This window comes from Mesorhizobium sp. f-mel (genome assembly GCF_053850215.1).
On the sequence record NZ_JBSPTO010000007.1, the window covers coordinates 115,344 to 212,880 of the forward strand.

Sequence of the window (97,537 nt, forward strand, 5' to 3'; positions counted from 1 at the left end):
GCAATCGTAGGGCGTCAAGGTCAGGATGCCCAGGCCGCGGCCGATCCAGTCGTCGGCGGTGCGATTGGCGAAGAAGGAACCGTGGCCGCAATCGTGCTGGATCATGAAGATCCGCACCAGAAAGCCGGCGGCCGGAAGTATGAGGATCAGACCCCACCAATGACCATGGGCATAAGCAACTGAGGACAGTGCCCACAGCGTGGCAAAGGGAATGAGGGTGATGGCAAGTTCGACGGCGCTGCGCCGCCTGTCAGGTTTCTTGTAGCGCGCCAGGATCTTCAACCAGGCACGTTTGCTGTTCGCCACAGCTTCGGGGGAAATCATGTTCATCAGGAAGCATAAACAGACCATTCCTTCGCCGCAAGGCAGGGATCACGCCAAGTTACTGCGGGTAATTGTCGCGCGACGCGTAAGGTGCTGCAATGTGGGAGGGCATACTTCCGGCGGCACGCAACGACAGGCGAATGTTTTGGTCTACCGCCGGGGGCCACGGGCGGCTACGCTGCTCTCGATGCCGTCCAGGCGGTCGAGCAATTCCCTGAAACGATCGGGAATGTCGTTCTCCGTCCGGAACGCCGGCAGCGCACGCAGAAAGCGCATCGTTGCCTCGGTGCCGAACTGGCGCCTGATGCCGGCCGCGAGCCTTTCACCTCTTTCGTCATTGTTGCGGGCGCCATTCTTGTTACGGTCGCCGTCGTTGCGGGTCATCATCTCAAAATCCTGTGTCGGCTTCGAAACTCTTCCAGCAGACGAATGGTTCCCCCAACGCAGCATCTTGGCAAGCAAAGCCGGCGGTTACAGTAAAATTTGAATTAATATCGAAAGGTCTTCATGATGCGTCGTCGAAGCGCCAGCGGCCCCTCCGGTATCGCTTGCCACTTGATTTTTGGCCGACAAACCTCGATATCGGGCACAAAATCCACACCATTCGAAATGACGGGAAATGGCGATGAGCGACCAGGCAAAAGACGAACGCGCGCCCGATGAAGCCGAGACCACTGGGGCTGCTACCGAACATACGGAAGGCAGCGTCGACGGCGACTACGAGGCGCTTGTGCGGCTGCTGAAGGAAAACGACGAGTTGAAGGACCGCGCGCTCCGCGTCGCGGCCGAGATGGAGAATCTGCGCCGCCGTACCGCCCGCGATGTGCACGACGCGCGTGCCTACGCCGTTGCCAATTTCGCCCGTGACATGCTGTCGGTGTCGGACAATCTGCGCCGCGCGCTGGATGCGATTCCGGCTGAGGCCAAGGCGTCGGGCGATGCCGGCTTCAAGGCGCTGATCGAGGGTGTCGAGCTCACCGAACGCGCCATGCTATCGGCGCTGGAGCGGCACGGGGTGAAGAAGCTCGAGCCGGAAGGCGAGAAATTCGACCCGAATTTCCACCAGGCGATGTTCGAGGTGCCCAATCCGGATGTGCCGGCCAACACCGTGGTCCAGGTCGTGCAGCCAGGCTATTCGATCGGCGAGCGGGTGCTGCGGCCGGCCATGGTCGGCGTTGCCAAGGGCGGTCCCAAGCATGTAGCTGGTGAAGCGCCGGTCGAGCCAGGGCCGGTGAATGAGCAAGCTGAGAAGGATGCGTGATTAGGCGGTAAGGGAGTAGGGTAGTAAGGGACTTGATAGAGGAGCCGTACCAATCGTGCGGCTTCATGCTATTCATACTCCCCTATTCACCCACTCCCTTACTCCACCATGTCCTTGAACCCAATCGAGCTTCTCGACTATGCCGGCGTCGCCGTCTTTGCGGCGACCGGTGCGCTGGCCGCCTCGCGCAAACAGCTCGACATTATCGGTTACCTGTTCCTGGCCAGCGTCGCCGGCATCGGTGGCGGCACGTTTCGCGACGTCATCCTCAACGTGCCGGTGTTCTGGGTCGGAAACTGCGACTATGTGCTGATCTGCGCGGCGGTGGCGGTCTTGGTCTTCTTCAGCGCACACCGTGTCGAATCCCGCTACAAATTGCTGCTCTGGCTAGACGCCATCGGCCTTGCCGCCTTTTCGGTGATGGGCGCGGCCAAGGGGCTGGCGATCACCGGCTCGCCGGCGGTTTCGATCGTTACCGGCATGCTCACCGCCACCCTTGGCGGCATTCTTCGCGATCTGTTGACCGGGGAGCCTTCAGTGCTGTTGAGACCGGAGATCTACGTTACCGCAGCACTTGCGGGCGCCGCTCTCTATACGCTCGGCGATTTCGCCGGGCTGCCCCCGCTCGCCTCGGGCCTGGCAGGCTTCATGGCTGCTTTCTGCGTGCGTGGCGGCGCGCTCAAATTCGGCTGGGCCTTTCCGTCCTACAAGAGCAGGCCTGGTCGGCGACCGGAAGATATTCCATGAAATGAGAGCGGGTAGCGATAACAATCTGCAGCGAATTGGAGGAACTCCCGCTACTCGCTACTCGCTACTCACTGGAATCTCAAGCGGCGAAGCGCTGGGCTTCCCCGCCATAATAGTTGACGTAGCGGGCGCCGATCTCTTGGACCGGCATCACCACGAACACGTCGACCGTCGAGAATTCGCGATCGATGACGCAGCCGTCGCCGATGCGCGCGCCGACGCGCAGATAGCCCTTGACCAGCGGCGGCATCGCCGCGATCGCGGCCTTGGCATTGACCGCCTCGATCGGCATCAAATCCATGGAACAATAGCGCCCGGCGACCGCACGCACGTCCCAGGCCGAATTCGTCCGGCAGTGATGGGCGAGATAGGTCAGCGCTTCGGCGTGTGCCGCCGGCACAGTGCCGTGGAACGAAGCGCAACCGGTCATCACGCCGATCCCGTAATGGTTGATATAGGCCCAAATACCTTGCCAAAGCGCCTCGATGGTGCGCTTCGAGCGGTATTCCGGCAAGACGCAGGAGCGGCCGAGCTCGAGGAAACGCTGGCCGGGGTGGCGGGCGATAAGATTGGTCAGCTCGAATTCGCCCTCGGAATAGAAGCCGCCGGCCGCTGCCGCGATTTCCTGCCGCAGCAGGCGGTAGGTGCCAACAATGCGGCGATGCTCGGGACCGGACAGGGAGGTGTCGAAGACGAGCAAATGATCACAAAGCGGATCGAAATGGTCGGCGTCGCGGCGATCCTGCACCTGGAACAGGTTCTTCCTGGCGCCAAGCTCGTCATAGAACACCCGGTAGCGCACTTCCTGCGCGGCGGCGATCTCGGCCTCGTTGCGGGCGAGCCGCACTTCGAGGTTGCCGATACGGCCGAGCGCTTCGCCTTTTGTGACGGCATCGACGTTCCGGCCGGTGAGCAAAGCACCGCTGGCGTTCGGCCGAGCGTCACATTCCGGCATAACTGTATGCACGAGTGATTCTCCTTCGAGCCATCCCTCTTGGCACGGGGATACGGTGTAGGTGCAACAGGATTGTGACAGTACCGTGATACGGTGCTGCGGGCAATACTTCGTCGGCTGGGTAATCCTTCAACCGGCTATGTTACGCGGGGGGAGCCAGGAAGGACAGCCGGCGGATCACGCGGCCACCTGGCCCTCGACCGCATGGACAAGCGCGTCGGGGTCGAGCGGCTTGGTGACGAAGCCGCTGGCGCCGTGGGCAAGCACTGCGTGACGGGTCTTTTCCTGGCTGTCCGCCGACAGCACCATGATCGGAACCGGCGCCACGGCGGTTTCCTCCTCATGCCGGCGGATGGCGGCGATGGCGTCCAGCCCGTCCATGACAGGCATGTGCAGGTCCATCAGCACCACGTCGAAGCGGTGCTTGTGGCCGGTGCCAGTGACGGCCTCGACGGCGGCCTTGCCGTCGCCGACCACTTTCACGCGATGCCCGGCCTTCAGAAGCGTGGCGCGGGCAAGCATGGCGTTGATGTCGTTATCCTCGGCGATCAGCACCGACAGGCCCTGCTGGCGGTTGCCAATGGCGCGGACGGATGGTGCGCCGCGCTTTTCCGGCTGTGGCTGGGTGAGGGCGGGTACGCTGCTGGTCAAAAGCACGCGCAACAGCGTCTCGCCACGCACCGGCCTTGCCAGGAAGGTGGCGTAGCCGCTGGCGCGGAACTCGCCCAGCATGCCGCGGTCGGTCGGCGCGATCAGCGTGATCGCCTCGCAGTCGGCAAAGCCGCTCTGGCGAAGGCGCCTTAGCAACCTGCCGTCGCCCTCCTCCATGGCCGCATCGACCAGAAGCACGTCGCAGCCTTCTGCGAAGGACGCTGCCTGGGCGTCGGTCGCGGCCAGATCGACCATGCCGCCATTGGCACGGATGGTGCGGGCGATGCCGTCGGCTTCGATGGCGTTCTTCGACAGTATCACCGCGCGCTGCCCTGACAGCGCATTCTGGCGGGTCTGCGGCGGCTCGGTGGCCGATATTGCAGGGATATCGAAGACGAACTCGGAGCCTTGGCCGAGCCGGCTCGAAACCGAAATCGTGCCGCCCATGGCGATCACCAGGCGCTTGGAAATGGCAAGACCGAGCCCGGCGCCGCCATGCGCGCGGGTCGACGTGCCATCGGCCTGTTCGAATTCCTCGAAGATGCGCTCCATATCGTCCTCGTGCAGGCCGGGACCGGTATCGGCGACGGTGAAGCATATGCGGTCGGTGGTTTCGGTGCAGGCACGAGCGATGCTCACCAATACGCCGCCGCTGTCGGTGAACTTGATCGCGTTGCCGATCAAGTTGAGCAGCACCTGCCTGACTCTTCCTGGATCGGCGGTGATCATCTGCGGCACGTCGGGTTCGACATGGCAGCCAAGGCCGATATTCTTGGCGAAAGCGCGCGCCGCCAAGAGTTCGACGATGTTGTCGGCGATCTCGCGCACCGACATTGGCTGCGGTTCGGGATCGAAGCGGCCGGCCTCGATCTTGGAATAGTCGAGCAGATCTTCGATCAGCGCCAGCAAGGCGCTGGCCGAGGTCGAGACGGCGCCCACATAGGTCCGTTGTTCGGGTGAGAGATTGGTGTCCGCCAGCAGCCTGGCCATGCCCATGATGCCGTTCATCGGTGTGCGGATCTCATGGCTGACGGTGGCGAGGAAGCGCGATTTGGCCTGGCTTGCGTATTCGGCTCGCTCACGGGCGGTGATCAGCGACGATTCGGCGTGCTTGCGGGCGGTAATGTCGCGGGCGATGGCGCGATGCGAGACGGCGCCGCTCTCCTTGTCGCGCACGGACAGTTCGATCCATGAGAACCAGCGCGGGCCGCTCGGCGTGCTAATGGCGACGTCGGTGGAGCTCAGGCATTCGTGGTCGGAAAAAGCGGCATCGGGAACGATGCCGACGTCGATGCCGAGTTCGGCCAGGGTCCTGCCGGCAAGATCGCGCTGGTCGGCTCCGACAAGATCGGCGAAAACCTTGTTGGCATAGACGATATGGCCGTCACGGTCGCGGTGGACGACGAGATCGCCAAGCGCGTCGATCAGCCCGCGAAAGCGTTCCTCGCTCTCCTGCATCTCCCACATGCGGTCGGCCAGGGTCTCGACCTCGGCGCGGCTGCGAGCTGCGGTCTCGCCAAGGATGGCAACCGTGCGACGCACCGTGCGCCTGGCACGCAGATGCACGGCGAGACCGGCCATGCCAGTCGCCAAAAGGCCAACGGTGATGAAGATCGGCGCGCCGGTCAGGTGCGACAGCCCTGCCAGCACGACGATGGCGACGAGCGTCAGGAATGGCAGGCCTTCGCGATTGGCGGCGGGCAGTTCGGGCGCCAGTGGCGGCGCTGCGATATGCTGCCGCCTTGGCGCCTCCGGGCCGATCGCGTCGACGCTTTCGGCGCTCTCCGTTTCTCTGATGGCGGATTCCGTGACCATGCGGAAACCCTTGCCAGACAGAGATTATGGAAAATTGCGGCGGATCGTTCGAATTTTATCGGTCGCGCGGTTTTTTCCCTTTCTTTCGTGCAAAACGGCAGACGCCAGAACTCACATATCCACCACTACGCGGCCACGGATCTTGCCCTCGACGATGTTGTGCGCGGCGTCGATGATGCCGTCAAAGCCGATGGTCGTGGACAGGCTGGCGAGCTTCTGGAGGTCGAGGTCCGTGCCGATGCGGCGCCACGCCTCCATGCGGACCGGCTTTGGCGCCATCACCGAATCGATGCCGAGCAGGCAAACGCCGCGCAGGATGAACGGGGCGACGCTCGCTGGCAGATCCATGCCGCCTGCCAGGCCGCAGGCGGCGACGGCGCCGCCATAGGAGGTCATCGAAAGGACGTTGGCCAACGTGTGACTGCCGACCGCGTCGACGCCGCCGGCCCAGCGTTCCTTGGCGAGCGGCTTTGCCGGCTGGGCAAGCTCGTCGCGCGAAATCACCTCCGCAGCACCCAGGTCGATCAGGTAGGAGCTTTCAGCGCTGCGGCCGGTCGAGGCGATGACATGATAGCCGAGGCTGGACAGGATCGAGACCGCGACCGAGCCGACGCCGCCGGCCGCGCCCGTCACCACCACCGGGCCGCGATCGGGCACGATGCCGTGCCGTTCCAGCGCGATGACGCAAAGCATGGCGGTGTAGCCTGCGGTGCCGATCGCCATGGCATCATGCGAGCTCATGCCCTGAGGCAGCGGCACCAGCCAGTCTCCCTTGACTCGGGCGCGCCCGGCATAGGCGCCAAAATGCGTTTCGCCGACGCCCCAGCCGTTCAATATGACCTTGTCCCCCTTGCGCCAGTCGGCATGGGAAGACGAGATGACGGTGCCGGCGAAATCAATGCCCGGCACCAGCGGCCAGCGGCGGATCACCGGCGCCTTGCCTGATATGGCGAGGCCGTCCTTGTAGTTCACCGTCGTCGCCTCGACGGCGACGGTGACATCGCCTTCCATCAGGTCGGCCTCGGAGAGGTCGGTCACCGCGACCGACTGCTTCTTCTCGGCATCGCGCGAAACGAGGATGGCTTTGAAGGTTTCGGGCATGTCTTCTCCTCGGGCTTTTCGAATGGCCACTGTATGGCGGCAGAAGGCCAGGTCAATCGCTTGAGGGCTTGGCCTCGCGCCGCCAACCGATGAGTTCGTCGAAGACGACCACCACCGCGCCGACCGCTATGAAGGCATCAGCGAGGTTGAAGATGGCAAAGGACCATACCGGGGTGTGGAACAGGATGTAGTCGATCACGTGACCATAGGTAGCGCGGTCGAACAGATTGCCGAGCGCGCCGCCGACGATCAGTGCAAAGCCGATGCGGGTAAGCACGTGGCCGGGCGGAGTGCGGGCCGCGAGATAGAGCACGAATGCGACGACGAAAGCGGCGATGACCACCAGGCCGGTGTCGCCGAAGGACGAAAACATGGAGAAGGCAATGCCGGTGTTGTAGGTGCGGTACAATGCCAGGAACGGCACAAGATCGACCTTTTCCTGGAAGGCGAGGCCGGTCTCGACCAGATATTTCACCCACTGGTCGAGCGCTATCGCGGCGGCGACCAGCAGGATGTAGGGTAACCACGATTTTGCCGTTTGGGATTTCACCATTTGGGATGTCACGGTCTGGCGTCCTCCGGGGCAAATTTCAGCGCGCCGCGCCGGATCTCGAACAGCATGATGCCGGTGGCCACCGCGAGATTGAGCGAATCGGCCCGGCCGGCCTGTGGAATCCGCAGCAATCTGTCGCAGCTTTCGGCTAGGCTGTCAGGCAGGCCCTGCTGTTCGTTGCCCATCATCAGCAGCACCGGGCCTTTGGAAAAGTCGACCGAACGGTAGTCGACCGCACCTTTCAGATGTGTGCCGGCAACGAGGCCAGGAAAGCTTTTTCGCCACGCGAGGAAGGCGTCCGGCGTCGCCTTGGCGACCGGCACGGCGAAGATCGAGCCCATGGTGGCGCGCACGGTCTCGACGGAAAAAGGATCGGTGGTCTCGCCGACCAGTATGACGCCCTTGGCGCCAACGGCATCGACGGTGCGGATGACGGTGCCGAGATTGCCTGGGTCGCGCACGCGGTCGAGCGCCACCCAGACGTCGCCGTCTCGAACGCGGATGTCCTTCAGCGGCAGGAACTTCTGCGAAAAGACGCCGACCACCATTTGCGGGTTATCGCGGCGGGTGATGGCGACGAGCACTTTTTCGGAAACTTCGAGCACGGTGCCGCCGGCGGCAACCGTGCGCGCCGCGACCTTTTCGACTGCCGCGTTGCCGCGTCCGGCCTTGGCGAAGACCAGCGTCCGGATCGACCAGCCGAGGTCGAGCGCGTCGATGACCAGCTTCAGCCCCTCGGCCATGAAGGCGTTCTGCTGGTCGCGGAATTTCTTCAGGGCGAGAGCCTTGATGTCCTTGATCAACGGATTGGCGAGGCTGGTGACCTCTTTCACCTGCCCTGGCGCGCCGGCGTGCCGCTCGCTCATCAGGCCACCCAGCGCGAGAACAGCGACGTCGACAGCGCCCGGCCGGCGGATTTCTCGCGGATGATCAGTTCACCGGATTCGACCGTGCCGCCCATGCCTGCGAAAGTGTCGCGCATTAAGGCATGGATGGCGAAGAAGGAGGCGCGGATCGAATAGGCGGTCAGCACGACAGCAAGCGGCTTCGGCGTCAGGATCGAGCGGCAGAGGTCGGTCAGATCAGGCAGGTCCTCGAACAATTGCCAGACCTCGCCCTTGGGGCCACGGCCATAGGCGGGCGGATCGAACAGGATGATGTCGTAGCGGCTGCCGCGGCGCTCCTCGCGCTCGGCGAATTTCATGGCGTCGTCGATGATCCAGCGGATCGGCTTTTGCAACAAGCCCGCCATCTCCTGGTTCTCCCTAGCCCAGCCGATCGCCTTCTTGGACGCATCGACATGGGTGACCTCGGCGCCGGCGCGCGCCGCCACCAGCGAGGCAAGGCCGGTATAGCCGAACAGATTCAGCACCTTGACCGGTCGCTTCGCCGCCGCGATCAGCCCGGCCATGTGGTCCCAGTGCGAGGCCTGCTCGGGGAAGACGCCGACATGGCGAAACGAGGTGAAGCGGCCGAGATAGTCGATGCCGTCATGCTTCATCGGCCAGGTCTCGCCGAGCGGCGTCCTGGGGAAGCGCCAGCGGCCGATGCCTTCCTCGTCGGTGTCGCCGGTGAAAATGGCGTCGGCGCGGTCCCAGTTTTCGGCCGGCAACGCTTTTTGCCAGATCGCCTGGCCTTCGGGCCGGACGATGCGATAGGGCCCGTACTGCTCGAGCTTTTGACCGGCGCCGCTGTCGAGCAGCGCATAGTCGGCGTTGGGCGCCACTTCGAGGATCAGCGGCAGGTGTTCGGCGGGCAGGGCGCCGTCGCGGCGGGAAAGGACGCGCGGCGCGGTGCGGTTGCCCGATGCTGTGCCGGTTGCGCGCGGCGCCTGTTCCGCCCCGCCCTTTGCGAGCTGATGCGAGCGGCTGTCGCGGCGTTTGTCGCGAAAAGGTTTCAAGAAGAGCATCTCCGGGGCGACTTGGCCCGCTTCTGCCACAGCACATTCACCGGTGCAACAAACGCGGTCGCTGGACATTTCCGAAACGGTCAGCCGCGCCTGATCCAAAGCAGGGCGACAATCAGCGATACGAAACCGACGGCCTTGAAGCCGGCGACGATCATATGGCCGGTTTCCCAGCGCAGTCGGATCGCTTCGAAATTTTCCGGGATCGGTCCAGGCACCCAGGTGGCCAGAATATCGTTCGCCGGCTTGACGAGAGCAAACCACATCGCAAGAGACACCGCATAGAGCACGGCAGCGGCCAACGCATACCAGAACGCCGGACGGTCATTGCGCAGCATCCATGCGAGAAGTCCCGGACAGCCGATCGCGGCCACGTCCAGTGGCGCGCCAATGACGGCAAACAGCTGGAACTGGGCCTTGAAGACAGTCGTCTCGCGCCAGAGAGAAGGTGACCACTTCGTCAGCCGAGGAGCCGATTCCAGAACATGGGCGAAGGATGGTCCAAGGCTGAGCGCCGCCATGACGGCGGCCAAGATGGACCAGAACAACAGGAACCCGCGTATCTCCATAACGCCCGAACAACGGTGCGACGCCGGAGACGTTCCCGCCGATCGGGAACAGAGAAGTAAGGGAGTAGGGGAGTAGGGGAGTAGGGGAGTAGGGGAAATATGACTGGCACGAAGCCGCACGATTGGTATGGCTTCCCTACTTCCCTACTTCCCTACTTCCCTACTTCCCTACTTCCCTACTTCCCTACTTCCCTACTTCCCTACTTCCCTACTTCTCAGCGCCTTGTACACCGCAATGCCGGCGGCGAGGTCTTCGAGGGCTGCGCCGACCGATTTGAACAGCGTGATCTCACTGGGGCTCTGCCGGCCCTTCTTCTGGCCGCGTGCCAATTCATGCAGGTCGGCGACGATGGCTTGCGGCTTCAGCACGCCCGAGGCCAGCGGCTGGACGATATCGCCCGCCTCCTTGGCGGCGCCTGCCCGGGTATCGACGTAGACGCGAGCACGCGCAATCGCGTCGTCGTCGCTTTCGCGCATGACCGGCGTGAAGCCGCCGACCAGATCGACATGGGTGCCCGACTTCAACAGCGCGCCCTTGATCAGCGGCGTGGTCGTGATGGTCGCCGACGAAACGATGTCGGCCTGGCCGATTTCGGCGTCGAGATCGCTCGCGGCGGTGGCCGCAAAGCCCTCGGCGCGCAATTCCGCCGCAACCTTGTCGGCATTGGCCGGTGTGCGGTTCCAGATGCGGATTGCGGTGATCGGCCGCACCGCTGAATGCGCCCTGGCGAGGAACGGCGACAGCGCGCCGGCGCCGACCACCAGCAGCCGCTCAGCGTCCTCGCGGGCCAGATAGGAAGCGGCCAGCGCCGAGGCGCAGGCCGTGCGCCACTGCGTCAGCCGCTGGCCATCGATCATGGCTTCAGGCTCGCCGGTCGCGCCGTCGAGCAGGAGGTAAAGCCCCATCACGGCGGGTTTGCCTACGGTGTTGTTGTCGGGCGACACCGTGACGATCTTGACGCCGATATGGCCGCCTGCCGACGTGCCGGCCGCATTGAAGTCGGTCCAGGCAGGCATCAGGAGCAGCGTCGAGGCCGCGCCGTCGGGCCGTTCGACCGTATGGTGATGCCTGACCGGTTGTACCGCGCCATCGCGAAAGGCCGCGCGCAGCGTCTCGACCAGGCCGGGAAAGGTCAGCGCTTGATCGACCTCGGCCGCCGAAATGGTCAGCATGGGAAACTCCATGGAGAGAAATACGCCTAACGCATAACCGAAAATGGTACAGCGTCCTTTGCGCGTCCCAAAGGACGTGCGGCGCTGTGTTGGCTCAACTGGTCGGCTTCGGCAAGGCGGGGCCTTGTGGCGCAGCCGGTGCGCGGCTGACTGCCTGGCGCAGGTTTTCGGCCTCGACGCCGCGCTGGCGCGCCAGCTTGCGATAGCGGCCCTGCTTGACCCAAGTCGCCAGGCTGCCGACGATCATGCCGATGGCGAGAGCCAGGAACAGGAAGATGAAAAGCGGCAGCGTCATCGTTAGCGCCGGATTGCCGGGGTTGAACGGATCCAGGGTGAAGGCAACCGGATCGCGATTGGCGACCGCCAGCGCGATCAGAATGACGGCCAGCGGTACGAAGACCACGATGAGCATGAGGCGATTGAACATGGAATTTCCTGTCGAAGGCGGGCTCTACCGCAGGCCTACTGAAAAGGCCGGCACGAGCTCGCGCGGCGCCTATTTGCCGCCGTTCAGCCTTTCACGCAATTCCTTGCCGGTCTTGAAGAACGGCACCCATTTCTCCTCGACCTCGACGGATTCGCCGGTGCGCGGGTTGCGGCCGGTGCGGGCGGGGCGGTTTTTCACCGAGAAAGCACCGAAACCGCGCAGCTCGACCCGGTTGCCTTCGGCAAGCGCGTCGGTGATCTCGTCGAAAATCGCGCCGACGATGTTTTCGACGTCGCGCAGAAAAAGGTGTGGGTTGCGTGTGGCGATGATCTGCACAAGTTCGGATTTGATCATGAGAAGGCTCCCCGTGAAAACACAGCAGTCAAAATTATGAGGATGATTTTATTTGCTTTTTTCACTCGTCTCAAGGGTGCCAGACGGAAACGAGACCGTCAAGAAACAAGCGATCGGCACCAAGTTCGTGAATGATCTCGCCGCCATAGTCGGGCAGGCCGAGCGCACTGCCGATGGTTCGCGCCATCGCTTTCGAGAACAGGAAGCCGCTGCTTTCCGCGTCCTTCCACTCCACCACCTTGAGCTTGGCGTCGACGCCCTTGGTCGCGAGCCAATCGATCGCTTCGGTCTCGCCGCCGACCGCGTCGATCAATTTGTTGGCAACAGCCTGCCGGCCGGTGAAGATCGACCCGTCGGCCAGGGCCAGCGCCTCCGGCTTGGTCATGTTCCGGCGCTCGGCGACGACGCCGACGAACCAGTCGTAGCTGTCCAGGATGAGCTTGCGGACCATCGTGCGCTCGTCGTCACTGGTCGGCTTGAAAGGCGATGGCGAGGCTTTCAGCGGCGAGGATTTCACTTCCTCGAGCCTGATGCCGAGCTTGTCCATAAGGCCGCTGACGTCCGGATACTGGATCAGCACGCCTATCGAGCCGACGATCGACGATTTGCGCGCGACAATATGATCGGCCGCGGTGGCGATCATATAGCCCGCCGATGCGGCCAGCGTGCCGACCTCGGCCACCACCGGTTTCTCGGCGGCCAGCTTGCGCACTGCCTCGTAGATCGATTCGCCCCCGACGGTGGTGCCGCCCGGTGAATCGATCGACAGGATCACCGCTTTCACCCTCGAGGATTGACGGATGGTCTCCAGTTGTTTGATCAGGTCTTCGTCTTCGGTGATGGTGCCCTCGATCTTGACCTTGGCGATATGGTCGACCGCCGTGCCGGTGAAGTCGTCACCGTAAATCCAGCTCGAAAAGGCAATCAGCCCGGCTGCTGCGACAACAAGCGCTGCAACGCGCCAGAATGTCAGCTTGCGGCGCAAGCGGCGGCGGTCGATCAGGTCGTCGGCTCTCAGTGCCATGGTCAGCCTCATAGTCGGTGGAAGCAGATCGTTTTAAAGCAACGATCCGCGCCCGGCTACCGATTCCTGACGAGCTTGCGCCAAAGACAGGTCTCGACGTTCGCGAACCGGCGTTTCAAGAGATGTTAAGACCAATCCACAGGCCCCTAACGCTGCCCGCCTGTATCTGGTATGACATGCAAGTTGTGCCGGTTTTCATTTTCGTTTGTGCAACAGCAACCGTCACACTTTTGCGGTTTTCCTCCGCTTGTGCTTGCTTGAGGGCGCCGGTATCCCACCTATAGGGGTGCTTGGCGGCAGGGGTTTAAAAGAAAGCAGTTATGTTAGCGCGACCGATCGAACCGACCAACACCGAGACGGAGTTGGCTTCCCCGGACGTAGGCCCGGCGCGGGTCGACGCCTTCGGCATTGCCCAGCGCCATTCGCGCCGCGTGCGGATATTGAAGCTGGCGGTGCCGCTGGCCGCTACCGCGATCGCGGTCGCCTTCCCGGTCTATTCCTATCTCGCGGCGCCTGGCTCAGTCCAGGTCCAGGCCGACGGCAGCGCCTTCGCCAATGGCAAGCTGGTGATGGCCAATCCCAAGCTCAACGGGTTCACCAAGCAGAAACTGCCCTATTCCATGACGGCTTTGCGCGCCATACAGGACGTGACCAAGCAAGGAATCATCAACTTGGAGGGTATCGACGCCAAGCTGCCGATATCGACCGACAATGTGGCGGCCATCAATGCCTCGCACGGCACGTATAATCGCGATGGCAACACGATGAGCCTGACCAGCGATGTCACCATAACCACCACCGATGGCTTGGCGGCAAAGTTCAAATCAGTCTTTCTCGATATGGGCAAAGGCACTATGAAGACGAACGATCCGGTCGACGTCAGCCGCGGCGGGTCGCGGATCACCGCAGAGTCGATGTCGATCCAAGACAACGGCAAGATCGTGGTTTTCGAGAACAGAGTGCGTGTCAACATCGATCCCGCCAGCTTAAAGGCGGCAGAGGCAATGAGCGGAGAATCCAATGCGGTTCAGTAGTTCGACACGGCTCGTGGCCGCAGCTTCGGCGTTGCCGGGCCTTGGGTTGGCTTTGGTCCTGGGGTTGGGGACGGCGCCGGCTCTGGCGCAGTCCAAGGCCACCAGCCAGCTGTCGGGCCTCAAACTGTCCGGCGACAAGCCCATCCAGATCGAAAGCGATAAGCTCGAGGTCCGCCAGGCGGATAGCGTCGCCGTGTTCACAGGCAATGTAAGCGTCGTCCAGGGTCCGACCTTGCTCAAGGCCGGCAAGATGACGGTCTATTACGTCAAGGACGCCGACGCTGACGCCAAGGATGCGCAGGCCGCAGGTGCCGCGATGACCGGCTCGGCCAACATCGACCGCCTGGAGGTCGCCAACAAGGTCTATATCAAATCGGACGACCAGGTCGCCACCGGCGACAGCGGCACCTTCGACATGAAGACGGAAGTGCTGGTGCTTTCAGGCAGCAAGGTCGTGCTTTCGCAAGGTGACAATGTCCTGGTCGGCTGTAAGCTCACCGTGGAGATGAAGAGCGGCCTGGCTCAGGTCGACGCCTGCGGGGGCCGCGTCATGATGTCGATCACGCCGCCGACGAAGTCGGGAGCGGCGAACCCCTGATGGTCGACGTAGCATCGCTGATGGCGCGTCTTCCAGGACGCGTCGCCAGCAAACTTGCGGCACCGGCCACGGTCAGCGTCGACCAGGTAAAGTTCAAAGGAACCTTGATCGCCAAGGGCCTGACCAAGAGCTACAAGGGGCGCAAAGTTGTCAGCGGCGTGACGATCGGCGTGCGCGCCGGAGAGGCGGTCGGACTGCTCGGTCCCAACGGCGCCGGCAAGACGACCTGCTTCTACATGGTCACCGGCCTTGTGCCGGTCGACGAAGGCACAATCGAAATCGACGGCTTCGATGTCACCTCGATGCCGATGTACCGCCGCGCCCGCCTCGGCATCGGCTACCTTCCGCAGGAAGCGTCGATCTTTCGCGGCTTGAGCGTCGAGCAAAACATCCGTGCCGTGCTCGAAGTGGTCGAAAAGAACCGCAAAAAGCGCGAACACAGTCTCGACGAACTGCTCGATGAGTTTCACATCAGCCATCTGCGCAAAGCCCCGTCGCTGTCGCTTTCCGGCGGCGAGCGGCGGCGCCTTGAAATCGCACGCGCACTGGCGACCCGCCCCGCATACATGCTGCTCGACGAGCCTTTCGCTGGCATAGATCCGATCGCCGTCGCCGATATCCAGCAACTCGTGCGTCATCTGACGGCGCGTGGCATCGGCGTGCTCATCACCGATCACAATGTCCGCGAGACGCTCGGCCTGATCGACCGCGCCTACATCATCCATGCCGGGCAGGTGCTGACCCATGGCCGGGCCGACGAAGTGGTCGCAAACCCGGATGTGCGGCGGCTTTATCTCGGTGAGGGATTTACACTCTAAGCGGGAAAATTCTCCTCGAAACGCGATTTCTGGCGCGAGACCAGCCTTTTTTCTCCGATTTCTCTTCCAAATAAAGCACCGACAGGCGAGTTTTGATCGCCGTCGCCTTGACAAGCAAAAGCCGGGCCAGTTTCTATGCCCGACTCCTTCCGGCAGTCCGGATGCGTAGACAGGGCGTTTGAAACCGAACCATGGCGTTGGCGGCAAAACTACAGCTACGACAATCCCAGTCGCTGGTGATGACGCCGCAACTCATGCAGTCGATACGGCTGCTGCAGTTCACCCACATCGAGCTGGAACGCTTCATTGACGACGAGATCGAGCGCAATCCTCTGCTCGAGCGCGCAGAGCCGCAGGACGATCCCGTCAGCGACCAGGCGCAGAAGATCGATGCCGCGCCGGAAACGGCCACCGACGGCGATTGGTTCGAGAGGGAAACGGCGTGGAGCGCCGAGGCGATCTCGGAAAAGCTCGATACTTCGCTTGAAAACCTATTTCCCGACGACCCCGGGACCAGCGAGCGGCTCGGTCCCGACCTGACGGCTCAATGGAAGTCGGCATCCGGCAACGGTTCCGCGTCCTCTTCCGACGGCTTCGACGTCGGAGACATGGCGGCCGCCGCCATCACGCTGCGCCAGCATGTCGGTGAACAGGTCGCGCTTGCCTTCGCCGACCCGGCAGCACGCCTGATCGCCAGCGAACTGGCCGATGGCCTCGACGAGGCCGGCTATATGCGCGCCGACATGGCCGAGATCGCCGCCCGTCTCGGCACCGACCGAGCGGCGGTGGCGAATGCGCTCGCGGTCTGCCAGACATTCGAGCCCGCCGGCATCTTTGCCCGCGACCTCGCCGAATGCCTGTCGCTGCAGCTTGCCGTCCGCGACCGGCTCGATCCGGCGATGAAGGCTTTGATCGCCAATCTCGAACTCTTGGCGCGGCGCGATTTCCAGACCCTGAAACGGATTTGTGGGGTCGACGAGGAGGATCTGCTCGACATGCTGGCCGAGATACGTGCGCTCGATCCGCGCCCGGGCATGGCGTTTTCGGCGGGCTCAAGCGACGCGATCATCGCCGATGTCGAAGTGCGGGCGGCTAATGACGGAAGCTGGGTGATCGAACTCAACCCCGAAACGCTGCCGCGCGTTCTGGTCGACCATATCTATTTCGCCCAGGTTTCACCGCATGCGAAAAACCAGACGGAAAAGGATTTCCTGGCGGAATGCCTGCAAAACGCCAACTGGCTGACGCGCAGCCTCGACCAGCGGGCAAAGACCATTCTTAAGGTTGCCTCAGAAATCGTGCGCCAGCAGGACGCCTTCCTCGTCCATGGCGTGCGTCACCTGAAGCCGCTCAACCTGCGCACGGTGGCCGACGCCATCGGCATGCACGAATCGACCGTCAGCCGGGTCACCGCCAACAAATACATGCTGACGCCGCGCGGCGTGTTCGAACTGCGGTATTTCTTCACCGCCTCGATCGCTTCGTCGGGTGGCGGCGATGCGCATTCGTCTGAAGCGGTGCGCGACCGCATCAAGCAGTTGATCGATGAGGAGAAACCTGCCGACGTGCTTTCCGACGACGCGATTGTGGATATGTTGCGGGAAAGTGGCGTCGATATCGCCAGGCGCACGGTCGCCAAGTATCGGGAGGGCATGAATATTCCCTCGTCGGTGCAGCGGCGGCGTGAAAAACGCGCTTTGGCCAGCGCCGGACGTTGATCTCCGACGGAATTTCCACAGCTTTCGCGCTTCATTGACAAGCCGCAATGAAGTGGCTAGAAGCCCGCCCGCATGGGACGGGCTACTGCCCGCATGCGGATGGTCCGTCACGACGTTGGCCACGGGGCGGTCAAAGAAGGCGGCTTGTGATCAACCGGAAAGTTCGGATTTAAAATCGGCGCAAGTGACGCCGCAAAGCTTGTGCGCACAGACCACGGGTATAAACTCGGGACAGTTTGAAGCCTGAGCAAGGAAGGTCAGTTTTCAGATGACACTGCGCATATCAGGAAAACACATGGACATCGGCGATGCGTTCCGTACGCGCATCAACGACCGTGTCGGAGAAGTGATCGGGAAATATTTCGATCGGGGCTTTTCAGGGCAAATTGTAGTCGTCAAATCGGGGTCGCGCTACACGGCCGATTGCATGATCCGGCTGGATTCCGGCGCTTCGCTGCAGGCGACCGGTGAAGCCCAGGACCCGACGCTCGCTTTCGAGGCGGCGGCGGATCGCCTCGAAACCCGCCTTCGGCGCTACAAGCGTCGGCTGAAGTCGCATAATTCAGGCAATGTCAATGGCGAACCCACCGACGTCGCCTATACGGTGATGGCGCCGCTTGCCGACGACGACGAGGAAATACCGGAGAATTTCGCGCCAGCCATCGTCGCCGAATCAACCATGACGCTGCGGACCATGTCGGTGGCGTCAGCCGTGATCGAGCTCGACACCAAAGACAGTCCGGTTCTCGTCTTCCGCAATGCCGGAACCGAGCAACTCAATATCGTCTATCGCCGGCCGGACGGAAATATCGGCTGGATCGACCCGTCTACGACCAAGGTCGCGCAGGGATGACGGCCAAGGCCGCACTGGGATAAGGCACCAGCCGCACGCGAGAGTGAGGGCTGGCGACGGTAGGCGAACAAGGGATTTCAAGTATGGATCTGAGCGATCTTATCAACGTTCCGGCAATCTTGCCGGCGTTGAAGGCGAACTCCAAGAAGCAACTGCTGCAAATGCTGTCGGAAAGGGCTGCGGCGATTGCCGGCATTCCGGAACGGGAGGTGTTCGACACCATCCTGCAGCGTGAACGGCTGGGCTCGACCGGTGTCGGCAACGGCATTGCCATTCCGCATGGCAAGCTGGCGGGGGTGAAGCGGATCGCCGGGGTTTTCGGCCGGCTGGAAACGCCGGTCGATTTCGAGGCGCTGGACGACCAGCCGGTCGATCTGGTGTTCCTGCTTTTGGCGCCCGAAGGCGCCGGCGCCGACCACCTCAAGGCGCTGTCGCGCATCGCGCGGGTGCTGCGCGACGCCGACACGGTGGCCAAGATAAGGGGCACCCGCGACGCCGCAGCGATCCACGCGCTTTTGTCGGACACGCAGGCCTCGCATGCAGCCTGAGCTTTTTTGATCAGATCCGTTGAAGGGCCGCCGTGAGCGGCCCTGTCCGATTCCAATCAGATCGCTGCGCCGTATTGTTAGTGGATGGGGACAGGGGTCAGGTCGTTTTCCAGGGCGCCAGCCAGCGCTCTGTCACGAGCGTCTGAAAGCAGGATCGGCTGGCCATTGGCGGCAAACAGGGCCCACAGTTCCAGGCCGGGCGCGATTTCGCCGAGGCCCGGGAAACGGCCGCGCAGATCGTCGCTCGACACTTTCCTGAGATAGGCGACCGAGCCTTCGCCGAGATGGGCGAATTCGCCGCTGGTCATGATGAGGTTTTCGTCAGTTCTGGTCATTTCAAGCCTCCTTGGCGCGAGGACGCCGCTCAAGGCCGCCTCGCATGAGAGCCATTTGAGCGCCGTGTGTCCAATTGGACACACAAAGGACGCTCTAACACTTCAATTTGCTGCATCGTGCTTTCGGAAAATCGATTCCGATTTTCCGGCCGATGCAGTGGTAAGGATCAGTCTTTCACCGATATATTTATTTTCCGTACCATCCGTTCGGACTCGGGCCGATCGAGATCGATCGACAAAAGGCCGTTCTTCAGCTCCGCCGCGATCACCCGCATGCCGTCGGCCAGCACGAAACAGCGCTGGAACTGGCGCGCGGCAATGCCGCGATGAAGAAATTCGCGCTCGGTGTCATCGTTCTGACGGCCGCGCACGACCAACTGGTTCTCCTCCGTGGTCACATCGAGATCGTTTTCGGCGAAACCGGCGACAGCGAGTGTGATACGCAGCCTTTCGGCCTTCCCGTCGGCACCGCTGAGGCGCTCGATGTTGTAGGGAGGGTAGCTGTCACCCGACTTCGCCAGACGTTCCAGGGTCTTTTCCATGGCGTCGAAACCCAGGAGCAGCGGGCTAGAAAAAGGCGTCATTCGGCTCATGTTACACTGTCCTCTCAAGAGCGACATAAAGTGGAAAAACCCAGATGGCATTTTTCCCGATGGCCTTGATATGGTCCGCCCCGCGGTCAAGTTCAAGCCGTCAAAAGCCCCGCCCAAAAAGACTCCCCAAACAAGGAATTGAAATGCCCGAATCCCGCAAGATCATCATCGACACGGATCCCGGCCAGGATGATGCCGTCGCCATTTTGCTGGCACTCGGCAGCGCCGAGCTGGAGATCGTCGGAATGACCGCCGTCGCCGGCAACGTGCCGCTGAGGCTCACCGAAAAGAACGCACGCAAGATCTGCGAACTGGCCGGCAGGCCAGACATCAAAGTCTATGCCGGCGCCATCCGCCCGCTGGCGCGTGAACTGGTCACCGCCGAGGAGGTGCATGGCGAGACCGGTCTCAATGGACCGCAATTGCCCGAACCGACAATGAAGCTGCAGGACCAGTATGCCGTCGATTTCATCGTCGAGACACTGATGAAGGAAGAGAGCGGCACGATCACGCTCTGCGCGCTCGGGCCGCTCACCAACATAGCGCTGGCGCTGATCCGCGAGCCGAAGATCGCGCCGCGCATCAAGGAAATCGTACTGATGGGCGGCGGCTTCTTCGAAGGCGGCAATGTCACCCCGACCGCCGAATTCAACATTTATGTCGACCCGCATGCCGCCGATGTCGTGTTCAAATCCGGCATCCCAATCGTCATGATGCCGCTCGACGTCACCCACAAGGCGCTGACCACGGCCAAGCGCACCCAGGCCTTCCGCAAGCTCGGCACCAGAGTCGGCACGGCTACGACGGAGATGCTGGAATTCTTCGAGCGCTTCGACGAAGAGAAATACGGCACCGATGGCGGACCGCTGCACGACCCTTGCGTCATCGCCTATCTGTTGAAGCCGGAGCTGTTCAGGGGCCGCAATTGCAACGTTACCGTGGAAACCGCCTCGGAGCTCACCATGGGCATGACCGTGATCGACTGGTGGGGCGTGACCAAGCGACCGAACAACGCCATGGTGATGCGCGACATCGACCACGATGCGTTTTTCGCGCTGCTGCTGGAAAGGCTGGGGCGGCTTTAGAGCCGCTCACTCACTCATCGAGCAATTGGTACGTTTCGGTGCCATTGCGACGGTACCGCCGCTCGATCGCAACTTCTGATCCGATAGCTCGCGGCATTGCTGCGTTACCATATACGAATACCAGGAGGTCATTTTCGTTGAGACGGATTCCGTACTGATAACGGAATCCTCTTCCGATCCACGCTTCGGGGCTCGGAGGAACATTGAGAACGTTGACCACAGTGCCAGTCGTAGACTCCACATCGATGATTGGGCTGCTCCGCCTTGCAATCAGTGCGCCGATTGCCAGAATGCAGACACCGACCACAAGGCTGGTGATGACGATGCCCCGGAGATTTTCCCGCAGTATTAGCAAGGTGAGGGCCAGCCGCGCTCTTGCCATACGGTTCACTCCGGAAACCGGTAGAAGACGAAGCCGTTGTCGCGCGTGACGCGCTCTATCTTTGTGCGCGCGCCGATCAGATGCGGACGTTTGTCCTTGATAAGAACAGACGAACCATTCTCGATAGAAACCAGATAGATGCCGACGCGGTCCCACTGGACACTTCTGACCATTGCGTCGATCGTGTCGACCGACCGTATCGGGCTGGCGTTATTCGTCCACTTGAGCGGATCGAGGGCCAACACAGCCGCAAACAAGGCAACGATCAGGATCACGCCGATCGCGTGCCTTTTCACATCCGCAAAAGTCCATGGCACCGGCATGAATCCCCAACCATCGATTCATGTGGTGCACAGAAGGCCGACTTTCAATCGGCCTTCCTGTCCAGGAGATCGCTGGTTGCGTCCCGGCTCTCGGCCGCCGTTACTTCGCCTTAGAAAACGCCAGCCACAGGCCGCCGCCGATCAGGAAACTGCCGCTGATTCTGGACATGAGCTTGATGCGGCCGGCCGAGAGCAGGCGTCCGGCGCGGCCAGCGGCCAGCGCGAAGGTCGAATCCGACACGGCGGCGAAGATCAGTGCGGTGAGACCCATGACGAGGATCTGCAACGCGTAGTTACCTTCAGGGGCGACGAACTGCGGAAAGAAGGCGCCGAAAAAGACCAGCGTCTTGGGATTGCTGATCGCCACCAGCAGGCCTTGCAGGAAGAAGCCGCCGCGCGGTGTCTTCGCCGATCCGTCGGCGTTCAGCTTGCCCTTGGAGCGGAACATCTGCACACCCATCCAGATCAGATAGGCAGCGCCGATCAGCCTGACCCATTCGAACCAATGGCCCATGCCCGCGATCAGCGAAGTCAATCCGATGCCGACAATGGCAATCATGATGGCCAGCCCGGCCTGCGTGCCGGCGACGTTGGCGAGGCCGGCGCGGGAGCCATGGCGGATGCTGTTGGCGATGATCAGCGTGACCGTCGGTCCAGGCACCAGGACAATGACGATACAGGCAACGACATAAGTAGCGTAGAGTTCCAGCGACATGGTTTTCCTCGACAGTATGCGGCTTGCGACGCGGCCGACCGTGATCAATGCATGACAGTAACGCAGGTGCAAGCCGGCAGCACATGTCGCTGACAGCCCTGACCTGGATTTTAGGCTCCGGCCTGCCATGGCAGCGTCGTCTCGTAGGCCGCCGCCGCTCTCAGCACGGCCATGTCGCCGCGCGGCCGTCCGATCAATTGCATGCCCATCGGCCTGCCTCTGGCATCGAAGCCCGCCGGTACGTTGACCGCAGGGCAGCCGCCCAGCGTGGCGAACGCTGAAACCTGCATCCAGCGGTGATAGCTGTCCATGGCACGCCCGGCCACTTGCATCGGCCAGTGGGTGGAGACCTCGAAGGGGAAGATCTGCGCAGTCGGCAATGCGACGAGGTCGAAGCGGTCGAAGAGCGATAGTAGGGTTTTGTGCCAGGACGAGCGCCTCACCGTTGCGGCGTGGATCTGCGGCGCCGTGAGGTGAAGCGCGTGTTCCACCTCCCACACGGCCTCCGGCTTCAGAAGACTGCGTTTCAGGGGATCGTCGTAATGCGCCTTGAGCGCACAACCGCTGCTCGCCTGGCGCAGCGTCACAAAGGCCTGCCACAGCGCTTCGAAGTCGAAATCCGGTACCAGCGCTTCGGTCTGAAAGGATACGTCGGCGAATCGGCCGAGCGCGGCCTCGCAAAGCTGTAGAATGCCGGGTTCAACCGGCAGATGGCCGCCAAGATCGCCGAACCAGGCGATGCGGCCGCCGGTCGTCGGCGCTCGAAGCCCTTCGAGGAACGAGCCGTGCTTGTGATGTGAGAGCGGCGCGCGAGGATCGTAGCCAGCCTGCTCGTCGAGCAGCAGCGCCATGTCGCGCACGTTGCGGCCCATCGGCCCTTCGACGCCCATCTGCGCGTGAAAGACGTCAAGCTCGGGGCCGGCCGGGACCAGCCCCTGCGACGGACGAAAGCCATAGACATTGTTGTAGGCGGCCGGATTGCGCAGCGAGCCGCCAAAGTCGCTGCCATCGGCGACAGGAAGCATGTCGAGGGCGAGGGCGACAGCCGCGCCGCCGCTCGAGCCGCCGGCGGTCAGGGCCGGATCGAAAGCATTGAGCGTCGGACCGAACACGGTGTTGTAGGTGTTGGAGCCAAGGCCGAATTCGGGAACGTTGGTCTTGCCGATGATGATGGCGCCGGCCTTGCGGATGCGCTCGACGAAGAAGTCGTCCTCCTGCGGAACGAAATCGGCGAAGATCGGCGACCCGAAAGTGGTCCTGAGGCCTTTTGTCAGCGCAAGATCTTTTATCGCAATCGGCAGGCCGAACAGCGATCCGGCATCTCCTCCTCGCGCCAGATGGCTGTCCGCCCTGTCGGCCTCGCGCAGGATGTCGCCGCGCTCGCGCAGCGAGACGATGGCGTTGACCAGCGGGTTCACTGCTTCGACTCGATCGAGGAATGCCGCCACCACCTCGCGCGCGGACAACTGCCGGCGCCTGATTGCGTCGGCAAGATCCACGGCGGACAGGCGGCAGATATCGCCGGCGGGCGGCACGGCATGTTTTGTGGCCGGTCGCATGGCTCTCACCTAGCTGGCGGATTTTGTAGCGCCGCGTCGACTTCCTTCGCCAGCGGGATCGCCGGCTGGGCGCCGGGTTTCAGGCAAGCCAGCGAACCAGCGGCTGCGGCACGGGCGAGCGCCTGATCGAGCGGCAGGCCGGATGACAGCCCGGCGGCGAAGTAGCCGCAAAACGTGTCGCCGGCGCCGACCGTGTCGACAGGGGTGATCTTCAGCGCCGGAACCATCAGAAGATCGGCTGGCGTGGCAGCCAGAACGCCGTCACCGCCGAGCGTGACGACGATTGTGCGGCCGGTCTTCCCGGCGTAATCGCGCATCCGCGCCGGGCGATCACGGCCGCTCAGCGACAGCGCCTCGCCATAGAGGTCGAATTCGGTTTCATTGGCGACGACATAGTCGGCCTTGCCGAGGAAGGCGGCCGCCTCGTCACGGAATGGTGCCGTGTTGAGCACGGTGACCGTGCCTGCCGCCCGTGCGACGTCCAGTGCTGCTTCGACAGTCTGAAGCGGGATCTCCTGCTGCAACAGCACGACATCGCCCTTTTTCATGAAAGCCTTGGAAAGGTCGCCTGTCACGACCGAATCATTGGCGCCTGGCACCACGGCAATCACGTTCTCGCCGTCGTCGGCGACCATGATCAATGCCGTGCCGGTCGAGGCGAAGGTCTCGCCGACACCGGACAGGTCGATCTTGCCGTCCCGCAGCAGCGCCAGCGCTTCAGTGGCGAAGTTGTCCTTGCCGACCGCGCCGACCATGCGCACTTTGGCGCCGGCGCGCGCCGCGGCCAGCGCCTGGTTGGCGCCCTTGCCGCCGGGTGCGGTGGTGAAGCCGGAGCCCCGAACCGTCTCGCCGGGTGCGGGCAAGCGGTCGACATTGGCGATTAGATCGAGGTTGATCGAGCCTATAACGATTATCAAGTGGTGCCTCCCTGCTGACGCATCGTGCTTTCCGAAAATCGGAGTCGATTTTTGGAAAGACCGATGCGTAGAAAGTGTTAGAGCGTACTTTCCGAATGGACGCACGTCGCTCTAATTGCGCGGGAAGCTACTCCGTAAGGCCGCTGCTTGCCAGACCGCGCGAGATGAACCCGCGCGCTGCTGGCCCGAATCTATGCCGTTTCATCAAGAACCAACCTGTCCCGCTTCCCAGCCAAGGATGGCGCGTTTGCGGGTCAGGCCCCAGTGGTAGCCGGTGAGCGCGCCTGATTTGCCGAGAGCCCGGTGGCACGGCACCACGAAGGACATCGGATTGGCGCCGACCGCGGCACCCACCGCCCGGCTGGCACTCGGTGCGCCGATGCGGGCGGCGATCGAGGAATAGGTGCAGGCCTTGCCCATCGGAATGCGCAGCAGAGCCTCCCAGACGCGGACCTGAAAGTCGGTGCCGATCAAGACGACGCGCAGCGGCTGGTCGGCGCGCCAAAGTGCCGGGTCGAAGATGCGCGCGGCATAGGGCGCCGTCGCGGCCATGTCCTCGACATAGGTTGCGTTCGGCCAGCGGGCGGACATGTCGGCAAAGGCCGCGCGCTCGCCGCCGGCATCGCTGAAGGCGAGGCCGGCAAGCCCACGGTCGGTGACCATGATCAGGGCAATGCCGAAGGGCGAGATGTGGTAGCCGTATCGGATCGTCAGCCCGGCGCCGCGCGTCTTGTAGTCACCCGGCGACATCGCCTCGTGAGTGACGAAAAGGTCGTGCAACCGGCCGGGGCCTGACATGCCGACCTCGAAAGAGGTCTCGAGCAGCGGCATGCCGGAATCGAGCAGTTTGCGTGCATGGTCAAGCGTGACGGCCTGGAGGAAGGCCTTGGGCGACAGGCCGGCCCAGCGGGTGAAGAGCTTCTGCAGGCCGGTCGGCGTCTCGCCGACTTCCTCGGCCAGTATTTCGAGCGACGGCTGGTCACGGTAGTCAAGGCTGATCTTCTCGATCGCGCGCCGAACAACTTCGTAGTCTCCGCCTTCGGGTGTGATGTCTTTCTTCAGAATAGCTGTCTGTGCGTTCATGGGACTATCTCCTTGGCCGCGAATATCGTCCTTCGCGGCGCCGATCACCACCCGAAACTTGCCTTCTTGCCGCTCTTCCCCAGATGGAATTGGCTTCGGGAAACGAGCCGATGATGGCTGGCTAAAAGGTCATCTCCCCAAGGAGAAGGAGACGCTGCTAATCACCGTCTTGACAAGGCACTGGAGACTGCCTCAATCGCTGCTGAAAGACCATTTCGCGGACGAGGCGGTTTGCTCAGCGCGCTTTCGCGGTCGCCAAGGCGCGCGAAAAGGCTGACGCAAAGCTCTCGCGGTCGTCGGGATTGAGGAAGCCGCCGATCGGCACATTCTGGCCTTGTGCTTCCACCGCCATCCTGGTGATGCCGATCTCGGCGTGGCGGGCGACCGAAAAACGCGCCCAGAACGGATTGAAGCGATGCGCTTCCGATTTGCCTGACGGCGCGGTCTTGCGGATGTCGAGGCTGGTGCGCGAGACCGACACTTCCTCGCGGGCGCGGGCGGCACGATAATTGGCGCGAAAGGCGATGTAGACGGCAATCACGTCGAAACCGAGGAAGCCGAACACCGGCCAGGCACCGCGCGACAGGAAAAACGCTCCGGTCAACATCGAGCCGAACAGCAGAGCGCCCATCAGGATGGCAAAGCCGGTTTTGCCCAGCGACCGATGCGGTATCAGCAACGCCTTGAAGAATGGCTCGTCGGCCTGAAATGAGGCGTTTGTGTCGCTCATGACGGGATATTATAGGAAGGGGATGACGAGCCCCAAGCCCAAAAATTCCTCTACACCCAAAAATGAACCGCCCCCCGGCCGACGCGACGGCGCGAACGCCAAACCGCGTGCCCGGCCGGTGCGGTCCTCCTACAGCCCGGCCGAAGTGCACGAGATTTTCCGACGCTTTTCCGTTCAGCGGCCCGAGCCGAAGGGCGAGCTCGAACATGTCAACGCCTTTACGCTGCTGGTGGCGGTCGTGCTTTCGGCACAGGCGACCGATGTCGGCGTCAACAAAGCAACGCGGGCGCTGTTCAAGGTCGCCGACACGCCGCAAAAGATGCTGGCGCTCGGCGAGGCCAAGGTCGGCGAGTATATCCGCACCGTCGGGCTTTGGCGCAACAAGGCCAAGAACGTCATTGCGCTGTCGGAAGCGCTGATCCGCGACCATGGCGGCCAGGTGCCTGACGACCGCGACCAGCTGGTCAAGCTGCCGGGCGTCGGGCGCAAGACCGCCAATGTCGTGCTCAACATGGCCTTCGGCCAGCACACGATGGCGGTCGACACGCATATCTTCCGCATCGGCAATCGGCTGGGACTGGCGCCCGGCAAAACGCCGGAGCAGGTCGAGCAGGGGCTGTTGAGGATCATTCCGCACGAATATATTCGCCATGCGCATCACTGGCTGATTCTGCATGGGCGCTATGTCTGCAAGGCGCGCAAACCGGATTGCCCGCTCTGTGTAATCGCCGACATCTGCAAGGCCGAGGAGAAGACGAATAATGTTCCGGCGCCGCTGGTCGAAATTGCGCCGCTCGAACCCGTAGGCGAAATTCAGTAGCCGTAGCCGCGCGCCATCGCCGCGGCGAAGACCGGGATCAGCAGGAAGATGAAAGCTTCGGCGCGGACATAAGTTCGAACGGATGCAAGTTGCGCCGCCGGCACTTGAAAACCGGGGCTGGCCGAGGCCTGCCTGTTCCAGGAAACAAAGCGGACCGTCGGGATAATCGACAACAGGCCGACGGTGACGAAGACCGCCATCTTTGCCCAGAACACCCAGTTGTAGACGTAGAATTCCCAGCCCTTCAGGCCGTAGATGACGCGGCCGATGCCGACGACGATGATCAGCATGGCGATGATGCCATAATGGCGATCGATGCCGACAAGCCGCCGGAGCGTCGCGGCGGGCAGATCGCCGCGGATCAGGACAAATTCGGCGCCGATGATGCCCGCCAGCGAGAACACCAGCAGATGATGAAAGATGGCAAGCAGAAGATCGGTGGTATCCATGCCCTTTTCCCTCCGTCGGACGGCACAGCGGACGCTGAATCAGCTGCTGGTAGAAGTAGCACCGCTGGGCAGGATTCACATTGGGCTGGAAGATGATCTGCACAGGCTTTGGCTCTTGTCTGGTGCAGGCAATTTGGATCTCTGTCGCATATCGTTTTTCCCAAAACCGCCGAGCATCCTCGGTCAAGCCCAAGGGCAGGCTTCCTGGGCGACATGCACTAAGCACAGGCAAACGCAACCGAGGCATGACACATGATCAATCCACAGGCGCTCGTCGCTCCCGTCATTGAAACGCCGCGCACCGTGCTGCGACCGCACCAGCTCGATGATTTTGATGCCTATGTCGCCATGTGGGCCGATCCGGCCGTCACTCGCTTCATCGGCGGCAAGCCGCGCACTCGGGAGGAAAGCTGGATGCGCTTCCTGCGTCATGCCGGCCTGTGGTCGCTGCTGGGCTACGGCTTTTGGGCGATCGAGGACAAGGCATCCGGCCGCTTCATCGGCGAGGCCGGCTTTCACGATCTGAAGCGCGACATGGTGCCGTCGATCGAAGGCGTTCCGGAAGCCGGTTGGGCACTGGCCCCGAGCGCACATGGCAAAGGACTCGCCAGCTAAGTCGTCGGACGGGTTCTCGCCTGGGGCGACGACGCATTCGGGCGCGCAAGGACCGTCTGCATCATCGATCCGGAAAACACCGCGTCATTGAACGTCGCGGCAAAATGCGGCTACAGGGAGGTGCTGCGGACCACCTATCACGACGATACGACGATCCTGCTGGAACGGCAGGCTTGAGGATGCTGCCTGTCATCTTGTGGTTCTTGTCAGGCCGAATCGAGGCTTTTTACGCCTTCCGTCTCGGCACCGGCTTTGCGGGCCGCCTGTTCGAGCATCGAGGCGTCTTCGCCGAAAGCGCGGGTGGCGCGCGCGGCTGCCTCGATCAGCGGGTTTTTCATGCGCTGGAGAAAGGCCGCGTCGACGCGCGTGCTCGGGCCGGACAGCGTCAATGCCCCGAGCAAGGTGGGGCCCGGCCCGAAAACCGGTGCCGAGACGCCGGCCGTCTCGGGGTCGCGGTCGCCGACCGACAAACAATGGTAGGTTTTGCGGATCGTCTCGTAAGGCTCGCCCTGCTGACCGGAAAACGCCGCAAGCACGCGGCCGCCTGAACCGGCCAGCAACGGCAGCACGTCGCCTTCCCGTATGGTGTAGCGGATGGGATGCTTGGACTCGACGCGGTAGAGACAGGTGCGCACGTCGCCCGAACGGACATAGAAAGCGACGCTTTCCCAACTTCGCTCGGCCAGATCGCGCATGATCGGCAGCAGAATGTCGATCGCCACAACCGAACGCTGGTATAGGGCGCCCAGCCGGAAGGTGGCAGGGCCGACACGGTAGCGGCCATCGTCGAGACGCTCCAGCAACTGCCCGCGCAGCAATGAGTTGGCCAGCCTCAGGATCGTGCTCTTGTAGAGGCCGGTCCGCGCCGCGATTTCGGCCAGGCTAAGCGACCGGTCGGCAGTAGCGAAAGCATCGAGGATGGCAATCGCACGATCGAGCGCGGCAACGCCGTTGGTCGACGCAGGCTCGGATTGTGTTACGGTTATCTGCTTGACCACGTCGTTCCGTTCCCATTTTGGACAGAAGGGCCGATCGGAACAATTGTGCCGCATGCAGATAGTTCTGTCCAGTAGAATGCCATTCCGGTTGACAGAACGGGGCAAAGACTGCATGAATTTTCGTCGAGCGGGTCTGAATTCAGGCTACGTTGCTGGCAGGCACCAGAGGAGGTGTCGTGATTGGAGGAATCCCATGCTGAACAGACGCAGATTTTTAACGAGCACCGCCGCTGCCGGCGCCGCCGGCTTCGCAGCGTTGCATCTCTCGCCCGCTTTCGCGCAGGACGCACCGCAGATCCAGATCTTCGTGCCGGCAGCACCCGGCGGCGGCTGGGACCAAACGGCGCGCACGATGGACCAGGTGCTGCGCAGTGAGAAGCTGATCTCCGGTTCGCAGATCACCAATGTCGGCGGCGCCGGCGGCACAGTCGGCCTGCCGCAATTCATCAGCCAGTGGAACGGCAAGGGCAATTCGCTGATGGTTGCCGGCATGGTCATGGTTGGCGCCATCATCGCCAACAAATCCGCCAACAATCTCACCGAAGTCACGCCGATCGCCCGCCTCACCGGCGAATTCGAGGCGCTTGTGGTGCCGTCGGCCTCGCCGTTCAAGACCGCAGCGGATTTCGTCGCCGCCCTCAAGGCCGATCCGACCAAGGTTCCGGTGGCTGGCGGTTCGGCCGGCGGCTCGGACCATATATTGTTCGGCCTTATCGCGAAAACGGCCGGTGTCCCGGCAGCCAACCTCTCCTACGTGCCGTTCGCCGGCGGCGGCGAGGCGCTGTCGGCGCTTCTCGGCAACCAGGTCGCGGCCGGCATTTCCGGCTACGGCGAGTTCTCCGAACAGGTCAAGGCAGGCGCGCTTCGGCTGCTCGCCATTTCCGCGGACAAGCGCCAGGAAGGCATCGACGCACCGACGCTGAAGGAAGCCGGCATCGATGTCGAATTGTTCAACTGGCGCGGCGTCTTCGCACCGCCGGGCGTTTCCGACGCCGACAAGGCGGCGATGATCACGCTGGTCGAGACCATGGCCAAAAGCGATGCCTGGGCCACCGAATGCAAAAACCGCAACTGGACGCAAATCCTGCTCACCGGCGATGCCTATGCGAAATTTCTCGCCGAGGACACCACCCGGATCGCAGCCATCCTCAAGGACCTTGGCCTTGCCTGATGTGCTCGGAGAGGGGCGGTCTGCACTGCCCCTCTCCGAAGTTCGCCAGCCACATGGACATGCAATCCAGCGCGAGTGAAACTGCGGTAAGATCGGCTGTGGGAGACCGGCCTATCCAGGGAGGACGATCATGAGCACCAGCGACCAGCAGGCGGCGCGGCCGCGCCTTGCCGTGCCCGAATTGCTGATCGGCATCGGGCTTCTCGCCTGCGCCGGCGCAGTTGCCTGGCAAACGCTGTCGATTCCGGTGTCGCCGCTCTACTCGAAGGTCGGCCCCACTGTCTTCCCCTATATCACCATGGTCGGCATGACGATCCTTTCCCTCCTGCTGATCGTCGCCGCCCTGCGAGGCGGCTGGCAGCCGGAAGAAGAAAAGGAAACGCCGACCGACTGGAAGGCGATGGGCATCGTCGCCGTCGGACTGGTCTCGAACCTTGTTCTGATCCAGCCGCTTGGCTTCACCGCAGCCTCGGTGATCATGTTCGTTCTCATCTGCCACGGGTTCGGCAGCAGACATCCGCTGCGTGACGTGCTGCTCGGGCTGATCCTGGCGCTTGCCGCCTATTTCGGCTTCGCGAGGGCGCTTGGCGTCAACATCGGCGCCGGCTTCATCGAGAACCAGCTGAACACGGTACTCGATTCGATCATCCGTATGTTGAGGGCCTGAAGCCATGGAAACGCTTGGCCATCTCGCGCACGGATTTTCGGTCGCTTTTACGCCGGTCAATCTCATGTGGTGCCTGCTCGGCACGACACTGGGGACCGCGATCGGCGTGCTGCCCGGCCTCGGACCGGCGCTGACCATCGCGCTGCTTTTGCCGATCACCTATCAGGTGGCACCGGAAGCATCCTTCATCCTGTTTGCCGGTATCTATTACGGCGCCATGTATGGTGGTTCGACGACATCGATCCTGCTCAACACGCCGGGCGAAAGTGCGACCATCGTCACTGCGCTGGAAGGCAACAGGATGGCCCGTTCCGGCCGCGGCGGCGCGGCACTTGCCACATCGGCGATCGGCTCCTTCGTCGCCGGCACACTCGGCACGCTGGGCGTCGCATTCCTGGCCCCGGTCGTTGTCAAATTCGCGCTGTCTTTCGGCCCGGCCGAATATTTTTCGCTGATGGTGCTGGCCTTCATCACGGTTTCGGCGGTGCTCGGCTCATCGTCGGTGCGTGGCCTGACCAGCCTGTTCGTCGGCTTCGTCATCGGCATGATCGGCGTCGATCTGCAGACCGGCCAGCCGCGCTTCACCTTCGGCATGAGCCAGTTGCTCGACGGTGTCGACGTGATCGTCGTCGCCGTCGGCCTCTTTGCGGTCGGCGAGACGCTCTACATGGCCTCGCGCCGCTATGCTGGCAAGGACGAGATCGTGCCGCTAAAGGGATCGCTCTACATGACCGCCGCCGAATGGGCGCGCTCGTGGAAAGCTTGGCTGCGCGGCGCCCTGGTAGGCTTCCCGATCGGCGCTCTGCCGGCCGGCGGCGCCGAAATCCCGACGTTCCTGTCCTATGCGATGGAGAAGAAGCTCTCCACACACAAGGAGGAGTTCGGCACGACCGGCGCCATCGAAGGTGTTGCCGGCCCGGAGGCCGCCAACAACGCATCGGCCGCCGGCGTGCTGGTGCCGATGCTGACGCTCGGCTTGCCGACCTCGGCGACGGCCGCGATCATGCTGTCGGCCTTCCAGAGCTATGGCATCAATCCCGGGCCGATGCTGTTCATGACCCAGGCCAATCTGGTCTGGGGGCTGATCGCCAGCCTGTTCATCGCCAATGTCATCCTCGTCATCCTCAACCTGCCGCTGATCGGGTTGTGGGTGCGGCTGCTGAAAATCCCGGCGCCGCAGCTCTATGCCGGCATCCTGGTGTTCGCCACGGTCGGCACCTACGGTATTTCGCAGTCGCCGACCGACCTCGTCATCCTCTATCTGCTCGGCGGGGCCGGATTCCTGATGCGGCGCTTCGATTTCCCGACGGCGCCGGTCATCATCGGCATGATCCTGTGGCCGCTCGCCGAAACCCAGTTCCGTCGCGCGATGACCATCTCGAACGGCGACTGGTCGGTGTTCTACAAGCATCCGCTGTCGCTGACGCTGCTGACGCTGGCGTTCATCGGGCTGATTGGGCCGCATATCTACGCTTTCATCGAACGCCGGCGCACGCGAGGACCGGAACAAGTGCCGGGCGATGCCTGACCTGTCTGGAACATCATGACCGATCTGCTGTCCGGTATCCGCGTCCTCGACCTGACCAATGTTCTGGCTGGCCCCTACTGCGCCTATCAGCTGGCGCTGCTCGGGGCCGACGTGATCAAGGTCGAGGCGCCGCAGGGCGGCGACCTGGCGCGCCAGCTCGGCGGCTCGCCGGAGCTCAACAGTGCCGGAATGGGCGCTTCGTTCCTGGCGCAGAACGCCGGCAAACGATCGGTGGTGCTCGATCTCAAGAAAGAGGCCGATCGCGAACGCTTTCTCGATCTCGTCGCCTCCGCCGACGCGCTGGTCGAGAATTTCCGCCCCGGCGTGATGGACCGGCTGGGGCTTGGCTTTGCGAGGCTGAGAGGGGTCCGCCCCAGCCTTATCTATTGCGCGATTTCGGGCTTCGGCCAGACCGGGCCGATGCGCGACAATCCTGCCTACGACCAGATCATCCAGGGCCTTTCAGGCATCATGAGCATCACCGGCACACCGGAGATCGCGCCGCTGCGTGTCGGCTATCCGGTCGCCGACACGCTGGGCGGGCTGGTCGGGGCGTTCGCCATCGCCGCGGCACTCGTGAAGCAGAAGACGACAGGCGAGGGCGCCTTCCTCGACGTGTCGATGCTCGAATGCACGCTCTCTGCGCTGGGGTGGCCGGTCTCCAACTACCTGACGGCTGACGTCGAGCCGCAGCCGATGGGCAATGAGAACATGACGGCTGCACCTTCCGGGACATTTCGCACCGGCGACGGTCTGCTCAACATCGCCGCCAACAAACAGGAGCAGTTCGTGGCGCTCTGCCGGCTGGTCGGGCTGCCGGAGCTGGCGTCAGACCCGCGCTTTGCCGAGCGCGAGACGCGCAAGCGCAACCGCATCGCCCTAAAGGCACTGATCGAGGATGCCCTGGCGAACAGCTCGGCCGCAGCCTGGGAGGAGACGCTCAATCGCGCAGGCGTGCCGGCGGGCAGGGTGCTGACGATCCCGCAAGTGCTGGCCGAGCAGCAAGTGATCGAGCGCGAGATGACCACCCGTTTCGATGGCATGCCGAATATCGACCGGCCGCTGACCGTCGTGCGCGGCGGGTTCATGGTCGATGGTGCGGCACCCTTGCCGACCAAGCCGCCGCCGGCGCTGGGCGAGCATATGGACGAGGTGTTTGCCGGTCTGCCGCCGCGCGTCAAGAAAAGGGCGCAGGGATGAGCGACGCGAGGACATGAGCAACGTTGGGAAAAAAACCGGCCGCGAGCGCGGCGAGGAATGGTGGCAGACCGATATCATCGAAATGCGCCCTGGCGTGATCCGGCTGCGCGGCTATGAGATCCAGGACCTGATCGGCCGCGTCAGCTTTCCGGCGATGATCTGGCTGATGCTGCGCGGCGAACTGCCTGGTAAGGAGCAGGCGGCGCTGCTCGGCATCGCGCTCGGTGCCGCCGTCGACCACGGGCCGCAGGCGCCGTCAATCGCCATTGCACGCATGGCGGCTACCTGCGGCGTTGGCATCAACAGCGCCATGGCCTCAGCCATAAATGTGCTTGGCGACGTGCATGGCGGCGCTGGCGAGCAGGCCCTTGCCTTCTACGGCGACATCGCCGCGGCACTGGACGCAGGAGTGACGCTTGCCGATGCCGTCGCGGCGCGGCTCGATCGTATCTTCGCCGAGGAAAAATCCTATGTGCCGGGGCTCGGGCACCGCTTCCACCCGGTCGATCCGCGGGCGCCGCGCCTCATCGAGCTGACCCGCGATTTTGCCGCGCGCGGCATCATCAGTGGACGTTTCGCCGACATCGCCGAGGCTGTTGAGGCCGATGTCACGCGGCGCAAGGGCAAGAAGATCCCGCTCAACATCGACGGCGCCACTGCCGTCATCTATGGCGAGCTCGGCTTTCCGCCGCCGCTGACACGCGGCCTTTTCGTGCTCTCGCGCTCGGTTGGCATATTGGCGCATGCGTGGGAACAGTCGCAACAGAGCGACCGCAACAAGGGACCACTGCCGCGCGAATGGCTGTGGGCCTATACCGGCACGCCGGTGCGGCCTTTTACTCAGGGAGATGGCGACTCCAAATGAGGCCTTGGTTCAGGTTCGCCAGCGGGCGCTGGTTGGGGAACTTTCAAGTTCTTCAGCAGCGTTGAAAGATCGGGCTCGTCGATAAGCGCTGCTGCGTCTGCCGGCGTCAGCCATGCTCGCTGCCGCCTTTTGGCTTCCTGCCAATTGGCCAGCTCCTCCGTCACCGCCAGCAGGTAGACGATGACGTCGACGCGGACGAAGCGGTTTGTCAGCCGCTTCCAGTAGGAATAGGTGCCGGCCGGCTGCTTCAGCGTCTTGCCGAGGACGCCGGCTTCCTCCTGCGCTTCGATGGTGGCTGCCTTGCGCCCACTCTTGCCCTTCATCGGCCAGCCCTTGGGCACGATAAAGCGCCTTGTCGATATCGAGGTGACCAGCATCACCTCGACGTTGCCATGCTCGCTCAGCCGAAAAGGAATCGCCGCGACCTGACGGATCCGCTCGCCCTTCCTCGCCTTGCGTACAACCTTCTTCTTGGTGGCTGCCATTCCCGAGATCCAATCAGGGCAGTGCCCAAGCACAAAGGCACGTTGCGAAAATCAAAACCGCCTTTGATGCTACTTCAAGTGGAGCGGTATTCAAGGCTATAAGCCGGCTAAATAAATGAAAAGCGTCGGCTATCAGCGGCAGGTGCTGATGAAGCGGCTGCCCGACCGCCGCAACTGGCACGTAGGCCTCATCTGCTGAACATCAGGCCGTTGCGGCGCGAACTCGCGATCCTGGGCACGGAACTGCTGTTGCTGCTGCTGATATCGCTGCCGCCGCAGCCTGTTCTCCAGCATCTGCAATTCGTTTTGCAGGACCAGCGCGTTGCGGTTGGCGGGAGTGACGATCTGCGCGGAGACGGCCGCGTCCGACAGCATCGCTGTTGCCAGCATTGCCGACATGAAGATCGTCGATGGGCGAAGCGGCGACATCCATTCATTCCCGCACCAAACTGGAGCCTCCAATCATATAGGGCATTTGCCCGGTGATGCCATGGCTAAAGCCTCGCGGGGCGGAATTGGCGGGTTGAGTTACCGGAACTCAAGCCGGCCGACCCATGTGTGCCGGGCAAGGATAAATCTCGAGATCGGCGACAAGAAATTGAGGGCATCCTGCAGTTCAGCACTTGACAGGCCGCCGGTTGCCTGGTGCCCGTGGCATTCAACGCGAAAATCACGCCGCTGCTCAAGGCCGCCACCATTTTTGAGAATTAATGCGGTCGCGCTTGATACAGGCCAGCCGATCAGCTTTCCCATCTCATTGGCCGGCTCCAGCGGCGCGCTTTTCTCGACCGCGGAACTCTCGCCAATTGAGCGTTGTCCACCAGGATTATATTCAATCCACTTCGCGCAGACGATATCCGACGCCGGTTTCGGTGGTGATGTAACGCGGCTGGTCGGGCGTTTTCTCGATCTTTTGCCTGAGCTGCCGCACATAGACCCTGAGATACTGCACGTCGGTCGAATCGCCCCAGACCTGCCTCAAAAGAAACTGGTGGGTGAGAACCTTGCCGGCGTGCTGCACGAGGATGCGCAGGATGTCGTACTCCTTCGGCGAGAGCTTTATCTCCCTGCCCTCGATCGTGACGATGCGCTTCACCAGATCGACCGTGAGATCGCCGGTGTGGAAGACCGGCTTCTCACCCTGCTGCTGGAACTTGTGGCGGAGCGCCACGCGGATGCGCGCGACAAGCTCGTTCATGCCGAACGGCTTGATGACATAGTCGTCGGCGCCGAGCTCAAGTGCCGAGACGATGCCGGTCTCGTCGGTGCGGCTGGACAGGATGACCACGGGAACATCCAGGCCGTCATCCCGCCATTTGCGCAGCAATTCGTGGCCGCCCATGCCGGGCAGGCCGAGATCGAGCAGGATCAGGTCCGGCCTTTCCGTCTCCATGAGTTCGATCGCCGCCTTGGCGTTCGGCGCCTCGCTGATTGCATAGCCCTGGCTGCCAAGGCCGACGCGGAGCAGCTTGCGGATCGGCGGTTCGTCATCGACGACCAATATCCTGACGTCCAGGTTCGTCATGGCAGGTCATCCATGTCGGGTTCGTTCACATGTTGGTCTGGCGGCACCGGCATCCTGATGGTGAAAACCGCACCCGAGCGGTCGGTCCTGTTGGCCGCCGAAATCGTGCCGCCCATCGCCTCGATGAAGCCGCGGCAGATCGAGAGCCCGAGCCCGGTGCCGGCACGGACCTGATCGCCCTTGCGCACCCGGTGGAACGTGTCGAAAATGCGCTCCAGGTCCGCTGGCGGAATGCCTGGCCCCTCGTCCATGATCTGCACGATGACGAAACCATTGTCGGCCCAGCCCTGCAGGCGGATCGTCGAAGCTGGCGGCGCGTATTTAGCGGCATTGTCGAGGAGGTTGAACAGCGCCTGCTCGAACAGGACGGGATCGACCCTCAACATCGGCAAATCCGTGGGAATGTCCATTTCGGTCTTGTGTTCGCCGATGATTTTTCTGGCTCGATGCAAGGCGGTGCCGACAATATCGCCGACATAGTGGAATGCGTAGTTCGGCTCCATCGCACCGGATTCGATCTTGGTCATGTCGAGCAAATTGGCGATGAAGCGGTTCAGCCGTTCCGATTCGTCGAGCACGGTCGACAGCAGGTCCGCCCGGTCCGCTTCGGGAAGCGCCGGCGCAAATTCCCGCAAGGTACCGGCGGCGCCCATGATGGCGGCCAGCGGCGTTTTCAGATCATGGGAAATCGAGGTCAGCAGCGCCGAGCGCAGGCGGTCCGCCTCGGCCTCGAGCTTGGCCCGGTCGACGTCGGCAACAAGCTGGATGCGTTCGATGGCGACTGCCGCCTGATCGGCGAGGGCGTCGAGGAGGCGCTTCTGTTCGGGAGTCAGCAGCGGGCCTTGCTTGTCGTTGTCGAGGCCGACGACGCCGACAGCGGTGCGCCCGGTCCGCAGCGGAAGATATAGGCGTTTTGCCCCGGGAAGCGTATCGGCGCCACGGCCCGCAGCGCGATCGTGCTCCCAGGCCCAACGGGCGGCTGCGATGTCTGCCTCGGCCAGCGTGTCGTCAGGCGGATAGCCGGCCTTGACGGTGATCGAACCATTCTCCGGCAAAAGCAGCACCACGCGCAGCTTCAGCATCGAGGCAATCTGGAAGGCTGTGGCCCACAGTACGTCGTCCAGCGTGCCGGCGCCGGCGAGCTTCTTTGAGAAGAGATAGATATCTTCCGTGGCGCGTGCCCGTGATCGGGCGGCGACCGCCTGCCGCTGCACACGCGCCGTCAGATTGCTGGCAATGACCGCAACAACCAGGAAGACAGCCAGCGCAACGATGCTCTCCGGATCGTGGACCGTCAGCGTGTAGCGTGGTTCCAGGAAGAAATAGTTGAAGGCAATGGCGCTGATGAGGCAGGCATACAAGGCCGGCCAGAGACCGCCGGTCACCGCCGACGTCAGGACCCCGATGAGAAAGATGATCGCCAGATTGCGGACGTCGAGAAACTGGTGGAGAAGGAGGGCGCAGGCGAGCGAGCCAACAACATAGGCCGTGGCCTTGAGATAGGGCCAGATCTCGAATTGCCACTGCTCGTCCGCCGCCTTGACGGTCCTCGACGTCGCCTCGGCGTTGCGTTCGTTTCCCGAAATGACATGGACGCTGATGTCGCCGGCATTACGGATGAGATCATAAGTGAGCGAGCCTTCGATCAATTCCCGCCAGCGCGATCGGGTCGGCCTGCCGATCACGATATGGGTGAAGTTGTTCGCGGTCGCATGGCGAACGATGTCCTGCGCGACGTTCTGACCTGGAATGGTCGTTACCTCGGCGCCGAGCTGCTCGGCAAGCCGCAGCAGCGTCGCCAGCCGATCCTTGTCCTCCTCCGACATCGCGGCTGAACGAGGGGTATCGACATGAAGCGCCGTCCAGGGGGCGCGGAGCCGGTCGGCCAACCTCCGCGCATAGCGGACACGGGCCGCCCCGCCCGGACGCGCATCGACGCAGACGAGAACCCTTTCCCCCGCCGCCCAGGGTCCGGGTATGGCGTGGGCCTGCATGTGGGTCAGCAACTGCTCGTCGACGCGCTGGGCGGTGCGGCGGAGCGCCAGTTCCCTGAGCGCCGTCAAATTGCCCGGCGAGAAATAGTTCTCGATGGCGCGCTGGGCGGTGCTGGGGATATAAACCTTGCCCTCCTCGAGCCGCTTGATCAGGTCGTCGGGAGTGAGATCGATGATCTCGATGTCGTCGGCTTGGTCGATGACGGAGTCTGGAACCGTCTCGCGCACTCTGACGCGCGTGATCTGCGCCACGACATCGTTCAGGCTTTCGACATGCTGGATGTTGAGCGTCGTGTAGACGTCGATACCGTGCGTTAGGATTTCCTGAACGTCGAGATAGCGCTTGGGATGGCGGCTGCCCGGCGCGTTGGTATGGGCGAGCTCGTCGACGAGGACCAGCGCTGGACGCCGGGCAAGGATGGCGTCGAGATCCATTTCCTCGAGGATGCGCCCCTTGTAGTCGACCTGGCGACGGGGAAGCACCTCATAGCCGTCGACCAGCACCTGGGTTTCTTTCCGCCCGTGCGTCTCGACGACGCCGATCACCACGTCCACCCCGTCGGCCAATCTTGCACGGCCCGACATCAGCATTTCATAAGTCTTGCCGACACCGGGTGCTGCGCCCAGGAAGATCCGCAGACGACCGCGCGCCTCCCGCTCCGCATGGTCAAGCAGCGCGTCAGGTGAGGGTCTGGTTTCGTTGCGGCTGTCGTCCGGCATCATAATCGATCATGAATGGCGCCGGGGATGGTGTCGATCCCCGGCTCACCATTCATTGCTTTGTGGCCTCGTCCAGCGCCAGATTGAGCGCCAACACATTGACCACCGGCTCTCCCATGAAGCCGAGCTCGCGGTCCTCAACATGGCTGTCGACAAGGGACTTGACCCTGGCTTCATTGACGTTCCTGGCCCTGGCCACCCTGGCGACCTGGAAATAGGCGGCTTCGGGGCTGATATGCGGATCGAGGCCGCTGCCTGAAGTCGTGACCAGATCCACCGGCACCGGCCGGTCCGGATTTTCCACGTTCAGCCTGTCGGCATCGCCCTTGATGCGGTCGATCAGCTTGGGGTTGGTCGGCCCGAGATTCGAACCGCTCGAAGCGGCGGCGTTGTAGCCGTCGCCGGCTGCCGACGGGCGGCCATGGAAATAGCGCTCGCTGGCAAAGGCTTGGCCGATCAGTTCGGAGCCGACGATCTTGCCGTCCTTCTCAATCAGGCTGCCGTTGGCCTGGCGCGGGAACAGGGCTTGGGCGATGCCGGTCATGCCGATTGGATAGATAAGGCCGGTAAGGATGGTGAAGAAAACGATCATGGTGATCGCGGGTCTGATTTGCTTGAGCATGGACTTAATTCCTTATGCGAGGCCAAGCGCGGTGATGGCCATATCGATCGCCTTGATGCCGACGAAGGGGACAATGATGCCGCCGAGGCCGTAGACAAGAAGGTTGCGGCTGAGCAGCGCGCCCGCGCCAATCGCGCGATATTTGACGCCCCTCAGCGACAGCGGGATCAGCGCGATGATGATCAGTGCGTTGAAGATGATGGCCGAGAGAATGGCGCTCTGCGGCGTTGCGAGATGCATGATGTTAAGCGCCTGCAACGGACCGGCGGTTTGCCCCGGCGCGATGTAGAAGACGGCGAATATGGCCGGGATGATGGCAAAATACTTGGCGACGTCGTTGGCGATGGAAAAGGTCGTCAGCGATCCGCGCGTCATCAGCAGCGCCTTGCCGATTTCTACGATCTCGATCAGCTTGGTCGGATCGCTGTCGAGGTCGACCATATTGCCGGCTTCGCGTGCGGCGACCGTGCCGGTGTTCATGGCAACGCCGACATCGGCCTGCGCAAGGGCGGGCGCATCATTGGTGCCGTCGCCGCACATGGCGACGAGCTTGCCCTTGGCCTGTTCGTCGCGGATGAGCTTCAGCTTGTCCTCGGGCGTCGCCTGGGCAAGGAAATCGTCGACGCCGGCCTCCGCCGCGATCGCCGCCGCCGTCATCGGATTGTCGCCGGTGATCATCACCGTGCGGATCCCCATCTTGCGCAGTTCGGCGAAGCGTTCCCTGATGCCGCCTTTGACGATGTCCTTGAGATGGACGACGCCGAGAAGGCGTCCGTCGCGCTCGACCGCCAGCGGCGTGCCGCCGGATTTGGCGATGTCGTCGGCGATCGCCTGAAGGTCGCGGACGGTGTCGCTGCTGGGGCGCGTACCATGCGTGGCGACGGTCGACTGATTGACGTGGGCGAGCACCGAATCGACCGCGCCCTTGCGAACCGACGAGCCATCGATGTCGACGCCGCTCATGCGGGTTTGCGCGGTGAAGGGCACGAAAGCGGCATGCAGTGTTGCCATGTCGCGGGCACGGATGGCGTATTTCTCCTTCGCCAGCACGACGATCGAGCGGCCTTCCGGCGTTTCATCGGCAAGCGAGGCCAACTGTGCAGCGTCGGCTAGCTCCTGCTCGCTGACGCCCTTGACCGGACGGAATGCCGTCGCCTGGCGGTTGCCGAGCGTGATCGTGCCGGTCTTGTCGAGCAGCAGCGTGTCGACGTCGCCAGCCGCCTCGACGGCGCGGCCCGACATCGCCAGCACGTTGAACCGCACCAGGCGATCCATGCCGGCGATGCCGATGGCCGAAAGCAGCGCCCCGATCGTCGTCGGGATCAACGTGACGAACAGGGCGACCAGGACGGTCACCGAAATGTAGCCGCCCGAATAGGAGGCGAAACTCGGGATCGTCGCCGTCGCCAGCACGAAGATCAGCGTCATGCCGACGAGCAGGATGTTAAGCGCGATCTCGTTGGGCGTCTTCTGGCGCTCGGCGCCTTCGACCAGCGAGATCATGCGGTCGAGGAACGTATGGCCGGAGGCCGCGGTGATGCGCACGCGGATCCAGTCAGACAGAACCTGCGTGCCGCCGGTGACCGCCGAACGGTCGCCGCCGGATTCACGGATCACCGGAGCGGACTCGCCGGTGATTGCCGCTTCGTTGACCGAAGCGACGCCTTCGATCACCTCGCCATCCGACGGAATGATGTCGCCAGCCTCGACGAGCACCACATCGCCGACCTTCAAGCTGGTGCCGGGCACCAGCTTGAACTTGGTGCGGTCGTCGCCGCTCAACAGCTTGGCCTGGGTCTCGGTGCGCGCCTTGCGCAGCGAATCGGCCTGCGCCTTGCCTCGGCCTTCGGCGACCGCTTCGGCGAAGTTGGCGAAAAGCACGGTGAACCACAGCCAGATGATGATCTGCAGCGAGAAGCCGAGATTGCCGCCACCAGTGACAAGATCCTTGACGAACAGGACTGACGTGAGCGCCGAGAATACAGCGACGACGAACATCACCGGATTGCGCATCAAGGTGCGCGGGTTCAGTTTCCTGAAGGCCCCGTCGATGGCAGGCAGCAGGACGCGGGCATCCATGATAACAGCGGATTTGGACTGGCTCATTTAGTGGCTCCAGTATCGATGTTGTTGAATGGCGCCGATCGATCGTATGCCGAACGAAGATGCGGCAGCCCCGAGGCCAGCAGCCAGATCACGATCATGACGGCCGCAATGCCGAAGAACGTGGACATGGTCGGGAAAGGAGGCGGGGTTGCCCCCTTCTGATCGGCTCGATATCGAATCTTGCGGCGTATGGTTTCGAACCAGGCCATGACATTGATCCAAAGTGGGGCCATTTCAGAATGTCTGCCCGTGGATGCCAGCCAGGTGCTCGACGATCGGTCCGACTGCCAGCGCCGGGAAGAAGGTGAGGCCGCCGACGATCAGAATGACGCCGACCAGCAGCCCGACGAACAGCGGCCCGTCGGTCGGGAAGGTGCCGGCGGAGGCGGGCACTGTTTTCTTGGCGACCAGCGAACCGGCGATCGCCAGAGCCGGGATGATGACCAGGAAGCGGCCCATCAGCATGCCGATTCCGAGCGTGACATTGTACCAGGTCGTGTTGCCGGTCAGGCCGCCAAAGGCCGAGCCGTTGTTGGCGGCAGCCGAGGTGTAGGCATAGAGTACCTCGGAGAAGCCGTGCGGGCCGGCATTGGCCATCGAAGCGACGCCTGTCGGCAGCACCACCGCGATGGCGGTGAAGATCAGCATCGCCAGCGGCAGGCAGAGAATGGCCAGCATTGCCATCTTGATCTCCTTGGCCTCGATCTTCTTGCCGAGATATTCGGGCGTGCGTCCGACCATCAGTCCGGCGACGAACACGGCGATCACGATGTACATCAGGATGCCGTAGAGGCCGGCGCCGACACCGCCGACAATGACCTCGCCGAGCTGCATGTTGATGATCGGGATCATGCCGCCAAGCGCGGTGAAGCTGTCATGCATCGCGTTGACCGCGCCGCAGGACGCGGCCGTGGTGATGACCGCAAACAGGGCCGACAAAGCGATGCCGAAGCGCGTTTCCTTGCCTTCCATGTTGCCGCCGTCGATGCCCAGCGCATGAACCAGCGGATTGCCTGACGCCTCAGCCCAGTAGCAGACGGCGACGCCAGCGATGAACAGGAGGCCCATCGCGGTCAAGATCGCCCAACCCTGGCGCTGGTTGCCGTTCATGCGGCCGAAGACGTTGGTCAGCGCCGCACCGATCGCGAAGATCGAAACCATCTGGATCAGGTTCGAGATCGCGTCGGGATTTTCGAAAGGATGCGCGGCATTGGCGTTAAAGAAGCCGCCGCCATTGGTGCCGAGCATCTTGATGGCGACCTGCGAGGCGGCTGGCCCGACCGCGATCGTCTGCCGCGCGCCCTCCAATGTTGTGGCGTCGAGATAGGCGCTGAGCGTCTGCGGTATGCCAAGATAGACATAGACCAGCGTCAGCACGATGCAGAGCGGCAACAGCAGGTAAAGGGTGCACCGGGTCATATCCACCCAGAAATTGCCGATCGATTTGCCGGAGGCCTTGGTGAAGCCGCGGATCAGCGCGATTGCGATGGCGATGCCGGTCGCCGCGGACAGGAAGTTCTGCACGGTGAGGCCGGCCATCTGCACGAGATAGGACATCGTGCTTTCGCCGCCGTAGTTCTGCCAGTTGGTGTTGGTCATGAAACTGGCGGCGGTGTTGAAGGCGAGCCCGGGTTCGACGGCGGTCATCCCGGCCGGATTGTAAGGCAGGCTGCCTTGCAGCCGCTGCAGGACGTAGAGCACCAGGAAACCGGCCAGGTTGAAGAACAGCAGGGCCGCCGCATAAGTGGTCCAGTGCTGCTCCTCACGCTCGCTGGTTCCCGAGATGCGATAAAGGCGTCGCTCGACAGGACCCAAAATCGGCGAGAGGAATGTGCGGTCGCCGCTGAAAACGCGATACATGTAGCCGCCGAGCGGCTTCACGAGCAAAAAAACGATCCCGCAATAGACGAGGATCTGTATCCATCCGTTGAAAGTCATAGGTGTAGCTTTCCGTGCCTTCGCCAGTTGCCGTTAGAAACGTTCTGGGCGAACGAGGGCGTATGTCAGGTAGGCGAGAAGGAACAAGGTCACGGCGCCAGCGAGGATATAGTCGACAAGCATGTTGCGATCCTTCCGCCTAAAGACTGTCGCAGACTTTGATGAAGGCGAAGAACAGGGTAAAAAGCAAAAATCCTATTCCGAGAACGATGATGTCCATCGCGCGTGTTCCTTATTTTTCGCTTTATTCTCGCTTCACCAGCAGACGGCAGGTCCGAAATCATACGGAAGCACCCCGCCACAACGGCAGAGTGACCGAGATGTGTGTTTCAGGTAGAATATGGCTCGAAACACCATAAAGGTTCGAGACGTGGCGAAGAGGAAAGAAATAAAAATTCTATAGGGATTTTCCCGCCGGGATCTCAGCGCACGGCGTTTAAAGACAAGTCGTGCGCCGGCGCGAAGCTGCCGAAAATCAGCGATCGCGCGTATAGATCACGGCATAGTCGTCGGCATACGCGCGCTTCCAGCCCAGTTCATCGAAGAATGGAATGCGGCTGTCGTCCGGCGTCAGCAAGGCCCAGTCTATCGCATGCTTCTTTAGCTGGGCTTCGAGGACAGGTTTTCCACCGCTGCGTCCCGTCTCGGCATCTGTCTTCATAAAGCCGTTGAGAAAGAGCTGATCTGTCCGGCCGTCGATGAATGTTTTGATTCCATGGAAGATCAAGCTACCGCCGAAGTTGTAGGAATTCAGGACATTGCCTGACAAATGATTATTTTCGACGAATGCGAGCGCTTCCTTGGCCGAAGTCTTCTGGCTCGGCTCGACCTGATAGGCGCTCGTGAGCATTGCGGTTGCCCCCACCAGCAAAACGCCTGCCACGCCGCAGATCCGGTAAAATCGCTCGGCGAAAAACCGTTCCAGCCCGTCGCGTCTGTCGGACACCCATTTCGCCAGGGAAAGCGCGGGATATTGCTCGGCAATCTCGGCCGCAAGCACGATCGGGACCAGCAGAAAGAACAGGTACATGAAGCGCAGATGGGTGAGATAGATATGCAAGACAAAGACGATGAACAGCGCCTTCGCCCAGCCGACGCGAAGTCTCGACACAAGCAGCGCGAAAACGAACAGTAGGATACCCACTTCCTGGAACGGTTGATCCGAGGCGTCGAACGGTTTCCACTCGATAATCAAGGGAACCGCTTCATTGCCATAGGCTACCGTGAAAGTGGCAAGGATGGCCTTGATGCCGTAGGGATTGATTAAGCTGACCACCGGGCAAAGCAGTCCGAAGGCAACCCATTTGCCAAGGAGTACGGGGTTGGACAGGCGGGTTCGCACAAGAACATCGAGGCCGGCGAAAGCCGCAATGACGAAGCCGATGGTAAAGGTCGCGTGGAGATTGGCCCACAGGACAAGCAGGGCAAGTAACCACAGAGGCGGTCTCTGCTCGTAGCGCGCTGCGCGGAAAAGCATTGCGGTCCAGATCACGATGATGGGCAAGGTGAAGATGTGTGGACGCGCGGTGAAGATCGGGGAGATCAAGGCCGCCGCAAACAAGGCCAGTCCCACTGCCGCCGTCGGTCTCAACCAGGTGCTGAGACACCATGACAGCAGCGCGGCTGTCAGGGCGATGGTTGAGATGATCAGCAGCGCCACGCCGTTCCAGCCGCCTGTCGTGTAGGCGAGCGCGAGGAGAACCTGTCCAAGCCATTCCTTGGCGATCCACGGCTGGCCGGCGAAAGTATGAGAATAGCTGTCGACAAGCGGGAACGTACGATTTGCCAGCAGATCGAGCCCCACCTTGACCTGCCACCAACAGTCGGGGTCCTGCAGGATGGCTTGGGCGTGGGCGGAAAGCGCGAATGCCACGACAGGTGCGACGAGCAGGCAGAACATCGCCCTGGCCCGCTGCGCGTCGTTGACCGACGACGCGGTCGCAACGGTCGCTACGGTCGCCTGAATCCCGTTCATATCATAGCTCCAAGCCGCCCTGCGGCAGATCGATTGGGGTTTCAGCTTGTCGTTCATCCGAGGGCAGGGCGTCCGCTCAAACGGCAGGCTTGACCGCATGCACGAAATATTGGGCTCCCACAGGCATCCTGGTCAGGAAGCGCTCCAAGGGTCGCAATTTTGCGAGCACGCGTGGGAAAAAGATCCGGTAGACGACATCGGATTTGGAGAAGCCGGCCGCAGCCATTCGCTTGCGCAAATCGCGGCTGTTGATCAGAATTGCGTTCTCGTCGAAAGCACAGTTTCGCACCGCGTGCGTCGTCAGCGGATTCCAGGGATTGTGCTCGAACAAAAAGAAGCTGCCACCACCGGTCAGCACTCTCTCGATCTCCTTGATCAGGCCGACATGGAGGTCTTCAGGGATGTGATGGAACACGCATGCGGCGAAGGCAAGATCGAAACTTGCGTCGTCATAAGGGATCGTTTCGCCGTCGAAGTGCCTGAAATCGGCTTGGCCGGGAAAGCGCTTGCGGGCGATGTCGAGCGACTGCGAGGAGGGATCGAGCAAGGTGATTTCGCTGTCGGGAAATGCGGCGCGCATGGGCCCCAGCGAATTGCCGACGCCCGCGCCGAAGTCGAGTATCCGCCGCGGCTTCACGTTGGAGTGAGCCAGCCTTGCGGCGACGTCGTCGATCTTATACTGCGCGAAGAAATCCGGGGTTTCGCCGCTCAGCCGGATACTTGCGGCATGCTGCTGCTGATATTCCAGCGCGAACTGATCAAACTCGGCCTGAAGCACGCGCGGCTCCCTTCGCCAGTTCATGGGCCATTTCCTGAAGACGATGCACGGGCAGTTTCCCGGCGGCAGGATCATGGGCAGCAATCTCGTTTATTAGGTAAAGCGGCCGCCGCTTGGTCTCCATATACATGCGCCCGAGATATTCCCCGAAAATCCCAAGGACCAGAAGCTGAACGCTGCCGAGGATCAGGACGATTGCCGCCAGGCTGGTCCAGCCGGGCAACACGCTGCCGGCAAACCATGAGAAGAGCGTGTAGCCGAGCGCAGCAAGCCCGAGAAAACCGAAGATCAAGCCGAGATGCGAGGCGAACCGCAAGGGCACGATGGAGAAGCTCGTCATCGCATCCATTGCCAGAAGCACCATCTTCTTCAATGGGTAATGCGTGGTGCCTGCGAAGCGCTGGTGCCGCTCATAGGCAAAAGCCACCTGCTTCAGGCCGATCCAGCTCACCATGCCGCGAATGAAGCGGTAACGCTCGGGCATCGCATTGAGATGATCAAGCGCGCGGCGGCTCATAAGTCGAAAATCCCCGGAATCGAGCGCCATCTCGACGTCCACCATCTTGCGCAGCAGACGGTAGAACAATGCGGCGGTTGCGCGCTTGAACCAGCCTTCGCCCTGGCGCTTCACCCGCTGGCCATAGACGACGTCGAACCCCTCATCCATCTTTGCCATCATGGCTTTGAGCAATTCCGGCGGGTCCTGGAGGTCGGCATCGAGAATGAGAATGCGCTGGCCGCGGCAAAACTCCAGGCCGGCGCTGAGCGCAATCTGGTGGCCGTAATTTCGGGCGAGGTCTATGCCGACGACGTGGCTGTCCTGTTTGGCGAGTTCGAATATGGCCTCGCGGGTGCCGTCGGTGGCTCCGTCGATGACCAGCACGATCTCGTAGGAATGCCCCGCTTGTTCACTGCAAACGGCTGTGACGCGCCGGTAAAGTTCGGCGACCCCACCGATTTCATTATAGCACGGCACGACAACCGACAGCGCGACAGCGCGTCGCGCCGCGATTTTCTCTGTTTGCGCCAAAAGCCCAGCTCCCATGGTTAGAACGGGAATAGGCCGAATTTGTTAGAAAATTGATAAGCTGCTCATGATAGCCGGCCCGCGACGCCAGATAAGCGAAGCGTACGGATGGCCGGGCGCGTGCGACGGCATACGGCGAGGGCAGACGCTCCGCCAAATCGGCGGCTCAGCCTTCGGCCTTGAAGTTCTTCGCTTCCTTCTCGACCTTGGGGCTGTTCTTGCCGTGCTTGCGCATCAGATCCTTCGCTTGGTTGGGCGAAACGTCGGTGGTCTCGGCCAGGCGCAGGGCTTCCTCGTCGTCCGGTTGGCGTTTCTTCCGATCGGCTATAGCGGTCCGTTTTTCAGCCATCACAACGCCTTTATGCTCTTGGCGATTTCGTTCAGCACCTTGCGATCGGTGCCGTGGCGCTTGATCAAGGTGCGTGCCTGCTCGGGAGTGATGCCGGCTTCCTCGGCGAGATGCCTCACCTCATAGTCTTCGTCGCCGGCTACTTGCGAGCGATCACGGTTGTCGGTCTTGGTTTTGTCATCGGGCATGACAGTTCTCCTCGCTTAGACCTAGAGCATAACGACGGAGATTTCGTGAGGTTCCTTAAAGCGCATCGCGTTTGAACGCATTCATGCGACGCGTTTCAAGCTCTTGTTTCTCTGCATGTCGTTCTCGCAAAAACCCTGCACACTTTGCGCGACATGCACTAGTGCCGGCCTTCGCGCACAAACACATGGGCTTCCTTGGCGGCGGCCGTGAACGCCCGCCGCGCACTGCCAACCGCCCGCCGCTGCTCCATCGCATCCATCATGGCTTTCAAGGCCGCGCGATATTTCGGCCCGCGCTTTTCGTCTGGCCATTTGTCGACCAGAAGCGAGGCCGCCTGAACCGTCCTCGTCACAGAGAGGGGGCGGCCGATCCGTCCGCTCTCGATCGTCACCGGAACGTCGAACTGTTCATCACGCATTACCGCCACTCCTTGACTCGAAGGACAGGAACGGCGCAGCGGGACTATTCGTTCCGATGACGAATGGCGTGATCCATCCGATCACAATTTATGGTTACTGAGTGGCTTACGTCGCCGCTCTAGTTCCGACAGTGCGCAAGCTAATTGGGCGCAGAGCGGCATGCAATTAGCGGGACCGATGGTCGAACACGACCCCCATGGTCCTACCAATTGCGGTCATCACGACAAGCTCGACCAGATGGTCGTCGCTGTCCTCAAAAGCCGGGGCTGCCCGGCGGATGGCGTCTATTGCGGCTCTGGTCGATATGGTGTCGCCGGCGCGAAATCTTGAAAGCGCAGATGAAACAAGTTCCTGGGCCGTCAAGTCAACGACAGGCACTCTCGAAACGATGTTCATTGACCACCTCCGCCATGAACCCTCCCCCAAAAGAATGATACGCCGAATGGCGGTTTCCGCCAGCGAAATAGTGGTCCGACCAGAGGCCAATCGGACCGCGGACAGTTGCCTTTTTGCAGGGCTCAGCGCGACGGGAGCGGCGCGACGCTCCGTGAACAGCTCGGAGAACGTTTGCGATGCTGCGATCGCGCGACGAGGTGTGAAAACGAAAATCCATTCTTGCCTCCCTACTTTCTGGCTGTCGGCCGGATGACGATCTCGTTTACGTCGACATCATCCGGCTGTTCGATGGCGAAGCGCACCGCACGGCCGATCGCGTCGGGCTGCAGCGCGATGGCGCGATAGGTCTTCATCGCTTCCACCGCGACCGGATCGGTGATCGTGTCGGCGAGCTCGCTCTCGACCACGCCGGGATGGATGCACGTGACGCGGATGTTGCCCTGCTCCTGCCGCAAGCCATCGGAGATGGCGCGCACCGCGTATTTGGTTGCGCAATAGACCGCGGCTGTCGGCGACACCGAAAGCGCGCCGATGGAGGCGATGTTGACGACATGGCCGGAGCCTCGGGCCGTCATCTCCGGCAGCACCGCGGCAATGCCGTAGAGCACGCCTTTGATGTTGACGTCGACCATCCGGTCCCATTCCTCGACCTTCATCGACGCCACTAGCGACAACGGCATGACGCCGGCATTATTGACGATTACGTCGACGCGTCCCCAGGCCTGGCGCGCCGTCTCGGCAAAGGCGGCGACATCGACGCGGTCGGTCACGTCCAGGCGGCGTGTCATTGCCTCCCCGCCGTTTGCCCTGATCTCTTCTGCGAGTGTGTCCAGCCGATCGGTGCGGCGCGCACCGAGCATGACCTTTGCTCCGGCAGCACCGAGCTCCCGGCCGATGGCGGCGCCAATTCCGCTAGAAGCCCCGGTAATGAGCACGACTTTGTTGAGGGACATGTTTCGTCTCCGTCTGGTTGATCTTGCGAACCGCCATGCAGGCGGTTGCCACGAAGATGGATCTGTTTCACTGTTGCGATAAGACGACCATTTGGTCACAGCGTGGAAAGCACATCTAACCAATGCAGCCGGATCTCAATGCGCTTGCGGTGTTCGCCCTCGTGGCCGAGGAGCAGAGCTTTCGCGCGGCTGCGGACCGGACGGGCGTTACCCGCTCGGCGGTGAGCCAGACGATGAAGCGGCTGGAAGAGACGCTCGGTATCGCGCTTGTCCAGCGCACGACGCGAAGCGTCAGCCTGACCGAGGCTGGCGAACGCCTCTTCGCCGGGATAGCGCCGGCCATTGCCGACATGCGCGCCGCAATGGAGACCACCGGGGATATGCGCGGGCGTCCGCGCGGGCAGTTGCGGCTCGCCGTCTCGTCGATCGCCGAGCGCTTTCTTTCAGGGCCGTTCCTGGCGACCTTTGCCGAAGCGAATCCGGAGGTTCAGATCGACATCACGGTGACGGACGAGGAGTTCGACATCGTCGCCGAGGGATACGATGCCGGCGTCAGGCTCGGCGAGGTGATCGAGCAGGACATGATCGCGGTGTCTGTCGCCGGTGACGAGCGGCAGCTGGCCGTCTGCGCGCCGGCCTATCGCAATCGATTTGGGGCGCCTTCGCATCCGAGCGAGCTTGCGGGCCATCGCTGCATTGGCTGGCGCCGCGCACCCAAGGTCGCGCCCTATCGCTGGGAATTCGCCCAGAACGGCAAGGAGTTCAGCGTCGCCGTTGCGCCGGAGATCACGACCAACGACATGGCGTTGATGACAAAGCTCGCCATAGCCGGCGCCGGCATCACCTTCGGCATGGAGGAGAGCTTTCGCCCGTCGATCGATCGAGGCGAGCTGGTGGCAGTTCTCGAAGGCTATTGCCCGCGCTTTGCCGGCTTCTACCTCTACTATCCGAGCCGTCGTAACGTCGCGCCGAAGCTGCGTGCCCTTGTCGATCACCTGCGGCGTCTTGGCTAGCGTTTTCCGCGCGGGCGATCGCGCCATTGCAGTCCTTTTCGAATAGCGGGAGCGAACCGAATTTGCTTTCCGCTCCCGGCGATTCTGTCTCGCGCTGGACGCGACATGCTGCACATCGCAAGCGACTTCCTTTCACCGTCCGCCAACCAGCCCACCACCTTTTTTGGGATGAGAGTCCAGATCGTCAACCTCGCTGCGCACCGGCATCTCGATGTTGCGGTTACATTGGTCTAGGGCGGTTCGGATGTTGAGGCGGTGATGGCCAATGGAGCCCAAACGAAAACCCCGGCCGCTGGGCCGGGGTTTTCCTTGCGTCCCCAAAGGATCAGAACTTGTAGCTGACGCCGACCCTCACCGCGTGCGTGGTTAGGTCAACCGGCATATCGACATCCGGGAATCCCGGAGCCAAGTTGCCTGAGGCTTCTCCGAAGTCTGTATACCGATACGCCAGTCGCGCGGTCCAATGTTCGTTGAAGGCCCACTCGCCGCCGGCCCCGATTGTCCAGCCGTTGAGCGTATCCGAATAGCCCCCGCTGACAGGAAGCGGGAAGGGGCCGCCACCGAAGTCGAAATCGCCGATCGCCCAGCCGCCGGTAACGTAGAGAAGTGCGTTGTCGTATGCGTAGCCGAGCCTTGCGCGGATCGAGCCCTGCCAGTTCAATTCGCTGGTTCCAACAGAAGTGGCTCCGGTAGCATTTTCGAAGCTGCCCTCCACGTCACCGCCTTCGAAATCGCCCTCGACACCGTAAACAAAAGAGCCGGACTGCCAGTTATACCCGACATGGACGCCACCAATGAAGCCATCGGGATCGGAATCGTCACTTGGCGCACCGTTGGAGTAGCTGTGTTCTGCTTGCCCCCAGAGATAGCCGCCCTGAACACCGACATAAAAGCCGCTCCAGTCGTAGGCAACAGCGACGGGTGCCGTGGGCTCGTAAACAACTGCATCGGCCGCGAAGGCCGGAGCCGCAAGCAAGGCCGCACCGCTGAAACCGAGCAGGAACGTAGTGGCAAACGCGATTTTCTTCATGGTCTGATGCCTGTGTTGAAAGGAAGTCACCAAAAATTGAATAACACACAGGTTGTGGCTGAACTGTAACTGCGGCGCAACACACGGAAGCAAATGCACGGTTCAGTTGTGGCGGTGATCCTGGTTCCTGTTTTGCTCGCATGGCTCTTGCCGGCGTCCTGGCCGCCGAGGAGTGGCTGGCAATCCGTACCTGAAAGCGAAAGGCGGTTAGTCCGACTTTAGAGAAAAGCGATCGCTGGGTGGCTGGCGTTGACGATCTAAATTGATATTGGCCTACCGAGTCGGCGGGAATTACGGGAAATTACGGTGACAGGGCACCATTTCTATCCCGCCTGCCGCGTCTTTCCGATTTCACGGCTGTCCGGTTTGCCGGGCCCAGAAGTGCTTCGCTGCCCGTCGGCTGCGCAGATGCCGAAATCGGCGGCGCGGCGATGCAAGTGAGCCATACGGTCAATCTACAGCGACAGCCGAGCGAACATGCCAAACAGTGCACTGTCACCGTAATTCCACTGGCTGGAGTCGGCGCTGCGAAGGAGATCATCTTCTTCACGGGATGACCCGCCAACCACCCTTTGGGACAGGAGTCGAGATCGCGAACCTCGCTGTGCGCACCGGCATCTCGATGTTGCAATTACATTAGCGTGAGCGCATGTTTTCGTCAGCCGGCGCAAGCCGGTTAGGCCCGGTGGCTGGCCGGTCACCCCCATAGGCTGCCGGGCCGCCAGCAACGGCTTGGGGAGGACATGACATGCCGAAAATCTCGGATCTTTTTCAAGACAGCGATCGTCTTCCTTAGCCGGCCTGCAGATGGCAATTTCAGGCAATCACGGTGCCACGCGCACATCAACCTTCTTGGGATGGGTGACGAGTGCAATATTCGGTGGGTACTACGCTCTGAACCCGACAAAAGCCGCCCGCAGGATCGCGATGGTCCCGGCGTCTACAATCTTGGCCTGGTCGTGATGGCTCTTTACGTGATGCTGCATAGAAATCCAGCCCTTGAGCCGATCGTCGCCACCGGCACCATGATCGTCGCTGTCAGCATGCTCATCTTTGCCTTCGTGGTTTTCTCCGCCGAAACGGCGCGCTCAGTCTCGGGAAGTACGTGCGGTTCCACGCTAGACGGCGTCGAGATGTGCTGAGCCACAAAAGGCTCGCGCCTCCGAGAGTTTGGTCATCATTGTGCCGGCAATGCTTTCGCGGCGGCGGTCAGGGTCGCCCGATCGTTGCCGTGCTTGCGGATCAGCTCGCGCACCTGCGTCGGCGTTATGTTGTTCTGCAGAGCGAAAAAGTTCACCTCATAATCGTCGTTCGCCGATATCTTGTTGCGGTCGCGAAAGTCGCGTTTGCTTTTGTCGTCTGCCATATCGCACGTCCTTTTAGAATTTCGTCATATTCACTATGGCTAATATACGCCAGTGACCTAGACTAGGTTCCATGCGTAGGCGGGCAGTGGCCGGCACCGGCCGGCTAGAGTTCATCCACCCGATGGAGCCCAAGCTGGTGGCCAAGCCGCCCGAGGGTGACAACTGGATTCACGAGATCAAGCTCGACGGCTATCGTGCCCAGATCATCATCAACGGCCCCGAGGATATCCGCGTCTATGCCGAAACCGGTAAGGACTGGACGCGTAAATATCTGGGCATCGTGGAAGCGGCGACGGAGCTTGAGGTCAAGAACGCCATCATCGACGGCGAGGCGGTCGTCACCGACAAGGCCGGTATGCCCGACTTCAACGCGCTCCAGAACGCGGTCCACAACAATCCCTATGGCATGTACCTCTGCGCATTCGACATTCTGCACCTGAATGGCCATGATTTGCGCGACATCGGCTGCAAGGCGCGCCGCGAAATTCTTGGCGGCATCATCAAGCCGAACAGCCGGATCCAGTTCAGCGAGGCCATGCCTGGTGACGCCAAGTCAATCTTTTATCTCGTCGAGCAGGTCGAGCTTGAGGGGATTGTCTCGAAGCGCGCCGACAGCAAATACCGCAGCGGCCCGACCTCGAACTGGCTGAAGACCAAGAGCTTCACGGTCGACGAATTCGAACTGCTGGGCATCGAGCGCGAGCCTGGCAATGCAGCCTTCGCACTTTTGGCACAGCCAGGAACTGGGAAATATCTCGGTACCGCCTTCATCACCTTGGGCCGCGACATGAAGGAGCGGCTGTTGAAGCGGGTTCGAGAGCATGCCGGGCCGCCGCCGGAGGCCATGAAGAAACGGCCGGCGACCCAATGGGTCAGGCCTGGTGTAAAGCTGCGCGTCAAGCATCTCCGTGGCGACCACACCCACATACGCCAAGCGTCGCTGCTGGGTTTCAGTGACGAGAGCTAGTGCGCCTGTCTGCGCTCTTTGAGCGTTGACGAGATCTGACTTCCCCGAGCAGCTCGCGCTCGTTGGTAGTTACGTTTCGAAAGATTGCGACAATCGTCACCGCTAAGGCTTCGGCATCCCGGCTAAAAGGGTCGATGACTTCATCTGCGCAAAGCTGATCAAACACGCGTTCACAAATAGCCAAATCGTGAGGGCTGAGGCAGGTGCGAGTGAAACGCCGTCGCGGCATTTGCGAACCTTCGGGGCCCGCTGTCCGTGCAAAAGATAGTGGGCCTTCACAGCCGAACCGAGGGAAACGAGAGTCCGGCCTCGTGCAAGAAACGCGAGTCGCTGACTGTTTGTTCCCGGCTACCAAAATTGGTTAATTCCGTACAAGTGAGCGGGCGGTGTAGATAGATGCTCAACCGGTGTCAAAGTCACCTCCGGCCATAGGGCTGATGTATCAGACCTTCAGCTTCCCGATGACGCTCGTGAACCGGACGTATTCGCCGTTAGGCTTGCTTGATCATCAGCGCCCCACCGATGGGCGGTCCAGTATGCGGCGGCATGTTTCCCGATTTCGCGGCTTTCCGGTGCTCGGCAATCCGGTCCAGAAGTGCTTCGCTGCCCGCCGGCCGCCCAGATGCCGACATCGGCTGCGCGGCAATGCAAGTCGAGCCATGCTTTCAATCTACACACTGCGACAGCCGAGCAAACATGGCAAAAAGTGCACTGTCAACGTGATTTATGTCACCGTAATTTTATTCCAGCTTTGGCCGGCTGATTTTTTCTGCGTACTGGATCTTCCGATTTCCCGGATGCTCCCACAGTCCTTCTCCCCTCGCGGGCATAGGCGTCATCCCGTTGGCCCGATGCGTTGGTCGTGGAATGCCCGCGCGCTCCGCCAGAGGCGCGCGTCTTTCATCTGTTCGGCCGATGCGCCGGTCCGTTGGAGGGTAGAGATTGAGAATCTGCCTTAGCGCTAGACCGCTTCGTGCTGGCGGTCGCCTCTGCAAACTTCGGATGAAGGGCTGACCTATATTGTTGCGCGCAGGTTCATATCCGATCGCGGCAAGGGTTGCTTTCCTTGTCGCGTTGGCCGGCGTTCTCCTGCTCGCCCTTTTTCCGGAGTGGCTCCTGCAGAATTTGGGAGTGCCCTTCACGCATCATGGCAAGCTCGTCCACGCCGCCGCATTCGCTGTTTTGGCGGCCTTGGGAAGTCTCGGCTGGACGAAACACAAGGCAAAGCTGATTGTTGTCCTCGCATTTTCGGGCCTGGCGATTGAAGTTGTTCAGGGCGCGCAACTGATAGGGCGCGGTCCGGATGTATTCGACTGGATTGCCGACTGTGCTGGCATGGCCTGCGGGATCACAATCGCAAGCTGGACAAAGTGGCTCGCTGGAGGGCTGCCATAGTCGCCCGTTGGCCCAGATCAGTAGTGGTGCATGGTTGGCGGAGAGAGCGGGATTCGAACCCGCGTTACGGTTTCCCGTAAACACACTTTCCAGGCGTGCGCCTTCAACCACTCGGCCACCTCTCCGTCTTAGCATTTTCACCGCGGCCGGTTTCGCCGCGCGGGTTGGGGAGATGCGTCTCCCTTCGGGGATTCGGTCCGGAACTCCGCACCGTGGGCGCCGTCAACCAGCGGACACCCTTTCCCCGCACCTCGAGCCGTCAAAGCAACAGGCGCGGGGCTCATCTAGTCGATCCGGTGCCGAATGCCAAGACATAACGGCACTCTATTCGCTTTGTCGGACAGGGATGCTCTGTCCATGTCACCAGTGCTGCCTTGGCAGCCGATCGCCGCGATCGGCGGCGGTGACTTTGCCGACTGGCGCCTCAGTGGCGCAACCGGCGGCGTGGGTTCACTTCGCGTGTCGCGATTGCGGATAAAGCGGGCAGATCCTATTTATCAGGCCGATACTGGCATTTCTGATAAGCTTCCGGGGAGGTAAGGTCTGGATGTTCCGCTTCGTCTTCCGTCTCGCGGCACTGGTCGCGCTTTCGGTTTCCGTCATCATGGCGGTGATCGACGCGACACGCTCGGTGGCGGCCTCCGCGCTGGTCATGACCCCGCTCAACACGAGCTGGCTGGCCGTCTCGCCGGATACGCGAAGCACCTTCGAAAGCTTCGTCCGCGACAAGCTTGGCCCGCTGCTATGGGACGGCGCCATCGCTTGGGTGCTCAACCAGCCCGGCTTCGCCGTGTTCGCGGTGCTTGCCTTCATTCTCTACATGATCGGCTACAGGCGGGAGCGGCCGACCGGGCGGTTCGCCTAGACGTGATAGCTTTCCAGCGCCCCAAACAAAGAGAAAGGGAGACCGCACATGTTTCTCAGCGACATGCTGAACAAGAAGCTCAATCTGCCGAAGCCTGCCGAGGCGCTGCCGGGCCGCGCCAAGCCTATCCCGACGGCATCCAAGCACTTCGTCTCGAAGCGGCCGCTCAAGGGGCCGTATCCCGAGGGGCTGGAGACGGCGATGTTCGGGCTGGGCTGCTTCTGGGGCGCCGAACGCCTGTTCTGGCAGGTCGATGGTGTCTGGGTCACGGCCGTCGGCTATGCGGGTGGCGTTACCCCCAACCCGACCTACCAGGAAACTTGCACCGGCCTTACGGGCCATGCTGAAGTCGTGCTCGTCGTTTACGACCCGAAGATCGTGTCCTATGCACAGCTTCTGAAGCTGTTCTGGGAAAGCCACGACCCGACGCAGGGCATGCGCCAGGGCAACGATGTCGGCACCACCTACCGCTCGGCGATCTACACGTTTGGCGATGCGCAGCACCAGGCGGCGATCTCATCGCATGACGCTTATGAGGCCTCGTTGCGCGGCGCGGGCCGCGGCAGGATCACCACCGAGATTGCTCCGGCACCGGAGTTCTATTTCGCTGAGGAAGACCACCAGCAATATCTGGCGAAGAATCCCTACGGCTATTGCAATCTGCAGGGCACCGGCGTCACCTGCGCCATCCCGGCTGCCGTCTCCGCTTGAGGCCTTTGGCGAGACGATGATCCGTGGCGCCGGGATACGGCGCCACGCTTTTCCAAAGGTCAAAATTCCGCGTGAATTTTGTTTCGGGCCGTGCCAGATTGGCCCGAAGCGGGAGGAAGACACTCCTGTCTGATGTCGCCTGCCTGCCGGAGAACCGGGCAGGCAGGCGGTGCATAACGGAAAAAATAACCGACAGGGTGTGGATCACATGAAACGTATCGTTCTCGGCCTACTGGCCGCAACTGCGATGGTTCTTCCGGCCTTCGCCGCGGACATTCAGCCAGCACTTCTCTATGATCTCGGCGGCAAGTTCGACAAGTCATTCAACGAAGCGTCCTACAATGGCGCCGAAAAGTTCAAGGCCGAAACCGGCATCGCCTATGTGGAATTCGAGGTCAGCAACGCGACCCAGCGCGAGCAGGCACTGCGCCGTTTCGCCGAGGACGGCCGCAATCCCATCGCCATGGCGGGCTTCTCCTGGGCAGATGCGCTGGAGAAGATCGCCGTCGAGTTTCCCGAGACCAAGTTCGCCATCATCGACATGGTCGTCGACAAGCCCAATGTCCGCTCCGTCGTCTATAAGGAGCAGGAAGGCTCCTATCTCGTCGGGGTGATGGCTGCGATGGCCTCGAAGACCAAAAAGGTCGGCTTCATCGGCGGCATGGACATTCCGCTGATCCGCAGATTCGGCTGCGGCTATGTCGGCGGCGCCAAAGCGGCCGGCGCGACCGATGTGATCCAGAACATGACCGGCGACACGCCGGCAGCCTGGAACGATCCGGCCAAAGGGGGCGAGATCGCCAAGACGCAGATCGACCAGGGCGCCGACGTGATCTACGCGGCGGCAGGCGGAACCGGTGTCGGCGTGCTTCAGGCGGCAGCCGACGCCGGCAAGCTCGGCATCGGCGTCGATTCCAACCAGAACGGCCTGCAGCCCGGCAAGGTGCTGACCTCCATGGTCAAGCGCGTCGACGTCGCCGTCTACAACACCTTCATGGACGCTAAGAACGACAAGTTCACCGGCGGCATCAACGATCTCGGCCTCAAGGAAGGCGGCGTCGACTACGCTTTGGACGACAACAACAAGGCGCTTGTCGACGACGCGATGAAGGCGGCGGTCGAAAAGGCCAAGGCCGACATCATCGCCGGTACTATCAAGGTGCACGACTACATGTCGGACAATGCCTGCCCCTATTGATCGTGAGATTGCCGATCTGATCGAAACCGCCGGGTGAAAGCCCGGCGGTTTTGCTTTTCTCAGTATGCTCACCAATGCGGCGGCTTGGTCACCGGCACGTCGGGTGCGGCCTGTTCCTCCAGCGCCAGGAAGCGGTCGGTCAGCGCATCGAGCTTGCGCTGCATGCGCTCGATCACCTTCCACTGCTCGGCGATCTGGCCGGACAGTTCCTCGATGATCTTCTCCTGCTCGGCGGCGCGGATTTCCAGCGTCGTCAGCCGGTCGGAGGGCATGGTCATCTGAAAAACCTCGGTTTCTTGCTGCGCAACTCTCAAGAGATGCGAATTTCGGGATTCGCCACATTAGAGCGACATGCGTCCAATTGGACGCCGAAAATACGCTCTAAGCCTTACAATCTTCGCGTCGTGCTGCTGAAAATCCAACCCGATTTTCAGGCCGATGCGATAGCGTTGTGAAGGCCGCGGCCACGTTCGAAATTGACAAGCGGGCGGTGATTTGTCGAGAGTGAACGCTGCTCCGGCCAATTGGCACAGACGGGGCGTCATGCTAGGCGTTTTGACCAAGCGATAAAAAATAAGAGTGGGACAGGCTGCATGGCGCAAGCCGCAATCGAGTTGATCGGCATCAACAAGAGTTTTGGCGCCGTGCGCGCCAACCGCGACATCAATCTGGAGATCGTGCGCGGCACCATCCACGGCATTGTCGGTGAGAACGGCGCCGGCAAGTCGACGCTGATGTCGATCCTCTATGGCTTCTACCAGGCCGACAGCGGCGAGATCCGCGTCGGCGGCCAGCCGGCGTCGATCAAGACGCCAAACGACGCCATCGCGCTCGGCATCGGCATGGTGCATCAGCATTTCATGCTGGTCGACAATTTCACGGTGCTGGAAAACGTCATTCTCGGCGCAGAAAGCGATGCCCTGCTGAAGAGGAGCATCACCAAGGCGCGGTCGGAGCTGGAACGGCTCGAGCGCGAATACGGGCTGGAGGTCGATCCCGACGCGATCATCGAGGAGTTGCCGGTTGGCCTGCAGCAGCGTGTCGAAATCCTCAAGGCGCTGTATCGCGGCGCCGAGATCCTGATCCTCGACGAGCCGACGGGCGTGCTGACGCCCGCAGAAGCTGACCATCTGTTCCGCATCCTCAAGCAGTTGAAGGAGCAGGGTAAAACGATCGTGCTGATCACCCACAAGCTGCGCGAGATCATGGCGATCACCGACACGGTCTCGGTCATGCGCCAGGGCACGATGGTGGCGACACGGGAAACCAGGAAGACCACAGTCGAGGAGCTGGCCGAGCTGATGGTCGGGCGCCGCGTGCTGCTCAGGGTCGAGAAGGGCGAGGCGGAGGCCGGCGGCGTCAAGCTCGCGGTCAAGAACCTGACAGTGAAGGATTCCCGCGGCGTCACCATGGTCGACGACATCTCCTTCGATGTGCGCGCCGGCGAGATCGTCGGCATCGCCGGCGTCGCCGGTAACGGGCAATCCGAAATGCTCGAGGCGATTTCCGGCATCAGGCGCGCCGTCTCGGGCTCCGTCATGCTCGACGGCAAGCCGATCGATCTCACCGGGGCCGCCGATCCCGGCGAGCTGCGCGACCGCGGTCTCGCCCATGTGCCGGAAGACCGTCATCATGTCGGGCTGGTGCTGGCCTTCGAGGAGAACGAGAATTCGATCCTCGGCTATCACGACGACGAACGATATCTGAAGGGGCCGTTCCTCGACATCGACGCGATCCGCAACGACGCCAGGGACAAGATTACCAAATACGACATCCGTCCGGCGGATTGCCGGCTCAAGACCGCCAATTTCTCCGGCGGCAATCAGCAAAAGATCGTGCTGGCCCGGGAGATGGAGCAGGATCCGGGCGTGCTGATCGTCGGCCAGCCGACGCGCGGCGTCGATGTCGGCGCCATCGAATTCATCCATAAGCGGCTCATCGCCATGCGCGACCAGGGCAAGGCGGTGCTGGTGGTGTCGGTCGAGCTCGACGAGATCCGCTCGCTGTCCGACCGCATCCTGGTGATGTTTGCCGGCCGCATCGTCGGCGAGCGCGGACCGGAGGCGACCGAAGGCGAGCTCGGCCTGCTGATGGCCGGCGTCGAGCGCCAGGAGGCGGCGGAATGAGCACGCCTTACGCAAAGCTGCCGGCCTGGGCCGATTACGGGCTGATCCCGGTAATCAATCTCGCCGTTGCCTTCGTCGTCGCCGGCTTCGTCGTGCTTCTGGTTGGCGAAAATCCGTTCCGCGCTGCCGCCGTCCTGGTCGAGGGCGCCTTCGGCCGCGGGCAAGGCATTGCGTTTACGCTTTTCTACGCCACCACTTTCATCTTCAGCGGGCTGTCGGTGGCGGTTGCGGCGCATTGCGGCCTGTTCAACATCGGTGGCGAGGGCCAGGGTTATATCGCCGGTCTCGGCATCGGCATCGTCTGCCTGGCCTTCGACAGCGTGCTGCCCTGGTGGCTCACCTTCCCGCTGGCGATCATCGCCGCCGCGGCTATGGGCGCGCTGTGGGCGCTGATCCCGGCCTATCTGCAGGCCAAGCGCGGTTCGCACATCGTCATCACCACCATCATGTTCAATTTCATCGCTGCCAGCGTCATGGTCTACGCACTGGTCGGATTCTTGAAGCCGGCCAATTCGATGGCGCCGCAGACACGCACCTTCCTCGACGGCGCGCAACTGCCGAAGCTCAACTGGGTCATCGAATTGTTCGGCGCCAAGATCCGTTCGGCGCCGTTCAACATCAGCTTCTTGCTGGCGCTGGCCATGGCCTTTCTGGTCTGGGTGCTGATCTGGCGCACTAGGCTCGGTTACGAGATGCGCACCTACGGCCACAGCTCGAAAGCGGCGCGCTATGCCGGCATTTCGGAGACCCGCATCATCATCATCGCGATGATGATTTCGGGCGCGCTCGCCGGCATGATGGCGCTCAATCCGACGATGGGCGACCAGCACAATGTCGCGCTCGAGTTCGTTTCCGGCGCCGGTTTCGTCGGCATCGCCGTGGCGCTGATGGGGCGCCTGCACCCGGTCGGCATCGTACTGGCGGCAATCCTGTTTGGCATGCTCTACCAGGGTGGCGCCGAGCTCGCCTTCGAGATGCCGGCGATCAGCCGCGACATGATCGTCATCATTCAGGGCCTGGTCATCCTGTTCGCCGGCGCGCTCGAGCACATGTTCCGGCCCTATGTCCAGGCGCTGTTCGCCGCACTCAGCCCGAGATCTGTCGGCATGGAAGCGATCAAGGGGAAGGGTGCCTGAGATGGACATGTTCAACGCCATCATCCAGGTTCTGGACTCGACGATCCGCCTGTCGGTGCCCTTGCTGCTCGCATGCCTCGCCGGCCTCTATTCGGAGCGGGCCGGCATCTTCGACATCGGGCTCGAGGGCAAGATGCTGGTCGGCGCCTTCGCCGGTGCCGCCGCAGCCTCCGTCTTCCATTCCGCCTATATCGGCCTCGGCATGGCCATCCTCATCTCGGTCGCTTTCGCGTTGGTCCACGGGTTTGCCTCAATCACCCATCGCGGCAACCAGATCGTCTCCGGCGTGGCGATCAATTTTATCGCCGCCGGATCAACGATCATGCTCGGCCAGGCCTGGTTCCAGCAAGGAGGACGTACGCCGGCGCTTGCGCCCGACGAGCGGTTCGGGGCGATCATCTGGCCCGGCGCGGACGCGCTTAGGGGGGTGCCGATCCTCGGCCCGATATATTCGGAACTCATCTCCGGCCATTCCGTGCTGGTCTATGTCGCGTTCCTCGCCGTGCCGTTCACCTGGTGGGTGCTGTTCCGTACCCGCTTTGGCTTGCGCATGCGCGCGGTTGGTGAGAACCCGGCCGCGGTCGACACCGCTGGCATCTCGGTCGCCTGGCTGCGCTACCGGGCGCTGATCTGCACCGGCGTGCTCACCGGCATTGCCGGCGCCTACCTGTCGATGGTGCAGAATGGCGGCTTCGTGAAGGATATGACCGCCGGTAAGGGTTACATCGCGCTTGCCGCGCTGATCTTCGCCAAATGGAAGCCGGTCAATGCCATGTTCGCCTGCCTGTTGTTCGGCTTCCTCGACGCGCTGTCGATCCGGCTGCAGGGCACGCCGCTGCCGCTGATCGGCAAAGTGCCGGTGCAGCTCATGCAGGCGCTGCCCTATATCCTCACCGTCATCCTGCTCGCCGGCTTCATCGGCAAGGCGATCCCGCCGCGGGCCGGCGGCGTGCCCTATGTCAAAGAACGCTGAGCATGGCCGCGAAAAGTGGAAGCCGGTTTTCGGATCGGGCCATGCGAAAAAGGAAAATATGAGCATGACTTCGAAAAGTGGAACCCGTTTTTCGGACAAGATCATGCGAGGGAAAAACTAAATGTCGCATGATCTGTTCGAAGCGGCCAAGGCGGCCATGGCCAAGGCCTATGCGCCGTATTCGAAGTTTCCGGTCGGGGCGGCACTGCGCACCGAGGACGGCCGCGTCTTTACCGGCGCCAACATCGAGGTCGCGTCCTATCCGGAAGGCTGGTGCGCCGAAACCACCGCGCTCGGCCACTACATCATGGCCGGCGGCGGCAGGATAACGGAGATCGCGGTGATCGCCGAGCGCACGGCGAAATGCTCACCCTGCGGCGGCTGCCGGCAGCGGCTGGCCGAATTTTGCCGGCCGGAAACCAAACTCTATCTCTGCGACAGTGGCGGCGTGGTCGAGACCGTGACCATGGGCGACATGCTGCCCTACGGCTTCCAGGGCGACATGTTGAAATGAAGAGCTGGTTGAAATGAAGAGCTGGTTAAAATGAAGAGCTGGTTGAAATGAAGGAGGCGCTTGATCGTCTCGTCGAAAGGCTGGACGGGCTGGCGCCCGCCACCGCGCTGGTGCTGGGGTCGGGTCTTGGCGGGCTTGTCGAAGAGGTCGAGGACGCTGTCCGCATTTCCTATGCCGAATTGCCGGGCTTTCCCAGAAGCGGCGTCACCGGCCATGCCGGCGAGGTGGTGGCGGGACATTTCGCCGGCACACCAGTGTTGATGCTGTCCGGCCGCGCTCACTACTACGAGCACGGCAACGCGGCTGCGATGCGGCCGGCGCTGGAGGTGCTCGCCGGCCTCGGCACTTCGAACCTGATCCTCACCAACGCCGCTGGCTCGGTCGATCCGGACATGGGGCCAGGCTCGGTGATGCTGATCACCGACCACATCAATTTCTCGGGCTCCAACCCGCTGATCGGCGAGCCAAGCGACCGCCGCTTCGTCGGCCTGACCGAAGCCTATGATGCCGGCCTTCGCGCGGCGATCGAGACGGCGGCGAAGGCTACCGCTACCGCCCTGCACAAGGGCGTCTATATGTGGTTTTCCGGGCCATGCTTCGAGACACCCGCCGAGATCCGCATGGCGCGCGTCATGGGCGCCAACGCCGTCGGCATGTCGACCGTGCCGGAGGTCATTCTCGCCCGCTTCCTCGGCTTGCGGGTCGCCGCCTGCTCGGTCATCACCAACCTTGCAGCAGGGATGACCGGGGCGGAGCTTTCGCACCAGGAGACCAAGGACATAGCGCCGGTTGGCGGCGCGCGTCTGGCGACGATCCTCCAGCGTGTGTTCCAGGATGGCTTGCCGGAGCGTAAGGTCCCGGCCTGATGCTTCCCCAGGAAATCATCCGCAGCAAGCGCGACGGCCACAAGCTGTCGACGCAGGAGATCGCCAGCTTCATCGAAGGCGTGACCGCAGGCGCCGTCTCGGACGGGCAGGTCGGGGCCTTCGCCATGGCGGTGTTCTTCAACGGCATGAGCCGCGACGAGGCGGTGGCGCTGACGCTGGCCATGCGCGACTCCGGCGACGTGCTCGATTGGTCGAACCTGCCGGGCCCAGTCACCGACAAACATTCGACAGGCGGCGTCGGCGACAATGTCTCGCTGATGGTGGCGCCGATCGTCGCCGCCTGTGGCGCTTATGTGCCGATGATTTCCGGCCGTGGTCTCGGCCATACCGGCGGCACGCTGGACAAGATGGACGCCATCCCCGGCTATATCAGCCAGCCGGATGTGGCGGGCTTCCGCAAGGCGGTGCTCGAGGCCGGCTGCGCCATCATCGGCCAGACCGCCGATCTCGCGCCCGCCGACCGCCGGCTCTATGCGATCCGCGACGTGACGGGAACCGTCGAATCGGTGCCGCTGATCACCGCCTCGATCCTGTCGAAGAAGCTGGCCGCCGGCCTGCAGTCGCTGGTGCTCGACGTAAAGGTCGGCAACGGCGCCTTCATGGAAAAGTCGCGCGACGCAACAACACTGGCGAACAGCCTGGTAGAAGTCGCCAATGGCGCAGGACTGAAGACCTCAGCACTGGTCACCGGCATGAACGAGCCGCTGGCGTCGGCAGCCGGCAACGCGGTCGAGGTGCGCAACGCCGTCGATTTTCTCACCGGCCGCTTCCGCGACCGGCGCCTGGAGGATGTGACGCTGGCACTGGCCGCAGACATGCTGCAGTCTGCCGGGCTGGTGTCGTCCAACCAGGATGGCATGCGGCGCGCCGCCGAGACGCTTGCCGGCGGCGGTGCCGCCGCCGTCTTCGCGCGCATGGTGGCGGCGCTCGGCGGCCCCGCAGATTTCGTCGAGAATCCGGAAAAATACCTGCCGAAGGCGGCGACTGAATTTGCGGTCAAGGCGACCGAACACGGCTTCGTCACCGGCATCGCGACCCGCGACATCGGGCTCGCCGTCGTCGGGCTTGGCGGGGGGCGCATACGGCCGGACGACAGGATCGATCATGCGGTCGGCATCACCCGGCTGTTGCCGGTCGGCGCGGAGGTGCGCCCCGGTGAGGCGCTGGCGCTGGTCCATGCCCGCAATCCCGCGGATGCCGAAGCGGCCGCGGCCGCCGTGCTTTCGGCCTATGCGATCGGTGCTTCGAAGCCGCCTGCGGAAAAAACCGTCATCCGGCGGATCCTGCCGCGCGGGTGATCCGGTCAGCAAGGCTCTACCTTCTTGTTGGACGATGATCGTTCCGAGAACCGGTTTCCACTTTTCCGGGATCTTGCTTCACTGGACGAGCAGCAGCGCGCCGTTCTCGACCTGGTACTTTTCAAGCCGCTGGAGAAAGCTCAGACCGATCAGGTTGGTGCGCAGGGCCTTGTCGTCGAGCACCACCGCCTGGACGCCGTCGACCGTGATCTTGCCGATCTGCAGCCGATCGATGGTCACCAGGGCAGCCCTGATCGCGCCGTTGGCGGTGTTTACCTCGTGTTTGAAGTCGGACACGTTCAGCGAGATGCCGATCCTGCGCGCCGTCGAACTGTTTATGGCGACGAGCGTCGCGCCGGTGTCGATCATGCCGTCGACCGTTCGACCGTTGAGCCTGAACGCCGACGTGAAATGCCCGCGCACGTCAGCGGCGACCACGACCTTGCGGCCGAGCGGCCGCGGCGTCGCCGGTCTATCCGGAACCGTGGCCAGATTCAGATCCGTTTGCGTTTCGACTGCCGGCCTGGTACCGACCGTCGATTTCAGCAGGCCATCGAGCATCTGCGGATTCGACTGATAGAGGATCGGGAACGACGCCGATGCTACGGCGAGCATGCCAAGGATGATAAGATTGCGCAGCATGGACCGGCCTTCGTGAAGGCCCATGCTTATCGCGGTATGGTGTTTGCCGCTTTAACAGATGCGGAAAGCGGCCGTTTGCGTAAACGATCGGTAAACGAGTGGCACGGTCATTTGGTCCCGTACATGCGGTCTCCGGCGTCGCCGAGGCCCGGCATGATATAGCCTTTCTCGTTGAGCTGGCGGTCGATGGAAGCGGTGAAGACCGGAACGTCGGGATGCGCCTTGATGAAGCGCTCGAGGCCTTCGGGGGCAGCCAACAGGCAAAGGAAGCGGATGTTGGTGGCGCCGCGCCCTTTCAGCTTGTCGATCGCCGCGATCGCCGAATTGGCGGTCGCCAGCATCGGATCGACGACGATCACCAACCGGTCGGCGAGATCGCTCGGCGCCTTGAAGAAATACTCGACCGCTTCCAGCGTTTCGTGGTCACGGTAGAGACCGATATGGGCGACGCGCGCCGCCGGCACCAGGTCTAGCAGACCTTCGAGCAAGCCGTTGCCGGCGCGCAGCACCGAGGCGAAGACCAGCTTCTTGCCTTCCAGCGTCGGCGCTTCCATCGTCTCGATCGGCGTTTCGATCGTCGTCGTCGTCAGCTCGAGATTGCGAGTGACCTCGTAGCCGAGAAGCAGCGAGATCTCGCGCAGCAGCCGCCGGAAGCCGGCCGTCGAGGTTTCCTTCTTGCGCATGATGGTCAGCTTGTGCTGGACAAGCGGGTGGTCGACGACGGTGACGCCCTGCATGGTGTTCTCCTGAAATCCCGGCTGCCTACGCGAACCCTAGCGACAATGCGCTGGCCAAGGAACCGCCTGCTGCCGCCGACCACAGCTTTTGCCGAAAAAAGAGAGTTAGCGGGCGGCGCTGTTGAGGCGGGTGAGAAGCGCTGTCCTGGTCTTCTTGTCGACGAAGGCGGCCTCGATGGCGGTTCTGGTGACGGCGGCGAGCGCCTTGTCGTTCATCGAAAAATGCTCGGCGGCAATGTCGTATTCGCGCTTCAGCGACGTCCAGAAATAGGGCGGATCGTCGGAGTTTAGCGTCACCTTGCAGCCTGCCGCCTGCAGTGCCGGAAAAGGGTGATCGGCGAAACTGCCGAAGACCTTCAGCGCGACGTTGGAACTGGGACAGCATTCGAGTACGACGCCTTCGTCGGCGATGCGCCGGACAATGTCGGGGTTCTCGACGGCGCGCACGCCATGGCCGATGCGGGCGGGGCGGATGTGATCGAGTGCGGCCTCGACGCTCTCCCAGCCCATCAGTTCGCCGGCATGGACGGTGATGCCGAGGCCGGCCTCCCGCGCGATTTCGAAGGCCCTGACATAATCCTCCAGATCGCCCATCCGCTCGTCGCCGGCGACGCCGAAGCCGGTGACCAGCGGATGCCCGCAGCGGGCCGCGAATCGCGCCGCCTGCTCGATCGATTCGACGCCGGTATTGCGCACCCCGGTGACGATCATGCGGCCCTCGATGCCGGTCTTGGCCTTGGCGCGCGCGATGCCTTCGCCGAGCGCGTCCGTATAGGCCTTGGGCGACAGGCCGGCCTTGCCGGCGTGTTCCGGCGAGGTGAAGATCTCGGAATAGATGGCGCCGTCGCGGGCGAGGCTGGTCAGGTAATGATCGGCCAGCCGGGCATAGTCCTCCTCCGTGCGGAACAGGTCGGAGGAGAAGTCATAGGCAGCGAGGAATGAGGTGAAATCGTGCCAGACGAAAGAGCCATTCTGAATGTAGCGCGAGGTGTCCTTGCCGTATTTCTGCGCCTGGCGGATGACGAGTTCGGGCGCCGCTGCCCCTTCGATATGGCAGTGCAGTTCCGCTTTCAAAGGCATGCAATCATCCCGTCAGGTCTCCAGCTCGTGACATAAGTACGATTTCACGACCGAGAAGCGCGGCCGAACACCGCGCCTTAAACAATAGCGTCGGCACCATCGATCGGCTATGGTCCCGCCGGTTTTATGGCGGATCAAAAATAATGTCGGTTGAGAGAACCACGGCCGTTGGCGGCATGGAAACGTCCTATGGTTTCAAGCGTGTAGGGGCGGGCGAGAAGCAGTCCCTGGTCAATGACGTTTTCCACAAGGTCGCGAACCGCTACGATCTGATGAACGACCTGATGTCGGCCGGGCTGCACAGGCTGTGGAAGGACGCCATGGTCACATGGCTCAATACACCGAAACGACCGGGCTGGAGCGTTCTCGACGTTGCCGGCGGCACCGGCGACATCGCCTTCCGCATCGTCGAGGCGAGCGGCAGGAACGCCCATGCCACGGTTCTCGACATCAACGGCTCGATGCTCGCCGTCGGCCGCGACCGGGCCGAGAAAAAGGGCCTGACGGCAAACACCGATTTCGTCGAAGCCAATGCCGAGGAGCTGCCTTTCACTGAGGCCACATTCGACGCCTACACGATCGCTTTCGGCATTCGCAACGTGCCGCGCATCGATGTGGCGCTTGCGGAAGCCTATCGCGTGCTGAAGCCCGGCGGGCGCTTCCTCTGCCTCGAATTTTCCGAGGTCGACATGCCGCTGCTCGACAAGGCCTATGAGGCGTGGTCGTTCAACGCCATCCCCAGGATCGGCAAGGCGGTGACCGGCGACGGCGAGCCCTATTCCTACTTGGTCGAATCGATCCGCAAATTTCCCAATCAGCAGAATTTTGCGGCGATGATTTCCCGCGCCGGCTTCGACCGCGCTTCTTTTCGCAATTATTCCGGCGGCATAGCTGCGCTTCATTCGGGCTGGAAGCTTTGAGGCGAGCGCAGTCATGAGCAGTGTCGGCGCTGGTTTCAGGCTCGTGCGGGCCGGCTGGGTGCTAGTCCGCGAAGGCGTAGTCGCGGCGCTGCCGGGCGACGAGCTCTTCGGTCTGCCGAAACTCGGCTGGCGGATGGCGCGGCTGTTGACCCGCCGCCGCGCGCTTGCCTATGAGCGTGGCGACCGGCTGGCCAAGGCCGTCGTCCGGCTCGGCCCATCCTATGTCAAGCTCGGCCAGTTCCTGGCGACGCGGCCCGATGTCGTCGGCAACGACATAGCGCTCGATCTCGCCATGCTGCAGGACAAGATGCAGACCTTTCCGCAGGCCGAGGCCATAGCTGCGATAGAGGCTTCGCTCGGGCGCAAGGTCGGCGAGCTCTACGCCAGTTTCGGCGAGGCCGTCGCCGCCGCGTCGATCGCTCAGGTCCATATCGCCGAAACCCTGCAGGACGGCGTCGGTTCGCGGGTGGCGGTGAAGGTCATCCGGCCGGGCGTGCGACGCCGTTTCTTTCGCGATCTCGAAAGCTATTTCCTCGCCGCCCGTCTCCAGGAAAAATACATTCCGTCGTCGCGCCGGCTGCGTCCGGTCGAAGTGACCCAGACGCTGGCGCAGACCACGAAGATCGAAATGGATCTGCGGCTCGAGGCGGCAGCGCTTTCGGAACTCGGCGAGAACACCAAAGACGATCCTGGCTTTCGCGTCCCGTCCGTCGACTGGGAACGTACTGGCCGTGACGTACTGACCATGGAATGGGTCGACGGCATCAAGATGAACGACATTGCCGGCCTCGCTGCCGCCGGCCATGACCTGAAGGCGATCGCCGTCAACCTGGTCCAGTCGTTCCTGCGCCACACACTGCGTGACGGTTTCTTCCACGCCGACATGCACCCGGGTAACCTGTTCGTCGAGCCCGATGGCACCATCGTCGCTGTCGATCTCGGCATTGCCGGCCGGCTCGGCAAGAAGGAGCGCCGGTTCCTCGCCGAAATTCTCTACGGCTTCATCACCCGTGACTATCTGCGCGTCGCCGAAGTGCATTTCGAGGCCGGCTACGTGCCGCGCCAGCATAATGTCGCGGCATTCGGCCAGGCGATCCGGGCGATCGGCGAGCCGATCCACGACCAGCCGGCTGAAACCATCTCGATGGCCAAGCTCTTGGCGCTTCTGTTCGAGGTGACCGATCTCTTCGACATGGCGACGCGCTCCGAGCTGGTGCTGCTGCAGAAGACCATGGTGGTGGTCGAAGGCGTCGCCCGCACCCTCGACCCGGCCTTCAACATGTGGAAGACGTCCGAGCCGGTGGTCGGCGGCTGGATATCGGGCAATCTCGGCCCGCGTGCTCTGCTGGCCGACGCACGTGACGGCGCCAGCGCGCTGCTGGCGCTGGCCCGCCAGGCGCCCGACCTCGCCGCCCGCACCGAGCGGCTGTCGCGCGAGATCGATTTGATGGCCGAACACGGGCTGCGTTTCGATGAAAGGACGGCGCGCGCCATCGGCAAGGCCGAGGCGCGCTACACCCGCTCCGGCCGGCTGGCGCTGTGGGTGATCGCGCTGGCAATGGTCACGATTGCGTGGAAGCTGCTCTGAATGCAAGCAATGACAGCAGTGCTGTCATTGCAGTCATGCCGCTTATTGCCTATGTTAAGGCCAAGGAGCGTAGCCATGAGCACGATAACAATCCGCAATCTTGACGAAAGCGTAAAGCAGGTGCTTCGCGAGCGCGCTGCCGCGCGTGGCGTTTCGATGGAGCAGGAAGCGCGGGATGCCTTGCGTGAGGTGGCGATCCCGAAAACCAAGCTTGAGAATGGGGCGTGGCGGCTGAAGGCGTCACGTGAAGAAATTTTGGCGCTCGGACGGAAGTTGGAACGTCCTTTTGACCTCAAGGCGCTCACTGATCATATGTGGGACGAGGGACTTCTGTGACAGTCGCAGTCGATACGTCGGCATTGATCGCAATCATTGGCGCAGAGCCGGATGCGGCTGCGTTCGTCGATGTGTTCGGAACCTCACCTGCTGCACTGATAAGCACTGCGACGCTGCTGGAGGCGCATTGTGTAGCGAGCCGATCAAGCGGTAGCGTCAATGCTAGCGAGTTCCAAATGCTTATCGACCGTCTTGAGTTGACGGTAGTTCCTTTTGATTTGGCGCAGCTTGAAGTCGCACGGCTTGCCTACTCTCGTTATGGTCGTGGATCTCGCCATCGTGCTGATCTCAACATGGGCGACTGCTTCGCCTACGCCTTGGCCAAGACGCGAAACCTCCCGCTGCTTTTCAAGGGCAATGATTTCATCCATACCGATATCGAACCGGCTCTGAGGCCGGCATGACATTGGACAAAGAGCTGGCCTCGGGCATGACCCTCTCCGGCAAGCGCATCCTGCTCATCATCGGCGGTGGCATCGCCGCCTACAAGGCGCTCGACCTAATCCGCCGGCTGCGTGAGCGGGGCGCCGCCGTGCGGGTGGTGATGACCGCTGCAGCGCAGGAATTCGTCACCACACTGTCGGCCGGGGCCCTCTCTGCCGACCACGTCTTCACCGATTTGTTCGACCGCAATGACGAACACGATGTCGGCCACATCCGCCTGTCGCGCGAGGCCGACCTTGTGGTCGTGGCGCCGGCCACCGCCGACCTGATGGCGAAGCTTGCCAACGGCCACGCCAACGATCTTGCCTCCACCGTGCTCATTGCGACCGACAAGCCGGTGCTGATGGCGCCCGCCATGAACCCGAAAATGTGGTCGCATCCGGCGACCCGGCGCAACCGAGCGACGTTGCAGAAGGACGCCGTCGCATTCGTCGGCCCGGCGAAGGGCGAGATGGCCGAGAGCAACGAGGCGGGCGAAGGCCGCATGGCCGAGCCGCTGGAGATCGTCGCCGCGATCGAGGCGCTGCTCGATATCAGTCCGAAGCCGCTCGCAGGCAGAAAGATCATCGTCACCTCAGGTCCGACGCATGAGCCGATCGACCCGGTGCGCTACATCGCCAATCGCTCGTCCGGCAAGCAGGGCCATGCCATCGCGGCGGCGCTGGCTAGGCTGGGCGCCGATGTGCACCTCGTCTCCGGTCCGGTCGGTATTGCCGATCCGGCTGACGTCACCACGCTGCATGTCGAAACCGCGAACCAGATGAGGGAAGCGGTCGAACAGCTGCTGCCGGCCGACGCGGCGGTGTTCGTCGCGGCGGTCGCCGACTGGCGCAGCGAGACTTCGGCCGGCGAGAAGATCAAGAAGGTGGCGGGCGAGGGGCCGCCGGCGCTGCAGATGATCGAAAACCCTGATATTCTTGCCGGTGTCGGTCATCACAGGAAGCGGCCCAGCCTGGTCGTCGGCTTTGCCGCCGAGACGCAGGATCTGGTCAGGAACGCCGAGGCCAAGCTCAGGAAGAAGGGCGCCGATTTCATCGTCGCCAACGACGTGTCCCCCGAAAGCGGGGTGATGGGCGGCGATCGCAACCGAGTGCGGATTGTCTCGAAGGCTGGTGTCGAGGAATGGCCTGAGATGAGCAAGGACGAGGTGGCGACGCGGCTCGCCGCCTTGGTCGCCGAACGGCTTAAGACGATTACTGTCTAGCTCGTCACTTCCTGTGGCCGGGCTGCCGGTCCCGAGATCCTGAGGGCGGCGAGGCATCCCAGAATCCCGAGTGGCACGAAGGCGAGAAACAGCCAGGTGGCGACATTTGCCGCCGCCTCACGGTTCAGGCCTTCGGAAAAACCGCTGGCATTGGCGACGATGCCGGTCAGTGCGGCACCCACCGCATAGCCAATGCGCTGCATGGTCGGCACGGCGGCGGAGGCGATCGTCTGCTCACCATCCCTAGCCGATGCCACGATCACGCGTGTGACGAAGGGCCAGGCAATGCCGAAGCCGCCGCCCTGCAGCAAGGCGCAAAACAGGATCAGCGGAATCGAACCCGCCGGCACGGCGTAGGCGAAACCGACGATGCCGGCCGCGATCATCAGTGCGCCGCCGGTGATGATCAGCCTCTCGCGTTCCGGCGGCGCATTGGCGACGAGGATCGACAGGATCGACCAGGCGATCGATTCGGCGGCGATGATATAGCCGGTGGTCAGGATCGGAATGCCGTGCAGGCTGGTCAGAAGCAGCGGCCCGTAGACGGCGAAGGAACAGGTCGCCACCGAAAAGGCGGCGACCATGGTCATGCCTGCGCCGACCGGCGTGCGCCATGAGAACAGCCGCGACGGGAACAGCCGCGAGCCCGGCTTCAGCGCGTCGATGCGGATGAACAGCGCAAGCCCGATCAGTCCGAGGACCAGCAGTAGAGAGGAACGCAGCAGGGCAATGTCGACCCCAGCCGTGGCAATCAGCACGACGCTGACGGCCAAGCAGCCGAGCGCGGCAAAGGGGAAGGGCGGCGCCGTTCCAGTGATCGCCTGTGGCCTGGTGGCCTCAGGCGTGTCGAGCACGATAAAGCTCGCCAGCGCCATGGCCGTGCCGCCGACCGTGAAGACACCGAAAGCCCAACGCCAGGAGAGCAGCTCGGTCATCAACGCACCGAGCACCGGTCCGCTGAAGGCGGCGACGCCCCAGATCGCCGACATGACGCCGAAAAGCTGCGGCCAGATGGCACGTGGAAACAGCCGCTCGACCGAGACGAAGGCCAGCGACACCAGCGCGCCGCCGCCAAAACCCTCGATCAAGCGCCCGGCCAGGAACAGCGGCATGGAGGGCGCGATGGCGCAGACCAGGGCGCCGGCGGCATAGAGCAGGGCGGCGACTATCATGTTGGTGCGCAGCGCGACATAGCTCACCAGCCGTCCGGCGGCAGCGCCTGCGACGATGGCGCCGAGCTCGTAGATCGCCAGCGACCAGCCGACCAGCTGAACGCCGGCGAGTTCGCCGACCATGGCCGGCATCACCGTTGCCACCATGGTTTCGTTGGTGGCGTGCAGCAGGATGCCGAGGCTGATGAAGCAGAAGCGCGCCAGATCGCCGCTCGCCCACAGCGCGCGCCAATCGACCCTGTTTGTGCTGGTTTCGGTCACCCCGCCCTCCGACACTTCCTTATACGCCGATTAAAAATGGTGGAGCGCTCTTCGATTCCAACAAGCACGCGGCGCTTCGGGGGCAGGTTGTAAAACCTCAACCGCAGTTGAGTTCAAGCGGTTTTTGCGGGTGCGCCGAGATGCTGGCGGGAAGTCAGGGTGATCGAAGATTGGCGATCATGGCGTCAGCGATGATCATCCTTGGCATGGCGGTTTTCCAAAAATCATGCGGCGCGGAACAGTCCAATCCTGTTCCGCGCCGCAGAGCCTCGCTATGGCACGCCTATTTGAAAGAGTGGATCAGCTCCAGTGAGGTGACGGCGACTGCCAGGTTGACACCGGTTTGCGCCTGTACGTTCAGAGGCTGCAGCGAGAACGCGCTGTTCAGTCCGCCGACCAGAAGGTTGGCGCCGCCGCCAGTCACCAGGCTGGCCTCGGCGTTGACGCCATAATAGCTGCCGGCAAGATCGCCGGAATTACTGTCGCGGGTGGCCGCCAGAACCGCCCATATCAATTCGCCCTGGTGCGTCCTGCCGACGTCGACGCCGAGCTTGGAAATGACCCCGGTATAGGCTTCGGGGGGACCGCCATGATGAGGGCGAAAGGTGCAGGCCACGCCCTTGTTGGATGTGACGATGTAGCCGGTGCCGCCGTCGATGGTGCAGTCGAGCACGCCGAGTTCCAGTCTGCCCGCGCTGGCAGGGGCAGCGAGCACCGTGGCGGCGAGGGCGGCGGCACAGGCGAGTTTCTTGATCATGGGAGGGGTCCTTTTCGCGAATAGCCTTGAACAACGGCTGAACATCCCGAGCGTTCCGCCGAAAACTTGGCGCGATCAAGGCGGGGGTCAATGCACAGTCATTGAAGGTTTCGAAGCCATGCCAAACGGCAGGCCTGCCATATCAGGCCCAACGCTGCCGTCGGTCAGCCGGTGCTGGTGCGCGCCAGGCCGTCCTTGGCCGGCTGGTAGGTGGGGTTGAGGCGCACTGCCTCGCGGTAGGATTTTGCCGCCTTGGCCTTGTCGCCGCGCCGCTCGTAGATCAGCGCCTGGTTGGACCAGGCCTCGGCATTCTTGCCGTCGAGCTTGATCGCCATGTTGATGTCGGCGAAGGCATTGTCCTCGTCGTTCATGGCGAGGTAGGAGAGGCCGCGGCCATTGTAGGGGTCGGCGGCGTCCGGCGCCAGCGAGATGGCGGTCGAGAAATCCTCGATGGCGAAAGCGTGCTGGCCCTGGCTCTGGTAGATCAGGCCGCGATTGTGGTAGGCGCGGGCGTCTGTCGTGTCGAGTTGGATCGCCTTCTGGAAATCGTTGAAAGCTTCCTGGATGCGGCCGGCTTTGCGGTAGAGGTTGCCGCGGCCGATATAGGCGGCGTCATAGTCGGGATTGATCTGGATCGAGCGGTTGTAGTCGGCAAGCGCGGCCGCCTGGTCGCCGAGAAAGCGCTGGATGAGAGCGCGGTTCGAATAGGCCTGGTAGAAATTCGGATTGAGCTGGATGGCGGTGTCGAAGTCCTTGAGCGCCGCCTGATACTGGCCGCCGCGGCCATAGGCGGAGCCGCGCACATTGTAGCCTTCGGGATCCTGGGGACTGCGCTGGATAACGGCCGACAGCGAGGAGATGTTCTCGGCCGACCCTTGTGCCTTGTCGATGTTGGTGAATTCGCCGGTCGGGGCTGTCTGGCAGCCGGCGAGCGCCAAGCCGGAAAGCAGGGCTGCCGTCAGGGCGAAGCCGCGCATTGCGGTTCTGCGCTCCACGCTTGTTGCGTTCATATCTGCTCTGTCCTCACTGCCCGCCGCGCCGTCAGGTCTGTTCCGTCTCCGAACCGGCCCTCTCCGAACTGGTCGAATTCAACAAAAAGGTGGCGGCGATTACGCATCGCGCCACCTTGGGTATCCTTCGAAAAGGACGAAAAATTGGCGTCAGAACCGCGGCGGACGCGGAGCACCTGCACCAGCAGCACCAGCCGCCACCGGACGCGGCGTCATCGGCAGCAGACCCTCGCGCTGGGCGCGCTTGCGGGCCAGCTTGCGGGCGCGGCGAACGGCTTCCGCCTTTTCGCGGGCGCGCTTCTCGGAAGGCTTCTCATAATGTCCGCGCATCTTCATTTCGCGGAAGATGCCTTCGCGCTGCATCTTTTTCTTGAGCGCGCGAAGCGCCTGATCAACATTGTTGTCGCGGACGAGTACCTGCACGGGCAATCCTGTCTTTCGGGTTTGTTAACAACAGGCAAGTGGCCATAGTCGCTTGCCTCCGCGGCGGTCTACACCACGAATTGTGGCGGCTGATAGCAGAATCATGCCGCTCTGTCCACTCCCGAAACGAAAAACCCGCCTCGGCGGCGGGTCGTCGGCGCAAATCAGCACCACGCGCAAATCAATAGCATAACTGCCGTCAGAAAGCAAGGAATTACGACCTCTGGTAGTAGATTCGCCTGTTCGGTGGCTCTCCGCACCGATGAGCGATCGTTGGCGTTTTCTCCGCCACCGATAAATCCTGCTGCCCAATCCGGCAAACAGTCAGCCTGGCTCTATCAACGAAGGAACAAACCTCGTTCCCCATGGTTGTTTCGCCTAGGCAAGCACAGGAGAACACCGATGTCAGAGACCCGTGAATGGCTCGTCCAGTGGCTCAGGGACGCGCATGCGATGGAGGAGCAGGCCGAAACCATGCTGAACGGCCAGCTGAGCCGGCTGGAGAGTTATCCCGAACTCCGTGAGCGCATTAACCTGCACGTCGACGAGACGAAAGGGCAAGCCGCACGCCTCAGAACCTGCCTGGAACAATTGGGCGAAGATACGTCCACGCTGAAGGACGCGGGCGGCAAGCTGTTGGCCATGGCGCAGTCCCTAAGCGGCGTCTTCGCCGGCGACGAGGTGATGAAAGGCTCACTGGCGAGCTACACATTCGAACATATGGAAATCGCCTCATACACGATCCTCATCGCAGCCGCCGAATCCCTTGGCGAAACAGAAGTCGCCCGGGCCTGCGAACAAAACCTGCGTGAGGAGGAGGCGATGGCCGAGTGGCTGAAAAACAAGCTGCCCGCGACTACGGAGCAGTTCCTGGCTCGCTCGGAGTCGGACAGCGACAATGCCAAACGATGAGGACAACAGGCCGGCGGCCAAGATGACGCCGCCTTCGGTGTGGCGGGCCTACAGCTATGCCTGGATTACCCTCGGCTTCTTCATCATCTCGATCGTCGGTCATTGGGTTTTCGGCTGGTTCGCCTATCTCGACGAGCAGCAAGCGCTCGGCCAACCGCCCGAATTCGGCGGCTATCTGATCGAGATGAGCCGCGACACGCTTGAGAACTGGCAGTCGGAATTCCTGCAACTGCTCTGGCAGGTCGGCGGCCTGGCGTTCCTGCTCTTCGTCGGTTCGCCGCAATCGAAGGAGAGTACCGACCGGATGGAGGCCAAGATCGACGCGCTTCTTAGGCTTGTCGATCCGAAGAAAGGCAAGGAGGCGATTCGCGAGTTGGACCTGCAATATGACGGCCGCCACACCGACGAGCCGCACGCCCACCGGAACTAATCGGGGTTGGAAACGTGGCCCGGAGCCGATCCTCGCTCCGGGTCGTTTGATTCGCAACAGAGCAATTGGCGACAGGCTCTCCCTCTATGCCGTGGCCAGATGAAGCCGCTCGAAATCCTCGAAGAATTCGCCGTAGTCGCAGGTTATTTCTTCACCCGCCGCAATGTCGCGGATCGCGGTTGCGCCACCATACTGCGAGAAATCCGTGTTCGGCCTTTCGGCGTGGTTCATGAAGCGCCCATTGTCGACTTCATAGACCATGAACCCGGGCCGGTCCGGGCTTGGATAGGCATATCTGTCGAGCAATTCCCTGAGATGCGGCGGTGCAGCCTCGTATTTTTCCGTCGGGATCAACCGGTCGAAGTCAGGATCGAGCTGCCAGATCGACGCTCCCTTCCTGATCGGCTCGGCGGCGAATACGCCGACACCCTCGATTGTGCTAGCAGCGATGTAGGTCCTGATCAGCAGCATGTTTTAGGCCCGTCTTCGACAGCATTCTTCGAACAGAAAACGCAATCGCTAAATCGCGCCAAGAAAGCAAGGCCGGTTTTGCAACATGCCGCGTTCCATTGTTCGCCGACGGGAAAACGCCTCACGTTCGGCTGATCGAAACACCGCCATCGGCAAACAGCGCGGTTCCGGTGGTGAAGCTCGATGCATCCGAAGCCAGGTAGAGCGCCGAGCGGGCGATCTCTTCAGGCTCGGCAACGCGCTTCAAGGCATGCAGGTTTTCGACGAAGGCTCGCGATTCAGGTGTCTTGAATGTTGCCGAAGGCGTATCGGTGCCGCCCGGCAGCAGCGCGTTGACCCGTACGCCTTTCGCGCCGTATTCGGCGGCAAGCACCTGCGTCAATCCGATCAGCCCGGCCTTGCTTGCGGCGTAACTGGTCATGCCGGGCATGCCGACGGTATGGCCGACGAAGGTAGAGGTGAAGATCAGCGATCCGCCGCCGCGATCGACCATCGCCGGCACCTGATGTTTCGCGCCGAGAAATGCGCTGGTCAGGTTGGTGTCGAGCGTCTCTCGCCAGCCCTCCAGCGACAACCCCGAAATCGAACCCATCTTGCCGACCGAGCCGGCGTTGTTGAAGGCGATATCCAGCCCGCCGAACCGGCCCACCGCAAGATCGACAAGGGCCTTGGCATAGGCCTCGTCGCGGACGTCGCCGGCAAGAGCAATGGCCGTGCCATCGGCCTCCTCGATTTCAGTGACGAGCGCGTCCAGCTCTGCCTGGCGACGGGCAGCGACGACCACCTTGGCGCCTTCCTCGGCAAAGAGTTTTGCCGTGGCGTGGCCGATGCCGGAACTGGCGCCAGTGACGATGGCGATCTTGTTAGCGAGTGCGAGCATTGTTTTCATCCCTTTCTTCGCGCCAGCGTCGCCGGCGATCGGGATGGTGATTGCAGTCCGGGGCGGGGCGAGCCACCCGATACGTGCGAAGGCATCTGTCAAGATTTCTTGACGCCGGGCGGACGCCAAGCTACCAAAGCCGTCATTCAACATTGCGGGTGGACGCGCCACCCATTCCAATGACCCCCCAAGACATGATGAGCAAGTTGCTGGAGCCCGGCTATGAGGGCGACAGCGAGTTGACGTTCGCTCTTCAATCGGAATTTCACAGAGGCTTTCCCCTTGAAAACCTCCGGCCGCTGCTGACGTCCGGCAACCTTCATACTCAGGCCGCCGCCGCTTTTTTGGTGGCCGAGATCAGCCCCAGGCTAAGCTTCAACATGAATTGCGTTGTCGCGGAGATCGCCGACCTGCTCGACAGCAAGATTGCTGGGATCAGGTTCGATGCAATCGAAGCGCTTCTGGGATGCACGACGCCGGCGGATGGAGCCATTCTCGGCCGTGTCATGCTGCGGCTGGACGACGAACATGCCGGCGTTCGATGGAGGGTTGTTCAATTCATCTGCCTCGCAGAGCGCTGGCAACTACGGCTTGCAGTTGAAAATGCCGCGGTCGTGCGTCCGGACTCGGCTTTTGGGACGTTGGTCAACGCTTACGGCCAGCATTTCATGCCGAGTTCCAAGGACCTACCACGGTTGCTCGAGCATCCGGATGCGCTGTTGCGGCGCTTTGCTGCGGCAGTGGCTATCAGGCCGCGCGAGGTGATCATCGAGCGCTTCGTGGCCATGACGGAGCAGTCGGACGATGCGGAAATTCGTAACATCGCCGCCGATTGCCGCCGAGGTTATCTGCGGCCGACCTATGCAACCGGGCCGTCCATTGTGAAGCGTGCGCCGTCTGAACCGTCAAAAGGCGAAGCTCAGAACAGCGGCCGTTGAAGGCACGGCGCAAAACGGCAAGCGCCGTCGCAAACAGCGCAAGGGTGGCAGCGCTGTTTCGCTAGTGATACACCTCGCGCGCCGGCGCTCGATTGGATGCTCGGCCGCTATTCTGCGAGGCTGGAACGTTGAAGAAATACTCGGTATTCGCCATCGCCCGCGAGGCTATGCGCGGCCACAAGGGCTGGGAGGAACAGTGGTCCTCGCCAGAGCCGAAGAAGGAGTACGACGTCATCATCGTCGGCGCCGGCGGCCATGGCCTGGCCACCGCCTACTACCTCGCCACGGTGCACGGCATCACCAATGTCGCGGTGCTGGAAAAGGGCTGGCTCGGCGGCGGCAATACCGGCCGCAACACCACCATCATCCGCTCCAACTATCTCTATGACGAGAGCGCCGGCATCTACGACCACGCGCTGAAACTGTGGGACGGGCTCAGCCAGGAGCTCAACTACAACGTCATGTATTCGCCGCGCGGCGTCATGATGCTGGCCCATAATGTCCATGACATCCAGGTGCTGAAACGCCACGTCCATGCCAACCGTCTGAACGGCATCGACAATGAATGGCTGACGCCGGAAGCGGCGAAGGAATTCTGCCCGCCGCTCAACATTTCGCGCGACGCCCGCTATCCGGTGATGGGCGCGACCCTGCAGCGTCGCGGCGGCACCGCCCGCCACGATGCCGTCGCCTGGGGCTATGCGCGCGGCGCTTCGGCGCGCGGCGTCCACATCATCCAGAATTGCGAGGTCACCGGGGTCAAGCGGGCGCCGAACGGTGCGGTCACCGGCGTCGAGACGACGCGCGGCTTCATCGGCGCCAGGAAGGTCGGCGTGGTGGCCGCCGGCCATTCGTCCGTCATCATGAACATGGCCGGCGTGCGCATGCCGCTGGAAAGCTATCCGCTGCAGGCGCTGGTGTCGGAGCCGGTCAAGCCGGTCTTCCCTTGCGTGGTGATGTCGAACACCGTGCACGCCTATATCTCGCAATCCGACAAGGGCGAGCTGGTCATCGGCGCCGGCACCGACCAGTATGTCTCCTATTCGCAGACCGGCGGGTTGCACATCCTGCAGCACACGCTCGACGCCATCTGCGAGATGTTCCCGATGTTCACGCGCATGAAGATGCTGCGCTCCTGGGGCGGCATCGTCGACGTGACGCCCGATCGCTCGCCGATCCTGGCCAAGACGCCGGTGCCCGGCCTCTATGTCAATTGCGGCTGGGGCACGGGCGGCTTCAAGGCAACGCCCGGCTCGGGCCATGTCTTTGCCCACACCATCGCAAAAGACGATCCGCACCCGATCAACGCCCCCTTCACCATCGAGCGCTTCCGCACCGGCCGCCTGATCGACGAGGCGGCGGCGGCGGCGGTGGCACACTGATGAAGGCCCGCTTCGTGATGTTGGGTCACTGGCTTTGCGATCAACCGGCCGGCGCCCGCGTCGGCCCCGGCGAATTGTAGGAACAACCATGCTTCTCATCCGCTGCCCCTATTGCGAGGAAGAGCGTCCGGAACTCGAATTTCGCAACGCCGGCGAGGCGCATATTGCGCGTTCGGCTAACATGGCCGGCGAGAGCGATGACGACTTCGAAAAGTTCTTCTTCATCCGCTCGAATCCCAAAGGCATCATCTATGAGCGCTGGCGGCACATGCATGGCTGTGCGCGGTTCTTCAACGCCGTGCGCGACACCGTCAGCGACAGGTTCCTGTTGACCTACAAGGCTGGCGAGCCCAAGCCGGCGAAGCTGCCGGGAGCCTCCAAATGATCGCAGCGTTCCGCATTCCCGGCGCCGGACGCCTCAGGCAGGCAGAGACTGCCAGCTTCAGCTTCGACGGCCAATCTTATGCCGGTGTCGAGGGCGATACGCTGGCCTCGGCGCTGCTCGCCAACGGCGTCCATCTGGTCGGCCGCTCGTTCAAATACCACCGGCCGCGCGGCTTTCTGTCCGCCGGGGCGGAAGAGCCCAACGCGCTGGTTGAGATCAAGCGCGACTCCGCCAGGAAGACACCAAATGTCCGTGCCACCGTGCAGGAGCTTTATGACGGGCTGGCGGCACAGTCACAGAACCGCTGGCCGTCGCTTTCCTTCGACGTCAGTGCGCTCGGCGACATCGCCTCGCCGCTGCTTTCGGCGGGCTTCTACTACAAGACCTTTATGTGGCCGAAGTCCGCCTGGAAAAACTTCTACGAGCCCAAGATCCGTGCTGCGGCCGGGCTCGGCGTCGCCCCCGACCAGGCGGACCCCGACCATTATTCGGCGCGCTTCGCCCATTGCGACGTATTGGTGCTGGGTGGCGGTGCGGCCGGCATTGCCGCAGCACTGGCGGCGGCCGAGACCGGTGTGCGCGTCATCCTTGTCGACGAGCAAGCGGAGTTCGGCGGCAGCCTGCATTTCGAGAGCGGCGCGAAGATCGATGGCCAGGACGGCTTTGCCTGGGCGCAGAGTGCGGTCGCGAAGCTCAAGACGATGGACAACGTCCGTGTGCTGTCCCGCACCACGGCCTTTGGCTATTACGCGCAGAATTTCGTCGGGCTGGTCGAGCGCGTCAGCGACCATTTGCAAAACCCCGGCCGCGACCTGCCGCGCGAGCGGCTGTGGCAGGTCCGTGCCAAGCGCGTGGTGCTGGCGACCGGCGCCATCGAGCGGCATATGGTGTTTGCCGACAACGACCGGCCCGGCGTCATGCTGGCGTCGGCGGCGCGCACCTATCTCAACCATTATGGCGTCGCGGTCGGCAGGAATGTCGGCGTCTATACGGCCAATGATTCCGCCTATGCGGCGGCGATCGATCTGAAGAAGGCCGGTGTCGGCGTGGCGGCGATCGTCGACCTGCGCGACAATCCGACTGGGCCGGTGATCGACGAGGCGAGGGCGCTCGGCATCGAGGTCAATTTCGGCCGCGCGGTGATCCGCGCCGGCGGCAAATTGCGCGTCTCATCGATGACCGTGCAGCCGAAGAATGGCGGCGGCGAACGTACCATCCCCGTTGACGCGATCCTGATGTCGGCCGGCTGGACACCGTCGGTGCATCTGTTCTCGCAGTCGCGCGGCAAGGTTGCCTTCAACGACGAGACCAAGCGCTTCGTGCCCGGCGCCTATGCGCAGGACTGCGTCTCCGTCGGCGCCTGCAACGGCACGGACGGGCTATCGGCGACGATCGAGGAGGCCTATGCGGCGGGCGCCAAGGCGGCGAAGGATGTCGGCGCCAACACCGCCAAAGGAAACAAGCCGAAGGTCGATGCCAGCGAGAGCTGGTCGCGCGGCATGCTGGGTGCGGCGCCCGGCGCCGGGGCGGATACGACGGTCAAGGCCTTTGTCGATTTCCAGAACGACGTCACCGCCAAGGACATCCGCCAGGCGGTGCATGAAGGCATGCGCTCGATCGAGCACGTCAAGCGCTTCACCACCAACGGCATGGCGACCGACCAGGGCAAGACCTCGAACATGCACGGTCTGGCAATCGCCGCCGAGACGCTCGGCAAGCCGATCCCGCAAGTCGGCCTGACGACGTTCCGGGCGCCCTACACGCCGGTGACCTTCGGCTCGATCGTCGGCCATGCGCGGGGTCCGCTCTTCGACCCGACTCGCAAGACGGCGATCCATCCCTGGGCCGAGCGCCAAGGTGCCGTGTTCGAGGATGTCGGCCAGTGGAAGCGCGCCTGGTATTTTCCAAAGTCGGGCGACGACATGCACGCCGCTGTCGATCGTGAGTGTGTCACGGTGCGCAAGACGGCCGGCCTGTTCGACGCCTCGACGCTGGGCAAGATCGAGGTGGTCGGGCCGGATGCGGCGAAGTTCATGGAACTGCTCTACACCAATCCGTGGGAGAAACTGGAGCCCGGCCGCTGCCGCTATGGCATCATGCTGCGCGAGGACGGTTTCATCTATGACGACGGTGTCGTTGGCAGGCTTGCACCCGACCGTTTCCATGTGACGACGACGACGGGCGGTGCGCCGCGTGTCATGAACCATATGGAGGATTACCTCCAGACCGAGTTCCCGCATCTCAATGTTTGGCTGACGTCGATCACCGAACAGTGGGCGGTGATCGCCGTGCAAGGACCGAAGTCTCGGGACATCATCGCGCCGCTGGTCGAAGGCATCGACATGTCGGACGAGGCGCTGCCGCATATGTCGGTGCGCGAAGGCAGGATCTGCGGCGTGCCGACAAGGCTGTTCCGGATGTCGTTCACCGGCGAACGCGGCTTTGAGGTCAACGTGCCGGCCGACTACGGCCAGGCCGTCTGGGAAGCGCTATGGGCCGAGGGCCAGAAGCATGGCGCCTGTGCCTACGGCACCGAGGCGATGCACGTGCTGCGTGCCGAAAAGGGCTACATCATCGTCGGCCAGGACACCGACGGCACGGTAACGCCTAACGATGCCGGTCTCGATTGGGCAGTCGGCAAGAAGAAGACCGATTTCGTCGGCATTCGCGGCATGGTGCGGCCGGACATTGTCGCCAACGGCCGCAAGCAACTGGTCGGCCTGAAGACCAAGGATCCTAAGGTGGTGCTGGAAGAAGGCGCGCAAATCGTCGGCGATCCGAAGCAGGCGATCCCGATGACCATGATCGGCCATGTCACCTCCAGCTACTGGTCGGAAAATTGCGGCCGCTCGATCGCGCTGGCCCTGGTTGCCGGTGGCCGCGACCGGATGGGTGAGACGCTTTACGTGCCGATGCCCAACGCGACGATCGAGGTGGAGGTCACCGGCATGGTGTTCTTCGACGAGAAGGGGGAGCGCCTCAATGGCTAAGGCTGCCGCGAAGAAATCTGCCGCCGCTGCGCCGTCAGTCGAACGCCGCCCGGCTCTCGCCGGTCAGGAGCTTTCCGCAACCGGCGTCACGCTTGCCGTGTTGCCACCGGCAGAGCGCATTTCGCTGCGTGCGCGGGACGCCTCGGTCGCGGCGCTTTCGAAGGCGCTCGGCGTAACCCTGCCGCAAAAACCCAAAACCTCGGCGGCAAAGGCCGGGCGCACGGCCTTGTGGCTTGGGCCGGACGAATGGCTGGTCATCGATGAGGTGGGAAAAGACCCGCTCGCCGACTGCGCCGAGGTGACAGTACTGCATTCGGCGGTTGGCATCTCGCATCGCAACGTTGCCATATCGGTCACCGGCCCGGCAGCGGCGGCGACGATCAATTCAGGCTGTCCGCAGGATCTGTCGCTCGACGCCTTTCCGGTAGGCGCGGCGTCGCGCACCATTCTCGGTAAGGTCGAAATCGTGCTGCTGCGCACCGCGTCCGACGCGTTCCGCGTTGAATGCTGGCGTTCCTTTTCCGATTATGTCTTTACTTTCCTGTCGGAGGCGGCCCGCGACGCAGCGGCATAACGTTCGCTGCGCCCGACCGTTTGCCGGAGCCGGAGCAAGTCGAGGGAGATGTCGATGCCGTCGAAATCAGCGCCGAATCCACCAGTCCAGAAGACGTCGGCCGTTCGCTCTCTCGAACACGAGCCGCATGAAGGCTCAAATATTGAAGAGGAACTCGAGGAAGGCCTCGAGGATACGTTTCCGGCCAGCGATCCGGTGTCGATCACCGGGACTTCGATTTCCGGCGCTCCCGCAAGGCCCGGCAAGGCCAAGATCGTGGCCGGAATGAAGAAGCGCAGGAAATAACTTCCGTCCGGCGGAGTCTGGCTGAAATGGCCACGAAAGCGGGCGGTCAGGATTTCCTACCACCCATTTGTTTTCGAACCTCAGAACGTGCTGGGCACGATCCACGGATCGATGTCGATGCCGAGCCGCGGATCCTTGTTTTCAGACGAGCCCTTGTGGGTCGCCGGGCCTGTCTCTTCGACCGATCCGGTCGCGCCGCAATCGAGCTTGACGTTCGTGTCGGCGCAGGCTGCGGCCGGCTTGCCGGGCTGGCTCTGGCCGGCGAAGGCAGCGCTCGAGAATGCCAGGACGGCCACGAGGGCGAAGATCGTCTTTTTCATTGTCTGTCTCCGGTTCAACCGCTGTACATGTACGATGTAGCGTACATGTACGCCCGACAGTCGCGAGGTTCAAGTCAGAAGTCGTACATGTACGAAAAAAGTTTTATGTGAATGTTGGGAATCGCGCCGCGCCAGCACGCGACGAGTTGCACACGCGGTGCCGTTCACCCGTGCCGCACAAGATCTTAAGCTGTCCGAAACCGAAGGAACCCTTCAGCAGTTGGCCGGCGTCTCGGTCAGCGGGGGCACGTCCTGGGTGGCCAGCGCGGAAAGCGTGAAGTCGCACATCCGTTTCACGAACGCCTGCTGGTCGCCGAACGGATAGAAAGGAAACGTAATCAGCAGCGAGATCGTGCCGTGGCCAACCGCCCACAGCATGGTGGTAATGGCGCGCGGGTCGCCCTTCAGCTTGCCGGCGGCAACGCAGGCCTCGACCCTATTGATCAGCACTTTCATCAACGGGTTGCCCTCTTGCATTTCGGCGAAGGTCCTGCCTTCCGGCGGCTTGATCTTTTCGGTCATGAATATCGTGCGATACTCGTTGGGGTTGCCAAGGCCGAAGGCCGCGTATTCGGTCATCACGACTTGCAGCGCCTCGATCGGATCGTCGGCCGGGTGATCCTCGATACGCTTTGCCAGGGTCTCGAACGCATCCTCGGCCAGCACGAACAAGATGTCCTGCTTGTCGGCGAAATAGGAATAGACCGACATTGGCGCATAGCCGACGCGCTTGGCCAGCTTGCGGATGGTGAGGCCTTCATAGCCTTCCTCCTGCACGAGCTTGTGCGCTGCATCGACAAGTTCGGAGCGCAGTTCGGCCTTTTGTTTCTCGCGGCGTGTCTGGACGCTGAGCGGCAATTTTCGCCTGCCTTCTGTTAGCGGCTGTTAGTGGCTGGCTAATTTATATACGCTGTACGGAAACGGACAAGGCGTTGTCAAATCAAGCATCGGTAAAATCGGCGTCGCGGCGCTCCGATTGGCGATACCCCTAGGTCGGCCGGCACATGAAGATCATCTCCGCCGAGGCTCGTTGACCCGTTCAGGCCGCTTCCGGCTGGCGCTCGATCAATGTCAGCGTCAGCCAGCGCGCGGTCAATGCCGGCTTTTTCGAACCCTCGATCTCGATGGTCACATCATGCGCCGTCTGCACCCAGCCCGACGGCCTGACCTTGACGTCGGCCAGCACGAAACGGGTGCGGATGCGCGCGCCGGTCTTCACAGGCGCCAGGAAGCGCAGCGAATCGAAGCCATGGTTGACGCCCATCTTGCTGTTTTCGAGCGGCGGCATGGTCTCGAAGGTCATCGCCGACAAAAGCGAAAGCGACAGGAAGCCATGCGCGATGGTGCCGCCGAACGGCGTCTCGCGCTTGGCGCGCTCCGGATCGCAATGGATGAACTGGTGGTCGTCCGTGGCATCGGCGAACTGGTCGATCATGCGTTGCGAAACGACCCGCCACGGCGACACGCCGACTTCCTTGCCGACGCTGGCCAGAAGCACATCGAGACTGATCGGTTCCACGCTGATGTCCTCCATTTCAACCGTCCGGAACGCGAGCGGCTTCATTCCTTGAACAGTGTCAGCCCATGCTGCACCGACTGCCCGCCATCGATCGGCAGGATGGCGCCGGTGACATAGCTGCCGGCTCGGCTGCACAAATAGAGCGTTGCGCCGGCAATGTCATCCGGCGCGCCGATACGGCCGATCGGAACATGGCCGCCGACATGCTTGGCCTGGTCCTCGGTCGCGGTGGCAAAGGCGGTCATCCGGCTCTGGAAGGGGCCGGGGGCGAAAGCGTTGACGGTTATGTGGCGGGCGGCAAACTCGATCGCCAAGGTGCGTGTCAGGTGGTGAACCGCGGCTTTCGAGGCAGAGTATGAATAGGCGTCGTCGGCCAGCGGCTGCGTACCCATTACGGAACCCAGATTGATCACCCGGGCCGGATCGGCTTCGCTGGCGGCGGCGTCGAGCAGCGGCAGGAGCTCGCGCGTCAGATGGAAGACGGCAGTGACGTTGACACCGAACACCTTGGCCCAGGCATGGTAGGGGAAGCTTTCCAGCGGCGCGCCCCAAGAGACGCCGGCATTGTTGACCAGGATATTCAGCCGTTCGGTCCGTGCCTTGACCTGGGCAACCAGCGCCGCGATGCCAACCTCGCTGGAGACATCGCCGGCAAAGCCCTCGGCTCGGCCGGAGCCGCCGAGGCCGTTCAGTTCGCCGGCAACCCTGATGCAATCCTCGCCCTTGCGCGAGGCGATCATCACGGTAGCACCGGCCCTGACCAAAGCGGTCGCCGCCATGCGCCCGATGCCGGTCGCAGCCCCGGTCACCAGCGCGGTCTTGCCGGCCACCGAAAACAGCTCATCCAGATAGCTCATCGCAATTCCTCCGCGCGCCCCTTGCCTCGCCCAGCAAAAGGCTCGCGTTGACAAGGCTTACCGAAGTACGATCATCCTCTCCGCGGGTAAAGTCCCGGACCCACGTGACAGCGGTCGTGCCCGCTGGCCGACGCGATGGGGCGCGTGCCTACGAACTGGCCAAGCCGAATGGCACGGTCCTGAATCAGAATAGCTCGAGGTACGTCCATGTGGTTACAGCGGTCTGTCGGGGTTGTCCTTGTGTCGATGGCAAGTACAATTTTCGCCGAGGCCGCGGACAAGTTCCCGCCCTTTTGGCGCAAGTCGATGACCAACGACCCGAGTACGAATTATTTTCTTGAGAAATATTCGATCCCTTTGGATGATCCAGCCGCTACCGCAGTTAGAAATATCATGCTGGCGCGAGTTATCGGCGCCGAATGCCAGTGGTCCGAGCTCAATAAGGCCAAGGTCAAAGCCTATCGCGATAGGATGATTGAGCCGCTCACGCCTGAGCAACTCAAAGCAGCCGCATTCGAAGGTGGTAGTGCGCTGCGTAGTTTTAACTACCAGGATCTCGCCCACCTTTGCGCCGGCATCGACTATCAATTTGGACCGAAGGGGGTGCTGATCGCGGGTGCCGTTTCAACTGGCAAGGGTGAACCAAAGTATCCCTTTGATCCGAGAAATCCATATTATCGACTGCCGGATTTCACAGGCTATTAGTTAAACGGCATCCTCTTCGCAAAACGGAAGGGCCTACTCAGCCGGCTCGACATTGGTGTAGGCGGCTTCCTCGAGCTCGCGCTTCAGCCGCAATTCCTCTTCCACCTTCGGCGTCACGAAGCGGCCGAGCAGGAGATAGGCGACCGGGGTCAGGAATAGCGTCGAGACGGTGGCCAGACCCAGCCCGCCGACGATCACCCAGCCGAGCGCGATGCGCGCCTCGGCGCCGGCGCCGCTCGCCAGCACCAGCGGCACGCCGCCGAGCACGGTGCAGATCATCGTCATCATCACCGGCCGCAGCCGGATGGTCGAGGCCTGCTCGATCGCCTCGCGGACGCCGAGCCCGCGGTCGCGCAACTGATTGGCGAACTCGACGATCAGGATGCCGTTCTTGGCCATGACGCCGACCAGCAGCACCAGGCCGATCTGGCTGTAAGCGTTGAGGCTGGTGCCGCTGAGCAAAAGGGCAAAGATCGCGCAGGCAAGACCGAGCGGCACCGTCGCCATGATGATGACCGCACTGACGAAGCTCTCGAACTGAGCGGCGAGTACCAAAAGGATGATGACCAGCGAGAAGCCGAAGATGGTGATCATGGCGCTGTTGGTCTCGCCCAGCGTCGCCGCCTCGGCCAAGGGGACGATGCGGCTGCCCGGCGGCAGGAGCGGCGTGGCGATTTCCTCGGCGCGGGTGAGCGCCTGGCCGAGCGCGAAATCGCCGCTGAGATTGGAGGTGATAGCCACCGACGGCTGCTGCTGCTCGCGGGTCAGCGAGGGCGGCACGGCGCGCTCGGTCAAGGTGGCGATGGTCGACATCGGCACGAAGCGGCCGTCGGCCGTCTTCAGGAAGATGTTTTCCAGGTCGGTCGGATCGTTGATTGGGTTGGTCGTCGAGACGAGCTTCACCCCGTAGCTGCGGTCGGCGATGTAGACGTCGACGACATCATTGCCGTCGAGCATGGCCTGGAAAGTATCGGCAAGCCCGGTGATGTCGATGCCGAGGTCGGAAGCGCGCTCGCGGTCGATGGCCACCGAAAGCTGGGGTTGCGTCGGGTCGACGGAGAGCCGGGGCGACTGGAAGCGGGCATCCTTCCGCATCTCGGCGATGATCTTCACCGCAGCGTCGCTGAGCGCTGCGCGATTGTTGCCAACCAGCGCGAACTGCAGGCCGCTGCCGGCGCCGCGAATGCCGAGGCTGTTGGGCTGCATCGGAAAGACGCGCACGCTCGGCACCTGCCGGGTGAGCCGGCTGATGTCGGCCATGATCTGCTGCTGGCTGCGGTCGCGCTCGTTCCACGGCGCCAGCGTCATCACCATGAAGCCGGCATTGTAGGCGCCGTTCCGGCCGGCGCTCTCGAACGTATTGCGGATTTCGCCGGAATCGCGCAGCGGCTGGATCAGTTTTTCGATCTTCTGCATCTGCTCGGTCGTGTAATCGAGGCTGACGCCTTGCGGCGCGTCGACGCGCATAAGCACGACGGCACGATCCTCGGTCGGCGTCAGTTCCTGGCGAATCGTGCCGAACAGCGTGAAGGCGGTGGCTGCAAACAGCAGCGCGACCAGGAGTACGATCCACGGCGCGTCGAGGCAGGTGCGCAGGCATCGCCGGTAGAGCGTGTTCAGCGCACCGCCGATGCGGGCGCCGATGCCGCTGCCGCCTTCGTGGTGAAGCGGCGCCGCCGACAGCATGCGTGAGGCAAGCATCGGACAAAGCGTCAGCGCCACGACGCCGGACAGAAGCACCGATATGGCGAGAACGAAGCCGAATTCGCGGAACAGGCCGCCGGTCTGGCCGGGCAGGAAGGAAATCGGCACGAAGACTGCGACCAGCGTCAACGTCGTGGCGATGACGGCGAAGAACACTTCCTGGGCACCAAGCACGGCTGCGGCGCGTGGCCCCATGCCTTCGTTGCGTCGTCGCACGATGTTTTCCAGAACGACGATGGCGTCGTCGACGACCAGGCCCGTCGCCAGCACCAGGGCGAGCAGCGTCAATATGTTGACCGAGAAGCCGGCGAGATAGATGGCGGCGATCGTCCCGATCATGGCGACCGGCATCGCAAGCCCCGGAATGAGCGTCGCGCGCCAGTCGAGGAGAAACACGTAGATGACGATCAGCACGATGGAGACGGACAGGCCGAGTGCGATCTCGACCTCATGCACCGCGCCGTTGACGAAGACCGCATCGTCGCTGGTGACCTTGATCGACATGCCCTGAGGCAGATCCGCCTGCAGCGTGGCGACGGCTGCCCTGACGCCGGTCGAAATATCCAGCGTGTTCGATTCCGCCTGGCGGATGATGCCGAGACCGATGCCGGTCTTGCCGTTCGAACGCAATGTGGTCTGGCCGATGTCGGGGCCGAGGGTGACGGTGGCAACGTCGCGGATGCGGGTCGTGCCGCCGATGATGATGTTTTCGAACTCCTCCGGCGTGGTCACGTCCGCCGTCGGACGCACGATCAGGTCCTGGTTGGTCGTGGTGATCGAGCCGGCCGGCGAATCGAAAGCGACCGAAGCCAGCGCTGTCCTCAGGTCGGCGACGGTGAAGCCCAGGCTGGCAAGTTTGTTCTGGTCGACATCGATACGGAAGATCTTGTCGCGGTCGCCATAGACCTGGACGTCGGCAACGCCGGGCACGGCGGCAAGCTCGTCCTCGATCTGGTCCTGGACCAGCACCGTCATGTCCTGCACCGACATGGTGTCGGAGGTGACAGCCAGCCGCATCACCGGCTCGGAATTGGCGTCGGCCTTGACGATGCGCGGCGCATCCGCCGTGTCCGGCATCTGGTCGACGACGCGACCAACGCCATCGCGCACATCGGAGGCGGCGACGTCGAGGTCGACGCCGTCGTTGAATTCGATGGTGACGCGACTCGTGCCGAAGGACGACGTGGACGAGATCGTCTTCACACCGGAGACGCGGGCGACCGCGCCCTCAATCACGTCGGTCAATTCGCGGTCGACGGTCTCGGCCGCAGCGCCTTCAAAGGTCGTGTTAACGGTGACAACGGCGCGATCGACATCCGGCAGTTCGCGGACTTCGACACCGTAGAAGGCAGCAAGGCCGGCGACCGCGATCAGCGTGTTCAAGACCAAGGCCATCACCGGCCTGCGGATGAACAGTGCGGTGAAGCCTGTATCGCTGGCGGCGTTGTTGGTTGCGGTCATCAGCCGTCGGCGTCCGCGGCGCGCTGTTCTTCGCCGGCGATGCGGACCGCGCTGCCTTCGCTGACGCTCTGGGTGCCTTCGGTCACCACCATGTCGCCGCTGACGATCGGGGCGTCGATCAGCACAGTCTCGGTGTTGCGCTGGATGATGCGCACGGCCACCCGCTTGGCCTTGCCGTCCACGATGGCCCAGATATAGGCACCGTCCGAACCCCACTGGATCGCCAGCGGACTGACCGCCGGATAGCTGTCGCCGGGGAATTTCATGGAGATCTGGAAGGACATGCCGGCACGCAGCGAATCGGCCGGGTTGGCGATCTTTGCCTTGACCAGAAGGGTACGGCTGGCTTCATCGATGTGGTTGTCGATAGCGGAAACCGTACCGGTATAGGCTTTGTTGGGATTGGCGATCGGCGTTGCCGACAATTGCGCGCCGATCTTGACGGCGGCGGCGAAGCGCTCCGGCACCCAGAATTCGACCAGTATGCTGGAGCGGTCGTCGAGGGTGGCGACCGCCGACTGGCTGGTCACATAGTTGCCGGCGGCAATCGGCAGGATGCCGACGACGCCGGCAATCGGCGCGACGATCGAGCGGCGCTGCAAGGCCAGTTCCGCATCGCGAAGCGCCAGCTTGGCATTGGCCAGCACCACTTCGGCATCGGCAACGGCGACCGCTGTCGCAGCGTTGGAAGCCCGCAGCGATTTGACCCGGTCGAGCTTGGCCTGCGCGTCCTGCAAAGCAACTTTGGCGCGGTCCTGTGCGATCACCTCGGTGTCGGAATCGAGGGTGGCGATCACCTGCCCCTTTTCGACATGGGCGCCGGACTCGACCAGGAATTCGACGAGGCGGCCGGAACTGTAGGGATTGACCGTCACCGAGGCGTTGGCGCGGCCGGTGCCGATCGCCTGCAGGCGATCGTTGATGATGGCGGCGGCTGCCGGCAATGCGACGATAGTCACCCGCTGACCGGCGGCGTTGCTGCTGCCTGCTTGCCCGGCGTTATCGACGGCGCCCGTTGGTGGCGTTGCGGCATAAGCCCAGTCGATGCCCCAGCGCGCCAGCACATCCGGCGCGCCTGGAAAAAAGCGAACCCAGGCGGCCGCAGCCGCGACGAGGATCACAAGTGCAAAAACGATCTGTTTCCAAGTGGCCATCGGCGCTCCGGTTGGCAAATATACCGCCTACGGTTCCCAAGGTGAAGTAGACGCGACGGCGCACTCCGACCCGCAGGATGACTCGTCGATATCAAAGCTTTATGGCAATTCTCCCGCTCGCTTGCACATTAAATCGGTTTAACGTTGATAGGGGCTACGCTCGGTCAAAACCGGATCAGCCGGCTGCCGCCAAAGGGGTGGTGTGCAGGATCGGCTTCAGATGTGGCTCGCTTTGCTGTCAATCATCTTCAAATCGAGCCGCGGAATGAGAAAGTCCAAGAATGCTTTAACTTTGGGGGGCTGAACGCGGCCTCCAGGCCGGATCGCATAGAGCGTTGGTTCGGGCCCCGCCCACTCGGGCAGGACACGAACCAGTCTTCCGGCGGCAACGTCCGACTTGACGCGCACATGGTTGGTCATGAACAGGCCAACTCCCTCCAGCAGGAATCCCTGAAGCGCCTCTGGATCGCTGGCGACGGCCACTGCTCGCACTTTGAACTGGGACCGCTCGCCGCCGCTCGACAGGGGCCATTCTACTGCCGGACGATTGAAATAAAACTCTGTCAACAGACAGGCATGTTCTGCCAGTTCCGCTGGATGCTGTGGCGTTCCTGCGCGTTTTAGGTAGGTCGGGGCTCCATAGATGCCCATCGGCAATGCGCCGAGCCGCCGAGCCGTGAGCGTGGAATCGGGCAGGGTGCCTTCCTGGAGCCGGAAAGCGACGTCGATGTCCTTGGTGACAAGATCGACGACTTCGTGCCCAAGAAGCAATTGCGGGAACACCTCTGGATAGAAGCGGCGAAACTCGGTGAGCAGCGGCGCGAGGACGCGAGTTGCCAGCCAGTACGGGGCTGCAATCCGAAGCCACCCGCGCGGATGCTGCTGCAACTCCGCCACTGCGTTCTCCGCATCTTCCAGATCCTTCACCACTCGCTCGCAGTGCTGGAAATAAACCGCTCCCGCTTCAGTCAGCTTCAGGCTGCGCGTTGTCCGATTCAGCAGTTGTGTCCGCAGTCTGGATTCCAGTTCCTGCACCTTCCGGCTGACCCGTGTCTTCGGCACCTTGAGCACGCGCGCCGCCGCTGTGAAGCTGCCCTCCTGCACCACTTTTACGAAAGCGACGGTGTCGCTGAAGTCGCGCAGCATGTGAGTTCTCCAGAAAAATTCGGATTGTCTCTAATTTTGAGACATTGATGTTCGAATCCGCTCGATAAACAAGCACTATCCTCCAGGGTAGATCATGATTGTCCTATCAGAATCAATCCAACTGGAGAACTACCATGATAAAATCCCTAGCGATCGCCGTCGGTGCACTGACGCTTTCGGCAACTGCTGCCGACGCACAGAGCGCGCCGCTCCGCAACATCGTTCTCGTCCACGGCGCCTTTGCCGACGGAACTGGATGGCGAGGCGTCTACGACCAACTGACAAGTCGTGGCTATAAAGTCTCGATCGTCCAGAATCCGCTCACGTCGTTGGAAGACGATGTAGCCGCAACGCGTCGCGTGCTCGCCCGGCAGGACGGACCAGCCATTCTGGTCGGCCATTCCTACGGTGGCACGGTAATTACAGAGGCCGGCGACGCTGCCAACGTTGCAGGCCTCGTCTATGTCGCCGCGTTCGCGCCGGAGGTCGGTCAATCCACGCTGGACCAATATGCCGAGGTTCCTCCGCCGCCGAACTTTCAGCCTGACGTGCAGCCCGATGGCTTCGCGTTCCTGAAGGCTGAGACGTTTAAGGCCGGCTTTGCCGGTGACACCGACAATGCCGACGCCGCATTCCTGCGCGAATCACAGGTGCCGATCGCCATGAAGGCGCTTGAGGCCAAGGTGACGACGGCGGCGTGGAAGATCAAGCCAAGCTGGTACGTTGTCGCGACTGAGGACGGCGCTATTGCGCCAGAACTGCTTCGGAGCACCGCCGATCGTATCGGGGCGGTCACGACCGAAGTCAAAGGCAGCCATGTGGTGTTCCTTACCCAGCCACAGGCCGTAGCCGAGGTCATCGAACAGGCTGCCAAGGGTGTGGTGCTGGGCGATACCGCGGTGGCACCGAACTGACATCGCCCAATCGTAGCTCTGAGCCACGGCAAGAGCGCAAGCGGATACGTGCAAAATACTAGTGCAGCCCGGGGGCGTCATCGACGCTCCCGGCATATGGGCGGGAAGGTGTGGCTAGGGCTCGGTCGAGCCGTCGCTTTGGGCTCTTTGAGACGCGACAACGCTAGAGGGCCATTTCAAACCGACTCGTGCCGCCGCTCCTCTTTTTGTGAGCATCGGGTGTCCCCACACCGGTACCCACTTTGGGTCCGATGCTAATGCGGGCCGCTAAACTCAGCCCGATCTCGCCTGCCGGGCAGAGCGCTTATGTCGCGTGTGCGCCGCCGGGTACGACCACGCCGGACATCGCGATTCCGACGGTTGCCGGATCTTCCTTCAGCGCCGCGTCCGCGAGCGAGACCACACCCACCAGGCGCTTGTCGCGGTTCAGGACAGGCAACCGCCTGACCTGGATATCACCCATGTTCTGGACGACGTGCTCGATATCTTCGTCCTCGAAGCAGTATTTGACATCCTTGGTCATCACGTCGCGGACTGTCGCGTTGCCGTCCTTGCCTTCGGCGACGGCACGTACGACGATGTCACGGTCGGTGATTGTTCCGACGAGTCGGTCGTTTTCTCCGACGGGCAGAAATCCGACGTCATCAACCGCCATTCGTTTCGCGATTTTCTGGAGCGACTCGCCAGGACTGGCGAGATGGACGTTGGGGGTCATTATCTCAGCGACTTTCATGGTGGAATCTCCCTGTTCGTGCCCAGAACGGCACCAGCGGACGTAGAGCGATATTGGCCTGGAAGATTTGTTGAGGACCTCAGGCCTGTCGCGCTGTGACGCTCGCTCGGCGGTCCCGTTCTTCGCTGATGGAACTAACAGCCGGGCCGAATGGTTCCAGCCGGTTTGGCCGCGCCGCCATGCAGATCCGCCGGAACGCTCGGGCTCCGGTCCCGTTTGCGGTGAATGCCCCTTGGCAGACCGGACATGCGGCGCGTGATGCTTGAACTTTCCCGTTTTGTTCCCATATAAACTGGCAGGACCGGAGACGGTCCGCCGCATGGGGATAGTTTACTCTGGCCCTATGCGGCTCAAATTTTCTTGGTGAGAACGTTGGGATCATGGCGGTCCAGCCGGTCCACCAGAAGAGACCAGATCTCCGGGCTGCCACGCACTAAGCGACGAATGTCGTGGAGCGAGGAAAGTCCGGGCTTTGCCGACACACCCCAGCAGGTAATGCCTGCCCGCCGCGAGGCGAGCCGCCGCAACAGAGACGAGCCGTCCCAGTCGGGACGGGTGAAACGGGCGACAGGGTGGGGGAAGCAACCGCAAGAAGTGACCTGTGTCGGGGAGGGCTTTGGTGGCGGGCAAGGAGGCGCCTGGCGACAGGCGTCCAAGAGGAATGGCAGCCCTCGACAGAACCCGGCTTACAGGGGATCTGGTCTCAAGCATCTCGTGGCGAGAACCGGCAGACGCGTACGGCTCGGCCTATGGGCTCGGAGAGCCGCAGTGTAGCGCAGCCTGGTAGCGCACCTCGTTTGGGACGAAGGGGCCGCAGGTTCGAATCCTGCCACTCCGGCCATCCCGGTTCGCGATCTTTGCGAACGCGGCGCGAAGCTGGAAAAGCACTTGCAGACGTGGCGGGCGGACGTGGCGGAATCGGTAGACGCAGCCGGCCTAAACCCGGCCGGGTATTCCCGTTGCGAGTTCGAATCTCGCCGTCCGCGCACCAATCGGGCTGCACCAATATGGAGGGGTGGCAGAGCCCGGTTGAAAGCGCCCGCCTCGAAAGCGGGTAGACCTGCAAGGGCGTCGGGGGTTCAAATGCCTCCCCCTCCCCCTCCCCCTCCGCCAGCGGCAGACCTTGGATATTCGGAGGGGTGGCCGAGCGGTTAATGGCAGCAGTCTGTAAAACTGCCCTCTTAAGAGTTCGTAGGTTCGAATCCTACTCCCTCCACCAATCATTGTCCGTCAAGCGATGCAAGAGGTGGCGTCCCTTGGAAGCGAAGCGTCAAGGCGCCGTGGGAGAACGGCTATCCAGCGGATTGCAACTCCGTGTATGCCGGTCGAGTCCGGCTGGCGCCTCCAAATTATCCACAACTGATCAACGGCCGGCAAAAGGAAGAGTGGAGCTGACAAATGGAAGAGTGGCCGAGCGGCTGAAGGCGGCGGCTTGCTAAGTCGTTATGCGGGGACACCCGCTATCGGGGGTTCGAATCCCTCCTCTTCCGCCAGCGGCATCAGGCTGTGGATTAACCGAAAACGAGCATTGCTGTCGTAACCCGCATCCCTGCGGCCAACATGGCTCGATCTGGCTGAAACCCCGGGGAACGCAGCACGATGCCAAGCCGGCAATGGAATTAGCAGGTTCTTTCACCAAAAGGTGCTTGACACGAAACCGATGCTTCCCATATACGCCTCACCAACGAGGGCGGTGCGCCGCTGGCGACGAAGCGCTTCGCTTCTAGATCTGCCCTCTGCGAAATTCAAGAGAGCCGCGTGAGCGACACTCGAACGGCCCCGA

At 62.5% G+C, this 97,537-nt stretch carries 103 protein-coding genes, 7 tRNA genes, 1 other RNA gene and 2 pseudogenes (1 of these 113 running past the window's edge); 51 read left to right on the plus strand and 62 right to left on the minus strand.

What is annotated here, in order from left to right:
- Positions 1 to 330, minus strand: the 5' end (the start) of a protein-coding gene (locus ACWUKX_RS12075) for a fatty acid desaturase (protein ID WP_065010144.1). The gene continues 693 nt to the left of window position 1, outside the view; only the first 330 of its 1,023 coding nucleotides appear in the window; it begins with the start codon at positions 328 to 330; its stop codon lies off the left edge, out of view.
- Positions 331 to 474: 144 nt separating this feature from the next.
- Positions 475 to 711, minus strand: coding sequence for a hypothetical protein (locus tag ACWUKX_RS12080; protein WP_456006919.1), 237 nt, complete (start codon positions 709 to 711; stop codon positions 475 to 477).
- 238 nt (positions 712 to 949) lie between these two features.
- Between ACWUKX_RS12080 and grpE the strand changes: the two genes are divergently transcribed.
- The gene (grpE, locus tag ACWUKX_RS12085; RefSeq protein WP_029348194.1) at positions 950 to 1,585 is read left to right on the plus strand and encodes a nucleotide exchange factor GrpE; all 636 of its coding nucleotides are present in this window, start codon (positions 950 to 952) and stop codon (positions 1,583 to 1,585) included.
- A 114-nt stretch (positions 1,586 to 1,699) separates the two neighbouring features.
- A complete protein-coding gene (locus tag ACWUKX_RS12090; protein WP_456007035.1) occupies positions 1,700 to 2,332 on the plus strand; it encodes a trimeric intracellular cation channel family protein in 633 nt (210 codons plus the stop codon).
- A 79-nt stretch (positions 2,333 to 2,411) separates the two neighbouring features.
- Here ACWUKX_RS12090 and ACWUKX_RS12095 read toward each other — a convergent pair whose 3' ends face one another.
- The 11 genes from ACWUKX_RS12095 to sppA all read right to left on the minus strand — a co-directional run bounded on the left by ACWUKX_RS12095 (position 2,412) and on the right by sppA (position 12,860).
- Entirely contained in the window at positions 2,412 to 3,287 is an 876-nt protein-coding gene (locus ACWUKX_RS12095; protein WP_164784066.1) for a GNAT family N-acetyltransferase, read from the minus strand.
- A gap of 177 nt (positions 3,288 to 3,464) precedes the next feature.
- The gene (locus tag ACWUKX_RS12100; RefSeq protein WP_456006921.1) at positions 3,465 to 5,753 is read right to left on the minus strand and encodes a response regulator; all 2,289 of its coding nucleotides are present in this window, start codon (positions 5,751 to 5,753) and stop codon (positions 3,465 to 3,467) included.
- A 111-nt stretch (positions 5,754 to 5,864) separates the two neighbouring features.
- Positions 5,865 to 6,854 carry an acrylyl-CoA reductase (NADPH) gene (acuI, locus tag ACWUKX_RS12105; protein WP_456006923.1) on the minus strand — a complete coding sequence of 330 codons (990 nt, stop codon included), beginning with the start codon at positions 6,852 to 6,854 and terminating at the stop codon, positions 5,865 to 5,867.
- A 52-nt stretch (positions 6,855 to 6,906) separates the two neighbouring features.
- The gene (lspA, locus tag ACWUKX_RS12110; protein ID WP_456006925.1) at positions 6,907 to 7,407 is read right to left on the minus strand and encodes a signal peptidase II; all 501 of its coding nucleotides are present in this window, start codon (positions 7,405 to 7,407) and stop codon (positions 6,907 to 6,909) included.
- 8 nt (positions 7,408 to 7,415) lie between these two features.
- The gene (locus ACWUKX_RS12115; protein WP_287092177.1) at positions 7,416 to 8,273 is read right to left on the minus strand and encodes a TrmH family RNA methyltransferase; all 858 of its coding nucleotides are present in this window, start codon (positions 8,271 to 8,273) and stop codon (positions 7,416 to 7,418) included.
- The gene (locus tag ACWUKX_RS12120) at positions 8,273 to 9,307 is read right to left on the minus strand and encodes a class I SAM-dependent methyltransferase (RefSeq protein WP_456006927.1); all 1,035 of its coding nucleotides are present in this window, start codon (positions 9,305 to 9,307) and stop codon (positions 8,273 to 8,275) included. The genes ACWUKX_RS12115 and ACWUKX_RS12120 overlap by 1 nt, the downstream gene beginning before the upstream one ends.
- A gap of 89 nt (positions 9,308 to 9,396) precedes the next feature.
- Entirely contained in the window at positions 9,397 to 9,882 is a 486-nt protein-coding gene (locus ACWUKX_RS12125) for a hypothetical protein (protein ID WP_029348184.1), read from the minus strand.
- A gap of 192 nt (positions 9,883 to 10,074) precedes the next feature.
- Positions 10,075 to 11,055: a bifunctional Delta(1)-pyrroline-2-carboxylate/Delta(1)-piperideine-2-carboxylate reductase gene (lhpI, locus tag ACWUKX_RS12130; RefSeq protein ID WP_456006929.1), complete on the minus strand. Its 981-nt coding sequence runs from the start codon at positions 11,053 to 11,055 to the stop codon at positions 10,075 to 10,077.
- A gap of 94 nt (positions 11,056 to 11,149) precedes the next feature.
- Positions 11,150 to 11,482: a LapA family protein gene (locus ACWUKX_RS12135; RefSeq protein ID WP_029348180.1), complete on the minus strand. Its 333-nt coding sequence runs from the start codon at positions 11,480 to 11,482 to the stop codon at positions 11,150 to 11,152.
- Positions 11,483 to 11,551: 69 nt separating this feature from the next.
- Positions 11,552 to 11,836, minus strand: a complete 285-nt coding sequence (locus ACWUKX_RS12140) for an integration host factor subunit beta (RefSeq protein ID WP_006200394.1) — start codon at positions 11,834 to 11,836, stop codon at positions 11,552 to 11,554.
- Between the two features lie 70 nt (positions 11,837 to 11,906).
- A complete protein-coding gene (gene sppA, locus ACWUKX_RS12145) occupies positions 11,907 to 12,860 on the minus strand; it encodes a signal peptide peptidase SppA (RefSeq protein WP_455840651.1) in 954 nt (317 codons plus the stop codon).
- A 320-nt stretch (positions 12,861 to 13,180) separates the two neighbouring features.
- On the opposite strand from sppA, the gene lptC reads away from it, so the two are divergent.
- The 6 genes from lptC to ptsN all read left to right on the plus strand — a co-directional run bounded on the left by lptC (position 13,181) and on the right by ptsN (position 18,429).
- On the plus strand, positions 13,181 to 13,894 hold the full coding sequence (lptC, locus tag ACWUKX_RS12150; RefSeq protein ID WP_456006931.1) for an LPS export ABC transporter periplasmic protein LptC: 714 nt from the start codon (positions 13,181 to 13,183) through the stop codon (positions 13,892 to 13,894).
- Positions 13,881 to 14,492, plus strand: a complete 612-nt coding sequence (locus ACWUKX_RS12155) for an LptA/OstA family protein (RefSeq protein WP_456006933.1) — start codon at positions 13,881 to 13,883, stop codon at positions 14,490 to 14,492. Before lptC ends, ACWUKX_RS12155 begins: the two co-directional genes overlap by 14 nt.
- On the plus strand, positions 14,492 to 15,310 hold the full coding sequence (gene lptB, locus ACWUKX_RS12160; protein ID WP_029348172.1) for an LPS export ABC transporter ATP-binding protein: 819 nt from the start codon (positions 14,492 to 14,494) through the stop codon (positions 15,308 to 15,310). Before ACWUKX_RS12155 ends, lptB begins: the two co-directional genes overlap by 1 nt.
- A 191-nt stretch (positions 15,311 to 15,501) precedes the next feature.
- Positions 15,502 to 17,028, plus strand: a complete 1,527-nt coding sequence (gene rpoN / locus ACWUKX_RS12165) for an RNA polymerase factor sigma-54 (RefSeq protein ID WP_456006935.1) — start codon at positions 15,502 to 15,504, stop codon at positions 17,026 to 17,028.
- Between the two features lie 268 nt (positions 17,029 to 17,296).
- Positions 17,297 to 17,881, plus strand: coding sequence for a ribosome hibernation-promoting factor, HPF/YfiA family (gene hpf / locus ACWUKX_RS12170; protein ID WP_455840649.1), 585 nt, complete (start codon positions 17,297 to 17,299; stop codon positions 17,879 to 17,881).
- Positions 17,882 to 17,964: 83 nt separating this feature from the next.
- Complete coding sequence (gene ptsN / locus ACWUKX_RS12175) at positions 17,965 to 18,429, plus strand: PTS IIA-like nitrogen regulatory protein PtsN (protein WP_456006937.1); 465 nt, start codon at positions 17,965 to 17,967, stop codon at positions 18,427 to 18,429.
- 77 nt (positions 18,430 to 18,506) lie between these two features.
- Here the strand turns inward: ptsN and ACWUKX_RS12180 are convergent, their stop codons facing one another.
- Both ACWUKX_RS12180 and ACWUKX_RS12185 read right to left on the minus strand, forming a co-directional pair.
- Positions 18,507 to 18,764, minus strand: a complete 258-nt coding sequence (locus ACWUKX_RS12180) for a BQ00720 family protein (protein WP_029348168.1) — start codon at positions 18,762 to 18,764, stop codon at positions 18,507 to 18,509.
- A gap of 167 nt (positions 18,765 to 18,931) precedes the next feature.
- Entirely contained in the window at positions 18,932 to 19,357 is a 426-nt protein-coding gene (locus tag ACWUKX_RS12185; RefSeq protein WP_029348166.1) for an Hsp20 family protein, read from the minus strand.
- A 143-nt stretch (positions 19,358 to 19,500) separates the two neighbouring features.
- Here ACWUKX_RS12185 and ACWUKX_RS12190 point away from each other — a divergent pair, with 143 nt between their 5' ends.
- Positions 19,501 to 20,442, plus strand: coding sequence for a nucleoside hydrolase (locus tag ACWUKX_RS12190; RefSeq protein WP_065010133.1), 942 nt, complete (start codon positions 19,501 to 19,503; stop codon positions 20,440 to 20,442).
- 10 nt (positions 20,443 to 20,452) lie between these two features.
- Here the strand turns inward: ACWUKX_RS12190 and ACWUKX_RS12195 are convergent, their stop codons facing one another.
- The 7 genes from ACWUKX_RS12195 to ACWUKX_RS12225 form a co-directional block, all read right to left on the minus strand.
- The gene (locus ACWUKX_RS12195) at positions 20,453 to 20,824 is read right to left on the minus strand and encodes a hypothetical protein (RefSeq protein WP_456006939.1); all 372 of its coding nucleotides are present in this window, start codon (positions 20,822 to 20,824) and stop codon (positions 20,453 to 20,455) included.
- A 5-nt stretch (positions 20,825 to 20,829) separates the two neighbouring features.
- Positions 20,830 to 21,120, minus strand: coding sequence for a hypothetical protein (locus ACWUKX_RS12200; RefSeq protein WP_456006941.1), 291 nt, complete (start codon positions 21,118 to 21,120; stop codon positions 20,830 to 20,832).
- 127 nt (positions 21,121 to 21,247) lie between these two features.
- Positions 21,248 to 21,862 (minus strand): LysE family translocator, encoded by a 615-nt coding sequence (locus tag ACWUKX_RS12205; RefSeq protein ID WP_095520335.1) that lies wholly within the window; start codon positions 21,860 to 21,862, stop codon positions 21,248 to 21,250.
- 110 nt (positions 21,863 to 21,972) lie between these two features.
- Positions 21,973 to 23,421 carry an amidase gene (locus tag ACWUKX_RS12210; RefSeq protein ID WP_456006943.1) on the minus strand — a complete coding sequence of 483 codons (1,449 nt, stop codon included), beginning with the start codon at positions 23,419 to 23,421 and terminating at the stop codon, positions 21,973 to 21,975.
- 5 nt (positions 23,422 to 23,426) lie between these two features.
- On the minus strand, positions 23,427 to 24,338 hold the full coding sequence (locus ACWUKX_RS12215; protein ID WP_456006945.1) for a ribokinase: 912 nt from the start codon (positions 24,336 to 24,338) through the stop codon (positions 23,427 to 23,429).
- Positions 24,339 to 24,542: 204 nt separating this feature from the next.
- Positions 24,543 to 25,421, minus strand: a complete 879-nt coding sequence (locus ACWUKX_RS12220) for a methylated-DNA--[protein]-cysteine S-methyltransferase (protein ID WP_456006947.1) — start codon at positions 25,419 to 25,421, stop codon at positions 24,543 to 24,545.
- 235 nt (positions 25,422 to 25,656) lie between these two features.
- Positions 25,657 to 26,151, minus strand: coding sequence for a DUF2244 domain-containing protein (locus tag ACWUKX_RS12225; RefSeq protein WP_456006949.1), 495 nt, complete (start codon positions 26,149 to 26,151; stop codon positions 25,657 to 25,659).
- A gap of 22 nt (positions 26,152 to 26,173) precedes the next feature.
- Here ACWUKX_RS12225 and nth point away from each other — a divergent pair, with 22 nt between their 5' ends.
- Complete coding sequence (gene nth / locus ACWUKX_RS12230) at positions 26,174 to 26,971, plus strand: endonuclease III (RefSeq protein WP_456006951.1); 798 nt, start codon at positions 26,174 to 26,176, stop codon at positions 26,969 to 26,971.
- On the opposite strand, the gene ACWUKX_RS12235 is transcribed toward nth, so the two are convergent.
- On the minus strand, positions 26,965 to 27,420 hold the full coding sequence (locus ACWUKX_RS12235) for a DUF2214 family protein (protein WP_456006953.1): 456 nt from the start codon (positions 27,418 to 27,420) through the stop codon (positions 26,965 to 26,967). The two genes, nth and ACWUKX_RS12235, sit on opposite strands and share 7 nt — an antisense overlap.
- Before the next feature lie 252 nt (positions 27,421 to 27,672).
- Here ACWUKX_RS12235 and ACWUKX_RS12240 point away from each other — a divergent pair.
- Positions 27,673 to 28,212: pseudogene (locus ACWUKX_RS12240) on the plus strand (GNAT family N-acetyltransferase).
- A 29-nt stretch (positions 28,213 to 28,241) separates the two neighbouring features.
- Here ACWUKX_RS12240 and ACWUKX_RS12245 read toward each other — a convergent pair.
- Positions 28,242 to 29,033 carry an IclR family transcriptional regulator gene (locus tag ACWUKX_RS12245; RefSeq protein ID WP_084831605.1) on the minus strand — a complete coding sequence of 264 codons (792 nt, stop codon included), beginning with the start codon at positions 29,031 to 29,033 and terminating at the stop codon, positions 28,242 to 28,244.
- Positions 29,034 to 29,226: 193 nt separating this feature from the next.
- Here ACWUKX_RS12245 and ACWUKX_RS12250 point away from each other — a divergent pair, with 193 nt between their 5' ends.
- The 5 genes from ACWUKX_RS12250 (at position 29,227) to ACWUKX_RS12270 (ending at position 34,464) form a co-directional block, all read left to right on the plus strand.
- On the plus strand, positions 29,227 to 30,204 hold the full coding sequence (locus tag ACWUKX_RS12250) for a Bug family tripartite tricarboxylate transporter substrate binding protein (protein WP_455850565.1): 978 nt from the start codon (positions 29,227 to 29,229) through the stop codon (positions 30,202 to 30,204).
- Between the two features lie 130 nt (positions 30,205 to 30,334).
- A complete protein-coding gene (locus ACWUKX_RS12255; RefSeq protein WP_456006955.1) occupies positions 30,335 to 30,871 on the plus strand; it encodes a tripartite tricarboxylate transporter TctB family protein in 537 nt (178 codons plus the stop codon).
- A 4-nt stretch (positions 30,872 to 30,875) separates the two neighbouring features.
- The gene (locus tag ACWUKX_RS12260; protein WP_456006957.1) at positions 30,876 to 32,399 is read left to right on the plus strand and encodes a tripartite tricarboxylate transporter permease; all 1,524 of its coding nucleotides are present in this window, start codon (positions 30,876 to 30,878) and stop codon (positions 32,397 to 32,399) included.
- A gap of 15 nt (positions 32,400 to 32,414) precedes the next feature.
- Positions 32,415 to 33,599, plus strand: coding sequence for a CaiB/BaiF CoA transferase family protein (locus ACWUKX_RS12265; protein ID WP_456006959.1), 1,185 nt, complete (start codon positions 32,415 to 32,417; stop codon positions 33,597 to 33,599).
- 13 nt (positions 33,600 to 33,612) lie between these two features.
- A complete protein-coding gene (locus ACWUKX_RS12270; protein ID WP_029348141.1) occupies positions 33,613 to 34,464 on the plus strand; it encodes a citryl-CoA lyase in 852 nt (283 codons plus the stop codon).
- Here the strand turns inward: ACWUKX_RS12270 and ACWUKX_RS12275 are convergent.
- The 17 genes from ACWUKX_RS12275 to ACWUKX_RS12355 form a co-directional block, all read right to left on the minus strand.
- Positions 34,440 to 34,949, minus strand: coding sequence for an NUDIX hydrolase (locus tag ACWUKX_RS12275; protein ID WP_456006961.1), 510 nt, complete (start codon positions 34,947 to 34,949; stop codon positions 34,440 to 34,442). The two genes, ACWUKX_RS12270 and ACWUKX_RS12275, sit on opposite strands and share 25 nt — an antisense overlap.
- 132 nt (positions 34,950 to 35,081) lie before the next feature.
- The gene (locus tag ACWUKX_RS12280) at positions 35,082 to 35,378 is read right to left on the minus strand and encodes a hypothetical protein (protein WP_029348138.1); all 297 of its coding nucleotides are present in this window, start codon (positions 35,376 to 35,378) and stop codon (positions 35,082 to 35,084) included.
- Positions 35,379 to 35,477: 99 nt separating this feature from the next.
- Positions 35,478 to 35,702, minus strand: coding sequence for a hypothetical protein (locus ACWUKX_RS12285; RefSeq protein ID WP_456006963.1), 225 nt, complete (start codon positions 35,700 to 35,702; stop codon positions 35,478 to 35,480).
- 79 nt (positions 35,703 to 35,781) lie between these two features.
- On the minus strand, positions 35,782 to 36,474 hold the full coding sequence (locus ACWUKX_RS12290) for a response regulator transcription factor (protein ID WP_095520232.1): 693 nt from the start codon (positions 36,472 to 36,474) through the stop codon (positions 35,782 to 35,784).
- Positions 36,471 to 39,188: a DUF4118 domain-containing protein gene (locus ACWUKX_RS12295; RefSeq protein ID WP_456006965.1), complete on the minus strand. Its 2,718-nt coding sequence runs from the start codon at positions 39,186 to 39,188 to the stop codon at positions 36,471 to 36,473. Before ACWUKX_RS12295 ends, ACWUKX_RS12290 begins: the two co-directional genes overlap by 4 nt.
- 52 nt (positions 39,189 to 39,240) lie before the next feature.
- Positions 39,241 to 39,810 carry a potassium-transporting ATPase subunit KdpC gene (gene kdpC / locus ACWUKX_RS12300; RefSeq protein ID WP_456006967.1) on the minus strand — a complete coding sequence of 190 codons (570 nt, stop codon included), beginning with the start codon at positions 39,808 to 39,810 and terminating at the stop codon, positions 39,241 to 39,243.
- A gap of 12 nt (positions 39,811 to 39,822) precedes the next feature.
- Entirely contained in the window at positions 39,823 to 41,916 is a 2,094-nt protein-coding gene (gene kdpB, locus ACWUKX_RS12305) for a potassium-transporting ATPase subunit KdpB (protein ID WP_456006969.1), read from the minus strand.
- The gene (locus ACWUKX_RS12310; protein WP_287338289.1) at positions 41,913 to 42,125 is read right to left on the minus strand and encodes a hypothetical protein; all 213 of its coding nucleotides are present in this window, start codon (positions 42,123 to 42,125) and stop codon (positions 41,913 to 41,915) included. The genes kdpB and ACWUKX_RS12310 overlap by 4 nt, the downstream gene beginning before the upstream one ends.
- 25 nt (positions 42,126 to 42,150) lie before the next feature.
- On the minus strand, positions 42,151 to 43,854 hold the full coding sequence (gene kdpA / locus ACWUKX_RS12315) for a potassium-transporting ATPase subunit KdpA (RefSeq protein WP_456006971.1): 1,704 nt from the start codon (positions 43,852 to 43,854) through the stop codon (positions 42,151 to 42,153).
- Positions 43,855 to 43,887: 33 nt separating this feature from the next.
- The gene (locus ACWUKX_RS12320) at positions 43,888 to 43,977 is read right to left on the minus strand and encodes a K(+)-transporting ATPase subunit F (protein WP_456006973.1); all 90 of its coding nucleotides are present in this window, start codon (positions 43,975 to 43,977) and stop codon (positions 43,888 to 43,890) included.
- 352 nt (positions 43,978 to 44,329) lie between these two features.
- Positions 44,330 to 45,829 carry a hypothetical protein gene (locus ACWUKX_RS12325; protein WP_456007037.1) on the minus strand — a complete coding sequence of 500 codons (1,500 nt, stop codon included), beginning with the start codon at positions 45,827 to 45,829 and terminating at the stop codon, positions 44,330 to 44,332.
- A gap of 76 nt (positions 45,830 to 45,905) precedes the next feature.
- Positions 45,906 to 46,631 carry a class I SAM-dependent methyltransferase gene (locus ACWUKX_RS12330; protein WP_455841449.1) on the minus strand — a complete coding sequence of 242 codons (726 nt, stop codon included), beginning with the start codon at positions 46,629 to 46,631 and terminating at the stop codon, positions 45,906 to 45,908.
- On the minus strand, positions 46,588 to 47,637 hold the full coding sequence (locus ACWUKX_RS12335) for a glycosyltransferase family 2 protein (protein WP_456006975.1): 1,050 nt from the start codon (positions 47,635 to 47,637) through the stop codon (positions 46,588 to 46,590). Before ACWUKX_RS12335 ends, ACWUKX_RS12330 begins: the two co-directional genes overlap by 44 nt.
- A 163-nt stretch (positions 47,638 to 47,800) precedes the next feature.
- Positions 47,801 to 47,983: a hypothetical protein gene (locus ACWUKX_RS12340; RefSeq protein WP_455841447.1), complete on the minus strand. Its 183-nt coding sequence runs from the start codon at positions 47,981 to 47,983 to the stop codon at positions 47,801 to 47,803.
- Positions 47,983 to 48,171 (minus strand): DUF3606 domain-containing protein, encoded by a 189-nt coding sequence (locus ACWUKX_RS12345; RefSeq protein WP_065008570.1) that lies wholly within the window; start codon positions 48,169 to 48,171, stop codon positions 47,983 to 47,985. Before ACWUKX_RS12345 ends, ACWUKX_RS12340 begins: the two co-directional genes overlap by 1 nt.
- 158 nt (positions 48,172 to 48,329) lie before the next feature.
- On the minus strand, positions 48,330 to 48,590 hold the full coding sequence (locus ACWUKX_RS12350; protein WP_029348122.1) for a DUF982 domain-containing protein: 261 nt from the start codon (positions 48,588 to 48,590) through the stop codon (positions 48,330 to 48,332).
- Positions 48,591 to 49,214: 624 nt separating this feature from the next.
- Complete coding sequence (locus ACWUKX_RS12355) at positions 49,215 to 49,940, minus strand: SDR family oxidoreductase (RefSeq protein WP_456006977.1); 726 nt, start codon at positions 49,938 to 49,940, stop codon at positions 49,215 to 49,217.
- 122 nt (positions 49,941 to 50,062) lie between these two features.
- Between ACWUKX_RS12355 and ACWUKX_RS12360 the strand changes: the two genes are divergently transcribed.
- Positions 50,063 to 50,953: a LysR family transcriptional regulator gene (locus ACWUKX_RS12360; RefSeq protein ID WP_456006979.1), complete on the plus strand. Its 891-nt coding sequence runs from the start codon at positions 50,063 to 50,065 to the stop codon at positions 50,951 to 50,953.
- 325 nt (positions 50,954 to 51,278) lie between these two features.
- Here ACWUKX_RS12360 and ACWUKX_RS12365 read toward each other — a convergent pair whose 3' ends face one another.
- Entirely contained in the window at positions 51,279 to 51,983 is a 705-nt protein-coding gene (locus tag ACWUKX_RS12365) for an outer membrane protein (RefSeq protein WP_456006981.1), read from the minus strand.
- Positions 51,984 to 52,726: 743 nt separating this feature from the next.
- Between ACWUKX_RS12365 and ACWUKX_RS12370 the strand changes: the two are divergent.
- Positions 52,727 to 53,125, plus strand: a pseudogene (locus ACWUKX_RS12370) (hypothetical protein).
- 35 nt (positions 53,126 to 53,160) lie between these two features.
- On the opposite strand, the gene ACWUKX_RS12375 reads toward ACWUKX_RS12370, so the two are convergent.
- A complete protein-coding gene (locus ACWUKX_RS12375; protein WP_456006983.1) occupies positions 53,161 to 53,349 on the minus strand; it encodes a DUF3606 domain-containing protein in 189 nt (62 codons plus the stop codon).
- A 71-nt stretch (positions 53,350 to 53,420) separates the two neighbouring features.
- Here ACWUKX_RS12375 and ACWUKX_RS12380 point away from each other — a divergent pair, with 71 nt between their 5' ends.
- Both ACWUKX_RS12380 and ACWUKX_RS12385 read left to right on the plus strand, forming a co-directional pair.
- Positions 53,421 to 54,317: an ATP-dependent DNA ligase gene (locus ACWUKX_RS12380; protein WP_456006985.1), complete on the plus strand. Its 897-nt coding sequence runs from the start codon at positions 53,421 to 53,423 to the stop codon at positions 54,315 to 54,317.
- Between the two features lie 1,020 nt (positions 54,318 to 55,337).
- Positions 55,338 to 55,712 (plus strand): VanZ family protein, encoded by a 375-nt coding sequence (locus ACWUKX_RS12385; protein ID WP_456006987.1) that lies wholly within the window; start codon positions 55,338 to 55,340, stop codon positions 55,710 to 55,712.
- Positions 55,713 to 55,747: 35 nt separating this feature from the next.
- Here ACWUKX_RS12385 and ACWUKX_RS12390 read toward each other — a convergent pair.
- Positions 55,748 to 55,837, minus strand: a tRNA-Ser gene (locus ACWUKX_RS12390).
- Positions 55,838 to 56,259: 422 nt separating this feature from the next.
- On the opposite strand from ACWUKX_RS12390, the gene ACWUKX_RS12395 reads away from it, so the two are divergent.
- From ACWUKX_RS12395 to ACWUKX_RS12405, 3 genes are all read left to right on the plus strand, one after another.
- Complete coding sequence (locus ACWUKX_RS12395) at positions 56,260 to 56,577, plus strand: hypothetical protein (protein WP_029348109.1); 318 nt, start codon at positions 56,260 to 56,262, stop codon at positions 56,575 to 56,577.
- 48 nt (positions 56,578 to 56,625) lie between these two features.
- Entirely contained in the window at positions 56,626 to 57,288 is a 663-nt protein-coding gene (gene msrA, locus ACWUKX_RS12400; protein ID WP_287095660.1) for a peptide-methionine (S)-S-oxide reductase MsrA, read from the plus strand.
- Positions 57,289 to 57,496: 208 nt separating this feature from the next.
- A complete protein-coding gene (locus tag ACWUKX_RS12405; RefSeq protein ID WP_456006989.1) occupies positions 57,497 to 58,486 on the plus strand; it encodes a BMP family lipoprotein in 990 nt (329 codons plus the stop codon).
- 68 nt (positions 58,487 to 58,554) lie between these two features.
- On the opposite strand, the gene ACWUKX_RS12410 is transcribed toward ACWUKX_RS12405, so the two are convergent.
- Positions 58,555 to 58,764, minus strand: a complete 210-nt coding sequence (locus ACWUKX_RS12410; protein ID WP_287092740.1) for a SlyX family protein — start codon at positions 58,762 to 58,764, stop codon at positions 58,555 to 58,557.
- A 315-nt stretch (positions 58,765 to 59,079) separates the two neighbouring features.
- Here ACWUKX_RS12410 and ACWUKX_RS12415 point away from each other — a divergent pair, with 315 nt between their 5' ends.
- From ACWUKX_RS12415 to deoA, 6 genes are all read left to right on the plus strand, one after another.
- Positions 59,080 to 60,612, plus strand: a complete 1,533-nt coding sequence (locus ACWUKX_RS12415) for an ABC transporter ATP-binding protein (protein WP_128344255.1) — start codon at positions 59,080 to 59,082, stop codon at positions 60,610 to 60,612.
- A complete protein-coding gene (locus ACWUKX_RS12420; protein WP_456006991.1) occupies positions 60,609 to 61,748 on the plus strand; it encodes an ABC transporter permease in 1,140 nt (379 codons plus the stop codon). The genes ACWUKX_RS12415 and ACWUKX_RS12420 overlap by 4 nt, the downstream gene beginning before the upstream one ends.
- Position 61,749: 1 nt before the next feature.
- A complete protein-coding gene (locus ACWUKX_RS12425) occupies positions 61,750 to 62,721 on the plus strand; it encodes an ABC transporter permease (protein ID WP_029348098.1) in 972 nt (323 codons plus the stop codon).
- Between the two features lie 121 nt (positions 62,722 to 62,842).
- On the plus strand, positions 62,843 to 63,235 hold the full coding sequence (cdd, locus tag ACWUKX_RS12430; RefSeq protein ID WP_029348097.1) for a cytidine deaminase: 393 nt from the start codon (positions 62,843 to 62,845) through the stop codon (positions 63,233 to 63,235).
- Positions 63,236 to 63,282: 47 nt separating this feature from the next.
- Positions 63,283 to 64,101: a purine-nucleoside phosphorylase gene (locus tag ACWUKX_RS12435; RefSeq protein ID WP_456006993.1), complete on the plus strand. Its 819-nt coding sequence runs from the start codon at positions 63,283 to 63,285 to the stop codon at positions 64,099 to 64,101.
- Positions 64,101 to 65,420: a thymidine phosphorylase gene (gene deoA / locus ACWUKX_RS12440; RefSeq protein WP_455839470.1), complete on the plus strand. Its 1,320-nt coding sequence runs from the start codon at positions 64,101 to 64,103 to the stop codon at positions 65,418 to 65,420. Before ACWUKX_RS12435 ends, deoA begins: the two co-directional genes overlap by 1 nt.
- 78 nt (positions 65,421 to 65,498) lie before the next feature.
- Here the strand turns inward: deoA and ACWUKX_RS12445 are convergent, their stop codons facing one another.
- The 3 genes from ACWUKX_RS12445 to ACWUKX_RS12455 all read right to left on the minus strand — a co-directional run bounded on the left by ACWUKX_RS12445 (position 65,499) and on the right by ACWUKX_RS12455 (position 67,879).
- Positions 65,499 to 66,062 (minus strand): TIGR02281 family clan AA aspartic protease, encoded by a 564-nt coding sequence (locus ACWUKX_RS12445; protein WP_456006995.1) that lies wholly within the window; start codon positions 66,060 to 66,062, stop codon positions 65,499 to 65,501.
- Positions 66,063 to 66,169: 107 nt separating this feature from the next.
- Positions 66,170 to 66,799: a uracil phosphoribosyltransferase gene (upp, locus tag ACWUKX_RS12450; RefSeq protein WP_029348092.1), complete on the minus strand. Its 630-nt coding sequence runs from the start codon at positions 66,797 to 66,799 to the stop codon at positions 66,170 to 66,172.
- A gap of 105 nt (positions 66,800 to 66,904) precedes the next feature.
- Positions 66,905 to 67,879, minus strand: a complete 975-nt coding sequence (locus ACWUKX_RS12455; RefSeq protein WP_456006997.1) for an adenosine deaminase — start codon at positions 67,877 to 67,879, stop codon at positions 66,905 to 66,907.
- A 143-nt stretch (positions 67,880 to 68,022) separates the two neighbouring features.
- On the opposite strand from ACWUKX_RS12455, the gene ubiE reads away from it, so the two are divergent.
- The 5 genes from ubiE (at position 68,023) to coaBC (ending at position 72,371) form a co-directional block, all read left to right on the plus strand.
- Positions 68,023 to 68,799, plus strand: coding sequence for a bifunctional demethylmenaquinone methyltransferase/2-methoxy-6-polyprenyl-1,4-benzoquinol methylase UbiE (ubiE, locus tag ACWUKX_RS12460; protein WP_456006999.1), 777 nt, complete (start codon positions 68,023 to 68,025; stop codon positions 68,797 to 68,799).
- A 13-nt stretch (positions 68,800 to 68,812) separates the two neighbouring features.
- The gene (ubiB, locus tag ACWUKX_RS12465; protein WP_287092737.1) at positions 68,813 to 70,387 is read left to right on the plus strand and encodes a 2-polyprenylphenol 6-hydroxylase; all 1,575 of its coding nucleotides are present in this window, start codon (positions 68,813 to 68,815) and stop codon (positions 70,385 to 70,387) included.
- 75 nt (positions 70,388 to 70,462) lie between these two features.
- A complete protein-coding gene (locus tag ACWUKX_RS12470; RefSeq protein ID WP_029348087.1) occupies positions 70,463 to 70,723 on the plus strand; it encodes a FitA-like ribbon-helix-helix domain-containing protein in 261 nt (86 codons plus the stop codon).
- Positions 70,720 to 71,127 carry a type II toxin-antitoxin system VapC family toxin gene (locus tag ACWUKX_RS12475; protein ID WP_065011426.1) on the plus strand — a complete coding sequence of 136 codons (408 nt, stop codon included), beginning with the start codon at positions 70,720 to 70,722 and terminating at the stop codon, positions 71,125 to 71,127. The genes ACWUKX_RS12470 and ACWUKX_RS12475 overlap by 4 nt, the downstream gene beginning before the upstream one ends.
- A 26-nt stretch (positions 71,128 to 71,153) precedes the next feature.
- Complete coding sequence (gene coaBC / locus ACWUKX_RS12480; protein ID WP_456007039.1) at positions 71,154 to 72,371, plus strand: bifunctional phosphopantothenoylcysteine decarboxylase/phosphopantothenate--cysteine ligase CoaBC; 1,218 nt, start codon at positions 71,154 to 71,156, stop codon at positions 72,369 to 72,371.
- Here coaBC and ACWUKX_RS12485 read toward each other — a convergent pair.
- The 4 genes from ACWUKX_RS12485 to rpsU form a co-directional block, all read right to left on the minus strand.
- Positions 72,368 to 73,804: an MFS transporter gene (locus ACWUKX_RS12485; protein WP_456007002.1), complete on the minus strand. Its 1,437-nt coding sequence runs from the start codon at positions 73,802 to 73,804 to the stop codon at positions 72,368 to 72,370. The two genes, coaBC and ACWUKX_RS12485, sit on opposite strands and share 4 nt — an antisense overlap.
- 283 nt (positions 73,805 to 74,087) lie before the next feature.
- On the minus strand, positions 74,088 to 74,561 hold the full coding sequence (locus ACWUKX_RS12490) for a DUF992 domain-containing protein (protein WP_455839465.1): 474 nt from the start codon (positions 74,559 to 74,561) through the stop codon (positions 74,088 to 74,090).
- Between the two features lie 164 nt (positions 74,562 to 74,725).
- Positions 74,726 to 75,571 (minus strand): tetratricopeptide repeat protein, encoded by an 846-nt coding sequence (locus tag ACWUKX_RS12495; RefSeq protein ID WP_455839464.1) that lies wholly within the window; start codon positions 75,569 to 75,571, stop codon positions 74,726 to 74,728.
- A gap of 150 nt (positions 75,572 to 75,721) precedes the next feature.
- A complete protein-coding gene (rpsU, locus tag ACWUKX_RS12500; protein WP_023675331.1) occupies positions 75,722 to 75,994 on the minus strand; it encodes a 30S ribosomal protein S21 in 273 nt (90 codons plus the stop codon).
- 402 nt (positions 75,995 to 76,396) lie between these two features.
- Between rpsU and ACWUKX_RS12505 the strand changes: the two genes are divergently transcribed.
- Positions 76,397 to 76,906, plus strand: coding sequence for a ferritin-like domain-containing protein (locus ACWUKX_RS12505; RefSeq protein WP_029348076.1), 510 nt, complete (start codon positions 76,397 to 76,399; stop codon positions 76,904 to 76,906).
- Positions 76,893 to 77,336: a DUF6766 family protein gene (locus ACWUKX_RS12510; protein WP_456007005.1), complete on the plus strand. Its 444-nt coding sequence runs from the start codon at positions 76,893 to 76,895 to the stop codon at positions 77,334 to 77,336. The genes ACWUKX_RS12505 and ACWUKX_RS12510 overlap by 14 nt, the downstream gene beginning before the upstream one ends.
- Positions 77,337 to 77,420: 84 nt before the next feature.
- Here ACWUKX_RS12510 and ACWUKX_RS12515 read toward each other — a convergent pair whose 3' ends face one another.
- On the minus strand, positions 77,421 to 77,807 hold the full coding sequence (locus ACWUKX_RS12515) for an SET domain-containing protein (RefSeq protein WP_456007007.1): 387 nt from the start codon (positions 77,805 to 77,807) through the stop codon (positions 77,421 to 77,423).
- 121 nt (positions 77,808 to 77,928) lie between these two features.
- Positions 77,929 to 78,687, minus strand: a complete 759-nt coding sequence (locus ACWUKX_RS12520) for an SDR family oxidoreductase (RefSeq protein WP_456007009.1) — start codon at positions 78,685 to 78,687, stop codon at positions 77,929 to 77,931.
- Positions 78,688 to 78,884: 197 nt separating this feature from the next.
- On the opposite strand from ACWUKX_RS12520, the gene ACWUKX_RS12525 reads away from it, so the two are divergent.
- The 6 genes from ACWUKX_RS12525 (at position 78,885) to ACWUKX_RS12550 (ending at position 85,241) form a co-directional block, all read left to right on the plus strand.
- Positions 78,885 to 79,625: a hypothetical protein gene (locus ACWUKX_RS12525; RefSeq protein ID WP_456007011.1), complete on the plus strand. Its 741-nt coding sequence runs from the start codon at positions 78,885 to 78,887 to the stop codon at positions 79,623 to 79,625.
- A gap of 128 nt (positions 79,626 to 79,753) precedes the next feature.
- Entirely contained in the window at positions 79,754 to 81,007 is a 1,254-nt protein-coding gene (locus tag ACWUKX_RS12530) for a sarcosine oxidase subunit beta (protein WP_128340632.1), read from the plus strand.
- Between the two features lie 88 nt (positions 81,008 to 81,095).
- Positions 81,096 to 81,392 (plus strand): sarcosine oxidase subunit delta, encoded by a 297-nt coding sequence (locus ACWUKX_RS12535; RefSeq protein ID WP_065011078.1) that lies wholly within the window; start codon positions 81,096 to 81,098, stop codon positions 81,390 to 81,392.
- Positions 81,389 to 84,382, plus strand: coding sequence for a sarcosine oxidase subunit alpha (locus ACWUKX_RS12540; RefSeq protein ID WP_456007013.1), 2,994 nt, complete (start codon positions 81,389 to 81,391; stop codon positions 84,380 to 84,382). Before ACWUKX_RS12535 ends, ACWUKX_RS12540 begins: the two co-directional genes overlap by 4 nt.
- Positions 84,375 to 84,956: a sarcosine oxidase subunit gamma gene (locus ACWUKX_RS12545; protein WP_456007015.1), complete on the plus strand. Its 582-nt coding sequence runs from the start codon at positions 84,375 to 84,377 to the stop codon at positions 84,954 to 84,956. Before ACWUKX_RS12540 ends, ACWUKX_RS12545 begins: the two co-directional genes overlap by 8 nt.
- A gap of 54 nt (positions 84,957 to 85,010) precedes the next feature.
- The gene (locus ACWUKX_RS12550) at positions 85,011 to 85,241 is read left to right on the plus strand and encodes a hypothetical protein (protein ID WP_065011085.1); all 231 of its coding nucleotides are present in this window, start codon (positions 85,011 to 85,013) and stop codon (positions 85,239 to 85,241) included.
- A gap of 80 nt (positions 85,242 to 85,321) precedes the next feature.
- On the opposite strand, the gene ACWUKX_RS12555 is transcribed toward ACWUKX_RS12550, so the two are convergent.
- From ACWUKX_RS12555 to ACWUKX_RS12570, 4 genes are all read right to left on the minus strand, one after another.
- On the minus strand, positions 85,322 to 85,561 hold the full coding sequence (locus tag ACWUKX_RS12555) for a DUF680 domain-containing protein (protein WP_456007017.1): 240 nt from the start codon (positions 85,559 to 85,561) through the stop codon (positions 85,322 to 85,324).
- A 213-nt stretch (positions 85,562 to 85,774) separates the two neighbouring features.
- Positions 85,775 to 86,419, minus strand: a complete 645-nt coding sequence (locus ACWUKX_RS12560) for a TetR/AcrR family transcriptional regulator (RefSeq protein ID WP_456007019.1) — start codon at positions 86,417 to 86,419, stop codon at positions 85,775 to 85,777.
- 181 nt (positions 86,420 to 86,600) lie between these two features.
- The gene (locus tag ACWUKX_RS12565) at positions 86,601 to 87,095 is read right to left on the minus strand and encodes a MaoC family dehydratase (RefSeq protein WP_029348059.1); all 495 of its coding nucleotides are present in this window, start codon (positions 87,093 to 87,095) and stop codon (positions 86,601 to 86,603) included.
- A 26-nt stretch (positions 87,096 to 87,121) separates the two neighbouring features.
- Positions 87,122 to 87,937, minus strand: coding sequence for an SDR family oxidoreductase (locus ACWUKX_RS12570; protein ID WP_456007021.1), 816 nt, complete (start codon positions 87,935 to 87,937; stop codon positions 87,122 to 87,124).
- A gap of 306 nt (positions 87,938 to 88,243) precedes the next feature.
- On the opposite strand from ACWUKX_RS12570, the gene ACWUKX_RS12575 reads away from it, so the two are divergent.
- On the plus strand, positions 88,244 to 88,642 hold the full coding sequence (locus ACWUKX_RS12575) for a hypothetical protein (protein ID WP_456007023.1): 399 nt from the start codon (positions 88,244 to 88,246) through the stop codon (positions 88,640 to 88,642).
- A 33-nt stretch (positions 88,643 to 88,675) separates the two neighbouring features.
- Here the strand turns inward: ACWUKX_RS12575 and ACWUKX_RS12580 are convergent, their stop codons facing one another.
- The 3 genes from ACWUKX_RS12580 to ACWUKX_RS12590 form a co-directional block, all read right to left on the minus strand.
- Entirely contained in the window at positions 88,676 to 91,807 is a 3,132-nt protein-coding gene (locus ACWUKX_RS12580; RefSeq protein WP_456007025.1) for an efflux RND transporter permease subunit, read from the minus strand.
- The gene (locus ACWUKX_RS12585; RefSeq protein ID WP_456007027.1) at positions 91,807 to 92,961 is read right to left on the minus strand and encodes an efflux RND transporter periplasmic adaptor subunit; all 1,155 of its coding nucleotides are present in this window, start codon (positions 92,959 to 92,961) and stop codon (positions 91,807 to 91,809) included. Before ACWUKX_RS12585 ends, ACWUKX_RS12580 begins: the two co-directional genes overlap by 1 nt.
- Positions 92,962 to 93,177: 216 nt before the next feature.
- Positions 93,178 to 94,107: a LysR substrate-binding domain-containing protein gene (locus ACWUKX_RS12590; protein WP_456007029.1), complete on the minus strand. Its 930-nt coding sequence runs from the start codon at positions 94,105 to 94,107 to the stop codon at positions 93,178 to 93,180.
- A 134-nt stretch (positions 94,108 to 94,241) separates the two neighbouring features.
- Between ACWUKX_RS12590 and ACWUKX_RS12595 the strand changes: the two genes are divergently transcribed.
- Positions 94,242 to 95,021 (plus strand): alpha/beta fold hydrolase, encoded by a 780-nt coding sequence (locus ACWUKX_RS12595; RefSeq protein WP_456007031.1) that lies wholly within the window; start codon positions 94,242 to 94,244, stop codon positions 95,019 to 95,021.
- Positions 95,022 to 95,325: 304 nt separating this feature from the next.
- Here ACWUKX_RS12595 and ACWUKX_RS12600 read toward each other — a convergent pair whose 3' ends face one another.
- Positions 95,326 to 95,754 (minus strand): CBS domain-containing protein, encoded by a 429-nt coding sequence (locus ACWUKX_RS12600; RefSeq protein WP_029348055.1) that lies wholly within the window; start codon positions 95,752 to 95,754, stop codon positions 95,326 to 95,328.
- Between the two features lie 410 nt (positions 95,755 to 96,164).
- Here ACWUKX_RS12600 and rnpB point away from each other — a divergent pair.
- The 7 genes from rnpB to ACWUKX_RS12635 all read left to right on the plus strand — a co-directional run bounded on the left by rnpB (position 96,165) and on the right by ACWUKX_RS12635 (position 97,247).
- Positions 96,165 to 96,459, plus strand: an RNA gene (gene rnpB / locus ACWUKX_RS12605) — RNase P RNA component class A.
- 59 nt (positions 96,460 to 96,518) lie between these two features.
- Positions 96,519 to 96,595 (plus strand) — tRNA-Pro (locus ACWUKX_RS12610).
- A gap of 62 nt (positions 96,596 to 96,657) precedes the next feature.
- Positions 96,658 to 96,740 (plus strand) — tRNA-Leu (locus ACWUKX_RS12615).
- Positions 96,741 to 96,763: 23 nt separating this feature from the next.
- Positions 96,764 to 96,867, plus strand: a tRNA-Ser gene (locus ACWUKX_RS12620).
- 20 nt (positions 96,868 to 96,887) lie between these two features.
- Positions 96,888 to 96,973 (plus strand) — tRNA-Tyr (locus ACWUKX_RS12625).
- Between the two features lie 55 nt (positions 96,974 to 97,028).
- Positions 97,029 to 97,101 (plus strand) — tRNA-Cys (locus tag ACWUKX_RS12630).
- A gap of 53 nt (positions 97,102 to 97,154) precedes the next feature.
- A tRNA-Ser gene (locus tag ACWUKX_RS12635) sits at positions 97,155 to 97,247 on the plus strand.
- Positions 97,248 to 97,537: the final 290 nt, after the last annotated feature.

Bases quoted from the DNA above. Each gene is read 5' to 3' on its own strand.
- ACWUKX_RS12195 (WP_456006939.1), bottom strand. From the start codon at position 20,824: ATGGCAAGAGCGCGGCTGGCCCTCACCTTGCTAATACTGCGGGAAAAT.
- ACWUKX_RS12180 (WP_029348168.1), bottom strand. From the start codon at position 18,764: ATGACCAGAACTGACGAAAACCTCATCATGACCAGCGGCGAATTCGCC.
- ACWUKX_RS12515 (WP_456007007.1), bottom strand. From the start codon at position 77,807: ATGCTGCTGATCAGGACCTACATCGCTGCTAGCACAATCGAGGGTGTC.
- ACWUKX_RS12525 (WP_456007011.1), top strand. From the start codon at position 78,885: ATGAGCAAGTTGCTGGAGCCCGGCTATGAGGGCGACAGCGAGTTGACG.
- rpoN (WP_456006935.1), top strand. From the start codon at position 15,502: ATGGCGTTGGCGGCAAAACTACAGCTACGACAATCCCAGTCGCTGGTG.
- kdpB (WP_456006969.1), bottom strand. From the start codon at position 41,916: ATGAGCCAGTCCAAATCCGCTGTTATCATGGATGCCCGCGTCCTGCTG.
- ACWUKX_RS12435 (WP_456006993.1), top strand. From the start codon at position 63,283: ATGAAGGAGGCGCTTGATCGTCTCGTCGAAAGGCTGGACGGGCTGGCG.
- nth (WP_456006951.1), top strand. From the start codon at position 26,174: ATGACGAGCCCCAAGCCCAAAAATTCCTCTACACCCAAAAATGAACCG.
- ACWUKX_RS12550 (WP_065011085.1), top strand. From the start codon at position 85,011: ATGCCGTCGAAATCAGCGCCGAATCCACCAGTCCAGAAGACGTCGGCC.
- ACWUKX_RS12260 (WP_456006957.1), top strand. From the start codon at position 30,876: ATGGAAACGCTTGGCCATCTCGCGCACGGATTTTCGGTCGCTTTTACG.
- lhpI (WP_456006929.1), bottom strand. From the start codon at position 11,055: ATGCTGACCATTTCGGCGGCCGAGGTCGATCAAGCGCTGACCTTTCCC.
- cdd (WP_029348097.1), top strand. From the start codon at position 62,843: ATGTCGCATGATCTGTTCGAAGCGGCCAAGGCGGCCATGGCCAAGGCC.
- ACWUKX_RS12375 (WP_456006983.1), bottom strand. From the start codon at position 53,349: ATGGCAGACGACAAAAGCAAACGCGACTTTCGCGACCGCAACAAGATA.
- ACWUKX_RS12355 (WP_456006977.1), bottom strand. From the start codon at position 49,940: ATGTCCCTCAACAAAGTCGTGCTCATTACCGGGGCTTCTAGCGGAATT.
- ACWUKX_RS12310 (WP_287338289.1), bottom strand. From the start codon at position 42,125: ATGGCCTGGTTCGAAACCATACGCCGCAAGATTCGATATCGAGCCGAT.
- ACWUKX_RS12590 (WP_456007029.1), bottom strand. From the start codon at position 94,107: ATGCTGCGCGACTTCAGCGACACCGTCGCTTTCGTAAAAGTGGTGCAG.
- ACWUKX_RS12575 (WP_456007023.1), top strand. From the start codon at position 88,244: ATGACCAACGACCCGAGTACGAATTATTTTCTTGAGAAATATTCGATC.
- ACWUKX_RS12455 (WP_456006997.1), bottom strand. From the start codon at position 67,879: ATGCCTTTGAAAGCGGAACTGCACTGCCATATCGAAGGGGCAGCGGCG.
- ACWUKX_RS12330 (WP_455841449.1), bottom strand. From the start codon at position 46,631: ATGAACTGGCGAAGGGAGCCGCGCGTGCTTCAGGCCGAGTTTGATCAG.
- ACWUKX_RS12095 (WP_164784066.1), bottom strand. From the start codon at position 3,287: ATGCCGGAATGTGACGCTCGGCCGAACGCCAGCGGTGCTTTGCTCACC.
- ACWUKX_RS12140 (WP_006200394.1), bottom strand. From the start codon at position 11,836: ATGATCAAATCCGAACTTGTGCAGATCATCGCCACACGCAACCCACAC.
- ACWUKX_RS12570 (WP_456007021.1), bottom strand. From the start codon at position 87,937: ATGAGCTATCTGGATGAGCTGTTTTCGGTGGCCGGCAAGACCGCGCTG.
- lptC (WP_456006931.1), top strand. From the start codon at position 13,181: ATGTTAGCGCGACCGATCGAACCGACCAACACCGAGACGGAGTTGGCT.
- deoA (WP_455839470.1), top strand. From the start codon at position 64,101: ATGCTTCCCCAGGAAATCATCCGCAGCAAGCGCGACGGCCACAAGCTG.
- hpf (WP_455840649.1), top strand. From the start codon at position 17,297: ATGACACTGCGCATATCAGGAAAACACATGGACATCGGCGATGCGTTC.
- ACWUKX_RS12185 (WP_029348166.1), bottom strand. From the start codon at position 19,357: ATGAGCCGAATGACGCCTTTTTCTAGCCCGCTGCTCCTGGGTTTCGAC.
- ACWUKX_RS12155 (WP_456006933.1), top strand. From the start codon at position 13,881: ATGCGGTTCAGTAGTTCGACACGGCTCGTGGCCGCAGCTTCGGCGTTG.
- ACWUKX_RS12320 (WP_456006973.1), bottom strand. From the start codon at position 43,977: ATGCTTGTCGACTATATCCTCGCTGGCGCCGTGACCTTGTTCCTTCTC.
- ACWUKX_RS12275 (WP_456006961.1), bottom strand. From the start codon at position 34,949: ATGGCAGCCACCAAGAAGAAGGTTGTACGCAAGGCGAGGAAGGGCGAG.
- ACWUKX_RS12445 (WP_456006995.1), bottom strand. From the start codon at position 66,062: ATGCTGCGCAATCTTATCATCCTTGGCATGCTCGCCGTAGCATCGGCG.
- ACWUKX_RS12135 (WP_029348180.1), bottom strand. From the start codon at position 11,482: ATGTTCAATCGCCTCATGCTCATCGTGGTCTTCGTACCGCTGGCCGTC.
- ACWUKX_RS12405 (WP_456006989.1), top strand. From the start codon at position 57,497: ATGAAACGTATCGTTCTCGGCCTACTGGCCGCAACTGCGATGGTTCTT.
- ACWUKX_RS12365 (WP_456006981.1), bottom strand. From the start codon at position 51,983: ATGAAGAAAATCGCGTTTGCCACTACGTTCCTGCTCGGTTTCAGCGGT.
- ACWUKX_RS12490 (WP_455839465.1), bottom strand. From the start codon at position 74,561: ATGATCAAGAAACTCGCCTGTGCCGCCGCCCTCGCCGCCACGGTGCTC.
- ACWUKX_RS12265 (WP_456006959.1), top strand. From the start codon at position 32,415: ATGACCGATCTGCTGTCCGGTATCCGCGTCCTCGACCTGACCAATGTT.
- ACWUKX_RS12100 (WP_456006921.1), bottom strand. From the start codon at position 5,753: ATGGTCACGGAATCCGCCATCAGAGAAACGGAGAGCGCCGAAAGCGTC.
- ACWUKX_RS12360 (WP_456006979.1), top strand. From the start codon at position 50,063: ATGCAGCCGGATCTCAATGCGCTTGCGGTGTTCGCCCTCGTGGCCGAG.
- sppA (WP_455840651.1), bottom strand. From the start codon at position 12,860: ATGGCACTGAGAGCCGACGACCTGATCGACCGCCGCCGCTTGCGCCGC.
- lptB (WP_029348172.1), top strand. From the start codon at position 14,492: ATGGTCGACGTAGCATCGCTGATGGCGCGTCTTCCAGGACGCGTCGCC.
- ACWUKX_RS12420 (WP_456006991.1), top strand. From the start codon at position 60,609: ATGAGCACGCCTTACGCAAAGCTGCCGGCCTGGGCCGATTACGGGCTG.
- ACWUKX_RS12125 (WP_029348184.1), bottom strand. From the start codon at position 9,882: ATGGAGATACGCGGGTTCCTGTTGTTCTGGTCCATCTTGGCCGCCGTC.
- ACWUKX_RS12270 (WP_029348141.1), top strand. From the start codon at position 33,613: ATGAGCAACGTTGGGAAAAAAACCGGCCGCGAGCGCGGCGAGGAATGG.
- ACWUKX_RS12210 (WP_456006943.1), bottom strand. From the start codon at position 23,421: ATGCGACCGGCCACAAAACATGCCGTGCCGCCCGCCGGCGATATCTGC.
- ACWUKX_RS12595 (WP_456007031.1), top strand. From the start codon at position 94,242: ATGATAAAATCCCTAGCGATCGCCGTCGGTGCACTGACGCTTTCGGCA.
- ACWUKX_RS12080 (WP_456006919.1), bottom strand. From the start codon at position 711: ATGATGACCCGCAACGACGGCGACCGTAACAAGAATGGCGCCCGCAAC.
- ACWUKX_RS12580 (WP_456007025.1), bottom strand. From the start codon at position 91,807: ATGACCGCAACCAACAACGCCGCCAGCGATACAGGCTTCACCGCACTG.
- ACWUKX_RS12255 (WP_456006955.1), top strand. From the start codon at position 30,335: ATGAGCACCAGCGACCAGCAGGCGGCGCGGCCGCGCCTTGCCGTGCCC.
- ACWUKX_RS12190 (WP_065010133.1), top strand. From the start codon at position 19,501: ATGCCCGAATCCCGCAAGATCATCATCGACACGGATCCCGGCCAGGAT.
- ACWUKX_RS12410 (WP_287092740.1), bottom strand. From the start codon at position 58,764: ATGACCATGCCCTCCGACCGGCTGACGACGCTGGAAATCCGCGCCGCC.
- ACWUKX_RS12295 (WP_456006965.1), bottom strand. From the start codon at position 39,188: ATGCCGGACGACAGCCGCAACGAAACCAGACCCTCACCTGACGCGCTG.
- grpE (WP_029348194.1), top strand. From the start codon at position 950: ATGAGCGACCAGGCAAAAGACGAACGCGCGCCCGATGAAGCCGAGACC.
- ACWUKX_RS12250 (WP_455850565.1), top strand. From the start codon at position 29,227: ATGCTGAACAGACGCAGATTTTTAACGAGCACCGCCGCTGCCGGCGCC.
- kdpA (WP_456006971.1), bottom strand. From the start codon at position 43,854: ATGACTTTCAACGGATGGATACAGATCCTCGTCTATTGCGGGATCGTT.
- ACWUKX_RS12425 (WP_029348098.1), top strand. From the start codon at position 61,750: ATGGACATGTTCAACGCCATCATCCAGGTTCTGGACTCGACGATCCGC.
- kdpC (WP_456006967.1), bottom strand. From the start codon at position 39,810: ATGCTCAAGCAAATCAGACCCGCGATCACCATGATCGTTTTCTTCACC.
- ubiB (WP_287092737.1), top strand. From the start codon at position 68,813: ATGAGCAGTGTCGGCGCTGGTTTCAGGCTCGTGCGGGCCGGCTGGGTG.
- msrA (WP_287095660.1), top strand. From the start codon at position 56,626: ATGTTTCTCAGCGACATGCTGAACAAGAAGCTCAATCTGCCGAAGCCT.
- ACWUKX_RS12340 (WP_455841447.1), bottom strand. From the start codon at position 47,983: ATGGCTGAAAAACGGACCGCTATAGCCGATCGGAAGAAACGCCAACCG.
- lspA (WP_456006925.1), bottom strand. From the start codon at position 7,407: ATGGTGAAATCCCAAACGGCAAAATCGTGGTTACCCTACATCCTGCTG.
- ACWUKX_RS12600 (WP_029348055.1), bottom strand. From the start codon at position 95,754: ATGAAAGTCGCTGAGATAATGACCCCCAACGTCCATCTCGCCAGTCCT.
- ACWUKX_RS12495 (WP_455839464.1), bottom strand. From the start codon at position 75,571: ATGAACGCAACAAGCGTGGAGCGCAGAACCGCAATGCGCGGCTTCGCC.
- ACWUKX_RS12225 (WP_456006949.1), bottom strand. From the start codon at position 26,151: ATGAGCGACACAAACGCCTCATTTCAGGCCGACGAGCCATTCTTCAAG.
- ACWUKX_RS12115 (WP_287092177.1), bottom strand. From the start codon at position 8,273: ATGAGCGAGCGGCACGCCGGCGCGCCAGGGCAGGTGAAAGAGGTCACC.
- ACWUKX_RS12220 (WP_456006947.1), bottom strand. From the start codon at position 25,421: ATGAACGCACAGACAGCTATTCTGAAGAAAGACATCACACCCGAAGGC.
- ACWUKX_RS12470 (WP_029348087.1), top strand. From the start codon at position 70,463: ATGAGCACGATAACAATCCGCAATCTTGACGAAAGCGTAAAGCAGGTG.
- ACWUKX_RS12535 (WP_065011078.1), top strand. From the start codon at position 81,096: ATGCTTCTCATCCGCTGCCCCTATTGCGAGGAAGAGCGTCCGGAACTC.
- ACWUKX_RS12585 (WP_456007027.1), bottom strand. From the start codon at position 92,961: ATGGCCACTTGGAAACAGATCGTTTTTGCACTTGTGATCCTCGTCGCG.
- ACWUKX_RS12540 (WP_456007013.1), top strand. From the start codon at position 81,389: ATGATCGCAGCGTTCCGCATTCCCGGCGCCGGACGCCTCAGGCAGGCA.
- ACWUKX_RS12510 (WP_456007005.1), top strand. From the start codon at position 76,893: ATGCCAAACGATGAGGACAACAGGCCGGCGGCCAAGATGACGCCGCCT.
- ACWUKX_RS12505 (WP_029348076.1), top strand. From the start codon at position 76,397: ATGTCAGAGACCCGTGAATGGCTCGTCCAGTGGCTCAGGGACGCGCAT.
- ACWUKX_RS12520 (WP_456007009.1), bottom strand. From the start codon at position 78,687: ATGCTCGCACTCGCTAACAAGATCGCCATCGTCACTGGCGCCAGTTCC.
- ACWUKX_RS12415 (WP_128344255.1), top strand. From the start codon at position 59,080: ATGGCGCAAGCCGCAATCGAGTTGATCGGCATCAACAAGAGTTTTGGC.
- ACWUKX_RS12395 (WP_029348109.1), top strand. From the start codon at position 56,260: ATGTTCCGCTTCGTCTTCCGTCTCGCGGCACTGGTCGCGCTTTCGGTT.
- acuI (WP_456006923.1), bottom strand. From the start codon at position 6,854: ATGCCCGAAACCTTCAAAGCCATCCTCGTTTCGCGCGATGCCGAGAAG.
- ACWUKX_RS12345 (WP_065008570.1), bottom strand. From the start codon at position 48,171: ATGCCCGATGACAAAACCAAGACCGACAACCGTGATCGCTCGCAAGTA.
- upp (WP_029348092.1), bottom strand. From the start codon at position 66,799: ATGCAGGGCGTCACCGTCGTCGACCACCCGCTTGTCCAGCACAAGCTG.
- ACWUKX_RS12545 (WP_456007015.1), top strand. From the start codon at position 84,375: ATGGCTAAGGCTGCCGCGAAGAAATCTGCCGCCGCTGCGCCGTCAGTC.
- ACWUKX_RS12290 (WP_095520232.1), bottom strand. From the start codon at position 36,474: ATGACGAACCTGGACGTCAGGATATTGGTCGTCGATGACGAACCGCCG.
- ubiE (WP_456006999.1), top strand. From the start codon at position 68,023: ATGTCGGTTGAGAGAACCACGGCCGTTGGCGGCATGGAAACGTCCTAT.
- ACWUKX_RS12205 (WP_095520335.1), bottom strand. From the start codon at position 21,862: ATGTCGCTGGAACTCTACGCTACTTATGTCGTTGCCTGTATCGTCATT.
- ACWUKX_RS12380 (WP_456006985.1), top strand. From the start codon at position 53,421: ATGCGTAGGCGGGCAGTGGCCGGCACCGGCCGGCTAGAGTTCATCCAC.
- ACWUKX_RS12325 (WP_456007037.1), bottom strand. From the start codon at position 45,829: ATGAACGGGATTCAGGCGACCGTAGCGACCGTTGCGACCGCGTCGTCG.
- coaBC (WP_456007039.1), top strand. From the start codon at position 71,154: ATGACCCTCTCCGGCAAGCGCATCCTGCTCATCATCGGCGGTGGCATC.
- ACWUKX_RS12555 (WP_456007017.1), bottom strand. From the start codon at position 85,561: ATGAAAAAGACGATCTTCGCCCTCGTGGCCGTCCTGGCATTCTCGAGC.
- ACWUKX_RS12235 (WP_456006953.1), bottom strand. From the start codon at position 27,420: ATGGATACCACCGATCTTCTGCTTGCCATCTTTCATCATCTGCTGGTG.
- ptsN (WP_456006937.1), top strand. From the start codon at position 17,965: ATGGATCTGAGCGATCTTATCAACGTTCCGGCAATCTTGCCGGCGTTG.
- ACWUKX_RS12280 (WP_029348138.1), bottom strand. From the start codon at position 35,378: ATGTCGCCGCTTCGCCCATCGACGATCTTCATGTCGGCAATGCTGGCA.
- ACWUKX_RS12285 (WP_456006963.1), bottom strand. From the start codon at position 35,702: ATGGGAAAGCTGATCGGCTGGCCTGTATCAAGCGCGACCGCATTAATT.
- ACWUKX_RS12565 (WP_029348059.1), bottom strand. From the start codon at position 87,095: ATGGAGGACATCAGCGTGGAACCGATCAGTCTCGATGTGCTTCTGGCC.
- ACWUKX_RS12350 (WP_029348122.1), bottom strand. From the start codon at position 48,590: ATGCGTGATGAACAGTTCGACGTTCCGGTGACGATCGAGAGCGGACGG.